The 115,343-nt window shown below is 44.5% G+C and carries 114 protein-coding genes and 3 tRNA genes (2 of these 117 running past the window's edge); 63 read left to right on the forward strand and 54 right to left on the reverse strand.

What is annotated here, in order from left to right:
• Positions 1 to 400: the beginning of a DHH family phosphoesterase gene (locus tag RLN88_RS01910; RefSeq protein ID WP_350219680.1), read on the reverse strand. The gene continues 611 nt to the left of window position 1, outside the view; only the first 400 of its 1,011 coding nucleotides appear in the window; it begins with the start codon at positions 398 to 400; the stop codon falls past the left edge of the window.
• A 134-nt stretch (positions 401 to 534) separates the two neighbouring features.
• Between RLN88_RS01910 and RLN88_RS01915 the strand changes: the two genes are divergently transcribed.
• Positions 535 to 954, forward strand: a complete 420-nt coding sequence (locus RLN88_RS01915; RefSeq protein WP_350219681.1) for a nucleoside-diphosphate kinase — start codon at positions 535 to 537, stop codon at positions 952 to 954.
• A gap of 48 nt (positions 955 to 1,002) precedes the next feature.
• On the opposite strand, the gene RLN88_RS01920 is transcribed toward RLN88_RS01915, so the two are convergent.
• Positions 1,003 to 1,773 carry a segregation and condensation protein A gene (locus RLN88_RS01920; RefSeq protein ID WP_350219682.1) on the reverse strand — a complete coding sequence of 257 codons (771 nt, stop codon included), beginning with the start codon at positions 1,771 to 1,773 and terminating at the stop codon, positions 1,003 to 1,005.
• 148 nt (positions 1,774 to 1,921) lie between these two features.
• Between RLN88_RS01920 and dxs the strand changes: the two genes are divergently transcribed.
• From dxs to RLN88_RS01935, 3 genes are all read left to right on the forward strand, one after another.
• Positions 1,922 to 3,838, forward strand: a complete 1,917-nt coding sequence (gene dxs, locus RLN88_RS01925; RefSeq protein ID WP_350219683.1) for a 1-deoxy-D-xylulose-5-phosphate synthase — start codon at positions 1,922 to 1,924, stop codon at positions 3,836 to 3,838.
• A 65-nt stretch (positions 3,839 to 3,903) separates the two neighbouring features.
• Positions 3,904 to 5,382 (forward strand): MltF family protein, encoded by a 1,479-nt coding sequence (locus tag RLN88_RS01930; protein ID WP_350219684.1) that lies wholly within the window; start codon positions 3,904 to 3,906, stop codon positions 5,380 to 5,382.
• Between the two features lie 88 nt (positions 5,383 to 5,470).
• Complete coding sequence (locus RLN88_RS01935) at positions 5,471 to 5,917, forward strand: hypothetical protein (protein ID WP_350219685.1); 447 nt, start codon at positions 5,471 to 5,473, stop codon at positions 5,915 to 5,917.
• Here the strand turns inward: RLN88_RS01935 and RLN88_RS01940 are convergent.
• Genes RLN88_RS01940 through RLN88_RS01950 form a run of 3 tightly spaced genes read right to left on the reverse strand, consistent with a single transcriptional unit; the run spans position 5,877 to position 9,010 of the window.
• The gene (locus tag RLN88_RS01940; RefSeq protein WP_350219686.1) at positions 5,877 to 7,208 is read right to left on the reverse strand and encodes an FAD-dependent oxidoreductase; all 1,332 of its coding nucleotides are present in this window, start codon (positions 7,206 to 7,208) and stop codon (positions 5,877 to 5,879) included. The two genes, RLN88_RS01935 and RLN88_RS01940, sit on opposite strands and share 41 nt — an antisense overlap.
• On the reverse strand, positions 7,198 to 8,472 hold the full coding sequence (gene kynU, locus RLN88_RS01945; RefSeq protein WP_350219687.1) for a kynureninase: 1,275 nt from the start codon (positions 8,470 to 8,472) through the stop codon (positions 7,198 to 7,200). Before kynU ends, RLN88_RS01940 begins: the two co-directional genes overlap by 11 nt.
• Positions 8,473 to 8,476: 4 nt before the next feature.
• The gene (locus tag RLN88_RS01950; RefSeq protein WP_350219688.1) at positions 8,477 to 9,010 is read right to left on the reverse strand and encodes a 3-hydroxyanthranilate 3,4-dioxygenase; all 534 of its coding nucleotides are present in this window, start codon (positions 9,008 to 9,010) and stop codon (positions 8,477 to 8,479) included.
• 41 nt (positions 9,011 to 9,051) lie between these two features.
• Between RLN88_RS01950 and RLN88_RS01955 the strand changes: the two genes are divergently transcribed.
• Complete coding sequence (locus RLN88_RS01955) at positions 9,052 to 9,828, forward strand: SDR family oxidoreductase (RefSeq protein WP_350219689.1); 777 nt, start codon at positions 9,052 to 9,054, stop codon at positions 9,826 to 9,828.
• Positions 9,829 to 9,832: 4 nt separating this feature from the next.
• Positions 9,833 to 11,260: an aldehyde dehydrogenase gene (locus RLN88_RS01960; protein WP_350219690.1), complete on the forward strand. Its 1,428-nt coding sequence runs from the start codon at positions 9,833 to 9,835 to the stop codon at positions 11,258 to 11,260.
• Between the two features lie 54 nt (positions 11,261 to 11,314).
• Here RLN88_RS01960 and RLN88_RS01965 read toward each other — a convergent pair whose 3' ends face one another.
• The gene (locus RLN88_RS01965) at positions 11,315 to 12,049 is read right to left on the reverse strand and encodes a hypothetical protein (RefSeq protein WP_350219691.1); all 735 of its coding nucleotides are present in this window, start codon (positions 12,047 to 12,049) and stop codon (positions 11,315 to 11,317) included.
• Positions 12,050 to 12,265: 216 nt separating this feature from the next.
• Between RLN88_RS01965 and RLN88_RS01970 the strand changes: the two genes are divergently transcribed.
• Positions 12,266 to 13,534: a dipeptidase gene (locus RLN88_RS01970; protein WP_350219692.1), complete on the forward strand. Its 1,269-nt coding sequence runs from the start codon at positions 12,266 to 12,268 to the stop codon at positions 13,532 to 13,534.
• 9 nt (positions 13,535 to 13,543) lie between these two features.
• Here the strand turns inward: RLN88_RS01970 and RLN88_RS01975 are convergent, their stop codons facing one another.
• Complete coding sequence (locus RLN88_RS01975; RefSeq protein ID WP_350219693.1) at positions 13,544 to 14,161, reverse strand: carboxypeptidase-like regulatory domain-containing protein; 618 nt, start codon at positions 14,159 to 14,161, stop codon at positions 13,544 to 13,546.
• 71 nt (positions 14,162 to 14,232) lie between these two features.
• Between RLN88_RS01975 and RLN88_RS01980 the strand changes: the two genes are divergently transcribed.
• From RLN88_RS01980 to RLN88_RS02005, 6 genes are all read left to right on the forward strand, one after another.
• On the forward strand, positions 14,233 to 14,616 hold the full coding sequence (locus RLN88_RS01980; RefSeq protein WP_350219694.1) for an ArsR/SmtB family transcription factor: 384 nt from the start codon (positions 14,233 to 14,235) through the stop codon (positions 14,614 to 14,616).
• Positions 14,613 to 15,299, forward strand: coding sequence for a YjjG family noncanonical pyrimidine nucleotidase (locus RLN88_RS01985; RefSeq protein WP_350219695.1), 687 nt, complete (start codon positions 14,613 to 14,615; stop codon positions 15,297 to 15,299). Before RLN88_RS01980 ends, RLN88_RS01985 begins: the two co-directional genes overlap by 4 nt.
• 88 nt (positions 15,300 to 15,387) lie before the next feature.
• The gene (pruA, locus tag RLN88_RS01990) at positions 15,388 to 17,013 is read left to right on the forward strand and encodes an L-glutamate gamma-semialdehyde dehydrogenase (RefSeq protein ID WP_350219696.1); all 1,626 of its coding nucleotides are present in this window, start codon (positions 15,388 to 15,390) and stop codon (positions 17,011 to 17,013) included.
• Complete coding sequence (locus tag RLN88_RS01995) at positions 17,013 to 17,432, forward strand: VOC family protein (protein WP_350219697.1); 420 nt, start codon at positions 17,013 to 17,015, stop codon at positions 17,430 to 17,432. Before pruA ends, RLN88_RS01995 begins: the two co-directional genes overlap by 1 nt.
• 65 nt (positions 17,433 to 17,497) lie before the next feature.
• Positions 17,498 to 18,280: a hypothetical protein gene (locus RLN88_RS02000; RefSeq protein WP_350219698.1), complete on the forward strand. Its 783-nt coding sequence runs from the start codon at positions 17,498 to 17,500 to the stop codon at positions 18,278 to 18,280.
• Positions 18,281 to 18,317: 37 nt separating this feature from the next.
• The gene (locus RLN88_RS02005) at positions 18,318 to 19,844 is read left to right on the forward strand and encodes a sensor histidine kinase (RefSeq protein ID WP_350219699.1); all 1,527 of its coding nucleotides are present in this window, start codon (positions 18,318 to 18,320) and stop codon (positions 19,842 to 19,844) included.
• Here the strand turns inward: RLN88_RS02005 and RLN88_RS02010 are convergent.
• Positions 19,841 to 20,239: a response regulator gene (locus RLN88_RS02010; RefSeq protein ID WP_350219700.1), complete on the reverse strand. Its 399-nt coding sequence runs from the start codon at positions 20,237 to 20,239 to the stop codon at positions 19,841 to 19,843. The genes RLN88_RS02005 and RLN88_RS02010 overlap by 4 nt on opposite strands.
• A gap of 141 nt (positions 20,240 to 20,380) precedes the next feature.
• Positions 20,381 to 20,454: transfer RNA gene (locus tag RLN88_RS02015), tRNA-Asn, on the reverse strand.
• Between the two features lie 236 nt (positions 20,455 to 20,690).
• Between RLN88_RS02015 and RLN88_RS02020 the strand changes: the two genes are divergently transcribed.
• The 3 genes from RLN88_RS02020 to RLN88_RS02030 all read left to right on the forward strand — a co-directional run bounded on the left by RLN88_RS02020 (position 20,691) and on the right by RLN88_RS02030 (position 23,919).
• Positions 20,691 to 21,119 (forward strand): Hsp20/alpha crystallin family protein, encoded by a 429-nt coding sequence (locus RLN88_RS02020; protein ID WP_350219701.1) that lies wholly within the window; start codon positions 20,691 to 20,693, stop codon positions 21,117 to 21,119.
• 146 nt (positions 21,120 to 21,265) lie between these two features.
• Positions 21,266 to 22,735: a Do family serine endopeptidase gene (locus RLN88_RS02025; protein WP_350219702.1), complete on the forward strand. Its 1,470-nt coding sequence runs from the start codon at positions 21,266 to 21,268 to the stop codon at positions 22,733 to 22,735.
• A gap of 68 nt (positions 22,736 to 22,803) precedes the next feature.
• Positions 22,804 to 23,919: an NAD(P)/FAD-dependent oxidoreductase gene (locus RLN88_RS02030; RefSeq protein WP_350219703.1), complete on the forward strand. Its 1,116-nt coding sequence runs from the start codon at positions 22,804 to 22,806 to the stop codon at positions 23,917 to 23,919.
• Here RLN88_RS02030 and RLN88_RS02035 read toward each other — a convergent pair.
• On the reverse strand, positions 23,912 to 24,772 hold the full coding sequence (locus tag RLN88_RS02035; RefSeq protein WP_350219704.1) for a UbiA family prenyltransferase: 861 nt from the start codon (positions 24,770 to 24,772) through the stop codon (positions 23,912 to 23,914). The two genes, RLN88_RS02030 and RLN88_RS02035, sit on opposite strands and share 8 nt — an antisense overlap.
• Before the next feature lie 39 nt (positions 24,773 to 24,811).
• Here RLN88_RS02035 and RLN88_RS02040 point away from each other — a divergent pair, with 39 nt between their 5' ends.
• Positions 24,812 to 25,924 (forward strand): type III polyketide synthase, encoded by a 1,113-nt coding sequence (locus tag RLN88_RS02040; RefSeq protein WP_350219705.1) that lies wholly within the window; start codon positions 24,812 to 24,814, stop codon positions 25,922 to 25,924.
• Complete coding sequence (locus RLN88_RS02045) at positions 25,917 to 26,603, forward strand: methyltransferase domain-containing protein (RefSeq protein ID WP_350219706.1); 687 nt, start codon at positions 25,917 to 25,919, stop codon at positions 26,601 to 26,603. The genes RLN88_RS02040 and RLN88_RS02045 overlap by 8 nt, the downstream gene beginning before the upstream one ends.
• Before the next feature lies 1 nt (position 26,604).
• On the opposite strand, the gene RLN88_RS02050 is transcribed toward RLN88_RS02045, so the two are convergent.
• A complete protein-coding gene (locus tag RLN88_RS02050) occupies positions 26,605 to 27,198 on the reverse strand; it encodes an EF-hand domain-containing protein (protein WP_350219707.1) in 594 nt (197 codons plus the stop codon).
• 85 nt (positions 27,199 to 27,283) lie between these two features.
• Between RLN88_RS02050 and amaB the strand changes: the two genes are divergently transcribed.
• From amaB to RLN88_RS02065, 3 genes are all read left to right on the forward strand, one after another.
• Positions 27,284 to 28,822 (forward strand): L-piperidine-6-carboxylate dehydrogenase, encoded by a 1,539-nt coding sequence (gene amaB, locus RLN88_RS02055; protein WP_350219708.1) that lies wholly within the window; start codon positions 27,284 to 27,286, stop codon positions 28,820 to 28,822.
• A 235-nt stretch (positions 28,823 to 29,057) separates the two neighbouring features.
• Positions 29,058 to 30,089: an efflux RND transporter periplasmic adaptor subunit gene (locus RLN88_RS02060; RefSeq protein ID WP_350219709.1), complete on the forward strand. Its 1,032-nt coding sequence runs from the start codon at positions 29,058 to 29,060 to the stop codon at positions 30,087 to 30,089.
• 7 nt (positions 30,090 to 30,096) lie between these two features.
• Complete coding sequence (locus tag RLN88_RS02065) at positions 30,097 to 33,168, forward strand: efflux RND transporter permease subunit (RefSeq protein WP_350219710.1); 3,072 nt, start codon at positions 30,097 to 30,099, stop codon at positions 33,166 to 33,168.
• Positions 33,169 to 33,183: 15 nt separating this feature from the next.
• Here the strand turns inward: RLN88_RS02065 and RLN88_RS02070 are convergent, their stop codons facing one another.
• Both RLN88_RS02070 and RLN88_RS02075 read right to left on the reverse strand, forming a co-directional pair.
• A complete protein-coding gene (locus tag RLN88_RS02070) occupies positions 33,184 to 33,729 on the reverse strand; it encodes a DinB family protein (RefSeq protein ID WP_350219711.1) in 546 nt (181 codons plus the stop codon).
• Between the two features lie 61 nt (positions 33,730 to 33,790).
• Positions 33,791 to 34,375 (reverse strand): Crp/Fnr family transcriptional regulator, encoded by a 585-nt coding sequence (locus RLN88_RS02075; protein WP_350219712.1) that lies wholly within the window; start codon positions 34,373 to 34,375, stop codon positions 33,791 to 33,793.
• A 121-nt stretch (positions 34,376 to 34,496) separates the two neighbouring features.
• Here RLN88_RS02075 and RLN88_RS02080 point away from each other — a divergent pair, with 121 nt between their 5' ends.
• The 5 genes from RLN88_RS02080 to RLN88_RS02100 all read left to right on the forward strand — a co-directional run bounded on the left by RLN88_RS02080 (position 34,497) and on the right by RLN88_RS02100 (position 39,861).
• A complete protein-coding gene (locus RLN88_RS02080; protein WP_350219713.1) occupies positions 34,497 to 35,147 on the forward strand; it encodes a superoxide dismutase family protein in 651 nt (216 codons plus the stop codon).
• 247 nt (positions 35,148 to 35,394) lie between these two features.
• Positions 35,395 to 35,919 (forward strand): RNA polymerase sigma factor, encoded by a 525-nt coding sequence (locus RLN88_RS02085; protein ID WP_350219714.1) that lies wholly within the window; start codon positions 35,395 to 35,397, stop codon positions 35,917 to 35,919.
• 48 nt (positions 35,920 to 35,967) lie between these two features.
• A complete protein-coding gene (locus RLN88_RS02090; RefSeq protein ID WP_350219715.1) occupies positions 35,968 to 36,906 on the forward strand; it encodes a FecR family protein in 939 nt (312 codons plus the stop codon).
• Positions 36,907 to 36,917: 11 nt separating this feature from the next.
• Positions 36,918 to 39,467 carry a TonB-dependent receptor plug domain-containing protein gene (locus RLN88_RS02095; protein WP_350219716.1) on the forward strand — a complete coding sequence of 850 codons (2,550 nt, stop codon included), beginning with the start codon at positions 36,918 to 36,920 and terminating at the stop codon, positions 39,465 to 39,467.
• 10 nt (positions 39,468 to 39,477) lie between these two features.
• Positions 39,478 to 39,861 (forward strand): acyl-CoA thioesterase, encoded by a 384-nt coding sequence (locus RLN88_RS02100; protein ID WP_350219717.1) that lies wholly within the window; start codon positions 39,478 to 39,480, stop codon positions 39,859 to 39,861.
• Here RLN88_RS02100 and queD read toward each other — a convergent pair.
• The 5 genes from queD to RLN88_RS02125 all read right to left on the reverse strand — a co-directional run bounded on the left by queD (position 39,850) and on the right by RLN88_RS02125 (position 42,101).
• A complete protein-coding gene (gene queD, locus RLN88_RS02105; RefSeq protein ID WP_350219718.1) occupies positions 39,850 to 40,218 on the reverse strand; it encodes a 6-carboxytetrahydropterin synthase QueD in 369 nt (122 codons plus the stop codon). The two genes, RLN88_RS02100 and queD, sit on opposite strands and share 12 nt — an antisense overlap.
• 56 nt (positions 40,219 to 40,274) lie before the next feature.
• A tRNA-Ala gene (locus tag RLN88_RS02110) sits at positions 40,275 to 40,348 on the reverse strand.
• A 26-nt stretch (positions 40,349 to 40,374) separates the two neighbouring features.
• Positions 40,375 to 40,866: a C40 family peptidase gene (locus RLN88_RS02115; RefSeq protein ID WP_350219719.1), complete on the reverse strand. Its 492-nt coding sequence runs from the start codon at positions 40,864 to 40,866 to the stop codon at positions 40,375 to 40,377.
• Positions 40,863 to 41,303 (reverse strand): Dps family protein, encoded by a 441-nt coding sequence (locus RLN88_RS02120; protein WP_350219720.1) that lies wholly within the window; start codon positions 41,301 to 41,303, stop codon positions 40,863 to 40,865. Before RLN88_RS02120 ends, RLN88_RS02115 begins: the two co-directional genes overlap by 4 nt.
• A 27-nt stretch (positions 41,304 to 41,330) precedes the next feature.
• Positions 41,331 to 42,101 (reverse strand): class I SAM-dependent methyltransferase, encoded by a 771-nt coding sequence (locus tag RLN88_RS02125; RefSeq protein WP_350219721.1) that lies wholly within the window; start codon positions 42,099 to 42,101, stop codon positions 41,331 to 41,333.
• Between the two features lie 74 nt (positions 42,102 to 42,175).
• Here RLN88_RS02125 and RLN88_RS02130 point away from each other — a divergent pair, with 74 nt between their 5' ends.
• Together RLN88_RS02130 and rlmB are read left to right on the forward strand one after the other, a co-directional pair.
• A complete protein-coding gene (locus RLN88_RS02130; RefSeq protein WP_350219722.1) occupies positions 42,176 to 43,324 on the forward strand; it encodes a GWxTD domain-containing protein in 1,149 nt (382 codons plus the stop codon).
• A complete protein-coding gene (rlmB, locus tag RLN88_RS02135; protein WP_350219723.1) occupies positions 43,317 to 44,057 on the forward strand; it encodes a 23S rRNA (guanosine(2251)-2'-O)-methyltransferase RlmB in 741 nt (246 codons plus the stop codon). Before RLN88_RS02130 ends, rlmB begins: the two co-directional genes overlap by 8 nt.
• On the opposite strand, the gene RLN88_RS02140 is transcribed toward rlmB, so the two are convergent.
• Entirely contained in the window at positions 44,054 to 45,130 is a 1,077-nt protein-coding gene (locus tag RLN88_RS02140) for a mannose-1-phosphate guanylyltransferase (protein WP_350219724.1), read from the reverse strand. The two genes, rlmB and RLN88_RS02140, sit on opposite strands and share 4 nt — an antisense overlap.
• A gap of 145 nt (positions 45,131 to 45,275) precedes the next feature.
• On the opposite strand from RLN88_RS02140, the gene recQ reads away from it, so the two are divergent.
• From recQ to RLN88_RS02160, 4 genes are all read left to right on the forward strand, one after another.
• Positions 45,276 to 47,465: a DNA helicase RecQ gene (gene recQ, locus RLN88_RS02145; protein ID WP_350219725.1), complete on the forward strand. Its 2,190-nt coding sequence runs from the start codon at positions 45,276 to 45,278 to the stop codon at positions 47,463 to 47,465.
• Positions 47,466 to 47,542: 77 nt separating this feature from the next.
• Positions 47,543 to 48,826: a phosphoribosylamine--glycine ligase gene (purD, locus tag RLN88_RS02150; RefSeq protein WP_350219726.1), complete on the forward strand. Its 1,284-nt coding sequence runs from the start codon at positions 47,543 to 47,545 to the stop codon at positions 48,824 to 48,826.
• Positions 48,827 to 48,872: 46 nt separating this feature from the next.
• Entirely contained in the window at positions 48,873 to 50,021 is a 1,149-nt protein-coding gene (locus RLN88_RS02155) for a PSP1 domain-containing protein (protein ID WP_350219727.1), read from the forward strand.
• Between the two features lie 2 nt (positions 50,022 to 50,023).
• Positions 50,024 to 50,494: a gliding motility lipoprotein GldH gene (locus RLN88_RS02160; RefSeq protein WP_350219728.1), complete on the forward strand. Its 471-nt coding sequence runs from the start codon at positions 50,024 to 50,026 to the stop codon at positions 50,492 to 50,494.
• Here RLN88_RS02160 and RLN88_RS02165 read toward each other — a convergent pair.
• Positions 50,487 to 54,482, reverse strand: a complete 3,996-nt coding sequence (locus RLN88_RS02165) for an AAA domain-containing protein (protein WP_350219729.1) — start codon at positions 54,480 to 54,482, stop codon at positions 50,487 to 50,489. The genes RLN88_RS02160 and RLN88_RS02165 overlap by 8 nt on opposite strands.
• Before the next feature lie 3 nt (positions 54,483 to 54,485).
• A complete protein-coding gene (locus tag RLN88_RS02170; protein WP_350219730.1) occupies positions 54,486 to 55,199 on the reverse strand; it encodes a ComEA family DNA-binding protein in 714 nt (237 codons plus the stop codon).
• A gap of 92 nt (positions 55,200 to 55,291) precedes the next feature.
• Here RLN88_RS02170 and hemA point away from each other — a divergent pair, with 92 nt between their 5' ends.
• From hemA to RLN88_RS02190, 4 genes are read left to right on the forward strand one after another with little or no spacing between them, the layout of a single operon-like run.
• Entirely contained in the window at positions 55,292 to 56,542 is a 1,251-nt protein-coding gene (gene hemA, locus RLN88_RS02175) for a glutamyl-tRNA reductase (RefSeq protein WP_350219731.1), read from the forward strand.
• 26 nt (positions 56,543 to 56,568) lie between these two features.
• Entirely contained in the window at positions 56,569 to 58,707 is a 2,139-nt protein-coding gene (locus RLN88_RS02180) for a WG repeat-containing protein (RefSeq protein ID WP_350219732.1), read from the forward strand.
• 51 nt (positions 58,708 to 58,758) lie between these two features.
• Positions 58,759 to 60,717, forward strand: a complete 1,959-nt coding sequence (locus tag RLN88_RS02185; protein ID WP_350219733.1) for a PAS domain S-box protein — start codon at positions 58,759 to 58,761, stop codon at positions 60,715 to 60,717.
• A complete protein-coding gene (locus RLN88_RS02190; protein ID WP_350219734.1) occupies positions 60,710 to 61,075 on the forward strand; it encodes a response regulator in 366 nt (121 codons plus the stop codon). Before RLN88_RS02185 ends, RLN88_RS02190 begins: the two co-directional genes overlap by 8 nt.
• On the opposite strand, the gene rnhB is transcribed toward RLN88_RS02190, so the two are convergent.
• Positions 61,076 to 61,678, reverse strand: coding sequence for a ribonuclease HII (gene rnhB / locus RLN88_RS02195; RefSeq protein ID WP_350219735.1), 603 nt, complete (start codon positions 61,676 to 61,678; stop codon positions 61,076 to 61,078). It lies immediately after the preceding gene.
• A gap of 117 nt (positions 61,679 to 61,795) precedes the next feature.
• Between rnhB and msrA the strand changes: the two genes are divergently transcribed.
• Positions 61,796 to 62,434 carry a peptide-methionine (S)-S-oxide reductase MsrA gene (gene msrA, locus RLN88_RS02200; RefSeq protein ID WP_350219736.1) on the forward strand — a complete coding sequence of 213 codons (639 nt, stop codon included), beginning with the start codon at positions 61,796 to 61,798 and terminating at the stop codon, positions 62,432 to 62,434.
• A gap of 18 nt (positions 62,435 to 62,452) precedes the next feature.
• On the opposite strand, the gene RLN88_RS02205 is transcribed toward msrA, so the two are convergent.
• Both RLN88_RS02205 and pnuC read right to left on the reverse strand, forming a co-directional pair.
• Positions 62,453 to 62,986, reverse strand: coding sequence for an AAA family ATPase (locus tag RLN88_RS02205; protein WP_350219737.1), 534 nt, complete (start codon positions 62,984 to 62,986; stop codon positions 62,453 to 62,455).
• Between the two features lie 86 nt (positions 62,987 to 63,072).
• Positions 63,073 to 63,681 carry a nicotinamide riboside transporter PnuC gene (pnuC, locus tag RLN88_RS02210; RefSeq protein WP_350219738.1) on the reverse strand — a complete coding sequence of 203 codons (609 nt, stop codon included), beginning with the start codon at positions 63,679 to 63,681 and terminating at the stop codon, positions 63,073 to 63,075.
• A 183-nt stretch (positions 63,682 to 63,864) separates the two neighbouring features.
• Here pnuC and guaB point away from each other — a divergent pair, with 183 nt between their 5' ends.
• On the forward strand, positions 63,865 to 65,334 hold the full coding sequence (guaB, locus tag RLN88_RS02215; protein WP_350219739.1) for an IMP dehydrogenase: 1,470 nt from the start codon (positions 63,865 to 63,867) through the stop codon (positions 65,332 to 65,334).
• 11 nt (positions 65,335 to 65,345) lie between these two features.
• Here guaB and RLN88_RS02220 read toward each other — a convergent pair whose 3' ends face one another.
• The 6 genes from RLN88_RS02220 to RLN88_RS02245 all read right to left on the reverse strand — a co-directional run bounded on the left by RLN88_RS02220 (position 65,346) and on the right by RLN88_RS02245 (position 69,800).
• Positions 65,346 to 65,747 carry a hypothetical protein gene (locus RLN88_RS02220; protein WP_350219740.1) on the reverse strand — a complete coding sequence of 134 codons (402 nt, stop codon included), beginning with the start codon at positions 65,745 to 65,747 and terminating at the stop codon, positions 65,346 to 65,348.
• 57 nt (positions 65,748 to 65,804) lie between these two features.
• Entirely contained in the window at positions 65,805 to 66,461 is a 657-nt protein-coding gene (locus RLN88_RS02225; RefSeq protein WP_350219741.1) for a phosphatidylserine decarboxylase family protein, read from the reverse strand.
• Positions 66,462 to 66,575: 114 nt separating this feature from the next.
• Positions 66,576 to 67,850, reverse strand: a complete 1,275-nt coding sequence (locus RLN88_RS02230) for a Glu/Leu/Phe/Val family dehydrogenase (protein ID WP_350219742.1) — start codon at positions 67,848 to 67,850, stop codon at positions 66,576 to 66,578.
• 67 nt (positions 67,851 to 67,917) lie between these two features.
• Complete coding sequence (locus tag RLN88_RS02235) at positions 67,918 to 68,736, reverse strand: phosphatidate cytidylyltransferase (protein WP_350219743.1); 819 nt, start codon at positions 68,734 to 68,736, stop codon at positions 67,918 to 67,920.
• A complete protein-coding gene (locus tag RLN88_RS02240; protein ID WP_350219744.1) occupies positions 68,729 to 68,935 on the reverse strand; it encodes a hypothetical protein in 207 nt (68 codons plus the stop codon). Before RLN88_RS02240 ends, RLN88_RS02235 begins: the two co-directional genes overlap by 8 nt.
• Entirely contained in the window at positions 68,928 to 69,800 is an 873-nt protein-coding gene (locus RLN88_RS02245) for a CPBP family intramembrane glutamic endopeptidase (protein ID WP_350219745.1), read from the reverse strand. The genes RLN88_RS02240 and RLN88_RS02245 overlap by 8 nt, the downstream gene beginning before the upstream one ends.
• Positions 69,801 to 69,835: 35 nt before the next feature.
• On the opposite strand from RLN88_RS02245, the gene dusB reads away from it, so the two are divergent.
• Complete coding sequence (gene dusB, locus RLN88_RS02250) at positions 69,836 to 70,828, forward strand: tRNA dihydrouridine synthase DusB (protein ID WP_350219746.1); 993 nt, start codon at positions 69,836 to 69,838, stop codon at positions 70,826 to 70,828.
• A 49-nt stretch (positions 70,829 to 70,877) separates the two neighbouring features.
• A complete protein-coding gene (locus RLN88_RS02255; RefSeq protein WP_350219747.1) occupies positions 70,878 to 71,786 on the forward strand; it encodes a DMT family transporter in 909 nt (302 codons plus the stop codon).
• Here RLN88_RS02255 and RLN88_RS02260 read toward each other — a convergent pair.
• From RLN88_RS02260 to RLN88_RS02280, 5 genes are all read right to left on the reverse strand, one after another.
• Entirely contained in the window at positions 71,759 to 73,180 is a 1,422-nt protein-coding gene (locus RLN88_RS02260; protein WP_350219748.1) for an SLC13 family permease, read from the reverse strand. The two genes, RLN88_RS02255 and RLN88_RS02260, sit on opposite strands and share 28 nt — an antisense overlap.
• A gap of 7 nt (positions 73,181 to 73,187) precedes the next feature.
• Positions 73,188 to 74,105 carry a hypothetical protein gene (locus tag RLN88_RS02265; RefSeq protein ID WP_350219749.1) on the reverse strand — a complete coding sequence of 306 codons (918 nt, stop codon included), beginning with the start codon at positions 74,103 to 74,105 and terminating at the stop codon, positions 73,188 to 73,190.
• A gap of 80 nt (positions 74,106 to 74,185) precedes the next feature.
• A complete protein-coding gene (locus RLN88_RS02270; RefSeq protein WP_350219750.1) occupies positions 74,186 to 74,431 on the reverse strand; it encodes a hypothetical protein in 246 nt (81 codons plus the stop codon).
• 219 nt (positions 74,432 to 74,650) lie between these two features.
• Positions 74,651 to 75,808, reverse strand: coding sequence for a homogentisate 1,2-dioxygenase (locus tag RLN88_RS02275; RefSeq protein ID WP_350219751.1), 1,158 nt, complete (start codon positions 75,806 to 75,808; stop codon positions 74,651 to 74,653).
• Position 75,809: 1 nt separating this feature from the next.
• Positions 75,810 to 77,441 (reverse strand): S41 family peptidase, encoded by a 1,632-nt coding sequence (locus RLN88_RS02280; RefSeq protein ID WP_350219752.1) that lies wholly within the window; start codon positions 77,439 to 77,441, stop codon positions 75,810 to 75,812.
• Between the two features lie 79 nt (positions 77,442 to 77,520).
• Between RLN88_RS02280 and RLN88_RS02285 the strand changes: the two genes are divergently transcribed.
• The 4 genes from RLN88_RS02285 (at position 77,521) to RLN88_RS02300 (ending at position 80,146) form a co-directional block, all read left to right on the forward strand.
• Entirely contained in the window at positions 77,521 to 78,255 is a 735-nt protein-coding gene (locus RLN88_RS02285; protein WP_350219753.1) for a hypothetical protein, read from the forward strand.
• Entirely contained in the window at positions 78,255 to 78,668 is a 414-nt protein-coding gene (ruvX, locus tag RLN88_RS02290) for a Holliday junction resolvase RuvX (RefSeq protein ID WP_350219754.1), read from the forward strand. The genes RLN88_RS02285 and ruvX overlap by 1 nt, the downstream gene beginning before the upstream one ends.
• Positions 78,665 to 79,213, forward strand: a complete 549-nt coding sequence (gene def / locus RLN88_RS02295; RefSeq protein ID WP_350219755.1) for a peptide deformylase — start codon at positions 78,665 to 78,667, stop codon at positions 79,211 to 79,213. Before ruvX ends, def begins: the two co-directional genes overlap by 4 nt.
• Positions 79,214 to 79,357: 144 nt before the next feature.
• On the forward strand, positions 79,358 to 80,146 hold the full coding sequence (locus tag RLN88_RS02300; protein ID WP_350219756.1) for an amidohydrolase: 789 nt from the start codon (positions 79,358 to 79,360) through the stop codon (positions 80,144 to 80,146).
• A gap of 219 nt (positions 80,147 to 80,365) precedes the next feature.
• On the opposite strand, the gene RLN88_RS02305 is transcribed toward RLN88_RS02300, so the two are convergent.
• The 6 genes from RLN88_RS02305 to RLN88_RS02330 form a co-directional block, all read right to left on the reverse strand.
• Positions 80,366 to 80,450 (reverse strand) — tRNA-Ser (locus RLN88_RS02305).
• Between the two features lie 236 nt (positions 80,451 to 80,686).
• Complete coding sequence (locus tag RLN88_RS02310; RefSeq protein ID WP_350219757.1) at positions 80,687 to 81,094, reverse strand: acyl-CoA thioesterase; 408 nt, start codon at positions 81,092 to 81,094, stop codon at positions 80,687 to 80,689.
• Positions 81,094 to 82,128 (reverse strand): endolytic transglycosylase MltG, encoded by a 1,035-nt coding sequence (gene mltG, locus RLN88_RS02315; RefSeq protein WP_350219758.1) that lies wholly within the window; start codon positions 82,126 to 82,128, stop codon positions 81,094 to 81,096. The genes RLN88_RS02310 and mltG overlap by 1 nt, the downstream gene beginning before the upstream one ends.
• Positions 82,129 to 82,153: 25 nt before the next feature.
• Positions 82,154 to 82,672 carry a 4'-phosphopantetheinyl transferase family protein gene (locus tag RLN88_RS02320; protein WP_350219759.1) on the reverse strand — a complete coding sequence of 173 codons (519 nt, stop codon included), beginning with the start codon at positions 82,670 to 82,672 and terminating at the stop codon, positions 82,154 to 82,156.
• A 4-nt stretch (positions 82,673 to 82,676) separates the two neighbouring features.
• Positions 82,677 to 83,147, reverse strand: coding sequence for a hypothetical protein (locus tag RLN88_RS02325; RefSeq protein WP_350219760.1), 471 nt, complete (start codon positions 83,145 to 83,147; stop codon positions 82,677 to 82,679).
• A gap of 70 nt (positions 83,148 to 83,217) precedes the next feature.
• Entirely contained in the window at positions 83,218 to 84,030 is an 813-nt protein-coding gene (locus RLN88_RS02330) for an aspartyl/asparaginyl beta-hydroxylase domain-containing protein (RefSeq protein ID WP_350219761.1), read from the reverse strand.
• Positions 84,031 to 84,183: 153 nt separating this feature from the next.
• Here RLN88_RS02330 and RLN88_RS02335 point away from each other — a divergent pair, with 153 nt between their 5' ends.
• The 3 genes from RLN88_RS02335 to RLN88_RS02345 are packed head-to-tail and all read left to right on the forward strand — an operon-like array spanning position 84,184 to position 87,620.
• Positions 84,184 to 85,773, forward strand: coding sequence for a capsule assembly Wzi family protein (locus RLN88_RS02335; protein WP_350219762.1), 1,590 nt, complete (start codon positions 84,184 to 84,186; stop codon positions 85,771 to 85,773).
• 9 nt (positions 85,774 to 85,782) lie between these two features.
• Positions 85,783 to 86,883, forward strand: coding sequence for a UDP-galactopyranose mutase (gene glf, locus RLN88_RS02340; RefSeq protein WP_350219763.1), 1,101 nt, complete (start codon positions 85,783 to 85,785; stop codon positions 86,881 to 86,883).
• Entirely contained in the window at positions 86,880 to 87,620 is a 741-nt protein-coding gene (locus tag RLN88_RS02345; RefSeq protein ID WP_350219764.1) for a DUF4422 domain-containing protein, read from the forward strand. The genes glf and RLN88_RS02345 overlap by 4 nt, the downstream gene beginning before the upstream one ends.
• A 3-nt stretch (positions 87,621 to 87,623) precedes the next feature.
• On the opposite strand, the gene RLN88_RS02350 is transcribed toward RLN88_RS02345, so the two are convergent.
• Together RLN88_RS02350 and RLN88_RS02355 are read right to left on the reverse strand one after the other, a co-directional pair.
• Complete coding sequence (locus tag RLN88_RS02350; protein ID WP_350219765.1) at positions 87,624 to 89,243, reverse strand: cyclic peptide export ABC transporter; 1,620 nt, start codon at positions 89,241 to 89,243, stop codon at positions 87,624 to 87,626.
• A 29-nt stretch (positions 89,244 to 89,272) separates the two neighbouring features.
• Entirely contained in the window at positions 89,273 to 90,118 is an 846-nt protein-coding gene (locus RLN88_RS02355) for a glycosyltransferase domain-containing protein (protein ID WP_350219766.1), read from the reverse strand.
• A gap of 133 nt (positions 90,119 to 90,251) precedes the next feature.
• On the opposite strand from RLN88_RS02355, the gene RLN88_RS02360 reads away from it, so the two are divergent.
• Entirely contained in the window at positions 90,252 to 91,043 is a 792-nt protein-coding gene (locus RLN88_RS02360) for a glycosyltransferase family 92 protein (RefSeq protein ID WP_350219767.1), read from the forward strand.
• Here the strand turns inward: RLN88_RS02360 and RLN88_RS02365 are convergent, their stop codons facing one another.
• Positions 91,044 to 91,958, reverse strand: coding sequence for a stealth family protein (locus tag RLN88_RS02365; RefSeq protein ID WP_350219768.1), 915 nt, complete (start codon positions 91,956 to 91,958; stop codon positions 91,044 to 91,046).
• 40 nt (positions 91,959 to 91,998) lie between these two features.
• On the opposite strand from RLN88_RS02365, the gene RLN88_RS02370 reads away from it, so the two are divergent.
• Positions 91,999 to 92,595, forward strand: a complete 597-nt coding sequence (locus RLN88_RS02370) for a LicD family protein (protein ID WP_350219769.1) — start codon at positions 91,999 to 92,001, stop codon at positions 92,593 to 92,595.
• On the opposite strand, the gene RLN88_RS02375 is transcribed toward RLN88_RS02370, so the two are convergent.
• Positions 92,592 to 93,311, reverse strand: a complete 720-nt coding sequence (locus RLN88_RS02375) for a phosphocholine cytidylyltransferase family protein (protein ID WP_350219770.1) — start codon at positions 93,309 to 93,311, stop codon at positions 92,592 to 92,594. The two genes, RLN88_RS02370 and RLN88_RS02375, sit on opposite strands and share 4 nt — an antisense overlap.
• Before the next feature lie 162 nt (positions 93,312 to 93,473).
• Here RLN88_RS02375 and aepX point away from each other — a divergent pair, with 162 nt between their 5' ends.
• From aepX to RLN88_RS02390, 3 genes are all read left to right on the forward strand, one after another.
• On the forward strand, positions 93,474 to 94,766 hold the full coding sequence (gene aepX, locus RLN88_RS02380) for a phosphoenolpyruvate mutase (protein ID WP_350219771.1): 1,293 nt from the start codon (positions 93,474 to 93,476) through the stop codon (positions 94,764 to 94,766).
• Positions 94,767 to 94,857: 91 nt separating this feature from the next.
• Positions 94,858 to 95,976: a phosphonopyruvate decarboxylase gene (gene aepY, locus RLN88_RS02385; RefSeq protein WP_350219772.1), complete on the forward strand. Its 1,119-nt coding sequence runs from the start codon at positions 94,858 to 94,860 to the stop codon at positions 95,974 to 95,976.
• A 65-nt stretch (positions 95,977 to 96,041) separates the two neighbouring features.
• On the forward strand, positions 96,042 to 97,127 hold the full coding sequence (locus tag RLN88_RS02390) for a 2-aminoethylphosphonate aminotransferase (RefSeq protein ID WP_350219773.1): 1,086 nt from the start codon (positions 96,042 to 96,044) through the stop codon (positions 97,125 to 97,127).
• On the opposite strand, the gene RLN88_RS02395 is transcribed toward RLN88_RS02390, so the two are convergent.
• Positions 97,115 to 98,215 carry a glycosyltransferase family 4 protein gene (locus tag RLN88_RS02395; protein ID WP_350219774.1) on the reverse strand — a complete coding sequence of 367 codons (1,101 nt, stop codon included), beginning with the start codon at positions 98,213 to 98,215 and terminating at the stop codon, positions 97,115 to 97,117. The genes RLN88_RS02390 and RLN88_RS02395 overlap by 13 nt on opposite strands.
• Between RLN88_RS02395 and RLN88_RS02400 the strand changes: the two genes are divergently transcribed.
• The 4 genes from RLN88_RS02400 to RLN88_RS02415 are packed head-to-tail and all read left to right on the forward strand — an operon-like array spanning position 98,191 to position 102,002.
• Entirely contained in the window at positions 98,191 to 99,006 is an 816-nt protein-coding gene (locus RLN88_RS02400) for a DUF3108 domain-containing protein (RefSeq protein WP_350219775.1), read from the forward strand. The two genes, RLN88_RS02395 and RLN88_RS02400, sit on opposite strands and share 25 nt — an antisense overlap.
• Positions 99,007 to 99,039: 33 nt before the next feature.
• Positions 99,040 to 100,134: a phospholipase D-like domain-containing protein gene (locus RLN88_RS02405; RefSeq protein WP_350219776.1), complete on the forward strand. Its 1,095-nt coding sequence runs from the start codon at positions 99,040 to 99,042 to the stop codon at positions 100,132 to 100,134.
• A gap of 17 nt (positions 100,135 to 100,151) precedes the next feature.
• A complete protein-coding gene (locus tag RLN88_RS02410) occupies positions 100,152 to 101,084 on the forward strand; it encodes a fatty acid desaturase (protein ID WP_350219777.1) in 933 nt (310 codons plus the stop codon).
• 6 nt (positions 101,085 to 101,090) lie between these two features.
• Positions 101,091 to 102,002: a CDP-alcohol phosphatidyltransferase family protein gene (locus tag RLN88_RS02415; protein ID WP_350219778.1), complete on the forward strand. Its 912-nt coding sequence runs from the start codon at positions 101,091 to 101,093 to the stop codon at positions 102,000 to 102,002.
• 3 nt (positions 102,003 to 102,005) lie between these two features.
• On the opposite strand, the gene RLN88_RS02420 is transcribed toward RLN88_RS02415, so the two are convergent.
• The 7 genes from RLN88_RS02420 to RLN88_RS02450 are packed head-to-tail and all read right to left on the reverse strand — an operon-like array spanning position 102,006 to position 108,041.
• On the reverse strand, positions 102,006 to 102,257 hold the full coding sequence (locus tag RLN88_RS02420; RefSeq protein ID WP_350219779.1) for an acyl carrier protein: 252 nt from the start codon (positions 102,255 to 102,257) through the stop codon (positions 102,006 to 102,008).
• On the reverse strand, positions 102,254 to 103,537 hold the full coding sequence (locus RLN88_RS02425; protein ID WP_350219780.1) for a beta-ketoacyl-[acyl-carrier-protein] synthase family protein: 1,284 nt from the start codon (positions 103,535 to 103,537) through the stop codon (positions 102,254 to 102,256). The genes RLN88_RS02420 and RLN88_RS02425 overlap by 4 nt, the downstream gene beginning before the upstream one ends.
• Positions 103,538 to 103,540: 3 nt before the next feature.
• Complete coding sequence (locus RLN88_RS02430; protein WP_350219781.1) at positions 103,541 to 103,984, reverse strand: 3-hydroxyacyl-ACP dehydratase FabZ family protein; 444 nt, start codon at positions 103,982 to 103,984, stop codon at positions 103,541 to 103,543.
• Complete coding sequence (locus tag RLN88_RS02435; RefSeq protein WP_350219782.1) at positions 103,981 to 104,745, reverse strand: SDR family oxidoreductase; 765 nt, start codon at positions 104,743 to 104,745, stop codon at positions 103,981 to 103,983. Before RLN88_RS02435 ends, RLN88_RS02430 begins: the two co-directional genes overlap by 4 nt.
• 29 nt (positions 104,746 to 104,774) lie before the next feature.
• The gene (locus RLN88_RS02440) at positions 104,775 to 105,893 is read right to left on the reverse strand and encodes a GNAT family N-acetyltransferase (protein WP_350219783.1); all 1,119 of its coding nucleotides are present in this window, start codon (positions 105,891 to 105,893) and stop codon (positions 104,775 to 104,777) included.
• The gene (locus RLN88_RS02445; protein ID WP_350219784.1) at positions 105,893 to 106,846 is read right to left on the reverse strand and encodes an NAD-dependent epimerase/dehydratase family protein; all 954 of its coding nucleotides are present in this window, start codon (positions 106,844 to 106,846) and stop codon (positions 105,893 to 105,895) included. Before RLN88_RS02445 ends, RLN88_RS02440 begins: the two co-directional genes overlap by 1 nt.
• A 1-nt stretch (position 106,847) precedes the next feature.
• Positions 106,848 to 108,041 carry an aminotransferase class I/II-fold pyridoxal phosphate-dependent enzyme gene (locus RLN88_RS02450; RefSeq protein ID WP_350219785.1) on the reverse strand — a complete coding sequence of 398 codons (1,194 nt, stop codon included), beginning with the start codon at positions 108,039 to 108,041 and terminating at the stop codon, positions 106,848 to 106,850.
• Positions 108,042 to 108,147: 106 nt separating this feature from the next.
• Between RLN88_RS02450 and RLN88_RS02455 the strand changes: the two genes are divergently transcribed.
• Entirely contained in the window at positions 108,148 to 108,882 is a 735-nt protein-coding gene (locus tag RLN88_RS02455; RefSeq protein WP_350219786.1) for a phosphocholine cytidylyltransferase family protein, read from the forward strand.
• On the opposite strand, the gene RLN88_RS02460 is transcribed toward RLN88_RS02455, so the two are convergent.
• Complete coding sequence (locus RLN88_RS02460) at positions 108,883 to 110,196, reverse strand: inositol-3-phosphate synthase (protein WP_350219787.1); 1,314 nt, start codon at positions 110,194 to 110,196, stop codon at positions 108,883 to 108,885.
• A gap of 195 nt (positions 110,197 to 110,391) precedes the next feature.
• Between RLN88_RS02460 and RLN88_RS02465 the strand changes: the two genes are divergently transcribed.
• The 6 genes from RLN88_RS02465 to RLN88_RS02490 form a co-directional block, all read left to right on the forward strand.
• On the forward strand, positions 110,392 to 111,018 hold the full coding sequence (locus RLN88_RS02465) for an L-threonylcarbamoyladenylate synthase (RefSeq protein ID WP_350219788.1): 627 nt from the start codon (positions 110,392 to 110,394) through the stop codon (positions 111,016 to 111,018).
• On the forward strand, positions 111,015 to 111,632 hold the full coding sequence (locus RLN88_RS02470) for a WbqC family protein (RefSeq protein ID WP_350219789.1): 618 nt from the start codon (positions 111,015 to 111,017) through the stop codon (positions 111,630 to 111,632). The genes RLN88_RS02465 and RLN88_RS02470 overlap by 4 nt, the downstream gene beginning before the upstream one ends.
• Before the next feature lie 144 nt (positions 111,633 to 111,776).
• Complete coding sequence (locus tag RLN88_RS02475; RefSeq protein WP_350219790.1) at positions 111,777 to 114,338, forward strand: ATP-dependent Clp protease ATP-binding subunit; 2,562 nt, start codon at positions 111,777 to 111,779, stop codon at positions 114,336 to 114,338.
• 103 nt (positions 114,339 to 114,441) lie between these two features.
• Complete coding sequence (locus RLN88_RS02480; protein WP_350219791.1) at positions 114,442 to 115,014, forward strand: hypothetical protein; 573 nt, start codon at positions 114,442 to 114,444, stop codon at positions 115,012 to 115,014.
• Positions 115,011 to 115,295: a winged helix-turn-helix domain-containing protein gene (locus RLN88_RS02485; RefSeq protein ID WP_350219792.1), complete on the forward strand. Its 285-nt coding sequence runs from the start codon at positions 115,011 to 115,013 to the stop codon at positions 115,293 to 115,295. The genes RLN88_RS02480 and RLN88_RS02485 overlap by 4 nt, the downstream gene beginning before the upstream one ends.
• 41 nt (positions 115,296 to 115,336) lie before the next feature.
• Positions 115,337 to 115,343: the 5' portion of a DUF2306 domain-containing protein gene (locus tag RLN88_RS02490; RefSeq protein ID WP_350219793.1), read on the forward strand. Its footprint extends 482 nt past the window's final position; the window shows 7 of its 489 coding nt (coding positions 1-7); its start codon is at positions 115,337 to 115,339; its stop codon lies beyond the right edge, outside the window.

The raw sequence follows: 115,343 nt of genomic DNA on the forward strand, positions 1-115,343 counted from the left end.
GGTCATCCCAAAAGTTGAAGTCCGGATTTATCTCCGGATTAAGGTGATGATCCACCAGTGCAATTTTTGCTTTCGTGCCCTCTGCCACTTCTTTCATATCCTTGATCCTGCCAAAACCGGAATAGTCCAGGCAAAATAGCAGATCGGCAGAGAAAATCAATTCATCTGATTTTTCCTTATTCTTTTCATAATTGATCACTAAGGGATTTCCTGGCATCCATTCCAGAAAGTCAGGATAGCTATTGGGAACAATGGTGCTCACCTCCTGACCAAGCCTGACCAGAAAATGATGCAAACCCAACGAAGACCCTAATGCATCCGCATCCGGATTTGCATGGGTGGTTATAACGATCTTTCTGGGGGTTTGTAAGAAGTCCTTGAGCGCCTGTGTGTCCTTCATAAAAAATGCCCTGAACGGGCAAATGTGAACGGCAAAATTAGTAACATTTATAAAACCCAATAATGCTGAGTAAACTCTTTCTGATTCCTTTATTTTTGCGGGCGATTTAAAAAGCGTAAAAAACAAAACAAATAATGGCTGGAAAAAAGACTTTTACTATGATTAAGCCGGATGCCTATGCAGCTGGTAATGCCGGTGCGATCATTAAAATTATTGAGGAGGCTGGATTTAGAATTGAAGCAGCAAAGCTGACAAAACTGTCTGCAGAGCGTGCTGGTCAATTTTATGAAGTTCACAAGGAGCGACCTTTCTACAATGACCTTGTTTCTTATATGTCGTCAGGAGCAATCATTGCGATGGTGCTTGAAAAAGACAATGCGGTGGAAGACTTCAGAAACCTGATTGGTGCCACTAACCCAGCGGAGGCTGCTGAGGGAACGATCAGAAATTTATTCGCAACGTCCATCGAAGCAAATGCAATCCATGGATCAGATTCGGATGAAAATGCCGCGATCGAGGCGAGCTTTTTCTTCTCAGCAATGGAGCGATTCTAAGAATATTTGGTTAAAAAAAATGAAAGCCTGTGATTATTCGCAGGCTTTTTATTTGGCATCCACCATGGTGGTCTCGTCCCGGCGCTCTATCCAGAAATTATTAAATCCTTCTCCGAGGGATATAACAATTTGCTTGAGCTGAAGTAGCTCCAGGATGGAGAGGAAATTATAGATGACAAGAATTTTGTCTGGTTTCTCCTGGATCATATCTACAAAAGATAGCTTTTTCCCATACACCAGTCGCTCCATCAATTTAGCCTTTTGCTTCTCAATGGTATATGGATATTGTATTACTTGATGCACAGGCTTGTTCTGCTCAAATTCGTAGCGTTTCATTACTTTCTGAAACACCTTCATCATCTTGTACAAATCGAGATCCTGCATCTCAGCTTCCACGTTGATGGTCTCTGAAAGCTTTTTGATTTCTTTCTTCAGATTACCTCGCTTCTCACGATCCAGACGGTCAGCCTCCATCTTAGCCAGGGTCGCCACCACAGACTTATATTTTTTGTACTCAAGTAGATGCTTTACCAGTTCTTCCCGAGGGTCTATTTCATTGCCTTCCTCATCAATGACTGGTCGGGGAAGTAACATTTTTGCCTTGATCCGCATCAAAGTAGCTGCTACCAGTATAAACTCACTGGCCACTTCTACATTCAGCTTTTCCAGATGCTCTAAATAGTGGAGGAAGTCTTCGGTAATTTTGGAGATTGGGATATCATAAATATCCAGCTCATCCCGCTCAATGAAGAAGAGTAATAGGTCAAATGGCCCCTCAAAAAGGGGCAGTTTTATTTCAAATGTCTGCTCTGTAGCCACGGTTCAAAATTACCGACATTATGGAATTTCAACTTTGTTTAATTTACCTTTCTGTCTAATGCTTAGTTTTGCAAACTATCTTTTTTCGTAAGTAGGATAATTCAAACAATCTAAGCCTGAGAGCGTTTGGAAGAAATACTGTAAAAACATGGAGATTAAACCGGGACCTCTTTTATCCAACATAGACTCACCAGATGACCTGAAAAAGCTGGATGTGAGAGAATTGACTCAGGTTTGCCAGGAACTTAGGGACTTCATCATCGACAATGTCTCTGTGTATGGAGGTCACTTTGGCGCCAGCCTGGGTGTGACTGAGCTCACCGTGGCGCTTCACTATGTTTTCAATACACCAAAGGATCAGTTGGTATGGGATGTAGGACATCAGGCGTATGGGCATAAAATTCTCACCGGCAGGAAAAGCGTATTCCATACCAATCGAAAGTACAAGGGCATCTCAGGGTTCCCCAAACGAAGTGAAAGCGAATACGACACGTTTGGAGTTGGGCACTCATCCACCTCCATCTCAGCAGCGCTGGGTATGGCAGAAGCCTCCAGGCTGAATGATGAGAAAGATAAGCATCACATTGCAGTGATTGGCGATGGAGCCATGACAGGCGGGATGGCTTTTGAGGCGATGAATCATGCCGGAGTGAGTAATTCTAACCTGCTCATAGTGCTAAATGATAATTGCATGTCCATCGACCCAAATGTAGGGGCACTGAAGGACTACCTCACAGACATCACCACAAGCCAGACCTACAACAGGGTAAGGGATGAAATCTGGAAACTGTTGGGTAAAATCAGCAAGTTTGGCCCCAATGCGCAGGACATAGCCGCCAAAGTGGAAAACTCCATGAAAAGCTTTCTGCTGAAACAAAGCAACCTCTTCGAGTCACTCAACCTCAGGTACTTTGGCCCTATTGACGGCCATGATGTGAATCACCTTGTGGATGTGATGGAGGATTTGAAAAAAATCCCCGGCCCCAAGATTTTGCACTGCCTTACTGTGAAAGGAAAGGGGTATGATCTGGCCGAAAAGGATCAAACCCTGTGGCATGCCCCCGGCACGTTCGATAAAATCACCGGAGCGATCAATAAGAAAAAATATGATACGCCTCAGCCACCGAAATTTCAGGATGTCTTCGGTCATACCCTGGTTGAGCTGGCGGAAAGAAATGAAAAAATTGTAGGGATCACCCCTGCTATGCCTTCTGGTTCTTCCATGAAAATTATGATGGATGCCTTTCCGGATCGGTCGTATGATGTGGGCATTGCAGAGCAGCACGCCGTGACCTTTTCCGCCGGACTTGCCACTCAGGGCATGGTTCCCTTTTGCAATATTTATAGCTCTTTTATGCAGCGCGCTTACGATCAGGTGATCCATGATGTCTGCATTCAAAACCTGCATGTAGTTTTCTGCATGGATAGGGCAGGAGTAGCAGGTGCAGACGGGCCTACACACCATGGAGCATATGATGTCGCCTACATGAGGTGTATACCAAACATGGTGGTGTCAGCACCGATGAATGAATCGGAACTACGGAACCTGATGTTAACAGCCAGTGAGCACGATGGCCCTTTCTCTATCCGATACCCACGTGGAGCTGGAGTGATGCCGAAATGGCGTACCCCGTTGGAGAAAGTCGAAATCGGAAAAGGAAGGAAGCTGATTCAAGGAGCAGACATAGCCATTTTATCGTTGGGACCAGTAGGGAATTATGCACTGGATGCAGCGGAAGCACTCCAAAGGGAAGGCCTAAATCCATCCGTTTACGACATGCGATTTGTGAAACCTTTGGATGAGGAATTGCTGCATGAGATATTCCAAAATCACCACTTCATCATCACAGTGGAAGACGGCTGCCTGATGGGTGGCTTTGGATCTGCCGTGCTGGAATTTGCATCGGATCATGACTACCATTCATCAGTGAAGCGTTTGGGTATACCCGACCGAATAGTGGAGCACGGCGAGCAACCGGAGCTACACAGAGAGTGCAATTACGATGCTGAGGCAATCAGAAAAGCGGCAATGGAGTTTGTCTCCAATAAAAGCTTGATCGTCTAAATCAGGCTCTTCTCTACTTCAATCCAAACCCTCATTGGAATATTTTGAGTATTTTAAGAGATGATATGAAGGTTTATTCAACGACCGCCATCCTTTATGTTGTCCTATGCCTGGGAGTCTTCTCCTGTAAGCAATCATCCTCCAGCCAGGCCAAAGACGACTATCCTGAACGAGACGAATTTGTCATCGATCTTGACCTGGGCAAAATCAAAGAACGGGGGTATATCACCGCCATCATGGACAATAGCTCTACAGGCTTGTTCGTCTACAAAGGCAAAACCATGGGCTATGAATACGAGCTCCTGAAAATGTTTTGTGAGGAGCAGGGCCTTCAGCTTCGCATAAATATTACTCAAAACCTGGAGGAAGCCTTCAACAAGTTGAATACGGGTGAGGGGGATATCATGGCCTATAACCTTACTGTGACTAAGGAGCGAAAAAAACGGATCGCATTCACACATTACCACAACCTGCAACGACAGGTGCTGGTTCAAAGAAAGCCGAGAAACTGGCGGCAAATGAAACTCCATGAGATAGAGGCTGAGTTGATCAGAGATCCGGTGGATTTAATCGGCAAAGAAGTAGTGGTACGCCCGCACTCATCCTATTATGACCGGATGGTTAATCTTTCCGAAGAAATAGGAGGGGATATCCTGATCGTGCCGGGAGATACCAATACTGAGACCGAGCAATTGATAAGGCATGTGGCGGAGGGAAAAATTGACTATACAGTTGCAGAAGAAGACATTGCCCTCGTAAACTCTACCTACTATCCCAATCTGGATATCAAGACACCTGTTAGTTTCTCCACTCAGATTGCATGGGGCGTTAGAAAAAATGCCGATGGATTGCTCAAAGCATTGAACAGCTGGATTCTGCGAATGAGGAAAACGACGGATTACTATGTGATCTATGATAAATATTTTCGCAGCTCCAAATCGGCTTTAAGGCGATCAAGAAGCAAATATTCTTCTCTGAGCGGTGGTCACATTTCTCCATATGACTCTTTGATTCAAAACGCTGCTGACCAGCTGGGATGGGACTGGCTACTGCTTTCAGCCCAGATTTTTCGTGAGTCAAAATTTGATGAGAGGGCAGAGTCCTGGGCAGGAGCCATAGGATTGATGCAGGTGATGCCGCGAACCGGACGGGAATACGGAGTAGACAACCTGTACGATCCGACTCAAAACATTTATGCCGGGACGAAGCACCTGGAGTGGTTGCAAAATCAATGGGAAGATAAAATTGCTGACAGGGAAGAGCGAATGAAGTTTGTGCTCGCCTCGTACAACGTGGGACTAGGGCACCTGCAGGATGCCGTTCGCCTGACTGAAAAATACGACGGAAATACCCAGAGTTGGCAGGAAGTGAGCGAATACCTGATCAAGAAGTCCAGATCAAAATACTTCAACGATCCCGTGGTGGAATTTGGCTATTGCAGGGGCTCTGAGCCGGTAGAGTATGTAGATCTCATCTTTGATATCTATCAAAACTATAAGGAAATCCTGCAACGGGAGAGCCAACCCGAGCCCATGGTACAATAAATGGTCATAAAGTCGAGGGTTACTTCCAAATAATGTCGGGTATCTATGGAAACAGTCCTATATTTAGGATTTTAATACCCACCCTGATATGAAAAATCAGCACGAAACCCTGTTAGAGGAATACGGAAAGGTTCGTAAATCCGATCTCTCAATTGATCAGTTTACCTATATTTTGAAAATCTACCCATCCCTGCTGGTGTGTATGAGCGATGGCAAGCTGGATCCTGAAGAATGGGACGGGGTGCTAAATATTTCTAAGGGCCTGGCGCTTTTATACTTAGACCAAACCCCAAATACAAACGCAGAAAAAGTCGAGACGCTTTTCAGGACTGAATTCAGGTACTTACTGGAAAATATCGACAAATGGGAAAAGAAATTCCTGAATACCCTTAAGAGCTATTTGGAGGAGCATCCTGACGAAAAGGAATTCGTTTTTGAGGCCATGTATTTATTTGCGAATGCTGCGGATGGAATAGGCCATGAGGAGCAGCGGATCATTGACCAGCTTTCCAGCCGCCTTGCTTTAGAGCATTAAATCGCTCCATCACTTTACTGAAATTAATTTCATCCTCCTCTTGCTGGAGGAATTCATCCATGACTTGCTTTTGGATTTTTCCCAATCTCAATGCCTCAGAATAGGGCATGTCTGAGAAAGTCACCATGCTGTAAAGCGGTATCCACTCTTTTGGGTATTGCTCCTGAATTTTAGACTCCAGTTTCTTTCTTCTCAGGAAATTCGGATCACCCACATGGTCACGCATCTCAATGAAGTTGTGAAGTGCAAGGTCCAGTATCGCATCCGCATCCTTCTTTCGTCTATTTGAAAATTCAGGTAGGATTTTGTCCCAGTCCCAATTCATTGCCTCAGCCATTTCTGCAAACAATCGTACATCTTCAAATCCGGAATTCATTCCCTGGCCATAGAATGGCACAATCGCATGAGCAGCATCACCCAGCAGGATGCTTCGGTTTTTATGCCATGGCTCACACTTGGTCGTCACCAGCGATGAAGTAGGATTATGGAAAAACTGATCCACCAAATCTGGCATCAAATCCTTCGCATCTTTAAAATATTGATCAAAGAAAGAGTCGATATCCTCTCGGGATTTTAATGTACTGAAAGACGGAGTGCCTTCAAATGGGAAGAACAGCGTGCAGGTAAATGTTTTGTCAGCATTGGGCAGGGCAATCAGCATGAAATTACCCCTGGGCCAAATATGGAGATAGTTTGGCTCCATGAGGAATTTACCATCAACAGGCTCAATACAAAGCTCTTTGTAGCCGTGCTCAATGTAATGTTGCGAAAAATTGAAGCGATCGGTGAATTGCATTTGTTTACGGATCGCAGAAAATGCCCCGTCCGTTCCCACAATCAGATCAGCCTGAATAGTTTTGCCATTTTCGAAGGTAAGGGTGCTTGCCTCAAAATCCACATCTGTGCACTTGTGATCAAAGTAGACGTCCACTCCGGCCTGCTCTGCACTTTCGATGAGCAGTTCGTTTAGCTGAGCCCTGGAAACGGAGTTGATAAACTGTCCCTCTTTTCCATAGGGCTGAAAAGTAAGCTCTCCAGCCTGGTCGTGCATCATCCGACCTTTCATCGGGATTAGATATGGCTCGATGGTTTCAAAAACTCCGGCCATTTTCAGTGGGCGAATCCCCCTATGGCTGAGCGCCAGGTTAATAGACCTACCTTCAGCTATTTCGGATTTCCGTGGGTCTTTCCTTTTCTCGAAGATCTGCACATCAAATCCTTTTTTCTTTAAAATGACGGCCAGGAGCGAGCCAACTAAACCTGCCCCGACAATGGTAATTTTATCCTTCATGGGCGATAGCATCTTCTAAAATCGAAACAAAATTGACCACATCTTCAAATGTGTTGTAAAGAGGTACCGGGGCTACTCGGATCACATTCGGCTCTCTCCAATCAAGAATAACACCTTGCTCAATGAGATATTCGAAAACGCTTTTTCCGTGGTTGGTCAGGTACAATGAAAGTTGCGCACCACGTTCTTCCGGAGTGGAGGGTGTGAGGATTTTGATCTGACCGGAAAGTACCGCAGAGTTCAGGATGAGCTCTTCCATCAGGTTTGTTAGCTTCAGGCTTTTTGCCCTCAAATTCCCAATTCCAGCCTCATCAAACAGCTGAAGTGAGGCCAGGTGAGCCGCATAAGAGAGGATATTCACGTTACTAAGTTGCCAGCCGTCCACAGTCGGGATCGGATTGATTTGATTGGCCATTTTAAACCTGGAATCCGAATCGTGCCCCCACCAGCCCGATAATCGTGGCATTGCTTTATTGGCACCATGTTTTTCATGGATATAAAGCCCGCCAACACCACCCGGGCCCGAGTTCAGATATTTATACGTGCACCAAACCGCAAAATCAACTTCATGTTCATGGAGCTTCATGGGAATATTTCCAACCGCATGTGCCAGGTCAAACCCGGCATAGGCACCTGTTTGATGAGCTGCTGCGGTGATCTTTTGAATATTGAAAAATTGCCCCGTGTAATACTGTACTCCCGGGAACATGACCAGTGCCAGCTCGTCCCCTAGTAAGTTGATCTTTTTTAAGATTTCTTCCGTGCTCAGATAGTCAGACCCATCTGCTGGATTGAGCTCTATCAAATGCTCTTTTGGATCTAATCCACTCACCTGAATGCGTGAGTGAACCGCATAAAAATCTGATGGGAAAGCCCCTCTTTCTATCAGTATCTTGGTTCGCTTCCCTTTAGGCTGATAGAATGATGCCATCGCCAGGTGCAGGTTGGTGGTCAGGTTATTCATCGCCACCACTTCATGCTCATGTGCTCCTACAATTTTCGCGAGAGGAGCTTTAGAATTTTTGTGATAGCTCACCCATGGCTTATCTCCGGTGAAATGCCCCTCTACACCATGTTCCTTCCATTTCTTCAGTTCCTCGTCAAGGTACCTACTCGTGGTTTTTGGTTGCAAACCCAGTGAGTTTCCGCATAGGTAGATGCAGTCTTTTCCGTTCTTTTGCGGGAAATAAAATTGAGACCTGAATGAAGCCAACGAATCTTCAGCATCGAGCTGTCTGGCTTTTTGTACTACTTCTTCCTTCAAAATACTAGTTGTCAGTGAACCTCGGATCGGTTTCCATTACTTCACCGCAATTATCGCAAGTTCTCAGTTCTTCGGAATTGAAAAACTCCTTAAATCTTGGAAGAAAGTCCTTTTCAATGTTGGTGAGGTGGAAATAGGTATCATGAAGCTTGTGGTTGCAATGATCGCAAAACCACATAAGCCCATCCTTATGCCCAGACTCCCTTTTTCGCTCGATGACGAGCCCGACTGAGTTTGCCGGTCGGGCAGGCGAGTGAGGTACTTTCGCAGGGTGCAGATACATTTCTCCGGCTTTTATTGGCACCTTCACGGCTTTTCCATCCTCTTGTATGGTCACTTCGATATCTCCTTCCAGCTGGTAGAATAGCTCTTCCGTTTCATTGTAGTGATAGTCCTTACGGGCATTGGGTCCGCCTACGATCATCACAATGTAGTCTCCTGCATCGGCATAAAGGTTTTTGTTGCCAACAGGAGGCTTGAGAAGGTCTCGGTTTTCATCAATCCATTTTTGCAGGTTGAAAGGTCTTTTTATCGCCATGTCAGAGATGTTTATTTTTGAAGAAAAGTTAGAAAAAATTTATGGATTTAGACCTGAAAGGACGAAGAGCTTTGGTTTGTGGTAGTTCGCAGGGCATGGGATTGGCCATAGCACAGGAGCTGAGCGAAATGAGGGCCAATGTCACACTTTTTGCCAGAAATGAATCTTCTCTTCGAGCGGCGTTGAGCAGACTCTCACCGGGAGATCATGACTATCTAGTTGCAGATTTTGATGATCTGGAAGCTGTGAAAGAGGCGGTAAGGGTAGGTCTGAAAAAGGGCACCTATCAGATATTGATCAACAATTCAGGAGGACCTGCACCAGGCCCATTGGCAGATGCCAGTCTATCGGACTTTGAAATCGCAATGAAGCGGCATCTCCATGTAAGCCACACGCTGGTGCAGGAGTTGCTTCCGGGCATGAAGGAGGCCAACTACGGTCGTATTGTGAATATCATTTCTACCTCGGTAAAGATCCCCATTGCAGGCTTGGGCGTGAGCAATACCGTGAGGGGAGCGATGGCTTCCTGGGCCAAAACCCTGTCCAACGAGCTGGGTGAATTCGGAATTACTGTAAACAACATCTTGCCGGGCTTTATCAATACCGCTCGCATTGAAAGCCTCGTATCTGGAAAATCGAAAAAGCTGGGCGTATCTGAAGCTGAGGTTGAAGCTGAGATGAAAAAGTCCATTCCCGCAGGCAGGTTTGGAGAGCCGGAGGAGATCGCTGCATATGCCGGACTCTTATGTAGCAAGAGTGGAGCCTACATCAATGGAACAAGTTTAAGAATAGACGGTGGACGGACCGGATCAATTTAATACCATGCAGAAAATTCAGAATTTCATCAATGGAAAATATGTAGACCCTGTCAAGGGAGAATACATTGATAATGTAGAACCAGCAACAGGAAAAGCGTTTGCCCAGGTACCAAACTCCAGCATTGAGGATTTGGAACTTGCGATTGACGCAGCTCAGGCAGCCTTTCCAGCTTGGAGTACAATGTCAGTGGACAAGCGGAGTAGAATTCTACACAAGCTGGCAGACCTAATCGAGCAGAATCTGGATGACTATGCACTCATGGAGAGCCGGGACAATGGCAAGCCGCTGTGGCTGGCCAAAGCGGTGGACATCCCACGTGCCAGCACCAATTTCAGATTTTATGCATCAGCCATTGTTAATTTTTCTACCGAGGCACAGGTTTCGGAGGGCTTCATGGTCAATTACACCCGAAGGGCGCCCGTTGGGATTGTGGGATGTATCTCACCATGGAATCTTCCTTTATATCTTTTTTCCTGGAAGATTGCTCCTGCTCTCGCCATGGGAAACTGTGTGATTGCAAAGCCGTCCGAGCTTACGCCGATGACCGCCTACCTGCTTGGTAAACTGGCCAATGAAGCCGAAATGCCTGCCGGTGTTCTTAATATTCTTCATGGAGAGGGAAAAGGGATCGGGCAGGCCATCGTAGAGCATGAGGCAACAAAAGCGATCTCCTTCACGGGAGGAACAGCAACGGGAAAAATCGTGGGAGCTACGGCATCACAGCAATTCAAAAAAGTATCGCTGGAGCTGGGGGGCAAAAACCCAAATATCATTTTTGCGGATTGTGATTTGGATGAAGCTGTGAAGACCAGTGTGAAAAGCTCCTTTACCAATCAGGGGGAAATATGTCTATGCGGATCCCGAATCCTCATTGAAGAATCCATTTATGAGGAATTCAAGAGGCAATTTCTAGAGGAGTGCGAAAAGCTTGTGGTAGGAGATCCTATGGATCCCAAAACCACAACTGGCGCCCTGGTTTCAGAAGCACACCTCAACAAGGTGGATTCTTACGTTCAGCTGGCAAGGGAAGAAGGAGGCACAATTCTGACTGGGGGCAAGAAGCTTGACAGGGAAGGGTTTTATTACGAGCCAACAGTCATTGAGGGGTTGGATGAAAATTGCAGAACCAATCAGGAGGAAATATTTGGCCCTGTAGTCACACTGAACAAATTTAAATCCGAAGAAGAGGCTATTGAAGTAGCCAACTCAACAAGATATGGGTTGTCATGTACTATCTGGACATCAAACCTCCAAAGGGCTCATCGGGTAGCACATGCCGTGCAATCTGGCATTATCTGGGTGAATTGCTGGCTTGTGAGAGATCTCAGAACACCTTTTGGAGGAATGAAGGATTCAGGTATTGGAAGAGAAGGGGGAGATGAAGCCCTTCGTTTTTTCTCCGAGCCTCAAAACATCTGCATCAAACTTTAGGCATAAAAAAACCCTGACAGTTGTCAGGGTTTCGAGTTCTATTCGGTTTTCAAATTATGCTGTTTCTCCAGCTTTCAATCTGGCAATTTTGAAAGATTTTCTTTCCTTGTGACCACAGTACCCACAAGCGTAATACTTCATCAATTCACCCTCTTCAGTTTCGGATGCTGTTTGTATCACTTCCTCCCTGTCCACTTTCAATGTCTGATAGTTACAGTTGCTACACTGCAAAGCATGCAGTCTACCGTTGTATTTCTCAATTTTAGTGAAACCAGACTCCTCGTCTATCCACACATCATAATCCACTGAGAATGCATCTTCCTCTGCCTGCATACCTTCATCAAGGTAAACATCCTCTTCTTCTTCACTCAGAAGTTTCATTTTTCTTCCATCAGGGGATGTTCTTGGAGTATATCTGAGTTTTTTCAATCGCTTTTCTATGAAAAACGGGTAGTAAAACTTCAAAACGTTTTGGATGATTACACCAAGAATCACAGCGAACATTGAACTCATAAAGAGTCTCACGAAGAACCATAACCAGGTTGATTCATCAAAAATGGTATTGAAGAAAAGCGTAGCACCTATGATGATAAGCAATGCTCCATTCCACAGCATGTTGATTTCATGCATATTGATGTAGTCATATCTGGTTTTGTAATCTCCTGTTGCCAGCAGCTTTAAATAGTGGCCTAGCAAAATCAACACTCCAACTCCAGCCACAGCCATGGCCAGATAACCTCCGTAAGTGTTCCAATTATTTAGTAGTTCAGGTGAAATAGGGTCAGTCATAGCGTCTGTTTATTAAATCGGAAAATGCTCCGTATACAAAAATGTCACATTTTTTTAAAAACTCAACGAATCAAATCTAAAATAAGAAGGTGCTAAAACCTTCTAATTTTCTTGTAAAATATCAAAAAAATGTAACACGAGCAATGCTATTTTATGCAACAGGGGTCTGGTATCTATTCGGTATTTTTGTTGAAATCAATCAATCTGAAACACAATATGGATTTTTTAACTAAAAAACTATTCTCATTATTCTTTTTGGCAGCTCTGGTCATTGGCTGTACTCCCACTCAGAAAGAGACCAAAAGCATCAGCGAAATGTCTGATGAAGAGCTGGGTGCACTGGCAGATTCGCTCGCCCAGAAATTCATCATCGTGGATGGGCACGTGGATTTGCCTTACCGAATGAACGTGAAAGGCTTCATGATCACCAAGACCGTGGAGGATGTGTCTGTGGAAACCACCGGAAACTTTGACTATCCTAAAGCAAGGAGAGGAGGACTTGATGCACCATTTATGTCGATCTATGTGCCATCCAGGTATCAGGAAACAGGCGGTGCAAAAGAATTTGCCGATTCGCTTATTGACATGGTGTCCAGAGTGCCAGCTACCTTCCCTGAAAAATTTGCCATGGCCAATACACCCGCTGACATTGAAGTGAATTTTGCACAGGGATTGATCTCTTTGCCTATGGGGATGGAGAATGGTGCACCAATTGGAGATGACATCAGCAATGTGAAGTATTTCTTCGACAGAGGCATCAGATACATTACCCTTACGCACTCAAAGGATAACCAAATCTGCGATTCATCTTACGATACTGCATACACCTGGAATGGTGTGAGCCCGTTTGGAGAGCAGGTGATAAGTGAAATGAATAAATGGGGCATCATGGTAGATATTTCTCATGTGACAGACAGTGCCGCATTTGATGCTTTGCGATTGACAAAGGTACCTGTGATTGCCTCTCACTCTTCATGCAGGAAATTCACTCCAGGTTTTGAGCGCAACATGCCCGATACGCTCATCAAGGCATTGGCAGCAAATGGTGGAGTAATTCATATCAATTTTGGGTCAACATTCCTTTCAAAGGAGTCTCAAGACAAGTTTGAGAAGATGAGGGAAGATCTCACTAATTACCGTGCGGAGAATGGCCTTTCTTCTGAGGACTCGGTGTATACAGCTTATGCTAAACAGTATGCAACTGACAATGACGTATTCGAAGACATCCAAAAAGTGGCCGACCACATCGATCATGTGGTAAACCTGGTAGGTATAGACTATGTGGCACTAGGATCCGACTATGATGGCGTGGGGGACAGCCTTCCCAAAGGAATGAAGGATGTATCCACCTATCCAAACCTGATCAAGGAGCTGTTGAAAAGAGGGTATATGCCAGAGGATATTGAGAAAATCTGCTCGAAGAACACGTTCCGAGTTTGGAGAAAAGTGCAGGAGGTAGCTAAGGAGCTACAGTCAGAGGTGTAATTTTTTTGATTATTTCTTTCGCTTGAGCGAGTTGATAAAATTCGCCCAGGCGAAAGGATTTAGCAGTTGGTTCTGAGGTGGGGAATAACGATTGATATAAGATTGTCTTTGCAGCTGCATGTAGGCCTGGTGATTCGCATTTGGCGATGCAGGGACGTTCAAGTAAGCATCGGACATATATTGTGCATTCAGCCACTGGTAGATGTTCGCATATTGTTTTTGATCAGGCAGTTCCATTGTGATCAATGCCTCCTTAAACATACTCTCGGTGGGATATGGTCGTATCTCAACTTCCTCCAAAAAAGTGATGTCATCCTGCAAAGCAATGATTACTCGAAGACTGGATTCGCCATCATGTCTGGGTACAATGAAGTAAGCCCTTTTATAACCTACCGCACTAAAAATCACGCTATCACCCTCCAGCACCGGCAGGGAAAAGAATCCGTAGGGGTTTGTGGTAGTACCACGCCCGGACTTTGGGATATACACGTGCGTGCCCGGCACTACAGAGATGCTGTCAGAGCCAAAGACCACCCCGGTAAACTGGATAACCTTTTTGGAAGACTCCTGAGCATTTACCTCAGCAAGTGAAAAAAGAAAGAAAGAAAGAATCAGTAAATATCTCAAATCAAGTTCCTTTATCTATTTAAAAGGGTTTTAGCCAATAAAAGTTTAACTTCGGTAAAAGTAGTGAAAAAATGAGGCTAAAGAATTTCAATCTGTCTTACGGCACCCAGATTTTCAAGTCATTTTCAGACGAGTCTCGCACGCGCATCATTCATTTGCTATACAGGCAGGAGGAGCTTTGCATCTCAGACCTTGAAGCAATTTTGGACTTCACCCAAACCAAGACTTCCAGACATATAACGTACTTAAAAAATGCTGGTTTGGTCACATACAGAAAATATGATCAGTGGGTGTTTTACAGCATCAAGGAAGAAGGCTATGATATGGTGAGCCAGATTTTTGAGTTTCTTAGCAAAGACCCCATCTTGCGCAAGGATTTGGAAGTGTATAAAACCATGAACGCAAACCTTGCGTTGGCCAAAAACAAGATAGAGGCGAAAAAGTACAATAGGTGAAAGGAATCAGGCACATTTTCTTCGATCTGGACCACACACTTTGGGACTATGATCGAAGCGCTCAGGAAACATTGTTGGAAATCTATACACAGCTAGAGCTGTCCGCTTCGGGCATCTCAGAAAAGAAGTTTGTCAACACATTTTACGAGGTAAACGACAAACTCTGGGTAAAATATAACAATGGTGAGATTGATCGGGAATACATTAAAAATGAACGGTTCAATGAAGTGTTTCTGACCTCCGGCCTTGATGTGATTCACTCAAAAATGGCTTCTTCCTACTTTTTGGACAATTGCTCGCAGAAGCCATACCTCATGCCGGATGCACGCACAGCCTTGAATTACTTGTCTGCTAAATACGAACTTCACATCATCACCAATGGGTTTCTTGATGCCCAAAACAGAAAACTCAGTAATTCCGGCATCACCAGGTATTTCAATGTGATGGTGACCTCCGAATGCGCAAATCACAGAAAGCCCAGCCCGGAGATTTTTGAGTATTCACTCAGGGAAGCAGGTGCCTCAAAAGAAAATAGCATTATGATTGGGGACAATCCCAAAACCGATATCCATGGGGCCAGAGAGTTCGGAATGAAAACAGTCTTTTATAATCCGTCCGGAAGGAAAAAGTCACTTGCCGATTTTACCATCCAGTCACACATGGAGCTCCTCAAGCTCTTTTGATTCACCCCATTTTTACACTCAGTCATTCCGGGGATATTTTTGAACTATTCGGGTTACTTTTGCGCTCCATAAATAAACGAGAAAAGAGATGCCAAAAGGAAATTTTTTTACCCCCGATTCCATCAATGAGCCTGTTTTAAGTTACGCACCCGGCACAGCCGAGCGAGACGTGTTGCTGAGCAAATACAAGGAAATGTACAGCCAGCAAATCGAAGTGCCAATGTACATTGGTGGAAAGGAAGTACACACGGATAGAAAAATTCCAATGACGTGCCCTCATGAGCACCAGCATATTTTGGGTCACTTTTCAGAAGGATCTTCTGCTCATGTGAAAGATGCCATCAATGCGGCACTAAAAACCAAGGAAGCATGGGAAGGCATGATATGGGAGAATCGGGCCAGCATTTTCTTGAAAGCCGCTGACCTGATCGCTGGTCCATACCGTGCCAAAATCAATGCCGCCACCATGCTGGGGCAAGGTAAGAATGTACATCAGGCCGAGATCGATGCGGCATGTGAGCTGATCGACTTCTTACGGTTTAACGTAACCTTCATGCAGGAGCTGTATATGCAGCAACCCATATCATCAGAAGGGGTATGGAACCGCATGGAGTATCGTCCTCTTGAAGGATTTGTTTTTGCTATCACCCCATTCAATTTCACCGCTATCTCTGGAAACCTACCCGCCGCACCCGCAATGATGGGCAACACGGTAGTATGGAAGCCTAGCTATACCCAGGTATACTCTGCCAATGTGATCATGGAAGTATTTAAGAAAGCCGGCCTTCCCGATGGCGTGATCAACCTGATCTATGTAGATGGCCCTGTGGCTGGTGAAGTGGTTTTCAATCATCCGGATTTTGCCGGATTACACTTTACAGGCAGTACTGGGGTATTTAAAAATCTTTGGAAAACTATTGGTGCTAATCTCGACACTTATAAAACATACCCGCGGATTGTGGGCGAGACAGGCGGAAAGGATTTCGTGGTAGCTCACAAATCTGCAGATGCAAAAGAAGTGGCTACAGGCCTGGTGAGGGGGGCGTTTGAATACCAGGGTCAGAAATGCAGCGCTGCATCCAGGGCCTACATTCCGTCTAACTTATGGGACGATGTGAAAAAATTCATGGTGGAGGATCTGAGGTCAATCAAAATGGGCTCACCGGAAGATCCATCCAACTTTGTGAATGCTGTTATCGACGGAATAGCATTCAAGAAAATTGCAGCCTACATAGACGATGCAAAAGCAGCCAAAGACGTGGAGTTGATCGCCGGAGGTAACTACGACGACTCAAAAGGATGGTTCATTGAGCCAACCGTTTTTCTGGCGAAGGATCCAAAGTACCGAACCATGTGTGAGGAAATATTCGGGCCGGTGCTGACTATCCATGTATACGACGCAGAGAAATTTGAAGAGATATTGGATGTCGTTGACAATACATCACCATATGCGCTGACAGGAGCTATTTTCAGCAAGGATAGATATGCTGTGGATCTTGCCACCTATAAACTTAGAAATGCTGCGGGCAATTTCTATATAAACGATAAGCCTACAGGTGCAGTAGTTGGTCAGCAGCCATTTGGAGGAGCCCGAGGCTCTGGTACAAATGACAAAGCCGGAGCGATGATGAACCTGATGCGATGGGTGAGCGCGCGAACAATCAAGGAGACGTTCGTTTCCCCTACAGATTACAGATACCCATTTTTAGGATAATGGCGGGCCTTAGACCGTTTCATCTGGCTGTCCCCGTAAAAGACCTGAACGAGACCCGGGCCTTTTACAGGGACATCATGGGTTTTGAAGAGGGTCGTTCATCCGATCGATGGGTAGACTTTAATTTATATGGCCACCAGTTTGTGATCCACATGGTTGATGAAAAGGTAGAACTGGAGACGAACCCGGTGGATGGTCATGCGGTACCGGTTCCTCATTTTGGAGTGGTGCTTTACTGGGAGGATTGGCAAGAACTTTCCGAAAAGTTAAAAGCCGCAAATGTTAAGTTTATCATTGAACCTTACATTCGATTTGAAGGACAAGTAGGTGAGCAGGCCACCATGTTTTTCCTTGATCCGTCCGGGAATGCGCTAGAGTTTAAGGCGTTTAAAAATGATTCTGAAATCTTTGCTAAATAGGCCAAACCGTTCTTTTTTAGCCAAATCTTCTCTACATTCAGTTTTGTTTCTAAAAGCCAATGAGTGTGCCAAAGGAAAATAGGATTGATGCCATCATGAAGCTGACCATGTCGGAGGCTTTGCAGAGTGGAAAATTTAAAGATTTCATTTCCGAATTGATCCCCGTGGTTTGCAATAGCCTGAATGCTTTTCGGGTATCCTTTTGGCTTCATCGAACAGAGCGTGACGAGTTTGAAAGTATTCAATGCTTTGATATGGAAAGTAGAGAAGCATGCAATGGTGAAGCATTAGACAAATCCACTTTTCCTCAGTTTTGTCAGACTTTAAAAAGTGAGCCTTTCTTACATATCGAGAGCACCAATGAATCAAAGGAATTGGAAGAATTTGTGGTGGATCATCTGCTGAAAAATAAGCTACGATCCTGGGCTAGTATCCAAATCTGGAATGAGCACAATCTGTTCGGAATTTTAGCGGTGGAATGGAAAGCAAATAAGGACTTCACCGAGGTGGATCAAATGATCATGGTGACTGCTGCCTCTTTGATCAGTCGGTGTTATGATGCACTGTTGAGATTGAAGGAGGATTTTTTGCACAGATCAGAGCTAAGCTCACTGAAGGGTGAGGAGAAGGAGAAGGAGAAACTTGCCAGAAAGCTTTCTGATCACGCCTTTTACACCTCTCACAGTATCCGCCATCCTTTGTCCACCATTTTGGCATTGATCGATTTGATTAAACTTAATTGGGAAAACAGGGAGGCCTATGAAGAGTTATTGCAACAATTGAAAATTGAAACCATGAACCTGGACGATGCAATCCGTGTGATGACCGCAAAAATTGAATTAGATTAGTCCCGGTTTTTAAGAACTGCGCCAACCATCACCCTAAATGACCAAGCGACCTAACCGAATAAAGGAGGTAATACTCCGCCGCAGCACTTTCATCATATTTCTGATACTGATCCTGGGTGCTTTCGGCCTGCTGCGAATCGTCACAACGCACAAAGACATTGACGATGTAGCCAACATAGACCTTCCCATCATCGAAATACTGACCCAGGTAGAGACCAATCAATTGGAGCAGGCCATTTCTTTCGAGCGGGCAATTCGGTATGCGGAGGAGATGAGTCCAGGCAATGAAGTAGCCATTCATGGATTTGCCGAGGCAGACAGCACTTTCAGGTACCTGGCTCAATTGGTTGATGTGGATTTGCTCGAAGCAGAGCAAGCCGTGACTGATGCATTAAAGATGACAAATCAGGAGGCTCAGCGGATCAAATTGAAAGGTTTACTTCTGTCCATCAAGAAGCTGGAAAGTGACCATACAAGCTACGAAGACCATGCTCTTGAGGTCATGGATTTGCTGGAGGAGGGCAGGCTGGAGGAAGCAGTTTTTGCATCCGAGAGGGTAGAATCTGAGGAAGATCAATTCAATAAACAAGTGGAAGGTGTTCTCATGCGCCATGAGATGTTTACAGAGGCTTTGGTAAAAATTGTGGAGCAGGAAGAGGTGCTTTCCATGAAATGGATCGTGACCCTCACTCTGCTTTTTATCATCCTATCCTTACTTGCGGTGTATACATTTAGCTATAAAATATGGAGGCCGCTGGAAGATATCCGAACCGGTGCAGAGCGGATAGGTAAGGGCAACCTGAGCACACGGATCAAGCTCAGCTCTAATAGCATCACCAGTGATATTGTAGAATCGTTTAATGAAATGGCTGATCGACTAAGCTATTCCCAAAAGGAAATCGATCAGTTTATCCACTTCTCCTATAGCACCGCTGACGACCTTAAGGCACCAATTACCAACCTTGGCTCATTGTTGGATATGCTTAGCAAGGATAATTTAAACGCCTCTAATTTCAAGGCTATCCTTAACAATGCGAAGAAGACCAATCAGCAACTCGAAAAGTCCGTCAATGCACTTGTAGAAGTTAATAAAGTCAGGGAAGAGCTGCCATCGGACAAGGAGGAACTGATCGTCGATGAGGTCTTGAAGGAGGTAGTAGCCAACACGATCACCAAAATCAAAAGCTCCAATGCAACTATAAAAAAGGATTTTTCCGAGTGCCCAATGGTTGAGTATCCCAAGTCCCAGCTCAGGGTCATCTTCAAGCATCTGCTTGCCAACTCTCTTGCATACCGGGACCCGGAAAAGCCGCTTCAGATTAAGGTGAAATCAAAGAGGGTGAATGGCTACACCACCATCATTTTTAAGGACAATGGGCTGGGCTTTGATTCAATAAAATATAAGGATGAGATATTCAGGCCTTATACGAGACTTCATTCGCATGTGGATGGTGCCGGACTTGGATTGTATGTGATCAAGACAATCATAGATTATCACCGTGGAGGCATCCGTGTGGAAAGTGAGCCTAGAAACGGCGCAACGATCGCCATTCGATTGAACTAGTTGGCCAGATGCTGGTCGTAGATGGTTTCAAGCAGTTCTGGCGACAAGGGCTTGGAAATGAAGGCCGTAATTTGGCTGGAAGAAGACGCCCGCTCCTCGTCTTTGGCTGAAATAGAGGAAGTCAGCATGATAATTTTGGTAGCCCCATTCATGTTCAGTTTTTCGTACTCCTCGATAAAATCCCAACCATCCTTTTCAGGCATATTCAGATCAAGAAAGACAACATCAGGCTTCTCGTCGGAATTTTTCGTTTGGCTAAGAAACTCAATGGCATGAGAGACATTATTAATAGACTCTACTTCATTTGCAAATTTTGCATGCTTGATGATTACCGAGTTGATTGAATTGACGATATCGTCATCGTCAACAAGAAGTACCTTTCTAAATGTTTTCAAGGATTATTGATGGTTTGGGTATAAAGTTAAGAAAGCACTATGAAATTCTGATTTTAGCATAAGAAATTTCCAGAAAGTATTCGATTAACTTTAGTTGGTAGAAGCTGGGAAACAAAAAGCCCGGCGTTTTGCCAGGCTTTGCTCCTCCTCTTGGGCTCGAACCAAGGACCCTCTGATTAACAGTCAGATGCTCTAACCAGCTGAGCTAAGGAGGAATGTCTTTAAAAAGGAGTGCAAATGTAAACATCCAAATTACAATTCTCAATGCACACAACTAAAAATTTTCACACATTGAATTGTAAATCACATCAAGACATAATGACAGTATGTTTTTCTATTGTGCGCCACAAATAAGACATAATGTCACCATTAGTTTTTGATTTCTGCATTGGTACAGAATTAGATCACTCCAACACTAAAAAGCATTTTGTAAAACATAAAACTTAAGGAAATGGGACTTATAAAGTACAACACAAACGATTACAGACCTGCAAGCTTTAGAAGTTTGGTAGACAGGTTTTTCAATGATGAATTTGTTGGTGGATCCTTGCCAACATTTTCACCAAAAGTGGACATTGCTGAAACGGAAAAGGAATTTGAGATTCAGCTGCATGTGCCAGGCATGAAGAAAGGTGATTTTAACATCGACTTAAATGACGATCAAATCACCGTCAGTGGAGAAAGAAAGTTTGAGAACGAGAAAAAGGAGAAAAACTTCCATAGCGTGGAAAGCTACTATGGTACGTTCAACCGGACTTTCTATCTGCCGGATGTAATCAACAAAGAAAAAGTGGATGCTTCTTACCAAGATGGAGTTTTGACCATAGTTCTTCCTAAAGACGAGAAGAAATCAACCAAGAAGCAAATAGCAGTTAAGTAAGTGTTTTGAGTAGGTGATTAGGGGTGTCTGCCAACTGGTAGATGCCCTTTTTTTGTTAAGATTGGTTAATCATCATTACTGCCGAGTGATGATGCAAAACCAAATATGCATTTTTACGATATAAGGATAAGCATAAACTAGAAGCGATGATGAGTAAAAGAAGCTTAATGATGGCAATGATTTTTTCCTCCCTGTTCGGAGGAATCGTGGCAGTGACAGGTTACACACTCATTGTGCCAAAAGAACGAATTGTTCAATCGACCAATGGAAATGCAAACCCCGTAAGCCTAACAAATTATGTGTTTGACTCTTCCGACTTTGTTGTTCCGGAAGGGCTGAATTTTGTCTTCGCAGCGAAAAATGCAACACCCTCCGTGGTGCATATCAGAACCACCTATGCCAATGGCATGCGAGCAAACAGTCCGTTCAATGAATTTTTCAAAGACTACTTCGGGGAAAGGTATGAACGCAGGGGTGGACCAGCACGAGGAGCAGGATCAGGCGTTGTGATTTCAGCAGACGGATACATCGTTACCAACAACCATGTGATCGAGGGAGCAGACGAGATTGAGGTGGTGCTGAATGACAATCGAAGCTACCGAGCCAAAGTAGTGGGGGTGGATGAAGATACAGATCTGGCTGTACTGAAAGTGAATGAAAAAAACTTGGTAGCAGTGAGGTATGGGGATTCAGACAAAATCAACATCGGCGAATGGGTACTGGCCATTGGCAACCCCTATGAATTCAGATCTACTGTTACAGCCGGGATCGTTAGTGCCAAAGGAAGAAACATCAATATTCTAAACGGCGATTATCGCATAGAGTCATTCATCCAAACCGATGCAGCGGTAAACCCGGGGAACAGCGGAGGAGCACTCGTAAACCTAAATGGCGAGCTGGTAGGCATCAATACAGCCATCGCATCACCATCCGGCGCATTTGCCGGGTATTCATTTGCTGTGCCCGTTTCGCTGGTGAAAAAAGTGGTGAGTGACCTGATCGAATACGGTACCGTTCAGCGGGCCCTTCTCGGCATTCAAATTGGAGATGTGAATGCGCAGGTAGCTGAACAATTTGACCTGAATGTCCTGCGAGGGGTTTACGTGAGTGGAGTAATGGCCAATAAGGCCGCTGACAAAGCAGGTATGCAGCAAGGTGATGTGATTGTGGCAATTGACGATAAACCTGTAAACAATGTGGCACAACTTCAGGAACAAATAGCGATCAAACGACCTGGCGATGAAGTGGAAGTGAAATTCATCCGTGATGGCAAGGAAAAAATCACCATCGCTAAACTAAGAAATGAGGAAGGCACCCTTGATGTAGTAGAGCTTGCTTCAGACTTTCGCGTGGAAGGTGCCACTTTCGTGAACGTTTCCGATGCGCTAAAAGACAAACTTGACCTTGACGGTGGCGTACAGATCAAAGAACTGGGAGATGGCAAATGGAGAGAGGTTCGAATGAAAGAAGGATTCATCATTACAGGGATCGATAATGTGAAAATCAACAACATCCGGGACCTGGAAGATTACTTTAAGCGGCCAAGGACAGACGGCATCCTCATCGAGGGTGTCTATCCGGATGGCAGCAAAGCACACTATGGTTTAGGTTTATAGGTTAGGTAAATCTGATTATTTCAAGTCCGTCTCGCAGACGGATTTTTTTTATTCCATATTTTAGGGAAGTGAAAGATGTAATCGTCATTGGAGGGGGACTGGCCGGACTCATAAACGCCATTTTGCTGAATCGGGAAGGACTTTCTGTCCAGCTTTTTGAAGAGAAAAGGTATCCGTTTCATCGCGTATGCGGCGAATACATCTCCAATGAAGTGATTCCTTTTCTAAAGAAGCATCAACTTTATCCGGAAGAACTGGAGCCCGTACCGATCAACAAATTTCAGCTAAGCTCCATCTCAGGCAAAAGCCTGCACATGCCTCTGGATCTGGGGGGCTTTGGAATTAGTCGGCATGCACTGGATGAATGGCTGGTAAAAATCGCCATGCGTGAAGGAGTAGATGTCGTTCATGATCGAGTCACCCAGGTAAATTTTCTTTCGGATTCCTTTGAGCTTCAAAGCAACTCCGGCACGCTCCATCAGGCCAGGCTGGTCATAGGGGCTTTCGGGAAGCGGAGCTTTTTGGATAAGAATCTAAGCAGGAATTTTATTCAGAAAAGATCACCCTATGTCGGGGTTAAGTATCACATCAGGACTGACGTGGTGGCCAACGATGTGATCGCTCTTCACAATTTTCATGGAGGCTACTGTGGGGTGAGCCGGATAGAAAACGACAAGTTCAATTTGTGCTACCTCTCCCACCGGTCCAACCTCAAAAAGCACAAATCCATAGAAGCAATGGAGGCTGAGGTTTTGAGGAAGAATCCTCAGCTAAAGGATATTTTGAATAATGCAGAGTCCTTGTTTGATAAACCGGAAGTGATCAATGAAATCACCTTCGAAAAGAAAGAGCCGATTTTTAATCACATTCTGATGTCCGGTGACTCGGCCGGGATGATCACACCCCTCTGTGGCAATGGAATGGCCATGGCGATCCACTCAGCTAAGATTTTAAGCGAGTTGATTACACTAAACCTCAGAAATGGATTCGATCGATCCCAGCTTGAAAAAGAATATGAAAATCAGTGGAACAAACACTTTGCAAAGCGATTGTGGGCAGGCCGGCACATTCAAAGACTGTTCGGAGCGTCGTTTACTTCTGAAGTGGCAGTAAGTATGGGAAAAGGCTCAGGCATTTTCGCCAAGTTCCTAATGAAGCAGACGCACGGCTCTCCATTCAGCTGAGCCACAGGTATGTGAAAAAGCCATTCAGCATCAGCGATGAAATGAAATTCAGTCGCATCGTGGATTCATAATCGGCGTGGCTTTTATCCTGCCGAACCCTGAGATACCACCATCCGAAGTATCCCAAAATCGGAAGCATAGCCCCTAAGAAAACCAGTACTTGGTTCCATGAATACTGACTCAAAAAGTAATAGGTAAATCCGGAGGTTGCTACTAGAAAAGTCAGCGCTGTAAAATGGAAAGTACCAATAATGCCAAGTCTTTGACTAATGGTGATATCACCTCTTTTCGCGTCTTCTTCATGCTGATATATTTGTGTCATGGGGTATGACCCAAGCAGAAGGATGCTACTCAAAATCCCTGGAAATTGAATCTGAAAAACATTGGTGTCCAAAATGGTAGTACTATTAATAGCAATATAGCTTAATAGAAAAGTGAAGTAGCCCTGAAAAACCCCGGCAGCTAACCAGCCCAAGATCGGATATTTTTTTAGGCGGATGGATGGATGACTATATGCTTTAGAAACCAACCCGTAAATCAGAATCATAACTACAAATTCCACAGAAATAAGAAACCCAAGGGCAAGCCCCACCAAGTCGAGAAACAGGGAAACATAATACAATTCCTTACTTACCCTGGGGGGATTTTTCAATCCACCAATACTTCCCTCATCCTTATCAAAATAGGAATTGTACCCGTTGCTAGCCGGATAGACCAAAAAGTGCAGGATAAAGAAAGTAAGAGCTGTATTGGTTAGGTCTACTTCATTCGAAACAGCCAGTGCCAGCAGAAAGACCGGTAAAAGAAAAAAGGAGAACGGAATACGCAAGTGAAGGATTGTGGATTTTTTCAAGCTTAATTAATCTTCTCGACCAAAAGTTGGTTAATATTAATGAACTACAAGCAGATGCCCGCATTTATAAACTCTATAGGAACGGCCGTACCCGCCAATCTGGCCAGCCAGAGCCAGATAGCTGATTTTATGGTCAACCATCTGCACCTGAACGAAGAGGAAGAAAGGAAACTTCGGGTACTCTATCGAGCCAGCGGCATCAAGCAGCGCTATTCTGTGCTTCGGGACTTTAGCAAAAATCTGAATGGACAGAGTTTTTTTAAAGAAAATGAGACCTTTCCTTCCGCCAAGCCACGAATGCTGATTTATCAGCAGCATGCCATCAAACTTGCCAGAAAGGCGTGTGAAGAGGCAATCTCATCTTCAGAAATTGAGAAAAAAGAAATCTCTCATCTAATTGCTGTGAGCTGCACAGGCATGTACGCTCCGGGTCTTGACATAGAGTTAATCAACCAACTTGGGCTGGCTACTTCCACGCAGCGCACTTCCATCAATTTCATGGGATGTTATGCTGCTTTTAATGCTATGAAAGTGGCACGGCACATTATCGCTGCTGATCCGGCGGCCAACGTCCTGATCGTTTGTGTGGAGCTGTGCAGCATCCACCTTCAGGAAAAGAAGGACGATGAAAACCTACTGGCTAATGCCATTTTTGGTGATGGCGCAGCAGCCATGCTAGTGTCTGCCAGGCCCTTGGTACGATCACTGGAATTGACGAATTTTTATAGCGACCTGGCCCCTGAGGCCAAAGATGAGATGGGCTGGTACATTGGCGATCATGGATTCGAAATGCACCTGACCAGCAGGGTGCCGGATGTAATAAAAGATGGAATTGGTCAGCTAACCCATCGTTTGCTGGATGAGATCAAGCTGCGGGTTTCAGACATTGACTTTTTTGCCATCCATCCCGGCGGAAAACGAATACTAGAAGTCATAGAGGAAAAGCTGGAAATCAGCCGTGAGCAGAATAAACCCGCCAGGGATATTCTCCAATCGCATGGCAATATGTCTTCCCCTACGGTGTTGTTTGTGATCAAATCCATCATGGATGCCCTCACTGTTGAGGATGATCAAAAGTACTTGCTCAGCTTTGCTTTTGGTCCGGGATTGACGATGGAAAGTGCCGTGCTAAAAACACACGTCCATGCTTGAGCACCGTTCGGAAGAGCAGGAAATCATGGATGATCTCACCATCTCAGGAGAGATCATTGGGCAAACATTGCGCGAGCTAAATACAATTAATAGGCGGCTGGGAGGAAACCAAATTAGTGTGAGTGCTTTCAGGAAACTTGCGCATGGGCATCAAAACATCACGCTAGCCGATCTCGGTTGTGGTGGTGGAGACATCATGGCGGAGATGGCCAGTTGGGCCCGCAGAAAAGGATTAAAAGCCAAATTCATAGGGATAGATGCCAATGAGCACATTGTGGAGTATGCGAAAGAAAATACCAGGGACTTTCCTGAAATAGCCTATTCCTCGATGAATATACTGGATAGGGCTTTTGCAAAGGAATCCTACGATATCATTCATTGCTGTCTTTTCACCCATCATTTCACCTCAGCGCAGTTGAGTAAGCTCTTTGGACAGTTCAAAAGGCAGTCAAGGATTGGCGTGATCATCAATGACCTCCATCGCCATCCATTGGCTTATTGGAGCATCTCGCTGCTCACTACTCTTTTTTCACGGTCTTCCATGGTACAAAATGATGCAGCTATCTCGGTAGCGCGCGGATTTAAGAAAAAGGAAATTGAGGAAATAATGAGAAATGCAGGAATTGAGAAGTATGAGCTTAGCTGGAAATGGGCCTTTCGCTGGAAATTAATCTTCTAACCTACTTCCATTCGCCAAAAATCAGGTTGCCCTTTGCTTCCGAATCCTCGGATCGGAAAAAGTTAGTCAGCCCTTCCACCATCTCATCAGCAGAGATAAAGTTGTCACTATTTGTGTCTAATTCCTCAAAACCCTGAATCGCTACTTTGTGAGAGATATTATAGATAGTAAGCATATTGGCATATTCCTCTCTTGAAATCAGCCGATCCTTGTTCATATCAAACAAGTCAAAAATATGCCTGGAAGTACGCTGAATGTAATGCCTCAAAATCCGATCGTCACCTGACTCGATCTGATCCCTGAAAAATGCGATCCAATCCCATAAAGTGAGGCTAAGCTCTGGATTGTGCAGGTCGGCAAGCAATTGCACAAATAATCTGTGCGATTTTAAAAGAATCAATCGTGCGCTTCTGGAGCTTTGTTTAAGCTTCAGCTGGACAACAATCTTCCGTCCAACATTGACAAAGTCATTGGGCTGTAGTTGTCCGTTCCGATCAATATCCAGTACGTTGAAGAGGTGATGAATCTTTCTCTTTTGTGTCTCTGAAAAAACAGATCGGGGACTTTTGGGCGATGTGGTGGCTAAACTCCCCATTTTAACTGATCACAATTTATAAAAATATTTCCACCCTTCCATGCATTTCTTAGCTTTGCGATCCAATTATTAATAACAAAATAACATGTCTCAGGATATTCAAGCGATTCTAAAGAAACTACAAGTAGAAGAAAATAACCAAGGAGCTGCAATTGGCCATAAGTGGCTGAATACCAGCGGTGAAAAAATTTCATCCTATTCTCCGGTAGACGGAAGTGTGATTGCGAACGTCACCCTGGCTGATGCTAAGGCCTACGATCAGGTGATCACTGAAGCTCAGGCAGCTTTTAAGGAGTGGAGACTGATCCCGGCTCCAAAGAGGGGCGAGATCGTGCGTCAGCTTGGAAATGAATTGCGAGAATACAAGCAGGAATTAGGCGCATTGGTTTCTTACGAAATGGGGAAGTCCCTTCAGGAGGGACTTGGAGAAGTGCAGGAGATGATCGACATCTGTGACTTTGCCGTTGGCCTTTCCCGCCAGCTTTATGGATTAACCATGCACTCGGAAAGAGCCGCCCACAGAATGTATGAGCAGTGGCATCCGCTGGGCATTGTGGGGATTATTTCAGCCTTCAACTTCCCGGTAGCTGTTTGGTCTTGGAATGCCGCCCTGGCCTGGGTGTGTGGCGATGTGTGTGTATGGAAGCCCTCAGAAAAAGTGCCACTATCAGCAATCGCTTGTCAGAAAATCGCACAACGGGTGTTCGAGAAAAATGATATTCACCCGGGTGTTTGTGGGCTGGTCATTGGTGATGTGGAGATCGGAAAGAAACTGGCTGCTGACACACGAATTCCTCTAATTTCAGCAACGGGCTCTACCAGAATGGGTAAAGCAGTGGGCGAAGTTGTGGGTGCCAGACTTGGAAAGCACATCCTGGAGCTTGGCGGAAATAATGCCATCATCATTTCCAAGCATGCGGACCTGAATATTGTGGTACCAGGGGCCGTTTTCGGAGCAGTGGGCACAGCCGGACAGAGATGTACCTCCACCAGAAGGCTAATTATTCATGAGAGCCTGTACGAGGAGGTGAAGGAGAAATTGAAAAATGCTTATGGGCAGTTGCGAATTGGAAATCCATTGGATCAAAACAATCACGTGGGGCCACTCATCGATACGGATGCCGTAAAAATGTACCTGAATGCCATTGAGAAAGTGAAAGCCGAAGGTGGAAAAACAGTGATTGAAGGAGAGGTACTTTCAGGAGCGGGATATGAGTCTGGCTGCTACGTGAAGCCTGCAATTTATGAAGTGCAAAACGATTACGATATCGTATGCAATGAGACATTTGCCCCAATCTTATACCTGATCAAATATTCGGACATTGAAGAAGCCATCGAGATGCAGAATGCAGTTCCGCAAGGGCTTTCATCGGCCATCATGACTACAAATATTCGTGAGTCTGAGCTATTCCTTTCTCACGCAGGGTCTGATTGTGGCATTGCCAATGTAAACATTGGAACTTCCGGTGCTGAGATTGGCGGAGCTTTTGGTGGTGAGAAAGAAACCGGTGGAGGGCGTGAGTCCGGATCGGATGCCTGGAAAGCATATATGAGACGCCAAACCAATACGATTAACTATTCTACGGAGCTCCCACTTGCACAAGGGATCAAGTTTGAGCTTTAGGAGCTGGAATCTCAGTTTGAAAAACACAAAAGAGGTCTGCCTGGGGTGGGCCTTTTTTATTGGATGATCCATTTAACCGTAGCTACACATAGTTTACCGTCTGTAAAAGCTCATCAGATTTCACCCCATTCTCTATTTAAATTAGGTGGATTAAGGGAAGATTTTTTGAATCCAGCCAACACAAAAAGGAATTAGCAGTTCAGTTTTCTGGTTAGGACATTATTCAATCATTTTTATGAAGAGAGAAGTTCAAAACACTTTGGTGGCTTTTATCATACTCATGTTTGTGGTAGCATGCACGGTCAAAACCACCGAAGATTCGACAAGTAATACACTCCAGGTAAAAGGATATCGCGTAACCGAACAGCCATTCCAAAATGAATTGAAGACTACTGCCGATATCATGGCCAATGAGCAGGTGGAGCTGAAAGCACCCATGTCCGGTCAGGTGATGGACATATTCTTCAAAGAAGGACAGTCCGTTTCGGAGGGTAAAGTGCTCGTACAACTGGATGATAGAACCTGGAAGGCCGAGATGATCGGTGTGGCAGCCGAGCTGGAGGCGGCAGAAAAGGATCTGGAACGGAAAAAGGCCTTGTCAAAAATTGGTGGAAGCAGCCAGGTAGAGATTGATCAGGCCATCTCCCTGGTGGAAACGCTAAAATCTAGAATTCAACAACTCAAAGTCAACATCGATCTGGCAAAAGTAACTGCACCATTCTCGGGACAGCTTGGCATGCGAAACTTCAGCAAGGGAGCATTTCTAAGTCAGGGCGATATTATCAGCACACTTACTGAAATCAATAAGCTCAAAGTAGATTTTACTGTGTCTCAAAATCATGGTCAGAGCATTGAAGTGGGCACCAGGGTTTGGATATTGATTGGCACAGACACACTTGAAGCCACTATTTACGCCATCAATCCTGTCATTGATGCACAAACCCGAACCATCAACGCCAGGGCACTGCTAGAGCAAAGAGGTGAAAAGAAGATTATGCCGGGAACCTTTGCCGAAGTGCTTGTAACCACAAACTACCTGAAAGATGCACTTATGATCCCCACCCAGGCAGTGGTACAATCCATTACAGAGCAGACAGTCTACATCAGCAATGGTGGAGTAGCTGAACGGCGAGTCATCCAGTTGGGCAACCGGACGGCTGAAATGGTGCATGTATTGGATGGAATAGAAGCAGGTGATACGGTACTTACCACCGGACTTCTCTCAGTCAAAGAGGGGATGGATCTGATTTTTCAATCGGTAAACTAGTAGAGCGATGACCTTATCAGAAATAAGTATTAAAAGACCCGTGCTGGCAATGGTTTTTGCCATCGTCTTCATTCTGGTCGGAACAGTGGGCTACATCAGCCTGGGGGTAAGGGAATATCCAAGTGTGGATCCACCGATCGTAACAGTACAGACCAACTACACGGGCGCCAACGCGGAAATCATAGAATCACAGATCACTGAGCCCCTGGAGGAGCAGATCAATAGCATAGACGGTGTGAAAATCCTGCGATCCAACAGTACAGATGGCAGAAGCACCATCACGGTAGAGTTTCTCCCAAATATTGACCTGAACGATGCGGCCAATGATGTGCGGGATAAGGTATCCAGAGCCATTGGCAACCTGCCACCTGAAGCAGACCCACCCAGGATAAATAAGGCAGATGCAGACGCACAAACCATTCTGTCCATTACAGTTCAAAGCAACAAACGAGGGCTGCTGGAACTAAGCCAGATTGGAAACAACATGTTTAAGGAGCGCTTGCAGACCATCCCCGGCGTAAGCAGTATTCGGATCTGGGGTGAAAAGAAATACGCCATGCGCCTGGAACTGGACCCAACAAAAATGCGGGAATTTAACATTACACCGGTGGATTTGAGAGATGCCCTGAGGCGACAAAATGTGGAGCTGCCTTCGGGCAGAGTGGAAGGTACCGAGACCGAACTCACCGTGCGAACTGTAGGATTACTGTATACCGTGGAGGATTTTGAGAACATGATCATCCGGCAGGAAGGAAACACACTGATACGAGTGAAAGATGTGGGATCTGTGAGGCTGGGTGCCGAAACCGAGCGAACCATTCTGCGAGGAAATGGTGTGATCCCGATGGTAGGAATTGCTTTGCAGCCTCAGCCTGGCTCCAACTACATCGACATTGTAGATGAAGCCTTCCGGCGAATTGAAATCATGAAGCGAGAGCTCCCGGAAGACATCCAGTTGGATGTGGCACTTGATCGCACCGTTTCGATCCGCAAGGCCATTAGTGAGGTGAAATTCACCATCATTCTAGCCTTCATCCTGGTGCTTATGGTGATCTTCTTTTTCCTGAGAAACTGGCGAACCACGCTCATTCCGGTCATTTTGATACCGATAGCACTCATTGGAAGTTTTGGTGCATTGAGTGCTGCTGGCTTTTCCATCAACATTCTGTCGCTTTTAGGTCTGGTGCTTGCTACTGGCCTTGTGGTGGATGATGCCATCGTGGTGATGGAAAATATTTATGCAAAAATTGAAGCCGGTATGCACCCGATGAAAGCCGCTTTTGAAGGCTCCAGGGAGGTTTTCTTTGCTGTTTTGGCCACTTCCATCACGCTGATTTGCGTGTTCCTTCCCATCTTTTTCATGCCGGGACTCACCGGGCAGCTATTTAGGGAATTTGCTATGGTCGTAGTGGGAGCCATCGCCATTTCCACGTTTGTAACCCTCTCCCTCACCCCTATGATGAGCTCCAGGATGCTGAAAAAAAGCAAGCGGGAAAATGCCCTCATGCGTGCCTTTGGGAGGATTATCAACTTCCTGATCGTAAAGTATTCCCAGTCACTAAATGCCTTCATGATGCGGCGATGGCTGGCGTTTCCTATCGTGGCGCTCATGTTGGGGATCATCTTTTATGTGGGTTCTCAGCTACAATCCGAGCTGGCACCCATCGAAGACAAAAGTCTACTGAGAATCTCATCCACCGCACCGGAGGGCACATCCTATGAAGCCATGGATGCATACCAACTACAGATTATGCATTGGATGGACACTCTGCCGGAAAAAGCTTTTTTGCTTGGTGTAACTGCCCCTACGTTTCGGGCATCCACCTCAGCCAACTCCTCATTTCTGCGGATAACCCTGGTGGATCCCTCGGAGCGTGAAAGATCCCAGGACGAAATTGCCAATGCAATCACTGAAGAACTCAAGAAGGCAACCTTTGCAAAATCGATAGTAATACAAGAACCTACTATAGCAACCAGCGGAGGTGGTGGGCTACCGATCCAGTTTGTCATTCAGGCACCAGACATGGAGCGGCTCAGAGCGGCACTTCCTTCATTTATGGATCGGGTGCAGAGTAGCCCGGTGTTTTCAGTGTCTCAGGTGGACCTCAAATTTTCCAAACCTGAAATCACCGTTGAGATCAACAGAAACAAGGCTCAGCTCATGGGTGTGAGCATTCAGGATATCGCGCTGACTTTGCAGATGTACCTGAGCGAACAGCGACTGGGATATTTCATCCGGGAGGGAAAGCAATATGCAATACTTACCGAAGCTATTTCAGAAAAAAAGAATGAACCGCTGGATTTGTACAACATCACCGTCCGCAATAAGGAGGGTAAAATGATCACGCTTGACAACCTGGTGGATATAGATTTTGTAAGTCGCCCTCCTTCCCTGTTGAGGTATAACAGGTACACGTCTGCCACAGTGGATGCAGCACCAGCGCCGGGGTATTCGCTGGGCGATGGAATCAATGAGATGAGAAGAATAGCTGCTGAAGTGCTTGATGAGTCATTCAGCACCGAACTGGCAGGGAGCGCATCAGACTTTGCGGAGAGCTCAAACAGTACCACCATCATCTTTGTCTTCGCGTTGATACTGGTTTATCTCACGCTGGCAGCACAGTTTGAGAGCTTTCGCGATCCACTCACCATCTTGCTCACCGTGCCGCTGGCATTGGCTGGGGCAATCCTTACCCTTTGGATTTTTGGGCAGACCCTCAATGTGTTTAGTCAGATTGGGATGATCGTGTTGGTGGGGATTGTAACGAAGAATGGTATCCTCATTGTAGAGTTTGCAAACCAGAAAAGAGATGCCGGTCTTTCACTGAAAGAGGCGGCTATTGAGGCAGCTTCCCAGCGATTTCGTCCGATCCTGATGACCAGCCTATCCACCGTGCTGGGTGCTCTTCCCATCGCCCTGGCGCTTGGAGATTCTTCCACAAGTCGGATTCCTATGGGGCAGGCCATCATTGGGGGTTTGCTGCTCTCGCTTGTTCTTACCCTCTATATAATTCCGGCGCTGTATTCCTATATGGCAGGAAAGGAAAAAAGAAAAATTGAGGAGGCGGACTTTGCGTAAAGATCCCTGGAAAATCTATTCCACCGCCTCAGCAATCTGAACCATGTGCCGCTGCTCATGCGCCAGGATGAATTCGAAGCATTCAGGAACATAGAATTTGACCCGCTTGCCCAGCGAGGTAGGCATCTTGATGCCTGTCAGATTTTTGGTTCGTGCCTGCTTGATCAGTTGGTTATATGTCTCCTTGTTTTTGAGAAATGTCTCGATGGTTTCCTTTTTTGTATGCTCTGATGGACGGAAGAAATCGAAGGTCTTCATCTTAAACTTTCTTTTGGCACCCTTGGGCCTCATAGAATAAATAGATAGGCGGCCCAAAAGAGTTGACTGTTTTTTGCTGGCAGAATAATCGCCCAACTCTGGGGCACCAGTCAGGGCTTGTGTAAAAAGCGGGAGATAGATGTCATACACTTTGTTTAGGTGATCGACGACCTCAAGGGCAGACCAGTTTTTTTCCGTTTTTTTTCGATTCAGCACATCATCTGGAAGCGGTAGTACTTCCGATTGGATGTAGTTTTTAATCTGATTGGATTGCTGGAGGAGTTGCTCAAAGTTTACTTCCATGGGGTTCAATTTATGGCCAAATCTCTGGCAAATGGATCAATGAAAAATTGATCCGGATCAATTAATCGCGCATGGCCCGCAACCTGCTGAAAGTTTCAGGCTTCATATTTAGGTAGCTGGCCAGGTATTTTTGAGGAATCTGATGCAGCTCCTCCGGGCACCTGGACACAAAAGCATCAAATCGTTCTTTGGCTGAAAGGGTCATGATCTCTACCTCCCGGGATAACCGGCCAAACAAAATCCCTTCGATAAAGTGGGTACGCCACTGGTGAAATTCCGGGAACAATTCGAACAACTTCAGGTAATTTAATCGAGTAATTCCGATCATTTTGGAAGCAGTGATCGATTCCAAAAACAGGCTGGAGGATTTGCCGGAAAGGAAGGCATCATACACCCCGGACACATTTCCAGCAAAGGAAAAGCCGAGCACTACTTTCTCACCCTTCGAATCAATCAGATAAATCGCCTGCACTCCATCAAGCACCAGGTAAAAAAACTTAGCCGGTCCTCCGCCCTCCACCACAATCTCCCGTGGGGCATAAGATAGCTCCACGAAATGCGCATGGAGAAACTGGTATGCCTCCTCAGAAATGGTGAGGTATTGCCCGAAGGTTGTTTCAAAGAGTAGCTGGGTTTCCTTTTTCACAAGTAGTTTTTCTGATCATGAAAGATAAGGCAATGGATGAACTTAAAATTTGTGAATCCTCGCACTTCTTTGTAGGGAGTTGCGTTTATAAAATTGTTATCTGATTGATTACTTTTAATAAATGAAAAAGCTCCTCATCATTCCACTTGTATTTTTATTGGCTTGTAGCGCTCAGGATTCAAATCAAGTTGCCGAGCCGGAAATCGTAGCGGAAGCAAAAATTTTCTCCATCAATCAGCTTACTGATTCGGAGTATGAGGTGCTTTCTACTCCCGTTGGGAAGGCCACCTTCACGCAAACAGGAGATGTGGTCACAATCAGTATTTCCTTGAAGGGGATGGAGCCTAATACTTCCAGGGCAGTTCATATTCACGACGGCACCTTGGAGGCACCCGGCAGACACTGGAATGCTGGCAGATTTGTAGCTGCATGTGGCGAAGAGAGCCTGGGCAGCCAGTGGCAGAAGTTATTTATTGGCGATGTAGGCAATGTGCCAATAGGTGCCGATGGACGAGGGGAATTCACCTTGCATACGGATCTTTGGAGCATAAACAGTGGCGATGAAAAGGACATCCTGGACAAAATCCTCATCGTTCATCAGAATCCGGAAGATTTTGCCGTGGAGTGTGACCCATTCCATTCACATGACTATATCCATACCAACAAGAAAATTGGAGGAGGTGAGATCAAATTGGTTTCGGATGTCCTCAGAAACAAGCAGTCCGCAGTATCCACCGAGCAGATAACACCAAATTTCTTGATTTGTAGATAAAAAGAACGATCCACCTCACGACGGACCGTTCAGCCGCACCCGGGAGGGTACCACCTTGTTCAAATCTCAACCAGCAGAGCCCCTTTTAATGTTCATCACTTCCAGGGAATCAGTGAGAATCTCCTGTTAATTGAAAAAACGGAGAGTTGATGAATTACCCTACCAAAAGTCAGAAGCCTCATTTCCCGTCAGATAAGTGAGCCATGAATTACATTTGCTGGTAGATTAAGCCAAAACCAGATTTAGGGTGAGTCAATCATTATGTGAGGAGCAGGTATTCCATCAGGAATATATCAGCCATGAGCTGAAAGTCAGGAATTTCCTTTTTTATAAGCTGGGAGATATCGAAAAGGCGAGGGATTTTACGCAGGAAGCCTTTATACGATTATGGAATAATTGTGCGAAGGTGGCTATCGATAAAGTAAAGGGTTTTTTATTCACCACAGCCAATCGACTATTCCTGGATCACTATGACCACCAGAAGGTGGTGTTAAAATTTGAATACCGGATGGATAGGTCGGAGGAGCACATGGAGCAAAATCCTGAATTTTTATACCAGGGAGAAGAATTTAAATCCAGACTGGAATCCGCCGTTTCAGATCTGCCGGAAAAGCAGCGCGTGGTTTTTCTCATGAGCCGCATCGATAAATACAAGAATAGGGAGATAGCAGAAGTTATGGATATCTCAATAAAAACCGTGGAGAAGCACATCAGCGCCGCAGTGAAAACACTGAAGAATAACTTAGACGAACTGGATAATTTAAAACTCTGAGTAGGGTTTAGGGCAATAATCCCTTTACATATTAAAAGGGAAAAAATCATGGACGAAAATTTATCAAAATGGCTGAATGGTGAACTGACCGACGAGGAGCTTATCGAGCGCATCGGGAAGGAAGAAGCCATAAAGTACATCCAGATCGTGGGCGAGGTGGACAATTGGGTACCGGATCATTCCGAGCGCCTCTTTGACCCCAAAGAAATCACAGAGAAACCCAAGGCCCTGGCTCGTTCCATGCGTCCATGGTGGGGCTATGCCGCGGCTGCAGCCGTGTTGATATTTATTGGCTCATACTTCTGGGTTGCCATGAGTGACAGCACAGTGACGTATTCCTCCCAAATTGGCGAGGTGAGGGAAGTGTTGTTGCCGGATGGAAAGTCTAAAGTCACGCTTGCTCCAAACTCGGAGATATCCTGGGAAGAAGATGAGTGGAAGCAAGCGATTGCGCTAAAAGAAAAAAGACTCAAAGCCAAAAAAGCTAGCCGAAATGTACGGTTACGAGGAAAGGCGCTATTTGAGGTGGAAAAGGGAGTGCCATTCAAGGTTGAATCGGAGACAGGTTCTGTAGAGGTACTTGGAACCACCTTTGAGGTTGATGATTTTGAAGAGGGATTGAACGTAATATGCTTTGAAGGCAAAGTATTTGCCAAGCCGAAAACAGGGTCCAAATCTGTCACTATTAATGGAGGTGAGGGATACCTTTTCTTTAAAGGGGACTGGGGAGACAAGAAGGATATTTCTGTTTCCAAACCTGAATGGCTTCAAAATCAGACGAAATTTGAAAGGGCGCCACTTACACAGGTAATCAAATCAATGGAAAAGCTATATGGTATCACCATCGACAAAGGTAGTGTCGATACTTCCAGACGCTTCACCGGGGCAATTCCGAATGACAATCTGGACGTGGCTCTGAAAATTGTTTTTTCACCTTTTAAAATCGAGTACGCTCAACAGGGAAAGAAGATCACTCTGTCTGAGTAAAATATAAATCCATGCGCGCCTTAGTTACCTTCCTTACCCTGCTGGCGTCCCTGTCAGTAGCTGCTCAATCTGCATCCAAATCTTTTTTTGATGCTGTCAAGGAATATGAAAAGGCCTTAGATATTACATTTTCATACGACGCTGAACTAATGCAACTCATGGATGAAGAGTCTGTATTCACTACTGATGATTTATCCAAGTTTGTAACCGAAGTTGAGACCCGATTCCCATTGGACATTGATCAAATTGATGATAAATACTATACTATCAGTGTAACTGAAGTCGTCTATAATCTTGCCGTAAGGGATTCAGTGGATGGGGCTACCATCACCGAATCTTTTGGTGTGCAGGTGGTGGTCAATGACGCCCCCATCCCCACCACCTTTAATGATGGTGTCTGGGAGTTTAGCTATAAACCGGATCATCGTGATCAGGTAAGTGTTTTTAGCCAGGGCTACAAGCCCACGGTGCTCGAAGTAAAACACCTGTTTAACCGGAAGTCTTTGGAAGTCGGGCTTGGACTTCCCACTCGTAGGTTAAGCACCGTGGTGGTGGAAGACTACCTCACCAAGGGAATCAACCTGATGCCTTCTCGACAGCAAATCCAGATAGATGTGAATGACCTGCCGCTACTCCCGGGGGAAACGGACGGGGACATTTTCACATCGATAGCCGCACTTCCAGGTATCACCAGTCCTGATGGGAGAGCCGGAAATCTACTCATTAGGGGAAGCGAAACAGATCAGACGCTGATCCTGTTTGACAACATTCCGGTGTATCATCGGGGGCACTATTATGGCACCATTTCGCCTTACAACCCCAAAATCGTCGACGATGTAGAAGTCTATCGGAGCGGCTTTCATCCCAGGCTGGGAGATCGGGTTGGTGGTGCAATAGTGATAAATTCTGATCAAGCAGGGGAGACTTCCAACTTCGGGTTAGGTGCCAATTCTCTGTTTGGAATGGGGTATGGCAAATTCCGTATTTCTGATAAGCTGAGCGGTACGCTGAGTGCCAGAAATTCGTACTCCAGAAAATTCAAATCACCGAAGCTGGAAGCAATCTCAGAGTCGGTTTTTGATGGCACTTCGCTAATAGGTCCGGGAGGTTTCTTGACCGATCGAGTAGAGGTGTTATTTAATGATTACAATGGAAAGCTATTCTATCAAATGAATGAAAAGAATAGCATTGGACTCTCGGCGCTCCACACGTTTTCGGATATCACTTTTATGCCTGTCACTCCAGCGAATGTCCCCGGCCGATCAAACGACAACAGGTACGAAAATTCAGGAGTCAGTCTGTCCTGGAAATCTCAATTGGGAAATGGGTGGGGCTCAGGACTAACCACTACATTCTCTAGCTATGACTTTGAATTTACCATCAACACACTTGCATCAGGAATCCCATCCAATAGATCCAACAATGGCATTGAGGATTTCAATGTGATCCAGGAATTTTCTAAGGAGAATAAATACGCTAACCTTCAGTTTGGCATAGATTATAAATGGCAAAATGTTTCAGCTGACTATCGAAATGAAACACCAACAGCTGAGTTGTTTGAGTTTGAAAAATCCGTTTCTTCGAACACTCTAGCCCCATTTGCAAACTATGAATATTATGGCTGGCAGAGATGGTATTTGCAGGCAGGGTTTAGAAGTGCCTACTACAGTGCATTGGACGATTTTAGCATTTCTCCCAGGGTGCTGATTAACTATGACCTGACAGACTGGGCTACTTTGAAAGCCTCCTATGGGTGGTACAATCAGTTCCTGAGCCAGGTGAAGAACCTGGAATATTCCAGCGGGGGATTTGACAATGAACTATGGACACTGGCAGATGATGATTCCGGCTATATCATTAGGGGTACGCAATCAATGTTTGGTGCAGTGATCAATACCAACAACTGGATCTTTGACATTGAAGGATTTCACAAGACAGCTAATGACATCACAATCTATGAGGATCGGATATTGAGGCCGGGCAGTGATTTTTACACCATGGATCAGGTGACTTATGGATTGGATATTTTGTTGAAAAAGCAGCTCTCGGAGGCCACCTCCATCTGGACGGGCTATTCATATCATGATTCAAAGATTACGATTGATACCACTGACCAGGTGTCCTATAAATCGAAGTACGTGCAGCCGCACGTGTGGTACGTAGGAGGAGCATTCAAGAAAAATCGCTGGAAACTCTCTGCTGGCTGGAGATACGCCTCCGGCCTCAATGCCTACTCACTGGATATCGCATTTGCTGAGTCCATCTTTAAGGCTGGGCCGCCACCTGACGCACCACCTCCACCTCCAGGAGCACCGCCACCACGAAATCCTTTTGAGGATTTACCGAATCGGTACCCGAGTGTGCATTCATTGGATTTATCTGCTTCCTACAAAATTCCCCAAACAGACCAACGAAAATGGAGTGCTTCCTTTGGGGTATCCCTCGTCAATGCGCTTAATCAAACCAACCTTACAGACAGGGTTTATAGAAGCAGAGATGGATTTGTGGATCGTGATGCTGTAGGTTTTGCCCCCAATTTGATGGTGATCGTGGAGTGGTAAATTTTGAGGAGTGAAAATTTATCAAAAGAAAATCACCGTCATCAAAGACCACCTCGATTTCAATGAGCATGTAAACAATCTGGTGTATATGCAATGGGCTTTGGATATCTCACGAGAGCATTGGCTTTCGGAGATTACAGAAGAAATCGATAAAAACTATTTTTGGATGGTGCGGACTCATCATGTTGAATATAGAAAGCAAGCTTTCCTGGGAGATGAAATTTTAGTTAAGACGTACGTAGAAGGCTACAGAGGACCTTTTTCAGATCGAGTTGTTAAAATTTACAAGGACGATGAGTTGTTGGTAGAAGTAAAATCCAATTGGTGCCTGATTGAACGATCCACCCAAAAACTCAAGCGAGTGCCGGAAGAAATTATGCAGCTATTTCGGTGAGTGCTCGCCGCGATACACAGCCCCTGAAGTAGGGGTCTCGTTCAGCTCTATTCGGCATAGCATAGGGATCTCCGGCTTTATCCTATCCCAAAGCCACACAGCGATGTGCTCACACGTAGGATTTTCTAAACCTTCAATCTCATTCATCAGCTTATGGTCCAAAGCATCAACAATCGGTTTCACCACTTTTTTGATTTCAGCAAAGTCCATGACCCATCCTAGGTGCGCATCAAGCGGGCCATCAAAAACAACTTTCAAATGATAGGTGTGCCCGTGAATATTTTTGCACTTGTGACCATCAGGCACGTTTGGCAAAAAATGAGCTGAATCGAACGTAAACTGCTTGAATATTTCCATTTCAGGCAAAGGTAGTGGGAAGCGGGAAAATGATGGAAAGGCGGGAAAAGGAAAAGTGGAGCTAATGGGATTCGAACCCATGACCTCTACACTGCCAGTGTAGCGCTCTAGCCAACTGAGCTATAGCCCCAAATACGGAGCGAAAATACATAAAAGCTAATTAATAACCCGCCTGAAATTCCGCACACTATTCTTATAATAGTCAGCCAGCAGGTTAGATTCCACCACCCCCTTCGAGGAGGAGGCATGCACAAACAGTATCTTGTCCTCGCCCACATGGGTGATCATACCGCTGTGATACCACTTGTCTCCTTTCTTTTTGAATTTGAAATAAACCAGATCCCCCTCCCGGATGCCTTCCCACCCACGCTTCTTTCCGGTTTTGGATTGTTCTCTGGCTGTGCGTGGCAGGTTTATGCCAATAGTCTTGTAGGACTGATAGATGAGCCCGGAGCAGTCAATCCCCGATCGGGACATGCCGCCCCACTTATATGGTGTACCCATGTAGGAGCGTCCGGTAGAAATCACCAACTCAATGGTCTGAGCCCGGCGCTTTTTCTTCTTCTGTGCTGGGGCCGAAATAAAAATACCTGCCATCAAAAGAATCGAAAGCAGGCACTTCAAATAAGGTGTATAATGTTCTTTCACTTACCTAACCACGAATTGAACATCCATTGGGTTTTCTCTTGTGCATTCACCAGCCCAATCATCATGTCCTCCGTCTCATTGTCACCGGCTTCAACGGCCAGCTCCTTTACTTTATTTTCCTGGGCTAACAGAGTGGTCAGGTTGTTCACAATCATTTTCACCAGCTTCTCATCGTTAGACTCATCTCTTACTGATTTAATGTTGGATTTCTCCAGGTAAGTTTCCAGAGCATGATCAGGACGTCCGCCTATCGTCAAAATCCGCTCAGCAATCTCATCAATGTTGGTCAGTGCTTCGGTGTATAGCTCCTCAAATTTCACATGCAATTCAAAAAACCTTGGCCCTTTGATGTTCCAGTGGGCTCCTCTCGTGTTTTGATAGTAAACGTGGAAGTCTGAGAGCAATTGGTTTAACTCTTTTATTAATTTATCGTTCATTTTCAGAATATTATTTTGATTCAACTGCTATTTATTTAATAAACAGAACAAATCAAGGTTTTGTTCATCCTGAACATTCAGGCTAAAGTCTTCATGAGTGATTGATTTCACCAGCTCATCCCCGGTCTCTTTCAGCTTATTTCGGTTCATCCGGTTCAGAATGTCATAAGGAATTCTCAATAGACCTGCAGGCAGTTTATGCTGCAGATCTAAGAAGTCGAAGCGCATTATACGATTGACGGAGGCACGGTTTCGCTCATGATACTCCAGCACTTTTTCATTGCCCCCTATGCCCTTCATTGCTACATTTTCAAAGTAACGCTTGCAAAGCTTGGTAAGCTCATCTCCGGTGTATTCCCGCTCGTGCCACGGGTTTCGCGAGAGGGTCATCTTGATATTGGGGGTGGTGATGAGTGCCGTACCGCCCGGCTTTAGCACTCGATGGATTTCTTTGATAAAACCCTCATCATCTTTCACATGCTCTATTACCTGAAAGGTAACTATGGTATCAAATGAATCATCCTCAAAAGGGAATGGAGGAAAGACCCCACTCATAAACTCGTAATTGGGATATTTTTCCTTCAAGCGATCGATCACCAATTCAATTTTATCAATACCAATATAAGAATCTGCCAAGGGTGCAAGAAGCTCCACCCCTCGCCCTTCACCGCACCCGAGTTCCAGAAGATTCCCTTTTATGTATGGCTTAGCCTGATAATAAGCAGAAAGCAGGCGCTGGTGGATCACATTATCCGATGGGATTTTATCCGAGGCAATTTCCGTGGTGTATACGCTCATGAGTAATGGAAGTGTCGTATGATTTTTGTTTAAAGAGCACAAAGAAAATCAATTATATAGCTAATTTGGAACCTATGAGGAAGCAAGTCCTGATATTGAGTGTATTTTCAGTTTTAATCAGTTTTTCGACCTGTGCGATCAATTTTTCCCGTGTAAATGTGGCCTGGCAGTATGATGTGAACTTCCCTGTGAAAATGGCTCATCGGGTGGTCGACACTGAGAAAGGGACAATTATATTTCTTAGGGTATCTGCCGATTCGCTACGAAGTTGGGAGTATGAATTTCTGGTTCAGGATGGATTTGAGACGGAAGCACACCGTACCCTGCAAAGGATCACAATTGATAGTTTGCTGGATGTGAAAAATCAGACTGTACTGAAGATTGAGATACCGGAGATGAAGGAAAAACTGCTGATCGTCAAATTTTCTAAGCCGGAGAATTTCTACTACTATGACATCAGCTTACAAATTGGGGTACTATCATACCCTGCTATCTACCCCGTAGATGAAAATGGGTTACCAATCCTCGAGAAATACATCAACCGATCAGGCTTTTCATGGAAAGGGAATGATTCCTTTTTGGCCATGAAATATGTGGAGGCATTTCCTCCCGCAGATCCGCCTATGGCCGACATGAAACCTCTGGCACCTCAGGTGAATATGGATACTGCATTCGCTTTTGGTGAGGGAGTGGTGTTTGAAGAAAATAATTTCTATGTGGTACGAAAGGATTCGCTGGCCACCTCAGGTGTGACCATGCTTCGCATTCCCCCTTATTTTCCTGAGTATCGTCAGCTAGGAGAGTTGATCGAATCCATGCTCTACCTGACCAGCGAACCGGAGAGAAAAGCCATGCTAGCGTCAAAAAACCCCAAGCAGTCGTTCGATTCGTTTTGGATGAATACATTTTCTACCAAGTCCAGGGCACGAAATGCCATTCGTAAATATTACAACTGGGTCGAAAATGCAAACATCCTTTTCACGGATTTTAAGCCCGGCTGGAAGACGGATCGAGGCATGATGTACATTGTTTTTGGCAAACCGGATGAAGTGTACCGGACAGGAAGCTCAGAAGAATGGTACTATGATGACGGCTCGGCCTTTGAGTTCACAATAATCTCGACTTTTTTTGCACCCAAAACATATTCACTGCGACGTAAAATTGATTTTGAAGAGCAGTGGTATACCCAAATTGCTGCGATTCGTAGCGGGATCAATGAATAAAAAATCCGACATTATTTACGGCATTCGCACAGTCATAGAGGCTGTGAAATCCGGGCAGCACCTCGAGCGTGTTTTCATTCAAAAAAACCTGAAGGGCGATCTTTATAAGGAACTGATGCTCGCCCTGCACAATACGTCCACGCCAATCTCCAAAGTGCCAGTAGAGCGCATCAATAAGTTTACAAGCAAAAACCACCAGGGGGTAGTGGCGCTTATTTCCCCGGTGCAATATCATACGCTGGAGCACCTCATTCCCAAGCTCTATGAGGAGGGCAAAAACCCGTTGATTCTGGTGCTGGATGAAATAACAGATATACGAAATTTTGGTGCTATCGCCCGCACAAGTGAGTGCCTTGGGGTTCACGGGCTTGTGATCCCTTCAAGAGGTGGGGCGCAAATCAATGAAGATGCAGTAAAGACCTCTGCGGGGGCTTTTAACTATCTGCCCGTATGCAGAGAGCGAAGTTTGCTGGATGCTGTGAGGTACCTGCAGGAGTCAGGGATCAACGTGATTGCCTGCTCGGAGAAAACGGATAATACCCTGGATGAAATCAACTTCACCTTACCCACTGCCATCATCATTGGCTCTGAGGATGTAGGCATCTCTCCGGAATTGATAGACCTTTCCAATGAGATTGCAAAAGTGCCTATGACAGGCTCCATTGAGTCACTAAATGTAGGTGTGGCTGCCGGCATGGCACTGTACGAAGTGCAGCGCCAGCGAAAGGACTAAACGTACTTATCTCCTTTTTCAGCTTTTACATCGGTGGTGAAGTCTCGAAAAAGGGACGAATCTTCCTTCTTGCAGACAAGCAATACATCGTCAAAATCTGCAATGAGCATCCCTTCACATCCCTGCACCACAGTGATTTTTCCCTTTTTTGATTTGATGTAGTTGTCTTTGGAATCATACGTCATCACAGAGCCCTCAATCACATTTTCGTTTTCGTCCTTGGCTTTGATCTCATGCAGAGCATTCCAAGACCCCAGGTCAGACCAGCCAAACTCTCCGGGCACCACATACACATTTTTGGCTTTCTCCATGATCGCATAGTCAATGGAGATATTCTTGCACTGGCTGTAAGCTTTCTTGATAAAGGCACGTTCATTTTCCGTATAATATTCATTTAGCCCGTCAGCAAAAAGACTGGCAATCTCCTCATCATGGGTTTCAAATGCTTTGATAATCGAATCGATGGACCAGACAAAAATGCCAGAGTTCCAGAGAAACTCTCCGCTCTCGATAAATTTTTCTGCCAGATCTGCTTCCGGCTTTTCCGTAAATGTTTTCACCTTCTTCACAGGCACGCCAGGATCACTTATATATTGAATATATCCGTATCCTGTCTCAGGCCGATTCGGACGAATGCCGATGGTGATGAGCTTTTCATCTTTGGAAGCAGCATCTACTGATGTGGATATAACCTGCAGAAATTCCTTTTCTTTGAAAATGGCATGATCGGAAGGACTAACCACAAGCACCGCATTAGGGTCCTTTTTCATGATCTTGTAAGCCGCATAGGCAATGCATGGTGCAGTGTTTCTTTTTTCTGTCTCCAAAAGGATCTGATGTGGCGCAAGCTCCGGCAGCTGATCCTCAATCAGTTTTTCATATTTCTCGTTGGAAACAACCCAAATCTTATCTTCTGAAGTGATCTCCTTGAAGCGATCAAAAGTCATTTGAAGAAGTGACCTTCCTGTGCCCAATACATCCAAAAATTGCTTGGGCTTGGCATCCCTACTATAAGGCCAAAAGCGAGTGCCGCTTCCGCCGGCCATAATCACTACATAAATATTTGTACTCATAAGATTTTGGTGAGAAATTCGCCGTAAGAATTAGTCGTGGCAAATATAACTCATCCCTAAGCGTTGCAACGCTCACACCCGAATCAAACAATTTGTTTGCCATAAAGGATTTGATTAACTTTTTACTTTACATCAATCAGGAGAGATGGAGACAACTTCCGAAGTGAGTCTTAAGGAAAGCCTCAAACGCGTATTTGGATATGACCAGTTTAGAGGTAAGCAAGAGGATATTATTAACAATATTCTCGATGGGAAAAATACGTTCGTGATCATGCCCACGGGTGCTGGCAAATCGCTTTGCTATCAGCTACCGGCTATCGTGCAGGAGGGGACTGCCATTGTTATTTCACCTTTGATTGCCCTGATGAAAAATCAGGTTGATCAGATGAATGCAGTAGGCATTCACGCAAGGTTTCTCAACTCTACCCTCACCAAGTCGGAAAGCAACCGGGTCAAAAAAGATACCATCTCAGGGATTGTCAAACTACTTTATGTAGCTCCGGAATCTTTGACCAAGGAGGAAAACGTGGAATTCCTGAAGCAGGCAAAAATCTCATTTGTAGCCATCGATGAGGCACATTGTATTTCGGAATGGGGCCATGATTTTCGCCCCGAATACCGCAGAATCAAAGACATCATAGCCAAACTGGGCGATATCTCGATGATTGCCCTGACAGCTACAGCCACCCCAAAGGTTCAGTTAGATATACAGAAAAACCTGTCTATGGACGGGGCAAAGCTTTTCAAATCTTCCTTCAACAGAACTAACCTGTATTATGAGGTAAGACCTAAGAAGAACGCTAAAAAGCAACTCATAAAATTCATAAAGGATCATAAGGGAGATAGTGGAATCGTCTATTGCCTCAGCAGAAAAAAAGTGGAGGAGATAGCGGAGTTTCTCCGGGTAAATGACATCAACGCTGCGCCGTACCATGCCGGTATGGAATCCAAGGAGCGCATGAAAAATCAGGACGGATTCCTAAATGAAGATGTAGACGTGATTGTGGCCACCATCGCTTTCGGCATGGGGATAGACAAACCCGACGTTCGCTTCGTGGTTCACTATGATGCACCCAAATCAATCGAGGGATACTATCAGGAAACAGGCAGGGCCGGAAGAGATGGCATTAGCAGCAATTGCCTCATGTTTTATTCCTACAATGACATTCTTAAGCTCGAAAAATTCAACAAAGACAAGGCAGTAACCGAACGTGAAAATGCCCGGTTTCTCTTAGAAGAAATGGCATCCTACGCTGATTCTGCCATCTGCCGAAGAAAGCAGCTACTCCATTATTTTGGTGAAGAATATACGGAAGATAATTGTGGGCAATGCGACAATTGTGTCCACCCAAAAGAACAATTTGAAGGTAAGGACATTATTCAACTGGTTATCCAGGCAGTGAAACAAACCAATGAGCGATTTGAAATCAATCATTTGGCTGCATTGATTGTTGGCAAGGCTACCCAGCATGTGAAGAGCTACGATCATGATAAGCTGGATGTTTACGGGAAGGGCAAATCGATCAACGATGATGAGAACTTCTGGAGGTCGGTGATCCGGCAGACGCTCCTACATGAATTCCTAAAAAAGGACATTGAAAACCCAGCGGTATTCAAAGTATCGAAGAAGGGAGAGGAGTTTTTAAAATCGCCGTATTCCCGTATGCTTTCAAAAGATCACGAGTATACCTCCAATGGTGATGAGGAAGAGGATATGGATAGGGTACCTATCAATGTGAGTGCCTATGACAAGGTTCTTTTTGGAATGCTCAAGGCACTTCGCAAGGATATTGCACACCAGGAAGATATCCCTCCATACGTGATTTTCAGCGATCCATCCATGGAGGAAATGTGCACAGTATATCCTACCACTATGGATGACCTGAAACAGATTGTTGGGGTTGGTGAAAGCAAAGCAAGGAAATTCGGTGAGCCATTCCTCCAGCTAATCGAGGAATATGTGGAAGAAAATGACATTGTGACTGCCTCTGACGTATTGGTGAAAACCTCTGGCACCAAATCCAAAAACAAGATTTACATCATCCAGCACATCGACCAGAAGATGGATTTTGAAGAGATCGCTGAGGCACGGGGGATGAAGTATGAAGACGTGATCACTGAAGTGGAAAACATTTGCTACTCCGGCACCAAGCTCAATATTGATTATTACATCGATCAGTTGCTAGACGATGAGCGACAGGACGATATCTATGACTATTTCCTGAATGCAGAAACAGATGAACTTTCCGTGGCGATGGAAGAGTTGGGTGAATATTACTCGGAAGATGAAGTTCGCCTCATGCGTGTGAAATTCATGTCTGAATATGCACACTAGCCGGAAGTGAGGTATTCGCTTTGAAAAAAGCTCGAATACGCAGAACTTAGCCCCCTGTTTAGCAAAGTCACACCCACATGAACATACTAATTCTTGGTTCCGGAGGACGGGAACACGCACTTGCCTGGAAAATCAAGCAGAGCCCAAAAAGCGGAAAGATTTTTATTGCTCCCGGAAATGGTGGAACGCACAAAGTGGCTACCAACCTGGATCTGGATATAAAGAATTTTGACAAGGTGGGGGAGGCCATCAAAGCCCATGAAATTGACATGCTGGTGGTTGGTCCCGAAGATCCACTGGTGGAGGGGATCGTGGATCACTTTCGGGCAGATAAGGACTTTAAGAAACTAAAGATCATAGGGCCGACTGCAAAGGGGGCCATGCTGGAAGGGAGCAAAGAGTACGCAAAGGAATTTATGAAACGGCACAACATCCCCACTGCGGATGCCCGAACCGTGACCAAGGAAAACCTGGAGGAAACCCTCAAATACATGGAGCGCCTGGATCCTCCGTATGTGCTGAAAGCCGATGGCCTGGCAGGGGGAAAGGGTGTAATTATCACAGAGGAGCTGGAGGAGGCCCGAAAGTCCCTGAGAAACCTGATCGAAGACAGAAAATTTGGGCAGGCAAGTGAAAAAGTTTTGCTGGAGCAATTCCTTAAGGGGATTGAAGTGTCATTTTTCGTGATTACTGACGGGAAGGATTATCGGATTTTGCCGGAGGCCAAGGACTATAAGCGGATCGGGGAAAGAGATACCGGCCTGAATACCGGAGGAATGGGTGCCGTGTCACCAGTGGTGTTTGCAGATAGGGCGTTTAAGGAAAAAGTAAATGAGCGAATCATTCGGCCGACAGTTCAAGGACTGAAAAAGGAGAAAATTGATTACTGTGGGTTTATCTTCTTTGGGTTGATCAATGTAGGAGGAGACCCATATGTGATCGAATACAATGTGCGAATGGGTGACCCGGAAACTGAGGTGGTGCTACCTCGTATCAAAACGGATTTTCTCGAGTTGCTACTGGCTGCCGCTGACAATAACCTCGTTGACACGGAGATAGAGTATGAACGATTCACAGCCTCAACAGTCATGTACGTGAGCCGTGGGTATCCTGAATTTTATGAAAAGGGACACGAAATTTCAGTGGGTGATCTCAAGACCGTGTTGCCCTTTCATGCAGGCACCAAACTCCAGGATGGCAAGCTGGTGACCAATGGCGGCCGGGTGATCGCTCTGACCGGGCTGGGGAAAAATCTGGGAGAAGCCCTGAGCAAAGCGTATGCCGGAGGCAGGGAAATAAACTGGGAAGGAAAGAAATTTCGGGAAGATATTGGATTTGATCTTAAAGCGCTGGGTCAATAAATTCACCACTTCTATTTCCTGAAGATATCCATTAGATTACAGAAATATGGGATGCGCAAGCTGTGGTACGGGAGGGTCGGCCGGATGTCAAAACAACGGCCATTGCAGCTCAGGAGGTTGCAACAAACTCAATGTGTTTGATTGGCTTTCAAACATGGACGTGCCAGCCATGCACCGTTTCGATGTGGTAGAGGTTCGATTCAAAAACGGGCGTAAGGAATTCTTTCGCAATGCCAACCGACTTGATATTGTGACCGGAGATCCGGTAGTAGTGGATGTGCCAAACGGTCACCACATTGGATACATCTCCCTTCAGGGCGAGCTGGTGCGCCTGCAAATGACCAAAAAGGGAGTCAAGGATAATGAAGAAGTGAGGGAAATCTATCGGAAATCTACAACCCGTGATTTGGAACGCTGGGAGGAGGCCAGGAATCGGGAAGAAGCGGTGATGTACCGAACCAAGGAGATTATCCAGCAAACAAAGCTGGAAATGAAGCTGACCGACGTGGAATTTCAGGCGGACGGAGCAAAGGCCACTTTCTTCTATTCTGCCGAAGGAAGGGTCGATTTCAGGGAGCTGATTAAAGTGCTGGCAGGCGAATTTCGAATTCGAGTAGAGATGCGCCAGATAAGCGTGCGACAGGAAGCCGGAAGGATCGGTGGCCTTGGAGTATGCGGAAGGGAACTATGCTGCTCTACCTGGCTCACGGATTTTAAAAATGTATCCACCTCGGCAGCCCGATATCAAAATTTATCTCTTAATCCCAGCAAACTCTCCGGCCAGTGCGGAAGGTTGAAATGCTGCCTCAACTATGAGCTGGATACATACATAGAAGCCCTTAAGGACATTCCCGAAGTGGAGTCTCCACTGCAAACACAACGTGGTGCCGCCAAACTTCAAAAGACCGATATCTTCCGAAAGATCATGTGGTTTGGCTATGACGATGACAACAACTGGCACGCTGTAGATGTGCAGCGTGTGAAGGAGATTTTGGAGCTGAACAAAAAAGGCAAGAAACCATCGTCATTGCAGGAGGATCAGTTGGCAATCGATGATCTGGATACCTCATCCATCAATAGCGACCTGGAAGCGATGGATAGGAAGTTTAGCGACAAGGGTAAAAAGAAGAAGAAAAAGAAGAAAAACAGATTTCGGGGGAAGACACCTCAGCAAAAGTCACAAGAAAAATCTTAACTATGAGATACGTCACATTACTTGCGGTTTTTATTGGCTTGGCATCCTGCGACTCCAGTCGGGTTTACGAGGATTACAACGATCTTGAGGAAGCTTTCTGGCATCTGGATTCCATTCAGACCTTCCCATTTGAGATTCAGGATACCACAAAATCCTATAACCTGCTGGCGACTTTTAGAAACGCATCTTCATATCCATTTTATAACCTGTACTTTCAATACACCTTAAAGGATTCTGCTGGAAATGTTTTGGTAGAGCAACTCAAGGAGGTTCAGCTATTTGATGCTAAAACTGGCGAGCCGCAGGGGAGCGGCCTGGGAGATTTGTTTGACCATTCTTTTGTTTTGGAAGAGGGCTACACCTTTGAAGGCGCAGGTAACTACTCTCTCTCATTTGAGCAATACATGCGGAGAGATACGCTCCCTTTTATCCTGGCAGTGGGGGCGAGAGTTGAATTCGCCAAGGTTAATTAGCAAACAAAAACTTCTTCATTTTTTCCTTGGCGGCATCTGAGTCTAGCCACAGCTCGCGGCTGTGAAACCTCACATGGGGCCAGTTTTTCATGAGCAAATGGAAGTGTTGGAATGCATAAATCTGCTTGGGAGATAGTGCCTGATGATAGCGCTCATCATCTGTCAAAATCAACCCGGTATATATTTTTCCTTTCTTCACTGAGAGGTCCGCAAAGGGGAGCTCCTTGGCTAGTTTGAATTCTGAAAACTCATGGAAAGATGGATCCTGGATTTTGTTTCTCAGAAACCAGTCCACATGGTGCTCATCATACTCTGGAATATGAGGTGTCCATTTTCCAATGCTCACGTCCCAGGCATACTCCAGATATTTCTTCAATAGCTTGGGGCCTTCATTTTTGGTATCGTCTGTCTTGAGTAGTTGAGGGAGAATGCTGCTCACAATCATCACTTTCTCCCTTGCCCGGGTCACCGCCACATTGAGTCTGTTTTCCCCACCTTCTGCATTCAGGCTCCCAAATTGCAGCTTGATCTTGCCTTTTTTATCCGGGGCATAGGTAATGCTGAAAATGATAATGTCACGCTCATCGCCCTGAACGTTTTCAATGTTTTTTACGAACAGAGAGTCAGGGATCAGGAGACTTTGCTCTGCGGCCCGCTCTTCCAGCATGTCCATGATCAGGCCTTGCTGCCGGTAGTTGAAAGTCACAATGCCAATTTCCTTTTCGGGTTCAGTTTCGAGAAACTTCAACGCCTGCGTCACCACCTCAGCTGCCTCAATTTCATTGACGCCATCATCCCAGATTCCTTTAGTTTGTACAAATTCGATGGCAGGCTCCCGCTTGTTCACATACGCATAATCTGGAAGCAGGCGCAGTTTTCCCTTGTAAAAATGTTCGTTGGAAAAATCGATCAGTTCGAGTGACTTGCTGCGGTAGTGCCCCGCCAGGCTCACCTCTGGCAGGTAGTGTTTGGTCAGGTCGAGTAGCGAATCGATGGACAGTTCAGGGGTATCATCATCTTCATCGTCCCACCGCACCCGGTACAGATCGCTTGGCTGGAGCTGCATGCTGTCACCAGTGACCACAATCTGCTTGCCCCGATACATGGCCGGGATGCCTCGCTCGGCAAAGCACTGAGAAGCTTCATCAAAAATCACCAGGTCAAACGTTTCGCGCATGGGAAAAATAGCAGAGGCACTTTCCGGCGAACACATCCAGCAGGGAAGCAACGTGAAAAGCTCGTCAGAAAACTCAGAGATCACTTTTCGGATGGGCCAGATCCTTCGCTTCTTGGTGACCTGATGCTGAAGATCGCGGTAGGTTACCCGGTTTTTCAATCGATTGTATTCGATGTTTTCATAGGTTTTCTCCCTTGACTTTAGGAGTAAAATTTCTTTGCTGGCCTCTCTTTTAGCTTCAATCTGATCTCTTAGTTCTGCCGCAAGATCATCCAGTTTTCCTGACGAAACATACCTCAAATCCGGATATTTGGATTCGATGTGGTCAATCCAGGCCAGGGCCAGGCTGTTTCGGAAAAGCTCCAGACCCTCCTCTATGGTTCCATTGTTTTGATCGGTGATTTCAGCCAGCACTTTCATTTCCTCGGATGTGAGATCGGCTTTTAGCTTGTGGTATTCACAAATGGCATCAAAATCCTTTTTGAGAAGCTTTTCAAGCCGATGCGGATCCTCCTTTTTCAGGATGATTGCCCTGATCTGGTGAATATTTACATATCGGCCCCAGAGCGCTAGCTGCTGAGGCACTTTATGAACAAGGCTAATGAGTTGGTCAAGCCTCTTCGAATAACTGGCATGATCGAGCTTGCCCACGGGGAGGTATTCATTGAGTGAGCGCACAGTTTGTGCCACTGTGAACATATTCAGCCCCATCTTTTGCCAATAAAACCAATCCTGCAAGTCTATTTTTCGGAAGCTCTTTGGAAAATTGTGCAGCCAGTCATTTTCAGCAATTTGGGATAATATATGCTCAAAGTTTAACCGGTTGTCGATCCGCTCCACCAGCACATTAAACCCTCTCTTATTGTTTTTCAGGTCATTTGCCACCATCACCCTTTTCAGAAAGGTTTTTTCTTTCGAAAAGAGGCTCCACTTCAGCCAGCTGAACGGATTTTTTCTGGCTTTCATCGCTGATCTCAGCACCTCCTGAAAACGCCCAAGGTTTTCTGATTTGAGGGAGCTTTCCAAGCCCACCCCCCTGAAGCAGGCCATCATGGTGCGTTCCGTTTGCGAAAGCCAGTTTAGATCCTTGTCTGGCTTGTCTGCATGCAGTTGCTGATAGACTTTGTACACCACACTTTCTTTTAGCCCCTCAAGAAGCTCCATCAATTCCGGGAATTTGTTGGAGAGGTATTCGGCTATTTCAAAATCAACAGGTTGAGAGCTGAAATTCTTTGAAGCGGCCAGGAGCATCTCATTAAAATCAGGAACTTCCCGAAGAACATTTTTGAGATGAACAAGATCCTGGGTCTGGAAGGAAGCGAATGAGGGGCCCTTGGCCCAAAAATGGGTCCGCTTTTCAAACTTATCAAAATAGGTGAGGTAAGATTTGAACCTTCTTTCAGTTTCGTCCAGATTGGAAAAGTGAAAGGATCGATACTGCAGGTTCATCCCGAAGCTGGGCCGATCGGGGCTGCTGGTGAGGTAAAGTTCCTTCACGGATTTGCCACATTCAGACTCATCAAAAAGTGCCTCGCGAAACTCCTGGAGTTCTTCCACAATTTGATCAATCCTTCGGCTGGCCTGAAGAAATCCACGCTCAAGCTGGATAGCATCCAGACTGTTGTTTTTCTTTTCATAGACCTCTACCGATTCAATCTGCTCATCAATCTGCTCATAGATCGGTTTTCGGTCATTCTTGAAATCATGGACCAGCGCTACAAAATCATGGATCTCTTTTTCCTTTAGCCGCTGGTATACCACATCCAGGGCCGCTTTTTTCTGGCAAACGAGCAGCACATTTTTTCCCCGTGCGATAAAGTCGCAAATCAGGTTGCTGATGAGCTGGGACTTGCCGGTACCCGGGGGGCCTTGCACCACGAGCGAATTTCCCTTTTTTATTTCCTTGAGCGCATGCTCCTGATAGGCATCCAGGGGAAAAGGGGTAAATGTATTTTCCTCATTCACCCGATCAAACAAGGCTAGCTGGTTCTCGTTTTCCTTTTGAATTTTCTTTACGAAAAATTCCTCCAGGTCTGTATCATGCTGATCTTCAATCAGCTTCACATAGTCCGGCACCAGGTAGGACCCGGCTTGTGGAAAAATGCCCAGCACTGCGTGAGGGTGCATCTTCAGTGCTCCTGTTTTCTCACTGGATTCCAGCTGTGATTTTTTTAGATCGGGATAGGCTTTAAGTTCGTCAGCAAAGTTTTCCTGATTGAAGTTGATCTCCACACCGCTGTTTTTTAGCAACTCATAGAGCTGTGTTCGGAAGACAGTGGCATCCCGATCATAGTCGTCAATTACTGTTTCGATCAGCTCTTCATCCAGGGGGATCCCATTGTAGTAAGAATAAGCCAGCAGGAAGGTTTTGTTCAGTGTTATATTCACATCGTCCCTTCTGGAGAGGTGCCATTCGTTTCCATCCTTTTCTATCGAAACGGGGAAGAAGATTAACGGACATCTCACCAGTGTATCATCCGAAAATTTCCCTTTGATAAATGGCCATCCTATATAGAGATCCTTGGCGCCACGCTCATCGAAAATAAACTTCTCAATGCGTTTGATTTTCCTCAGCCTCTTGCTCAGTTCATTGGATGATTTGCTCCTGCTGTCAATCTCACTGCAGAGCGGTATTCTTTTGCGCTGCTCAATCAGGTGCTTGATGATGCCGAAGCTGGCCTCATTCTCTGCATAGTCAAAATCATGGATATCGATAAACTGGTCCCGCAACAATCGGAGAAGTAGCAGGGACCGATTGTTGCCGGAAAGATTGCTCAATCGCCTAAGGTATGACTTGAGAATTTTCTGCATAGCCTATTTCAAATATGGCTTTATTCTCAGGAATGTACGTTCGTCTATCGCTTTTATTTTCTTCAGGTCTTCTGCTGATGTGATATCGCCATGTACTTTGCGGTAGTTGATGATAACCCTGGCCAGGTCATAGTTAATATACGGGTGCTTAGCGAGGACCTTTATGGAGTCAGAGTTGATGTCCAGGGGAGTCACGGAAGATTGGACTTGAAAATGTTTTACCAGCTCATCGATCGTTTCTTTTTTAAGGCCGTAAACCTCCTTCAACTGGGAGGTATCGCTGAAACCTCCCAGCAGATCACGATACTTGACAATTCGCTCAGAATAAGCAGGACCAATTCCCCTCACTTTTTGTAAGTCCTCCACTGAGGCCATATTCAGGTCAGCTATGATGATTTTTTCCACTGGTTCGGTTTCCTTCTTCCAGGGTTTTGGCTGGGTTTCCTTTTTTGCGAAATCTTTTTTTACCGGGAAAAAGACGCTCTTGTCAAAATCCTCTCCATCCTCTTTCACATCGTAGGAAGCCTGCACCTCGTTAATCCATGCCAGTGCAGTGCTATCAGGGCCAATCGTTGATTTGCTTTTGAGAATGGATATACGGTAATGGGAAAGCAGGATGGCAATAAAAATGATAAAAATCAGTACCAACGTGCCTCGGGATTCTGTCCTGGTGAATCCAAGGGCACGGGAAATAGCATTAGTGATGAATTTGAACATTATTTAAAATAATTCTAAATAAGAATTGACTGATTTTTATCACAACCAATATACGCAAGGCGCTGTTATTTTTGCTACCGCAATAGATTGAGATGGAAGGATTTAAGGCATTAGGACTATCTTATAAAAACTCACCAATAGAAGTGAGGGAGAAAGTAGCTTTTAGTGAGGCTGAGGCTAGTCAGTTTTTGGTCAATCTAAAAGAGACGTTCGGTGTGGAGGAAGCATTGCTGGTATCCACCTGCAACCGAACAGAACTTTATTACACCTCACCATCCAACCTTACAGGTGAGCTTATTCGTTTGATTTCTTCCTTCAAGGGAATACCTTCTCACCAACTTGAGAATCACTTCGAGTCCTATGATTCAAAGGCAGCTCCGAAGCATCTTTTTGAGGTTGCGTTAGGATTGGAATCGCAGGTGCTGGGAGATATCCAAATCAGCAACCAGGTAAAAAGGGCCTATCAGCAAAGTGCTGATTTGAACCTGGCCGGACCACACCTTCACAGGCTGATGCACACCATCTTTTTTGCAAACAAGCGCGTAGTTCAGGAAACAAGTCTTCAGGATGGTACTGCCTCTGTTGCCTCGGTAGCTGTGGATTTGATCAGCGGATTTATACGAAATATCAGCGATCCTCGAATTGCCCTGATAGGATTGGGCGAGATAGGACAGAATGTGCTTGAAAATCTCAACAGTGAAGAAGTCAGCATCACATTGGTAAACCGAACCAAGTCGAAAGCAGACAAGCTTGCAGAAGGCCAAAATATTAAGGTTTGTGACCTATCCGCTTTGGATCAGGTGGTTTCAGAAAATGATGTGATCATATCAGCAGTGACCACCTCATCTCCAATACTTTCATCTGCAAATTTCGGGAAAGGTACAGTACATAAGCTGCTGATCGATCTGTCTGTGCCCCGAAGCATGGACACTGATTTGGAGCGAGTACCTGGGGTTTCCCTCTACAACGTGGATCAGCTGACGGAACGAACATTGAAAGCCAGGGAGATCAGGGAGCAAGCTATCCCAGCTGCCCGCAAAATCGTAGAAGATGAACTTGCAAACTTCCAGAGCTGGAAGAGTGAGATGGGCGTATCGCCTACCATCCAGCGATTGAAAAACGCATTGGAACAAATCCGAAAAGAAGAGCTGGCCAGGCACAAGAAGCTATCCGATGAAGAAATGGAACTTCTGGAAGTAGTAACCAAAACCATGATCCAGAAAGTCATAAAGCTGCCGGTATTGCAATTGAAGGCAGCATGTAAGCGTGGGGAAGCGGAAACATTGGTAGGGGTGCTTAATGATCTCTTTAATCTTGAATCCGCTAATGTAGAAAAGGAATAACCCGCCGTATATTTGTTTGCGGGAGTATGCGAAACTTTTTATCCATCGTATTGTTTGTTAATTTTTTTGCCGTCTTTGCAGGGGACTTTACAGTCTTTGAAAAGGATGGGTACTTTGGTATAAAAGACCAGACGGGGAACGTGACTGTACCAGCCGTGTACGAGCGGTTAGGATGGTCCAATGGGAGTTCTCAGGTCTACAGCGGAGTGATTGGCTTTCGAAAGGACAACCTGTGGGGACTCATAACCGTGAGAAACAAGGCACTAACAGGTCAGAGATTCTATTCAATTGAGCCCCTCTCTTCCGGTCATTTCAAGGCATCCATCAAAGGGAAATTCAGCAACCACCTGTTCTACGGAATCCTCGATGACAAAGGCAAGACCACCATCAGCTTCAATTACTTTTCAATAGAACCCTTTGGTGCCAACTGGCTGGTGAGTGCCTTCAGCAATAATCGGCAGCAGTACGGTGTGGTTTCTTTTGAGAATGAGTTGATCGTGCCAACTAATTACAAGACCATCAGGGAATCAAACGATATTTTTATTTGTGAGCAACGAGGACAAAAGCTGGACTTATTTGACAGAAAGGGAACCACATTACAGTTAGGTTTGGATTCACTAAGATATGCTGACGGATGGGTTGCGTATCGGGATGGATATGCGGGACAGCTTTCCAAATTAGGAAACATAATTCATGACTTCAGCTACAAAGAGTTTGTCACAATTGCCTCATCGCTCAGTCCTATCAGATTCCCCGAGTGGACGATCTATCGCAGTGATTCAATCTTCATGAAATGGGAATGTGATTCATTGGATGTCAGCAAAAATGGGATGTTGATCGCATACTTAAACGGGGCACATCATTTCATCATCAACAATACATCGCTAAACAAAAACCATGAATTAATCCTTAGGGGAGTTTCGGGCAATCAGCTCATTGTTCAAAACAGCAAGACTAGAAAGTGGTCCGTATTGGAGACGGATGGAAAGCAACTCACCGATGAATATGATACCATATATGCCGTAGGAGATCACTATGGTGCCCATAAGGCAGAGGGCTGGCATCTTCTGGATAGAAACGGCCATGTCACTAACCGGTTTGCTTTTCAGGAATTAGGGCCCGGAATCAATGGTCAGTTCATTGCGAAAAGAAATGACCACTGGGGTCTCTTAGCCTTAGATGGATCTGATTTCACCACGTTTAAGTACGACAGCATGGTAGCCATCAACGGGGTTTATCTTGTTTCATACCTGAATAGATGGGGGGCTATGAATACTGGAGGTGAGTGGGTGGTCAGGTCAGAGTTCAATGAGATGATTTCCCTCCGAGATTTATTGATTGGACGGAGAGGCAGGGGATATACCATTTTTAACAACGGAAGGGAAACCTATAAAACCACGGCCAGACCTGTGGCAGAGATGGGTACACATCTGGTTGTGCAAGACGAAAATGGGAAGTTTGGCTTGCTTAACGAATATGGTGAAATGTTCATTGCGCCGGAGTATGATACCATCCAGCGATGGTCGGATCATTTTATGCTTTCCAGAGATGGAAGGGTTTCTTTGGTAAGCCCAACTGGTGTGCGAATCCTGCGTGAGGAAGAGGGCTACCAGCAGGTTGCAGGCTATGGAGAAGACTATTTTCTAGTGCAAAAGGAAGGTCGTTGGGGATTTGTGGACAACAAAGGACGGCTAAGGATCAGCAACCGCTACGAGAGGGTAAGAGCGTTTAATGAGGGGATGGCGCCTGTGTTGATTCGAGGCAAATGGGGCTTTATCGACAAGTCAGAAGCATTGCGGATTCAGCCCTATTATGATGAAGTGGAGCCTTTTAGCGATGGGGCCTCAATTGTTCGATTAGGAAATAGAATGGGCCTGATTGATGTAAATGGCAAAGAAGTTTTGGAACTAATTTGGAAATCCGTTTATCGATTGAATTCAGGTAATTATATTGTGCAGGATATGGAAGATCGTGTTGGTTTGGTAGATGGAGATGGTAGCTTCATTTTACGACCGGCCTACGATCATCTGGAAGATTGCGGAGACCGGGTGATAGTCTCCTCGAACGGAACCTGGGGAATCCTTGATTACTCCGGGCAACAAATTTTTAAGATTAACCATGAGGAAATAAGAGTGATTGGTGAGTTCATTATGATCAAAAACTAATCCTTTATTTTTTCAGCAAAAATAGGGTAACCAGCTAGCACCCACGAGTTTATGGATTTTAATCAACTTCTGGAATCAGTAAACCAGAACATCAGTGAAGCCGTTTTTCGAAGCGATAAAAACGGCTTGATTTACGTCAACAAAGCGTTTGTGCGAATGTTTGGATTTTCCTCCGATGAGGAAGTGAAGAAGATTGCAATTGTGTCTATGTACAAGGATCCACGGGATCGAACCCGCCTCATCAATAAACTCAATGCTGATCACTCTTATGAAAATGAGGAAGTCACTTTCCTAAGGAAGGATCATACGGAGTTTGTTGGCCTGGTAAGCACCATCATGCATGAGGATGAAAGCGGCAATCAATTTTGGGATGGGGCGATCAGGGATGTGACAAAGGAGCGGGAGTTTCTGGACAAAATCCGCTCAAGGGAGCAGCTGCTGGAAAGTATCAACCGAAACATCAATGAGGCGATCTATCGCAGCGAAAGCAACAAGGGCATCATCTACGTAAATGATGAGTTTGTGAAGATGTTTGGGTATGATTCTGCTAAGGAAATCATGGATATGGATCCCATGGATCTTTACAAAAACCCGGAAGAGCGCGCTTCTATTGGAGATGAAATTATCGAAAAGGGATCTATTGAAAACCGGGAGGTTGAATTTAGAAGAAAAGATGGCAGTACTTTCTGGGGGTATCTCAATTCGATCAAGGTGGATGGTGTGGATGGTAAAATCTATTTTGATGGAGCAGTAAGAAATATCACCAAAGAGAAGGAGGCAGAGAAAGCGCTGATTCGCTATGCAGAGATGCAACGAATCTTGATAGGCCTGTCTACCAAATATATTGATCTGCCGCTGGAGCAGGTGGAGGGTGCCATCAATGATTCGCTAAAAGAACTGGGAGAGTTTGTGAGAGCGGATCGCTCCTATGTATTCGACTTCAACAGAGAAAAGGGAATCTGTAGCAATACGTTTGAGTGGTGTGCCGATGGCATAAGCCCGGAGATCCAAAACAACCAAAACCTGCCGCTCGATATCATGCCCGAGTTGGTGAATGCCCATTTAAAAGGCAATCCGATGATTGTGGAAAATGTGTCTCAAGTTACTAAGCCGGATTTCAAAAGTTTATTGGAAGCCCAGGGCATCAAAAGCCTCATGACTATGCCGATGATCCACAACAAAGAGTGTGTCGGTTTTGTCGGTTTCGATTGGGTGAGCAAGTATCACAAAGCAAGTGAAAAAGAGGTGCTACTTCTGGAACTCTTCTCGGAGATGCTGGTCAACATTAGGATCAGGTCTTACAACGAGCGCGAACTGAGAAAGCTCTTCAACAAAACCATCGAGCAAAACCAGCGGCTGAAGGACTTTTCCTACATCACTTCGCACAATTTCAGGTCTTCAGTTGCAAACCTTGTCGGGCTGCTATCTATTATTGAAGACGATCCCGGCAACAAGGAATACTTTGAAATGCTGAAGGCCACAGCCCTAAAGCTAAATCTGGCCATAGATGCAATCAATGACCTTTTAAATTTTGAAAAGGACATCTCCATGCTGGAGAAAGATGAGATAAATCTACTTCAGGTAGTGAATGACGTGATCCTTTTGAACAAGAAATCAGCGATGGAGAAGAGCATAGAATTTGTTGTTGACATCCCTCAAGACCTCACACTTCGCATCTTACCGGCATATTTACAAAGCATCCTTCACAACCTGATTACGAACGCCATGAAGTATGGTGTGGTGGACGATCGACGAAAAATAAAAATTTGTGCAAAAAAAGAATCAAAAGAAGTACTTTTAACAGTGGCAGACCAGGGTAGAGGGATTGACTTGCAGCGATATAGGGAGAAGATGTTTCGACTTGGGTCAAGATTTCATGCTGATGAAGAGAGTGGGCACGGCATGGGATTGTATATGACCAAACAGCAAGTGGAGGCGATCAATGGTCGCATAGAAGTAGAAAGCGAAATTAACCAAGGAACCAAGTTTAAGGTATATCTTAATGGGTGAGTCAAGTAGAATATTACTTGTAGATGACGATCCGATTTTTCTAACACTGGCAGAACTAGCGATAAAGAAAGAGAAACAATCGGTGGAAATCTTCAAAGCTACCAATGGAGAGGAGGCAATTGCCTTTTTGAAAAATCAATCCGTGGATGTGATTTTTTTGGATTTGAATATGCCGGTGATGAACGGCTGGGAATTTTTGGATGCCCTGCCCGGTGTAGAAAACAAGGGTGGACATCTATACGTCCTCACCTCATCCATAGACCCCTCTGATCAGCGAAAGGCGGATGAAAACCCATTCGTCACCTCTATGCTGGAAAAACCACTCGATAGGGAGAAAATTGCTTTTACCCTGTCCTGATCACTCAGGGAAAAGCTCCAACTGACTAGGCAACAACTGAAACGTCATCCGGTGATGTGGTGTTGAGCCCATTTCTTTCAATCCATCTCTGTGTGCCTGCGTGGGATATCCCACATTTGTTTCCCATCCATAGCCCGGAAAATCAATCGCCAGCTGGCGCATCAGGTCATCGCGATAGGTTTTGGCAAGTATGGAGGCTGCCGCAATAGATAGATATTTACCATCACCTTTGACAATACATTCGTAAGGAATTTCATTTTGTGGTTTAAATCTATTTCCATCAATCAAAAGCAGTTCTGGGATGGTCTTGAGTTTTTCCACAGCCCGATGCATGGCCAGATAGCTTGCATTGAGAATATTGATCTCATCAATCTCCCCCGGAGAGGCCACTCCTATTCCCCAGGCGATGGCATCTTTGATCACATCCTTTTTCACTTCCAGTCGCTGCTTTTCAGTCAGTTGTTTAGAGTCATTCAGGATTTTGTGAGAAAAGTCTCGTGGGAGTATTACGGCTGCCGCCACCACAGGCCCGGCGAGGCATCCACGACCCGCCTCGTCACATCCGGCTTCAATTTTTTCCTTCTGAAAGTAGGGTTTGAGCATTGGCTTCAAAGTTAATGGAAGCTCGATTTTCAAACATCTAAAATGTAATGCGGGTTACATTCTGGAAGGATCGGACATCCCATCACCGCAGGGAATCGTACATTCGTAAAAAACTAGATGATGAAATATGTAGCATTAGCAGTCGGCATCTTCCTTTTCAGCTGCCAGACTCAGGGAAACAATAGCAACAATCCAAAAACGGTCGCTCAGGAAGTCGATTGGCAAGAGCTCGATACCGCCACGTTTGCCGGTGGATGTTTCTGGTGCGTAGAAGCTTCTTTCGAGCAAATTCAGGGAGTCGCTGAGGCAGTTTCTGGGTATGCAGGTGGAGTGGCATCTAATGCAAAATATCAGCTGGTGAGTTCAGGGAGGACCAATCACGCAGAGGCAGTGCAGGTGTATTATGATCCTTCTGTCATTAGCTATGAGACCTTATTGGAGATCTTTTTCACAGCTCATGACCCAACACAGTTGAATCGTCAAGGGCCTGATGTCGGCAGACAATATCGATCTGAAATTTTTTATCACAATGAGGAGCAGAAGAAACGTGCGGAGGCTAAGATGGAGGAGCTGGCTGCAGATTTTTCAGACCCGATCGTAACGAGACTTAGCAAGCTCGATGGGTTTTATAAGGCAGAGGATTACCACCAGGACTATGAAGTGAACCATCCGGATAATCCGTACATCCGAAATGTATCCCGACCTAAAATCGAGAAGGTGGCCAGAAAATTTAAGGATATCCTAAAGTCAAACTAGAAATGTCATGCCGGACTTTCATCCGGCATCTTCCAGACCTGTAAAATATGAATCAATCGCGTCCACTGCGCATTTTTTTCGCTCTCCCTCAATGCCTGAAACGATGGCATATGGGAGCTTGCGGTCTTCCAGATAGTTTTTATATACTTCAAAAAAGTGCTTTCTCAACTTAGGATGCTCCCGCTGTGGATCAGGAGTCCAGGGGATGTCAATATTATTGAGTAGGTAAAAAGCATATTCCCTTTTCTCGAGCTGCTGCTCAATCCATGCATCCGTATGTCCGTATTTGTGGTCGCTCCATACTTTGATCACGATTAGATTCGTGTCACAGATCAGGTATTTGTTGGCATACTCTGCTTTGTCATCCTCCCACGCAAGCTGCCCTTCGGCGATGGATTTTAGATCGTGCTGCTCATAATTCCGATCCAATCGGTCAAGATAAAAACGTGCGTACTCCGGCACCCATTCTGTATCATAATGCATGGCCAGGTGTTGACATAGCTCACTTTTTCCAGTCGATTCAGGGCCCACTATTGCTATTTTTTTGATCATCTATTATCAATTGTGTCGTTTCGAGTGAAGCGTGAAATCTCCTAAAATATGGTAAAGATTCCTCCTTCGTTGGAATGACATAATAATTATTTCTCGCCCATCATCAATTTCTGCTTCCAGGAAACCCAACCCATGATTGCCAGCGCAGTGAATACCATAAACTGAAGGCTGGTAAATGGAAGACCCTTATAGATGTAGAGAGGGATAGAAATGAGGTCACAAGCAATCCAGAATAGCCAGTGCTCGATTTTTTTCAGCGCCATTAGATACATCCCGGTTATGGCCAATCCCGTAGTGATGGAATCCACAAGAGGTACAGTGCTGTCTGTAAACTTTATCAGCATGATGTAAATAAAGCCGGAAGCAAAGAGAAACGTGCAGACGTTCACTACATGACCGCCAAAGGAACTCCGGGTAATGGGAATCTGGCTCGCCGCAATGTCCTTCGTGTTTTTCCAGTTCCACCAGCCATATACACTCATCATAAAATAGTAGACATTGATTCCGGTCTCAGCATAAAGCCCATATTCATAAGTAAGGAAAATGAAGATCACCACGCTCACAATCCCGAAGGGGTAGACCAGAATATTCTCCTGTTTGCTAAACCAGACACTCAGTATCCCGCAAATCACGGCAATGAATTCCAGCCAGGTGGTTTCAAGTAGTTGTTCGTAAAATGAATTCCAAATTTCCATGCTATAAAATTAAAATTAGGCTATATGGCATGCAATCAGTATCGGGAGATGACATGTCTCAATGGCCAGGTCGAGCATAATGCTCGTCCATTGCGTAAAAATATGTCTTGCAATAGTATGAATTCTATGGAACCAACATAATTTTGCACGGCAAATAATCATAACTGTTCAGCATTATTTGCCATGACGACAAACGAAAAATTCCTCTTCGAAGCACTTACCTACGACGATGTGCTTCTCCTCCCCGGTTATTCTGAAGTACTTCCCCGAGACACGGACACATCTGCTCAAATCACTCGAAATATTCGATTGAATATTCCTTTGGTTTCTGCAGCAATGGATACGGTAACAGAAGCCAAATTGGCCATTGCGATGGCATTGGAAGGTGGAATTGGAATCATTCACAAAAACATGTCAATTGATCAGCAGGCCATCCAGGTGCGAAAAGTGAAGCGTTCGCAAAGTGGGATGATTCTCGATCCGATCACCCTGCATGTAGACGCTACGGTAGCTGATGCAGAGGCGATCATGAAGGAAAATAAAATCGGCGGAATCCCGGTTGTGGATAAAGACGATAAGCTGATTGGCATAGTGACCAACCGTGATTTGCGTTTTGAAAAGAAACCGAAGAAGCCAGTGAAGGATATCATGACGAAGGATAATCTGATCACAGCCACTGCTGAGGTTGGGTTGAACGAAGCGGAGGCCATCCTTCAAAAGCACAAAATCGAAAAATTGCCGATAGTAGATAAAAACGGTAAGCTAACTGGACTGATTACGTACAAAGACATTCTGAAAAATAAAGATCGTCCGAATGCCTGTAAAGACGAATATGGTAGGTTAAGAGTAGGAGCTGCGGTCGGTGTGACCCCTGATATTGAAGATAGAATCGCTGCGTTGGTGAAAGCCGGAGTGGATCTAGTATCTATTGATACAGCACATGGTCACTCAAAGGGAGTGATCGACATGGCCAAAAGAATCAAGAAAGCTTTTCCTGATTTGGAAACGATCGTAGGAAACATCGCAACGCCGGATGCGGCAAAGGCTCTGGTGGAAGCTGGTGCTGATGCCGTGAAAGTAGGCGTTGGTCCCGGAAGTATCTGCACGACTCGGGTAATTGCCGGGGTAGGAGTACCGCAGCTTTCTGCAGTGTATGAGTCAGCGAACGCAATCAAAGGATCAGGAGTGCCGGTAATCGCAGATGGAGGAATTCGTTTCTCAGGCGATGTGGTGAAGGCGCTTGCGGGAGGTGCTGATACGGTGATGATCGGGTCATTGCTGGCGGGTACTGAAGAGGCACCAGGCGAGGTGATCCTATATGAAGGAAGAAAATTCAAGTCATATCGGGGCATGGGTTCTGTAGAGGCGATGGAGGAAGGCTCCAAAGACCGCTACTTCCAGGATGCTGAGGATGACATCAAAAAGCTAGTGCCGGAAGGAATTGTTGGACGGGTGCCTTTTAAGGGCTCAGTGCAGGAAGTCCTTTACCAAATGGTAGGAGGATTAAAAGCCGGTATGGGTTATTGTGGTGCTGGAAACATAGAAGCTTTACAGGAAGCCAAATTTGTGAAAATCTCAGGAGCAGGTGTAGCAGAAAGCCACCCGCATGATGTTCATATTACCAGAGAGGCGCCTAATTATAGTAGGAAGTGATAGATTGACCTTTAATAGCTTGAAACCGCATCAACCACATGCCAACCAATGCTATTGGTATCTTGGTAATTCTTGACCTGAATTTTTTTGGTAAGGGTTTGTTGGGGGTTAACAACTTCGTAAATAATGTGATCCTCAGATGTAATTATGGATTCTGTCTTACTATAATAACTAACACGAATTTTAATGTCTTTAAATTTTGCAATTTTAGCACTATTTGTGATGTTGACGTTTAGATTAATTTTATCACCCCAAAAACTCTCAGAGTAGGTGCCATCAGCATCGACAAATGTATTGGGCCTTATGGATTCGTACAATTCTAATTGTTTTAATATTTTGTAATAGTTCGAATCATCGATATTTTGCGAACATGCAATTAGAAATGAGAGGGAAAGCAGGTAAATTAATTTCATGGCGATTTATTTCAGATAAATTTACAAATACCTGCTTAAATAGCCTACTCAATATTTTTACTTCAAAACTGCCACCTCAGTCTCCCCACCCTTCGTCAAATCTCCAATCTTTACTTTGATATCCGAATCCAGAGGAAGGAATAGGTCTACACGGCTACCAAAGCGAATGAAACCTACGGAGGTTCCCTGCTCTACCGCATCACCAACTTTTGGATAGAAAGCAATCCGTCGGGCTACTGCGCCGGCAATTTGCCGCATGAGGATGGTGACGCCATTTTCAGTTTTGAATCCTACAGAAGTGCGTTCGTTATCCGTACTGGATTTTGGGTGCCAGGCTACTAAAAATTTACCGGGATGGTATTTGAAGAAATCCACCACACCTTTGATCGGGCTTCTGTTTACGTGCACATTGAGCGGAGACATGAAGATCGAAACCTGAATCCGGTCTTCTTTATGATATTCTCCTTCATAGGTCTTTTCAATCACTACCACTTTTCCCTCTGCCGGGGCATACACCACTCCGTCTTTAGGAGGGGTGATCACATTTGGGTTTCGGAAGAAACGAACCACAAGAGTCATGAAGATAAGCGCTGCTGCAGCAAATATCATCTGAATGATAAAGACTGGGATCAGCCAATACAGCAGCGCATACAGTCCGCCAGTAAGCACCGCCATCAAAGGGATCATCTTTATACCTTCTTTGTGTATCCTCATTGTTTGAATAATTTAGAATGTCATCTTGAACGAAGTGAAAGATCTATTTTCAAAAAAAAGCAGATTCTTCGCTGCGCTCAGAATGACACAAATAAAATGGCTGCCGTCCCACGGCTAAAAGCCGCCACGGAATTTGTAGGTCTTGGCCACTTTATCAATCGCTACGATATAAGCTGCGATACGCATGCTCACGTTATACTCCTCCGAAGTAGCATACACCTTATCAAAGGCTGTCTTCATGATACGATCAGAGCGGCGACTCACCCGCTCGCGAGTCCAGCCATATCCAAGTCGGTTTTGTACCCACTCAAAGTAGGAAACTGTCACACCGCCAGCATTGGCTAAGATATCAGGAACAGCCAAAATACCTTTTTCATTCAGGATAGCATCCGCTTTGGCAGAGGTAGGGCCATTGGCACCCTCCACGATCATTTTTGCTTTGATCTTGTCTGCATTTTGCTTGGTGATCACATCTTCGATGGCTGCCGGCACAAGCACGTCAACTTCCAAAAGAAGTAATTCTTCCGCATCCATTTTCTCTGCACCGGAAAAACCTTCCAAACTTCCATTGTTGGCGTTTCGGTATTCGATGGCTTTTTTTATGTTGATACCTTCCTTGTTGTAATAAGCACCGGATAGGTCACTGATCGCAATTACGTTCACACCTCGTTCTTCCAGGAGGGTGGCCGCCCATGATCCTACGTTTCCAAATCCCTGAATAGCACAGGTAGCTTTGAAAGGATTGATTTTTTGTTTTTCCATGGCAGCCAGCGCGGAGATCATCACCCCTCTACCAGTAGCCTCTTCACGACCTAGAGAACCTCCAAGCACAAGTGGTTTGCCTGTTACTACAGAGTTTACAGTCATGCCTTGGTTTCTGGAGTATTGGTCCATCATCCAGGCCATTTCCCTGGGTCCTGTTCCCATGTCGGGTGCAGGGATGTCCCGGTCTTTTCCAAAAACGTCATGCATTGCCTGGGTAAAGGCTCTAGTCAAACGCTCTACCTCTCCTGCAGACATCTGGCGCGGATTACATTTGATGCCGCCTTTGGCTCCACCGTATGGAATGTCCACCACAGCACACTTCCAGGTCATCCATGCCGCAAGCGCTTTCACCTCATCAATGTTTACATCCATGTCGTATCTCACACCTCCTTTGGAAGGGCCCAAAATGGTGGAGTGGATCACACGGTATCCTTCAAATACTTTGATCGATCCATTGTCCATTGTCACTGGTAGTGAAACGATCACCTGCTTGGCAGGGGTTTTCAACACATCATAAACTTCCTGATCCAAACCGAGGTGCTCGGCAGCAATCTGGAAACGAGACATCATGGATTCGAAAGGGTTATCTCTGTCCTTTATTGGCGCAGGTTCTATATATGCCATAGGAGTAAATAAAAAAGGGGTCTGTTGTTTATTTTGACCGCAAAGCTAAGCGTAAATCTGCTTCTCTTTAGAATAATTTCAAGAAAACTACAACAAAAGGAACGGCAATTAAAAGGCTGTCAAATCGGTCTAGAAAGCCACCATGACCGGGGATGATGGTGCCGGAATCTTTGATCTGAATGGAGCGTTTAAAATGGGACTCCACAAGGTCTCCGTAAGTTCCGGCAATCACCACAATAATTGCTACGCTGATCCATTCGATTTCATTCAGCCCGGTAAAATATAGCCCGATCACAATAGCTACCAACACAGCAGTCACCGCACCACCGATGCTTCCTTCCCAGGACTTGTTGGGTGAGATACGTTCGAATAATTTTCTTCTTCCGAAAAGGATTCCGCTGAAGTAGGCACCCACGTCATTGGCCCAGGTAAGAAAAAGTAGACCAAGTATGATTTCATACGAGTAATCCCCATGGTGGAAGACTAGGAGATTGGTGAGTGCAAAGGGGACGGCTACATACATAATGCCCAGATAGAACAAGGCAATATTTATGAATGGGTGCACATCACTTTTTTTGTACAGTTTGATCAAAAACACGAAGGATGCCAGCGGAAAAAGCAGGACGTAGTATTGATGTGAAAGAAAATCTGTCTCAATGAAAAAAGTGATTGTAAAGAGCAAAGCGCCAATGGTTACTCCCAAAAATCGGATGGGCAGGTAGCTTTGCAGGCGCATCAGCCGGTAAAATTCCCAGATGGTGAAGCATGAAATGGACAGAAATACTGCAAAAAATCCCCATTTGCTCCAAAGCAGCGAAAGGATGATAATGAGTCCGCCGATAACGGCAGAAAAAAGACGGGGGGCCAGGTCGGGATATCTACTCAAACTTGATTTCTTCTTTAATGATTTTAATTGCCCTGATCACCAGGTCAGGAGCCACAAAGATTTCAAAATTTCCGAAACCGTAGGCAGAAACTTTTTTATTGACCATCACGGGGTGCATGTCCCGCTCCTCCAGCACATCCCTCACGATTTGAGCCCGGTATTCCCGGCCGTCCTTAAATACCGCCTGCCAATCACGCATGCTCGAATTTTTTATAAAACACTCTGATGAGTAAGAATGAAATAACGGCGAAAATAAGCACCGCAGGCCATGGGGCTGATTGCTCCATTTGCTCGGGAGTTACCTCCACCACATCCTGTTGCGCCAGGTAGAGGGCTATCAGTGCCAGTCCATTGTTAGCCAGGTGCCCAATCATAGCCACGCTCAGTTTCCCACTCCAATGATAGAGGTAGCCAAAGAGTACACCCAGAAACATTCGAGGCATCACACCAAAAAACTGCATGTGAATAGCAGCGAAGATGAACCCAGTAAGCCAGATGGCCACATGATGGTTGGAAAATGCTTTGGAGAAAAAGTTTTGAATAAGCCCCCGAAAAAGTAACTCCTCGCCAATCGCCGGGATGATTGCTACCACCACCAGCGCTATAATGAAATGTGTTGTGGATGTGAAATTGGTCAGGTGCTCAGTCAATACTTTTAATTGTTCCTCAGACCTTTTGGCCCATTCCGCAAAGTCAGAGCTGCCAAAATCAAGGTTCATGTTCCATTCACCAATGGCACTATTTACCACCATGAAGCATATGGAAATGAGAAGGGTGAGTCCAGCAGTAGTTAAGGATACTCGAGGAAAAAAATCTTTGATGGGGGTTTGGAGGGCTATCGCAATGAAGATGATGGGCACCCCTATAAACATGATAATGGATGCCACTCCTTGAATACCTAGTAGCAGAACTGGATCCACTCCTAGCACCATCTCCATGTCTGTTTCTGTACTGCCACTCCCCAGCATCATCACGATACTGATATAGGCAGTAAGGCCAACGCCAAAGGCCCAGGCTCGTGCCCGCTGCTTATCTTCCGGGTAATTTCTTAGAATGTCCTGCATATGGCTAACTTTGCGGACAAATATAACCGTTCGGGATGGTTAAAATCAGTGACATAGAAATAGGGGAGTTCCCATTGTTACTCGCACCCATGGAGGATGTAAGTGATCCACCATTTCGGGCTGTGTGCAAGCAAAATGGAGCGGATTTGATGTTTACGGAATTTATTTCCTCAGAGGGATTGATCCGGCATGCAGAGAAAAGCGTGCAGAAGCTAGACATCTACGATTACGAGCGCCCCATCGGTATTCAGATTTTTGGCGACAAGATCGAATCCATGCGGGAGGCAGCTGCCATTGCAGAAGAAGCCAACCCGGAAATCATCGATATCAACTATGGCTGCCCGGTGAAAAAGGTGGCCTGCAAAGGAGCAGGAGCAGGCATCCTGCTAGACCTACCTAAGATGCAGAAGATGACTGAGGAGATTGTAAAGCAGGTGAATAAGCCCGTGACGGTGAAAACCCGACTGGGTTGGGACGACTCCACCATCAAGATTCAAGAGGTTGCTCATCGGCTTCAGGATGTGGGGATCAAGGCACTCAGCATCCACGGACGCACACGGGTGCAGATGTATAAGGGAGAGGCAGACTGGGGGCCAATCGCTGAGGTGAAAAACGATCCGGGCATCCACATCCCTATCTTTGGAAACGGCGACATAGACTCGCCTGAAAGAGCACTGGAATACAAAAACCGATACGGTGTAGATGGGATCATGATTGGCAGGGCTGCCATTGGCTATCCGTGGATTTTCAATGAGATCAAACATTACATAAAAACGGGCGAAAAGCTCGATCCACCTTCGCTGGAGGAGCGGGTGAGAGTTTCCGTGCAGCACCTTGATTTTTCCATCGAATGGAAAGGAGAGCGCCAGGGGCTTTTTGAGATGAGACGCCACTATACCAATTACTTTCGAGGCATCCCAAATTTTAAGCCGGTGAGAACAACGCTTGTGGAGTCAGAGTCTTATCAGGAGGTGAAAGAAACGTTACTGCAGATTCCTGAACTTTTCAGTGAGGTTGAAGCTTATTAGAGGGTTGCTTTTTGAAAGCAATTATTGCTACTCACACTAACTTACACACATGCAAAAATCTTCCGTCCTGGCCTGGGTCTTACTTCTTGTTTTGGGGTTAATCTGGGGGAGTTCATTCATTCTCATCAAAAAAGGGTTGGTAGGTTTGGCACCCCAGGAGTTGGGTTCGCTCCGCATTGTGGCAGCTTCACTTTTTTTATTACCATCCGCCATCCGTCGATTCAAATGGGTGGAGAGAAAGCGGCTCATCTATCTGGTTTCTGTCGGGTTATTGGGTAGCCTGATTCCGGCATTTTTGTTTGCCATTGCGCAGACACAGCTGGCCAGTTCCATCACCGGGGTACTCAATGCGCTGGTGCCGATTTTTACGATCCTGATTGCCCTGCTCCTTTTCAAACAGAAGCAAACCAGCAAAGTATACCTTGGAGTTTTGATCGGTTTCATCGGCACGGCCATTCTGATCACTGCGGGTGAAGGGAACTCTTTGGCAGGAATAAATTCTTATGCGCTTTTAGTGGTACTTGCTACCATCTGTTATGCCTCCAACCTGAACCTGATCAAACAGAAACTAAACGACCTGCATGCTGTGACCGTGACCAGTGTATCCTTATTTCTGGTAGGGCCTGTTGCTGCAATCCATTTGTTTGGATTTACTGACTTCTGGCCCAAACTCATGACCGTGGAGGGAACAGGCCTGGCTACCTTTTATGTATGCCTTCTCGGCATCATGGGCACAGCCATTGCGCTCATTATTTTCAATAAAGTGCTCCAAATGAAAGACGCACTTTTTGCCTCTTCAGTGACCTATATTATTCCGGTCTTTGCGGTGATATGGGGTGTCATCGATGGGGAGAAGCTCTACCTCTGGCATTACTTCGGCATGATTGCCGTGGGCATTGGTGTCTATGTGGCCAACTCCAACCGTGCAGCCTATAAAAAGCTGGGTAAAACAAAATAGACCAGCACACTAATCAGCAGGCTGGAGACGATATTTAGCCAGACGCCCGCTCGAACCATATCATTTATTTTCAGTTCACCTGAGCTAAAGACGATTGCATTTGGCCCGGTGGCAATTGGGAGCATAAATGCACAGGATGCCGCCATGGTGGCAGGGATCATCAGTAGGAATGGATGAATACCAATCGCTTCGGCCAGTGCCGCAAGAACAGGCAGCATAATGGAGGCTGTGGCCACATTCGAAGTTACCTCGGTTAGGAAATTGACCACCAGTGCCACTATGAGGATGATGACAAAGGTGGGCAGACCGGAAACCCCGGTGAGCTGATGGCCAAGCCACTCTGCAAGTCCGGAGCTCTGAAAGGCTGCTGCTATGGAAAGACCACCCCCGAATAGAATGATTACACCCCAGGGCAATCTCTCTGCTTCTTCCCACGTCAAAAGTGGCTTTCCTTTTTTCTCTTTGGATGGAATGATAAACATTGTAAGCGCTGCACCAATGGCAATCACGGTATCATTGATGCCAGGGATAAGTTGATCGAGGAGAAACGAGCGGGTGATCCACAGCACTGCAGTGATGATAAAAACCGTCGCTACGGCACGTTCTTCCTGCCCCATTTTTCCTAATGCCTCTTTTTCTTTCTGAATCAATTCCCGCCCGATAGGCATGTCCACTTTGTGAAGGGGAAAAACGAGCCTGGTCAGTACCACCCAGCAAAACACCAGCATGATCAGGGAGAAAGGAAGGGCAAAGGCCATCCAGGTAGCGAAGCTGAATTCCTGGCCATAAAGCTTATTCGCGATCGAGACGAAAATTGGGTTGGTAGGGGTGCCTACCAGGGTGGCTACTCCACCAATGGAAGCGGAGAAGGCAATCCCCAGGAGCAGGGCCTTGAAAAACAGCTTACCGGATTCCCCGGTGAGTTCTCTGATTTCAGCAATCAGAGCGGCTGCAATGGTCACCATCATCAGCGTAGTGGCTGTATTAGAAATCCACATGGACAGAAGCCCGGAGGCCAACATAAAACCAAGGACGATGAATCGGGCATTGGTACCCACTGCTGAGATGATTTCGATGGCTATTCTCCGATGCAGATTCCATCGTTGCATGGCGATGGCAATAATAAATCCGCCCACGAATAGATAGAGCATCTTATCTCCATAGGCTGCTGTAGTTTGTGCAATAGGAGCACCTCCGGTGAGTGGTAAAAGTACGATTGGTAGCAAAGCTGTAGCAGATATTGCCAGTGCTTCCGAAAGCCACCAACTGGCCACCCAGAGTGTGGAAGCCAACACGGCATTGGCAGAAGAGTCGAGTCCCGCAAAGGGCTCAAAGAAGAAAACGATGCAAAATAAAAAGGGCCCGATCACGAGCCCTAATCTTTTTCTGATCATAAGAGGTTTAGTATGACTCTTCCTCTAATTTCTCAAAATCAAATTCATTTAGGAAATTTCTCGCCTGATCAAGGTTTTGGAAGTCAAATTCCCTCACTTCGCCTTTTGAGCTGTGAATCTCAATTTTGACAATTGAAATACGCGCATCATGTGTCAAAGGGTCATCGATCAGTCTGCCACCACCTGAGGTGTCCCTGATTTTATGTGAAAGCACTACGGTCTTGCGCTTTATTCTATTACAATAAGAGCATTTGTATTCCTTTTCCAGCTCTCCATCTTCTGTCTCAGTGGCTTCCCGGATGATTTCTTCTTTTTCTAATCTCAAGGTTTGGAAACCACACCTGTCGCACTCCAGCGCACTTAGATGGCCTTTATACTTTTCAATTTTGGTATATCCCGTTGCTTCATCTATCCAAACATCATAATCCACTGAGAATACATTTTCTTCTGCCTGCATCCCTTCATCCAGATACGCATCCTCCTCGGCTTCACTCAGAAGCTTCATTTTATTTCCGTTCTCCGGATTGATGCGAGGAGTAAATCGTAGTTTCTTTAGTTTCTTCTCAAGGATTCTTGGATAGTAGAATTTCAGGATCAGTTGCGCAATGTATCCGTACAGCACGCCGATACACATTGCAACGAACAACCGAATGAAAAACCAGACGAAATCAAGTTTCATCGTTTCATACTCCAGCGTATTACAAAAAAGGAAGAGGGCAATAGCAATTAAAATGTGCCCGCTCAGAAGCTTCTTAGTTTCTTTTTCACTGGCAAGGTCAAACTTTTCTTTGAGGGTCTTTTGGAGTGAGAAATTGATCCTATAGAATATATAATTGAGGACTCCAATGCCTAACACTACAAAGACGAGGATCGAGACGATCTCCTGCCATTTGGCAAGAAAATCGAGATATAATTCTTCATTCATACGGGTGACAAGTTTTAACAAAAATAAGTGATTTCTAAAATCACCATACTTTATTAAAAACAGTACGAATTTTCGCTTCCCTAATTGTTTACGGAATTAACTTTTTTTGTTGAGTCGGGCAGAAGCACACGAAGGAGTGAAACCTTCTGGGCGTAGGGGTTGAGGGACTGCACTTGTTGAGGTTCTTCCTCCACAGGAAGTAAAGACGCCCACTTCGAAAGCTCTTTGTTTGCCATCGCCGTTAATCTTTCCTCCGCTTCCATCAAGAAAGCGAAAGTGCCGAGTAGCAGCAGTAGCGTTATGAGTTTATTGAGCTTGGGGTTCATTTTAGTCCTTGTTTCTAAATGAGCGTCTTCCACTTCTAGTGTTGAAAACCTAACCTTTGATTGAAAGATGTGTACCGCTATGAAAAAGTTGCATCACATCCCAAAAATCCTCAATTCAAATGTTAAATGCAGTTAATAAATGTTATAAGGTGCATTCAATCACCTGAATTGTACAGGAAGTACCCCGGATTGTTTGAAAGGTTACAAGGACTTAAATGACTATTTCCAGCTCATCGGGTAATTGGTGTCTACATATTGCAAGCCTTCTTCTGTCACATAGATCGGCCCGAAAGTATCAAGCATTACCGCCAGCTCATGGGTTTCTTTGGCCCCAATGCTTGCTTCCACCGTGCCCGGGTGTGGTCCGTGAGGCAGCCCTCCGGGGTGAAGCGTGAAAGAACCACGGTCAATACCTTTTCGACTCATGAAATTTCCCTCCACATAATAGAGCACCTCATCCGAATCAATATTTGAGTGATTGTAAGGTGCAGGAATGGCCTGAGGGTGATAGTCAAACAATCGTGGCACAAATGAACAGATCACATAGCCGTACGACTGAAAAGTCTGGTGTACGGGAGGCGGCTGATGTATTCTGCCTGTGATTGGCTCAAAGTCGTGAATTGATAGTGCATATGGATAGAGGTTGCCATCCCAACCGACCAGATCAAACGGAGAGTGCTTGTAGTGATATTCATGAAGCATGTCTTCATGTTTGATCTTCACCAGGTACTCACCTTCGTCTCTTTCTGTCACCATTTCCGATGGTGGACGAATGTCACGTTCGCAAAATGGAGCATGCTCCAACAGCTGGCCCATCTCGTTTCGGTAGCGCTTAGGGGTTTCTACCGGATTGGTCGATTCGATGATCAGGAGCTTCAATGGGCCTTTGTTCCACTCCAGTCGGTAGATGGTCGTTCGCGGGATCACTACATAGTCACCCTGCTTGACCCTAAGCTTTCCAAATTGGGAATAGAGGTATCCGTTCCCCTCGTGGATAAAGATCACCTCGTCTGCCTGAGCATTTTTGTAGTAGTAATCCATCTTCCTGGAAGTAGGATGGCAGATGGCCATGCTCACGTCTCTGTTTTTCAAAAGCGTTTTTCTGGCCTCCAAAAAGTCGTCACCTGTCGTTTCTACACCTGAAGTATTTAGGTGCGTTTGCTTCAGCGTATAGTCCTTGGCGATTTCTGTTTTCCAGGGTTTGGATGGTCCTACCTTTTCCACCCGTGTGGGAGGATGGATGTGGTAGAGGTTGGAATAGATTCCTGAAAAGCCTCGTGAAGAAACTAACTCTTCGGCATAAAGACTGCCGTCTGGTTGTCGGAATTGAGTATGTCTTTTAGGTGGAATTTCACCCAATCTGTGATAGTATGCCATATTATCGCTGTGCTATTTTGTCTGCCTCATCCATAAGCTGGATGGCTCTAAGAAAAATTTCATCTTGTTCATTGAAAATGGGGTAGAATCCTTCATTGTCCCAAATCCCACGGGCTATATATGCTTTGGCCAGAAGCCTGATCAGCTCTTTGGATCTGTTGAATTCCCTCTCATTGAATTTTAACTCATTGCCTTCGGCAATTGCTGTCAGCTCTTTCAGCATTTTATCCGAAACTTTGAAAGATTGCCTAAACTTATCAAAGCCCATATTGGCCAATTCATCTCTATGATCCTGCGCATAGGTCACGGTGTATTCCTGAAGTGAATTGGTGCTGAAAAGCCTGTTGAGATATCTGGAATTCTGAGCCGTATCCAAGGGAACAAAGAAGTCCGGAGTAATACCTCCACCACCATAAACGATACGCCCCTTATCCGTTTTGAAAGCCAGCGAATCATTAAACTTGATGCTGTCGGAAGAGTAAAGCTCTCCATTTTCATATCGCTGGTAGGCTTCCATGTAATATTCTTCCAGATTGCCACCAGCATAGGTCTTTTGGATACTTCGTCCGCTGGGGGTGTAGTAGCGGGAAATGGTAAGCCTAAGCTCCGAGCCATCATTCAAATCGATAGGCAGCTGCACCAATCCTTTTCCAAAAGACCTTCTCCCAACGATCAACCCACGGTCATGATCCTGTACTGCCCCAGCCACAATTTCGGATGCCGAAGCTGAGCCTTCATCCACCATGATTACCAGGGAGCCGCTTTCAAAATCTCCTGTCTCGCCGGAGAAATGCTCCTCCGTATACCTCTTTTCTTTTCCATCAGTATAAACGATTAGCTGCCTGCCCGAGAGCACTTCATCAGCTATCTGTACGGCCCGATTGAGGTACCCGCCAGGATTCCCGGTCAGGTCAAGAACAAGCTTGGTCATGCCCTGATCTTTTAGTTTGAGCAAAGCTTCTTTGAATTCGAGATATGTAGAATTGGCGAAGCGGGCCACTTTAATGTAGCCGATGTTGTCGGTGACCATGTATGAGACGTCCACCGAATACTGAGGGATCACATCTCGCTCAATGGTAAAATCGATAAGCTCATCCTCTCCCTCACGCATGATGCTGACAGTAACCTCTGATCCTCCCGGACCCCTTAGCAACTCAATTACTTTCTGATTAGTGATGCCAACACCCGCGACTGTTTCATTGTCCACTTTCACAATTTTGTCACCAGACCTTATTCCAAGCTTTTGTGAGGGGCCACCGCTTAGAGGCGTCACCACGTGGATGGTGTCTTTAAAAATATTGAACTCTACGCCAATCCCTTCATAGTTTCCCTCCAGTCGCGATTGGATAAGATCAAGTTCTTTGGCTGGGATGTAGGAAGTATGCGGATCCAGGTCTTCCAGCATTTTGGTGATGGCCGTTTCCACCAGTTCTTCGCTATCTACTGCGTCCACATAGTCATTTTCTATGTGTGTAAGCACCTGACGAAATTTATTCAGGCTCTGCATAAAGTTGGAAGTGGGTGCAGAGGTAGAACCAGCCATATTGGCACCTATCAAGACCCCAACACATAGAGTGATAGCGATGTAAAGTGGAAGTCTTACTGCCCGGTTCGAATTTTTATGTGTGCTCATATTCAACGATAAAGGTCAAAAATAAAGGTTATTTAAGGGGAATGGAACGTATTGGGCATCAAACTGTTGACTTGCGTCGATGAAGAGGTTATTTTTGTGTATGGTCTTTGAAAAAACCATCGGTCAGGTTGTAGATGAGAACTATGTGTATGCTCGGGCATTGCATTATCTCGGGATCGATTTTTTTGATACGCCAAACCAAAAGCTCAAGGAAATTTGTGAAGAAAGAGGGCTGGATCGCCGAAGTGTAATCAAGACCTTTTATTCGTTTGATTCATGTCACAGATTCAGCTTTAAAGAGCTGGAAAAATATCCACTTGAGCTTCTTACTGAATATCTGAAACACGCTCACCATCTTTTTATCAAGGATAAGCTGCCATACATCGTGCACCTGGTGAGAAAGTGGAACAAAGACGGTGAGCTCAAAAGCCTGCTTCCCGAATTTGTGGAGGATTTCATAAAGCACATTTATGAGGAGGAGGACTCCACTTTCAAATACATTGAGCTACTCTGCGATATCAAGAATGGATGCGCAAAAGCACCATCTAATTTGTTCATCAATTTCAGAAACTATTCCCTGCAGGAAGAATTTGAGGAGCACCTGGACGAGGATGAATTTGGAGCGATTCGATCATTGGCTTCCTCCCTTGAGCCAATAGACCTTCATGATCGGGTGCTGCTCCATGAGATCAAAGCCTTTGATCGGGAGATGATCTACCACGCTGAGATCGAAAACAACATCTTTTTCCCTAAGGCCATCGAATTGGAAACTACCATTGGGAAGAAGATCAAAAGCCTAAGCACCCTCAATTAATGCCCAGAATACTGGCGATAGACTATGGTGCCAAGCGTACAGGCGTGGCAGTTACTGATCCATTGGGGATTATTGCCTCGCCATTGGATGTTTTCCCCAGCCATACCCTTGAGGATTTTTTGAAAGCCTACTTTCAGAAGGAGGAAGTGACCAAAGTGGTGATTGGGATGCCAAAAAATACGGATGGAAGTCCAACGAATGCAACTCCACTGGTGCAGGCGTTTATCAATCGTTTCAAAAAAGTATTCCCTTCGATGGAATTAATTTTGCATGATGAGCGCTTTACTTCCAAGATGGCCTTTGATGCGATGCTGGCTGGAGGGATGAAGAAAAAGGACCGCAGGAATAAGGGTAATGTGGACAAGATAAGCGCTACGATAATTTTGCAATCATATTTAGAGAGTAATCCATGATTTTTCCAATCGTATTGTATGGAGACCCTGTGCTGAAGAAGCGCGCAAGCGAGGTAGAAGAAGGCGATGAGTCGGTAAAGGAATTCATCGAGAGCCTGTATGAAACCATGTATGCCGCACAGGGTGTGGGGCTGGCGGCTCCTCAGGTGGGAGAGTCACTTCGGATCTTCGTGATAGACACTGCCCCAATGGAAGATGAAGAGGAAGATGGTCTGAAGCAGGCCTTTATCAATCCGGTGATGATTGAAGAGCTGGGAGAAGAGTGGGCGTTTGAAGAGGGCTGTTTGAGCATTCCGGGCATCCGGGCGGATGTAAACAGAAAGCCAAAAATCACGATTGAGTACTTTGATGAGAACTGGGAGCTGCATGAAGAAACCTTTGATGGGATGAAAGCGCGGGTGATCCAGCATGAGTATGATCACATTGAGGGAAAGCTCTTTACCGATTACCTAAGTCCATTCAAGAAAAAACTACTGAAAGGGAAGCTGGCCAACATCAGCAAAGGGAAGACAGATGCGGAGTACCGGGTGAAGGTGCCGGGGTGATCTAGTAACTTCCAAAGTACTTGTCATTTCGACGGCAGGAGAAATCTTTAAACTTTTTACTGCTACTCATCAATAATGTAGATTTCTTGTTTCACTCGAAATGACAAAATTTTGAGATTTTTAATTAGTCCAACTTATTAAACCATGAAAGACCTGACCATTTCACTCATTCAAGCAGACCTTCACTGGGAAGAAATAGACGCCAACCTGGCCATGTTTGAGGAAAAAATCTGGTCGATTGAAAAATCTGATCTCATCGTCCTTCCCGAGATGTTTACCACAGGCTTCTCCATGAATGCCGAAAAACTTGCCGAGCCACCCGGTGGAAAAACTTTTAAGTGGATGCGGCAGATGGCCGCCCAGAGAAAAGTAGCAGTAACAGGGAGCTACATCGTGAAAGAAGGAGGCCAATATTTCAACCGGCTCTATTTCGTCTACCCGGATGGATCTTCGAAGCAGTATGATAAAAAGCATTTGTTCAATCTGGCGGCAGAGGGAGAAACCTACACGCCAGGCTCGGAGCGAATTATTTTGGAGTATCAGGGCTGGAAGATCCATCCGATGATTTGCTATGATCTGCGGTTTCCCGTGTGGGCGCGATCCCGAAGGACACCTGAAAACCTGTACGAATATGACCTGCTCCTTTATGTAGCCAACTGGCCCGATACCCGTGTGAATGCGTGGGACACCCTGCTCAAGGCGCGAGCGATTGAAAACCTGGCATACTGTGCCGGGGTGAATAGAATAGGGACGGATGGATTCCCCAAGGACTACAATGGTCATTCGGACATTTATTCACCCAAAGGAGAGGAGCTGGCTTTTTCTGACAATAAAGAAGAGATTCTGACCGCCACACTCTCAGCGGAGGAGCTGCAGAACTACCGCAGGGATTTCCCTTTTCAGGAAGATGCGGATGGGTTTGAGTTGGGGTAGGAGATCAGATCTTTCTGAGGCATGTTTGTTGGTGACAACACCAACAAAGGCTGAAAGGTCAGCACTTGGGGATTACTGGCGTGATCCCGGTGGGGGATTGTCAAGCGAAAGCCCTTCTCGTTGCACTAGAAGGTTCTCTTTGTTTGCTCTGCTCATTCAAGCGAGCTTGATTCGCTCGCAAACAAAAAACCCGATGCTTTCGCATCGGGCTTTCGCTTGCAGAGGCGGAGGGATTCGAACCCCCGGTACCTCGCGGTACAACGGTTTTCAAGACCGCCGCATTCGACCACTCTGCCACGCCTCTGTGATCTCTGCAATATTCTATTGAGCAGCTTCCTACTCTTCTAATTTCTTCGAGGCGGTTCCGCCGCATTCGACGGGGACGCCTAGTCCACTCTGCCACTCCTCTGTGTTCCCAGCCTGCCGGCAGACAATTCTACAATATTGTAAGTAGTTTCCTACTTTGAAGAATTCCTCCGCTGGAAGCGGCGAAAATCGGATCGCAAAAGTAGCGGTTTTTAGGAAAGAGACAAATTCAATTCACTCGAAAAAAGGGGCAATTGATTCTTTCATCCGTTCGGGCATTTTCACCGGCCTGCCTGTCTCCATATTCATGAAGGCAAGGATGGTCTCTCCAGTGTTTACCAGGTCCCCGGCTTCATTTCGTATTTCATAAAGAAATCGCATTCGGGCCCTTGGCATCTCCGGGATGATGAGCTTGATGGTAAGCAGGTCGTCATACTTGGCCGGGCCGTGATACTTAATGGAGAGATCCAGTACGGGCATGCCCACCCCCGCATCTTCCATTTCGCTGTAAGGGAAGCCCAGCGCGCGGAAGCCTTCCACCCGGGCCACTTCATAGTAGGCAGGATAGTTGCCGTAATACACGAAACCCATCTTGTCGGTTTCGGCGTATCTGACCCGGATATGTGTTTCGTGGGTATACATTATCGATAAATTCTCTCCCTGTTCAGCGCTCGCTGGAATTTTGCCGCATTCACATTGTGCTCCACAAGTGTTTTTGCAAACACATGATAGCCAGAAAAGTCCGAATTGGCACAGAAATATAAATAATTATGGTCTGCATAGTTCAACACCGCATCCATAGCGGGGATGCTCGGCATGCTGATTGGCCCTGGAGGGAGTCCTCTATACTTGTACGTATTGTAAGGGGATTCAAATTCTTTGTCTTTGTTTAGTATCCGTCGGATGCTGAAATCCCCAATCGCAAAAACCAGTGTGGGGTCGGCTTGTAAGGGAATTCCCCGCTTTAGCCTATTGATATACACTCCGGCAATTGTGGGAGCTTCGTCCATTTTGTTGGTTTCTCCCTGCACGATGGAGGCCAGCGTGGATACCTGTTCCTTCGACATGTTTAGGTCTTTGGCTTTTTGCTTTCGTTCCTCCGTCCAGAATCGATCGTATTCGGCCTTCATCCGGTCGAGGAGTTCTTTGGGGCGGGTAGTCCAGTACACTTCGTATGTGTTAGGAATAAACATACTGACGAAGGTCTCCTTTTTAAACCCGTAATATTGAGCTGTAGTATCTGCAAACAATATAGGTGCTAACTCAGCTGAATCTATCTCCAGATTCTGAGTAAGGATTTTTGGGAGTTGCTTCAGCAACCGAGCATTAGAAAATGTGAGCTTAACAGGAGTTTGGGCACCTGACCTCAGTAGGTTGATTAACTCCATGTTGGTCATATCTCCTTTGATAAGATACATGCCGTTTTTCACATTTGTATCCAGGTCTTTGAGTTTGGCCAGAAAACTGAAGGATACCAAATCATTCACTATGCGTTCATCCGATAGTTTATCCTGAAGCTGCTTGAATGTAGTGCCTCGCGGTATTGCAAAGTATCGATCTTCCTGTTCTATCAACACATTGGGCGTGTAGATAATCTGATAGGTGTAGAACGCAAATGATGAGAGCATCATGGTAAACACCACGAGGAAAATGGCGATGAAATATTTTTTACGCATAGGGCAAAAGTAATACGAGGTTTTATCAGGAAAGGATATTCTTCGGGAAGGCTACAGCTCCATATCTGCCGTGGTGCGTGATCGAGATTAGCTCTCTGGCAGGCTCTATAACCGGGAGATTTAAATCATCAGATCCAATGTGGTAATCAAGTCCCTTTTCTCGAAAGAAGTCAATGACCATGAATCGAATTCCTTCACTCCAGTTGCTATTCTTCTTGGTAAATATTTGGTAGTCTATTTTATCTAAGTCTCCACAGATAGCAAGGATATAGTCTTTTGCATCATGAATTTCACCTTTTATTCCGTCTGACTCGAAAGTAATGTGGTCATCTTCTTTTTTGAGTTTGATAGGAATCTTGGAGGGAGAATAGTTAATAGGCTCTCTCTTGCATTTAAAAATTGCTTCCTTAGCAGACCACAAGAGCCAGAATTGATTTGGATGATCAATCAGAATATCTTCTTTATTTCTGATCAGATCCAAAGACCGATCATCCCGCTCTCTCAGCTTTGGATCCTCAAGGTCTACTATATCAATTCCCAGCATTAGTTTATTCGCTAAATCTCCAATCTTCTATAACATATTCAGCCTCGTAAACTCTACCTAGCTTGGTTTCGTTTCTGGTTTCATGGACAAAATCAACAACCTCGCCATCTAAAATAAGATCATACATGATCTCCCAATAGGTATCTGTCTGATTCTCGTAAGGCTCATTCCCATTGTAGAGTGCAACTGTAACTTTCTTGGCACCATTCTCTACGTAGGAACTTATATCGATTTGTTCATTCACACCGTCCTTAGTAGAAATGTGATACTCTGATTTGTAGATAAGGGAGTCATCTACGTAAACGTGAGCAATATTTTCTATTCTGCTGATCACTACTTTAAAATCAGAACTTACCTGTTCTTTTTCCTTTTTTTCCTGAACAACTTCTGGCTTTTCTTCTTTGGCCTGCTCTTTCTGAGTAGTTGAGCCACATGAGAAGGTAAATAAAGTGACAATCAAAATGTAAAATCTCATGGATGTGTTGATTTTTGAGTTTCTGATTTCTTTCGGTGCAAAAGTAGCAAATAGAATGCTGCTTGTATTTTTAGGTATATTTTGGTTTTACATCAAAATCCACCTCTGCTCGTTGAGCGATCTGTTTTACCTCCGGGATCCAGTACGCGATCTTTAGGATAAACCGGTTAAACAGATCAATAGGCCAAGGGAACTTTCTTGCAATGTCAATGAAAAGAACTACTCTGACTTCCTTAGACTCGTTTTTTGCTTCATGTAGGTAATTATCATTAAAAATGATGCCTTCTCCATTTTTCCAATAATAAGTCTCTGCGTTCTCCATACTATCCTTTCGGTTTTGATCATTATCCTTTAGGTCATCATTGATCTTTATCCAGCACATATTGTTTTCGTTGTTCTCAGGGATGATCACTCCTAAATGATACCGAAGAAAGCCGTAGTAATAGCCCTTATGGGGACGAATATGCTGTTCCGGATCAAGAATGGAAAAGAAGGCTTGCTTTATCCGAGGTATTTTCTTTAGCAGGTCAGCTGTGTTGGGACACTTCTCACAATTCTTATTTATGAATTTTCCAGACTTGATTACAAAGGATTTCCACTTAATAGAATGAACACCACCTTCGGTTTTATTACCGGCTAGCCCCTCCATATTGGTAATTTGATCTTTGTATGATAGAAGGCCCTCACATTCCTTCCTAATCTCTTCGTAATTGTCCTCAAGCAGTTTGAAATCTGGGTAGGTCTTATGGTAATCATAAATGAAAGCTGGCGTCCTCTTAACCCATCCTTTCCTCTCAAAACTCTTGAAGAGACCATTTACCCTTGCCAGCATGTTTGCCATATTCTCAGTCCAATTTGATTCGGCGAAGTTAAAAAAATGCATGCCGAGAATTATTTTTCAGCAGACTTTTTCAACATTATTCGATTTAAGTTTTATTAATACAGCCATCAAGAGTCATGCCGACAGTTACTTTCGCTTCGTTTCATGAATGAGTTAGTCATAAGTGAATAATTTTGAGCCTTCAAAATCGATGATATGCAGCGAAACATCTATTTGATAATTTTATTTTTTGGCTTCCAGATCAATCTGTTTTCGCAGGTGCTGATCCCAGGCGACCTCCAAAATGACATTTTCAAGCTAATTACTTTAGAGAATGATTTTGAGGACAAGCCAATCGTAATTAACCCCAGTATTCTTACCTATTATGATATTGACAGTATGTCATTTCTGGGATGGGAGAGGTTGATTTTCAATACAAAGCAGGTTGGTGATCGATCGTTTCGGGTGATCAACCCAAGTGCTTCCATGTCATATAATAGTGAATACGCGAGAGGTTTAAATGATGGGGCTGTTTGGTTGGGCAGAGGATTGAATTCCTCAATGAACTTTGGTTTCACCGGAAGGAAGGGAAAGTTTCACTATTCATTTGCTCCGGTGGTTTACTATGCTCAGAATAAACCATATAGAATCGACTCGGGTCCTTTTGACAAAAATGAATTTCAATACCCTTTCAATCGGGGCATAGATTGGGTTTTAAGATATGGTGATAACGCCTTTGTTGATTTCTGGTGGGGACAATCGGAGGTTAGATTCATCGAAAAGAACTTCACAGTTGGGTTGTCAACGCAAAATTTTATCTGGGGACCTTCGCAGATCAACCCACTCTTGATGAGCAATAATGCTCCCGGCATCCCCCATATTGATATTGGTACCGCTACTCCTTTTCGAACAAAGTCGGGAGATTGGGAATTTAAAGTTTACTGGGGCGTGATGCAAGAGTCGGATTATTTTGATGAAGAAAGCGACAATGACTTAAGGTATCTCAATGCGTGGACAGTAGGATACAGGCCATCATTTATGGAAGGTTTGTCTGTAGGAATGACTCGGATTAAATATCGGGATATGCCAGATGGAGGTAGGTTGGGATTTAAGGATTTGTTCACCTCATTTTCCACTGAAGTTTTAGAAGATCCAGATCCAATTGTTCCCGGCGGACAAAATGATGTGTATGATCAGATGGCCGCCTTTACGATGAGATGGGCCTTTCCTGATAAAGGGTTTGAATTTTATATAGAATATGCGCTTAATGATTTTCCAGGAAATCTTGCGGGCTTACTTGAACTTCCAGACAGATCGCGTGCCTACAACCTTGGATTCATAAAGGTGAAAGATTTGAAGAATGGAGCTAAGCTGTTACTAAACTATGAGCATACTACTCTGGCCAACAATCAAACACAGATTAATAATATAACTCCGACATATTATGCGCATTCGGTTGTAAAACAAGGGTATACAAACAATGGACAGATCATGGGAGCAGCGGATGGACCTGGCGCCAACGCGGATTTGCTAAGAGTTAACTATTACATCAACAGCCATATTGTAGGGTTCTCCTATCATAGAACCAGACACAACGATGATTATTTGGTGAAGAATTTTCCTTTTGGAGATCCTCCTCACGATTGGGAAAATTCATTTGATTTAAGCTATTCCAGGCAGTGGAATAATATGTTTGTGGATGCACATATGAATGTTACAACTCGCAGAAATTGGTACTTCGACACTGATGTTTTTACATTTTATAACATTCAACCTTCAGTTAGGTTGACATACATACTTCCTTAAATTTGCTTTATGTACGACTACCTGATTGTTGGAGCTGGCCTTTTTGGTTCCACGTTTGCTCATCAAGCCACACTTAAAGAGAAAAAGTGCCTTGTTATAGATCGAAGGTCTCATATAGGTGGAAATGTTTACTGCGAAAATGTCGGAGGGATTAATGTTCACAAGTATGGAGCTCATATCTTCCACACCAATGACAAAGAGATTTGGGATTATGTAAACTCTTTCGTTGAGTTCAACAGGTATACCAACTCCCCACTAGCTAATTATAAAGGAAAACTTTACAACCTTCCGTTCAACATGAATACGTTTTATCAGCTATGGGGGACAAAAACCCCAGATGAGGTAAGGACAAAAATTGATGAACAGATAAAAGCATCTGGAGTTACTGATCCTCAAAATCTGGAGGAACAGGCTATTTCACTTGTTGGGACAGACATCTATGAGAAACTAATAAAGGGCTATACCGAAAAACAATGGGGTAGAAATGCAAAAGATCTCCCTTCCTTTATCATCAAGAGATTACCGATTAGATATACGTTTGATAATAACTACTTCAACGATAAGTATCAGGGGATTCCCATGGGAGGATATAATAAGATCATCGAGAAAATGCTGGAAGGCTCAGATGTAAAACTAGGAGTGGATTTTTTCAAAGATCGAGCGGAGTTAGTATCCAAGTGTAAGGAAGTTGTCTATACCGGGAAGATTGATGAATACTTTGATTTTAAGTATGGTTTGTTGGAGTATCGAAGTTTGCGATTTGAGCATGAACATCTTGACAAGAAAAATTACCAAGGGAATGCTGTGGTAAACTATACTGAAAAGGAAGTGCCATATACAAGAATTCTTGAACACAAACACTTCGAATTTGGGACTCAGCCAACAACAGTAATCACTAGAGAATATCCTCAAGAATGGAATAAAAACTTGGAACCATATTACCCGATTAATGATTCCAGAAATGATGAAATCTCTAGAAAATATAAGGAGCTTGCGGAGAACGAACCCAATGTAATTTTCGGGGGAAGATTAGCTGAATATAGGTATTACGATATGCATCAGGTAATTGGCTCAGCTCTGAGTAAAGCGAAGAAATTAATAAAGTCATGATTTTTAGTGTATATCACAAAGACGCTCCCTATTTCATAGACGACACCTATCATGTTATCAAAGTGGGAAACCAAAAAGCTGATTTTATCAATGATGGTTTGTCTGATGATACTGGCGATAACATTGCGGAGAAGAATCCTTTTTTTTGCGAGTTAACAGCCATCTACTGGATATGGAAAAATTATGACCTGAATTCTACTAAGTTCATTGGCTTTAGTCACTATCGAAGACATTTCGATTTTAAGAGTCTCTGGTTCAAGATAAGGACTGATATTAAGCAAGCCAGAATGTCAAAATATCTGCATTCAGATGACCACCTAAAAATCGAAAAGCACCTTGAAGAATATGATGTGATTGTAACGAAACCATCGATTCTGAGAAAAATGACGATAACAGAGCACTATCAAGATCGTCATATCGCAGAAGACTGGGATATAATGCTAGCTGCACTAAAGGAAATGTATCCTGAGTACCACCAGACTGCCTCAGAATATTTCAACAAGAAAAGACGAAGACTCTACTGGTACAATATGTCGATCATGTCGAGCGATAAATTTCGAGTTTATATGGAATGGTTATTTCCACTTCTTTTTGAGCTTGAGAAACGAATCAAAATATCAGATGATCCTTACCAATCTCGAGTAATAGGATTTCTGGCGGAGCGATTGATGAACCTGTATTTTGAGCATAACAAGTTCAAAATCCTGGAAAAACCGATGATTTACATAAAGGACTAGATTTTAGCCATGCTTGGCAAGCTTTCCATCTTGTAACTTCAGAAGACTATCAGAAAGATGGAAGTATCTGTCATCGTGAGTGATCACTATTAGAGTTTTACCTCTTTCCTTTAGGAACGGAATGATTTTGTGATAGAAAATCTCCTTAAAGTAAGGATCCTGATTTGCCGCCCACTCATCAAATAGATACACTTCTTTATCCTCCAATATAGCACTGATTAATAGTAGCCTCTTTTTCTGGCCATCTGACAGCCGCTTAGTGGTAAAGCTGTTGTTTTCAATTCGAACCTTCTTGCTTAACTCGAGCATGTCAATCAATTCCTGCCCCTGTTCTTTTAAGATTTCTGGATCAATGTGATCCAACTCTGTGAAAACATACGAATCAGTGAATACCGCTGAAAATCGCGAACGGTAAAAATTCAACGTATTTTCCTCTACCTCTTCACCTCTGTACAAGAGTTTCCCAGCTAGCGGTTTATATAAACCTAGCATCAATTTAGCAAGGGTCGTCTTTCCACTACCATTTCCACCAACGATGAATACAGATTCCCCTCTCTTTATGCCAAGATCAATAGGGCCAAGTTTGAAGTGTTCATCTTCATCAGCGTGGTAATATGAATGCTCTAATCCTTTAAGCTCTATCAAAGGATCATTCTTTTCAGACCAGTTTTCATTGCTGATTTCATCGTTATGCTGAAACGAAGGCTCTAGTGAAATTCCAATCTTCTCAATATGCTTGAAGGTGACTTCAATGTTTTTAAGGCTTCTAAGGAAACCTGTTGCTGACGATAGAGGAGCAATAGTCATTAAAACCAGAATTAAGTATTTCCCAAAAAATTCAAGAGTTACAAATCCTGTTTGGAAAATGATCACTATTAAAGCCCCCATTCCCAAGAGAAGAACCAAGTCTGTGGATCTGTTGAAAATCGCGCCGACAATGCTTTCTTTCAAGTAGAATCTCATCTGAGTTTTGCTCGTAGGGATCAGGTGATCATCTACAAAAGATTTGGAAAGCTTTCTATTTAGCGTGAGTTCTTTTATCCCTAAAACCAATCCTTCAAAATGTTCAAAAAGATCATTTAGATAGCTTCTGGATCCGTATGCATATTTCCTTATTAGAGGGAGAGCAATTTTGGTAAGTAGAAAAATGATCACAAACAAGAAGATAGTCGCCAGAGATAACAGAGGCGAATACCAAACCATATAACCCAAAAGCCCAATGACTGTTGCAAGTCCGGTGGTAACCGCAGGAAGTGTGCTTACATACTGAGCAATTTTGTCAATATCTGCTCCAAGAATTGGAAGGAGTTTTGATTCATTGTGCTCTATTTCTTCAAAAGGAGCCTGAATGATTTTTTTGGACATATCTACCCTCAACTCATGAATAATGCGTTGCATCAGTCGGGAAACTGCATAGGATGCTACAATGGAAAGTACACCGTATCCAACCCAGAAAATTCCAAACTCAATAAGGAAAGAGTTAAGATCGAAATCAGAACCTTCCACGGCCTGATGTATACTCCGAATTACCATGGTAGAGGTAAATCCGGTAAGGATACTGGCAACCAAGGCCACCATAAATAGTGGAAGAGAAGATTTTATTAGTATTCTGATTACTACCATTTGCCTTGCTAGCTAATTAAAAATTGACTTTACGATAGAAAAATTGCCAGTACGGCACTTAGTACTACAAGTACCACTAAAAGTTTCAGAAGAAAATGAAAAAGGTAATTGTCACGAGTCGTTTTAGCAGTCAGTCTGTTCCAGAATTGTGACTTTTCATACTGTTTTACTTCTTCCTCAGTGAAAGTTTCTTCAGGAAAATAATCTAGTTTACTAGTCACTTTATACATTCCATAAAAATTCTTTCCAGCAGCATGGATGATTGCTGGATGACTACCTGTGATCGTATTCTTGATCATCCCATTAGCATCTAATACATAATCATGATCCTCCATACCTGATCTTCCAGCGATACAGCTGAATATTCGATGATCATGATCCAGCTTCAATTTATCTCTGTTTGTAGTGATGAATTGATTCAATATATCCTGATCATTAGCCCCATCCTTTTCAATAAGTTTCAGAATTCCCTTCACATAGCCAGCTCTCCCAATCCAGCCACCTGCATTCAGGAAACGATAAGGCTTTTTGCCGCGAGGGTAATTCATGTAGTATCGGAATTTTGAAATGGGAGGCTCGTCGCAGTTGAAATTTTGCTCTGTTCCCAGCACAAATGGATGATCCAATTTCAAAAACTCCTCTTCAATGTATTTTGTATCTCTTAAAAATGCACTGTCATACCCATCTGTATACAGTACTATCTCATCATCGTCCTGCTTTTCCAGAAACTCAAGAGTCCATTTAGTCTTGTCATCATGTGCGGTATAAACTCTTCCTTCCCCCAAAAGCTCAATTTCAATATTGAATTTCCTGGTTGAGGCAAGTAGGCGTTCTAAATGATGATTTGTATGAGTGGCGATGGTTATGACTTTCATCGATCGCAGAGAAGTATTTTGAATTATGGCGCAAAGCTAACCTAACTCTAAGGATGACAGGTAATTTGGAGGAAATAAGATGGTCTATGTCTTAATAATCAGGTTACTTTGCCATCACATCCGAAACAGACAAATGAGCAAAAAACATTTTCTAACCTTCGCTACCAATTTCAAAAATGAGAATCCATACCTAAAGGATTGGATCGAATACCATGTTAAGGTTGGAGTTGATCACTTCTATCTATATGATCAGGATGGTGGAGAAGAAGCTAGGGAAATACTGAAGCCATATGAGGAGAAAGGAATTGTAACAAGGCACCCATGGACCCATCTAGATGGAACAAAGTACGATGGAGCGACCAAATGGTGGCAGAGAAATAAGAACCACATGGGATTTGCACATGCGGCAAAAAACTATAGAAAGGAATTTCAGTGGCTCATGAAAATCGATGTTGATGAGTTTTTATTTCCTCTTGATGGAAGTAATCATCTACATACATGGCTTAAAACTGTGGATGAGAAAAAAATCAAAGGAATCAAGCTCCCTCGAATCAATTTTGGAAATAATGGATATGACAACAAACCAGAGAAGTCTGTTTTGGAGGCCTATACAAAGAGGGAGGAGAATTATTCAGATCATAAAGATCTTGGGAATGGTGATTTTCTGTCAAGCAACCGTTTTGCCTACAGCGCACATTGGTGGCATTATAAATGGTACAAGTTTGGAAAAATGATGACAGATACAGACCAAATAGATTGGAGAATCAATCATTATTATACCAAGTCCTTAGAAGAGTATCTGTCTCGTCAGAATGTCTCAGGAGGAAGACCAGTAGGAAGAGAAGGTTTTGATGAGAAGAACAGAGGTTGCAATGAGGTGGAGGACACTTCTATGCTAGAGCTTCTCAAGAAGGTAGGCTGGTAATTATTTCTCAAATCCAGATTTATCTGGGTACATATCCTTTAGAAACCGCTGAGCCAGTTCCACCACTTTCATGTTAGGATTGTCTTTCTGGTCATCATTCAGACAATAGAATTTTGGAGACTTTTCTTTCAGCCATTCGAAAGCTCGCTTCTGTTTTCTGAAGTTGTTAGTGATTTTATGGAACGAATGAATCTTTAAAAGTTCGGGTAGTTTAATAGCCTTGCAATACGCAGATTGATGTTTCAAAGTATACCAGCGATATAGCTTATAGGTCATCACGTCAGTTCCTTCACGAAACTTATGTGACTTAATTTCTTTGATCAGTTCTGGCCTTGCTTCCTGCATTTTCTGCCACCATTCCTTTCGGATCAAAAGGGGAGAATGCTCTATCAAACCAAGCCCCACCATATCATTTTTCTTATTATAAATCCTCCAGCTAAGATTCTCCCCAAACAACGTTCCATGGATCAGAACCTTTCCCTCTTTCGAATAGAAATCTTCTGGACAAACATTATTACCAAAAAGAAAATCGTCATTCAGATAAATGAAGTCCTCAGATAAGCCAGGTATTTTATGAATGTAGCTTTCGATCACATTGTAATTGAAGGTAGGTATATCCTGCTCATCAAAGACTTCATCATGATGAACAACTGAAATTTTCGGGTGATCATAATTTAACCAATCAGGTTTCTGAGGGCGGCAGGTAAAAATGTAAATGTGATTGATCCATGGAGCAAATTTCTCAACAGAGCGCAGGCTATATTTCATTAAATGAAAGAGGTCTCGATAGCGCTCTGGATTGAGATCCATAGGCTTTTCCGAGTATTGATTTACCAGCTTTTGGTACTCCAGATCATTGCCATCCACCCAGGTATATACTAAATCGATCGGCTTATTTATCTCTGTCTTGCTCAACGATTCCAATTAGTTAACTCGAATTACCTTCTTTTGCGTCATGATTCGTCTGATCCAATATCTCAAACGCGTTGCAAATGTAGTTTTATTCGCTTTGCCCGGTCAATATCGTCAGCGAAAGCTTGAGATTTTGGAAGAGATGTTTCGTAAATCCATTTCTGTCCTCAAGGAATCAGGTGAACCCTATTGGCTGGATTTTGGAACATTGCTTGGCTATCACCGAACGGGAGGGATCATTCCGCATGATATAGATATTGATGTGGCAATGATGGAAAGCTCATATGAAGCTGTGAGGAAACTAAAAGGAAAGATGCCAAAAGGGTTACGGTTTTATGATACTTCTGAAAATCACGAAGGTCCTAAGATTTACTTTTCCTATAAAGGCTATGATTTTGACATCTTTTTCTATGAAGATGAAGGGGACACGGTACGCACTTTTGTGGAAGCCAAATATCCTAATGAACGACAGCATATCTCGAAAAAACTGATTTTTCCATTAAAACAAGATTCCTTTCTTGGTGAGCAAGTCACCGCTCCAAATGATACATTGGGTTACCTTCAATTAATGTATGGATACCTGGGTACTGGAGGGTGGAGAGATCAGGAAACAGGTCTTTGGCATCCGCCAAAAGCCTAATCAAGTTTTGGCAGGATCTTTTCTTTCGCCCGCTCCAGATGCTCCTGATTATCAATCTCACACCAGGCAAGATTTTCTAATTTGAGAACGTCTACTTTATGATTATCTGATAACTGTGCAATAGCAACTTCATAATCTTTATTCATTCCATCTTCGGCTTCTGCATGATGTGCTTTTAATTTCTCCAGTAACTCAAGCGAAAGTTTCCAGATGCCAACGAGCTCTGCATCTATAGATCCGAGATTTTCCTTTTTCTTGGAGAGATTCTTCAATTTCCCATTCTGCATTTCTACATACACCTCATCATTGGATTGTGTGAAGCCACTGCAAAGAATGATGTCTTTGGCTTCAGCTTCAATCAAACTTTTTACTGCATCAGAATGATAAAGCAGATCTGATTCCAGCAACAAGAAATCTCCTTTTATCAGATCAGATCCGTAAATCAGTGTGTGAAAACTGCCAGTGGTGGCATAGTCTGGGCTGAGGAATGTGGTTAGTCCATGCTCCTTTGCAAACTTCTCATAATGCTCATGCAAATGACCTGTGCCAATGATTACGTTTTTGATTCCATTTTCCTTTAGGATTCTCACCGATCGCTCAATGAGTTTCTCTTCACCGACCTGCATAAATCCCTTAGGGATGTCAAATGTGTAAGGCTGAAGTCTAGTGCCTCTGCCGGCTGCCAAAATCACGGCTGTTTCAATCGTTTGCGTCATCTCTTGAAAATAAAGAGGGGAATCCCTCGGTTTCCAATTACTTTTGCTGCGAAGATAGAATATTCTAAATCGCGATAGGCGAGCATAAATTCATATTTATAAATAATCCATTTAGGGGTAATTGAATTGAGACTTACCTATCAAAAAATTTGACATACGTAAATGAAGAAAGTATACGTAGGAATGGGGACTGACCTCATCCACCATGGACACATAAACATTATTGAAGTAGCTCGTGAACTGGGCGAAGTAACTGTAGGATTACTATCCGATAAAGCAGTTAGCAAATACAGTAGGACACCTTTTCTGTCATATGACGAGCGAAAGAAAATCCTTGAAAATCTGAAAGGCGTAAGCGAAGTGATCCTTCAGGAGGATCTTGACTATGAGAAGAATCTTCGAGAATTGAAGCCTGACTATGTGGTGCATGGAACAGATTGGAAAACCGGCCCTCAAAAGCATATCCGGGACAAAGTGATCAAACTTCTAGAAGAATGGGGTGGAGAGCTCGTAGAGCCGGAGTATACTTCCGGTATTTCTTCCACCGGGCTGAGACAAGCGATGAAGGAAGTGGGAACCACACCAGACATTCGAAGAAGAATGTTAAGAAGACTATTGGAGTCAAAAGATATTGTGCGAGTTCTTGAGGCTCACAATGGTATTTCTGCGCTGATTGTAGAGGAGACTAAAGTAGATTCCGGAAATGAGTCTCGAGAGTTTGATGCAATGTGGGTGAGCTCCCTAACGGACTCTACAGCGAAAGGAAAACCAGATACGGAATATGTTGACCGAACTTCAAGGTTCAATACAATCAATGACATTCTTGATGTAACAACCAAGCCAATCATTTTGGATGGTGATACCGGAGGTGTTTCTGAGCACTTTGCCATGCTGGTGAGAAATCTTGAGCGACTAGGTGTTTCTGCCGTGATCATCGAGGATAAAGTGGGGTTGAAAAGAAATTCACTTTTCGGAACAGAGGTTAAGCAGGAGTTGGACACGATCGAAGGATTCTGTGAAAAAATCAATACTGGGAAAAAAGCTCAGGTTACAGAAGATTTTATGATTATCGCAAGACTTGAAAGTCTGATTGCTGATCATGGTATGGAAGATGCGCTTGAAAGAGCAAAGGCATACATCGAAGCAGGTGCAGATGCCATCATGATCCATAGTCGTCATAAAGATGGAGCGGAGATCATGGAATTCATGCGGCGATATCAGGAGTTTGAATACAAAGTGCCGGTCGTTTCCGTGCCTTCTTCTTACAATCAGTTTACGGAAGATGAGCTAATAGAAGCTGGATTTAGTATCGTGATTTATGCAAATCATTTGCTTCGAGCTGCGTTCCCTGCAATGAAAAGAACCGCTGAGTCCATTTTGGAACATAAGCGTTCGAAGGAGGCTGATGAATTTTGTATGTCTATCAAAGAAATACTAAACATACTTCCAAACTAGTGCCTAATGGCACACATATTTGTTTGAAATAACAAACTATAATGATGCTTAACACGCCCAATTTTAGTCTTCTATCGTAAATCTCACATTGATGCTTGACCCTCAGAAATTTTTAAAAGCAATCCGATCTAAAGGCATTGAGTTTTCAGCCGGAGTTCCTGATTCGTTGTTGAAAGACTTTTGCTCGGTCATGACCGACGAAGGCTCGGACATCATAGCGGCTAACGAAGGCGGGGCGATTGCTTTGGCAATGGGCCACCACCTGGCTACCGGTAAAATCCCATTGGTGTATATGCAGAATTCCGGGTTTGGCAATTGCGTAAACCCATTAATGTCGTTGGCAGACAGAGAAGTTTACGCCATCCCTATGCTGCTGATGATTGGCTGGAGGGGAGAGCCCGGCGTGAAGGATGAACCACAACACGTAAAGCAGGGAAGGATTTCCGAAGAGCTACTCCAGGCGATGGAGATTCCTTACGCCATTCTTTCTGAAGAGGAAGCAGAAGCTGAAAAGCAACTGGCAGAGGCTGTCAAGGTAATGGAAGAATCGAGTGCTACTTATGCGCTATTAGTTAGAAAGGACACATTCGAAAAATATAAGCTTCAAACCAAGGTTGAAAATCCGTATACGATCAATCGGGAAGAAGTGATTGAGTGGATGCTGAAAGGAATGGAAGAAGAGGCCGTAATTGTTTCCACTACCGGAAAATCATCTCGTGAAGTATTCGAAATCAGGGCCATAAACAATATGGGACATGGCAAAGATTTTCTCACTGTAGGAGGAATGGGACATGCTTCTCAGATCGCCTTAGGAATAGCATTAAGTAAGAAGGATAGACCGGTTTATTGCCTGGATGGAGATGGGGCTACCATCATGCACATGGGCGCTGGTGCGATTGTTGGTAACCAACCTGCATCAAACTACAAGCACATTTTGATCAATAATGGCTGTCACGAATCTGTCGGTGGGCAGGCTACCGTAGGCTTTGCGATTGACTTTCAGAAAATAGCGGAAGCTTCCGGGTACAAACAAACCTGGTTGGTTGAAAAGATGGATGAGCTGCCGGCGATTTGGGAAAAATTCCAACAAGCCGAAGGACCAGTCCTGTTGGAAATCAGAACGACCGAAGCTTCCCGAGCGGACCTGGGTAGACCGACTACCACGCCTGTTCAGAACAAGGAAGCTTTCATGAAGAATTTGAAAGACTAAAAATAAAATGTCCCCCTCAGGAGGGGGTAGGGGGAGGACTATTGCCCTCATTAATTTTGCTTTAAATGAAAAACGATCCAGAAAGAAAAATCTTATTAAACCCCGGCCCGGCCACTACTTCTCAGCGAGTGAAAGAGGCACAGCTGGTTTCTGACATCTGTCCCAGGGAAAAGGAATTTGGGCAGGTGATGCACGATATCTGTGAGGGTATCCTTAAAGTTGGAAATGGCCAAGATACCCATCGTGTAGCTTTGTTTGGCTCAAGTGGCACAGGGGCGATGGAAGCGTGTCTGATTTCGGCAATCGGCAAAAGCGATCATGTGCTGGTGATCACCAATGGAGCTTATGGCATCCGCATCAAGGCGATTTGTGATGGCTATGGCCTGAAGAATACTGGCATGTTTGAGTTTGGGGATTATCCTGAGCCGGCAAAAATCAAAGAGGCACTTACCTCAGGCAAATACACGCATCTGGCGATGGTACATCACGAGACTTCTACGGGGATGATGGATCCACTGGAAGAGGTGGCTGAGATTTGTAAAGAGACCAAGGTTAAATACATCGTCGATGCGATGAGTTCGTTCGGTGCATACCCAATCGATTTGGCTGATTTACATATCGACTATTTATTCTCCAGCTCCAATAAGTGTATTCATGGGATGGCAGGTCTTTCTTTTGTGATTTTTCATAAGGATCGAACGGATGAGCTGAAACAAAACGGAACCGGATTTTATTTTGATGTATACAAGCAATGGGACAATTTGCAGCAGAAAGATCAGCTGAGGTTTACACCACCCGTTCAGACCAGCTATGCTTTTCTGGAAGCAATCAAGGAGCACGCAGAGGAAGGGCTTGAGAACAGATGGAAACGCTACCAGTCCAACTGGCAGAAATTGTATGATGGGTTCATTGAGCTTGGATTTACGCCCTTCTTACCACTAGAGCAGGAGTCGAAAATCTTACTGGCATTGAATCTTGATAAGCCGGGTCTCGATTTCAATCATTTTCATGATTACCTGTATGATAACGGGATTACAATTTATCCAGGGGTAATACCAGAAAGCAAGACATTTCGTGTTGCTGTGATTGGTGATCTTTACGAAGCAGACATGGATTACGTGATGGAGAAAGTACGAGCTTACTTTAAGTAGACCTCATTTACTTCTTTTGATACTTCAGACCAATCGTATTTTTTCACTTCCTCCAGGCCATGCTTGGATAATTCCTCGCGTTTGGAAGAGGGGATGAGTTTTTCTATACAGGAAGCAAACTCTTCTAGATTTCCCGGCTCAGCAAATCCAATTTTCATCGTTTTAGTGATCACATTTTTATAGCCGGAATTCGCATAGCCAGCAATAGGCGTTCCTACCGACATAGATTCAAGCAGAACAATTCCAAAGCTTTCACCATAAAGTGCGGGAGCAAGGTAGATGTCAGATTCTTTGAGCAAGCGATATTTTTCTACTTCGCTGACAAACCCCAGCATTTCCACATCTTTTAAGTTGAGATCGGAAATATACTTCTCCACCTCTGCTCTTCCATCACCATCTCCGGCAACCACCAGTTTCATTTGAGGGTATCGCTGTTTGAGGAGATGAAAAGCTTGGAGTGCGTGCATTACCCCTTTTCTGGGTTCCAATCTCCCCATGAAGAACATCTGGAAGAATTCATCCGCTCGCTCAGACGTCTTTGGAGCAATCCTTTCTATTTCTTCCAGATCAATGCCATTTGGAATGATGTGAATTTTCCGCTTGGAGAACCTTGAAATATATGCCGACTGACTCTTGGAAACAGAAATAATCTGATCCAGAAAAGTGAAAATTCCACGCGCTACCGTAGGCATAATCCAGTCGCCTACAAACTGGCTTTTTGGGGTATCGTGAAAGGTGGCTATTTGCTTCGCTTTCGAATGCCTGAGTACCTGAAATGGTAGCAGGGGATTCCATATCGTATGATAATGAATGATGTCAAAGGATTCCGTCTTTAGAAATGATTTCAAAGACTTCTTTTCTTCCTTCAGCGCAATGTTCACATCGATTTTTGTTCCTCCGATGTTCACCGATCTATTTTTACCGAAAAAGTGAACATTTTTTTCTTCCACTAAATTGGCATTAATATTGGGTGCAATGATCTTGACCTGATGACCTATCATTGTAAGATGTTTTGACAGACTCACAATGTGAGATTTAACACCACCCGGGCGTGAAAAATCATATGGACAAACAAGCGCGATTTTCATTGACTACAATCTTACGGAGCTGGATCGGCATGGCTTTGCTGCTTGTGCTGCTTTTTGCCAGTCTTCAATCTGAGGCTCAAAGTAAATCATATCCTTTCAAACCGGGTGAAAAACTAACCTACAACATGAAGTTTGGTTGGTTCAATATAGGAGAGGCAGTGGTATGGCTCGATCCGGAATTTCACTATCCAAATAAGTCCAAGAAGCCACATTATAAAGTACAGTTTACAGTTACTACGGCCAGTTGGTTTCGTGTTTTTTCCAAGCTGAGTGTGTGCATGGAGTCGCTCATTGAAGTGAACGAGCTACAACCATTAAGGTCGGATCGGGACATGGAAGGCAAGGGCTCTATCGATATACGTCACGATTATTTTTCCTATGCTGATTCGGTTTCTGTAAAGGCCTACATTGAAGACATAGATGAGTGGAGGCACCACAAATTTCCCAGCGGAAATGTGCCGATTCGTGATGCGTTGAGCACGTACATGTGGCTAAGAAGCAGGGATAAGTCTCAGTTTACCAGGACAGTAGAGGTAAGAACATTTTTCTCTAATGATCTGTATGAATTCAAAATGCTGCCTGGAGAAAGCACCACACACAAATACGACGATCGAAAAGTGCGTGCGCTGGAATTTGGCCTGGTATTCCCGGAGGGCGAATATTTTGATAAGGGCAAAACAGGCCGTGTGATCATGAGCGACGACAGAAACAGGTATCCTTTGCGATTCGAAATAGACATGACCGTAGGGTCATTCCTTTTTGAACTGGCCAAAGTAGAGTACATGGATTGATATCCTTCTGTACCTTTGTGCAAAAGAAATTCCTTGGCGAAATCAACTATTTTATTGGGTTCCAAAGCCTTTATGCAAAGGCTGGAGGAAGTGGCTAAGACGGCAGAAGAATCCCTTCTTGCCCAGGCCATGACATTCGAAGGGGATGAAGCTGGAAAATGGCTCATTGATGTGGTGGAGGCAAGCCCGGCTAAGGATAAGCGGTTACTCATCGATAGCTATTCCAAAGTAGTCATCAATGATCACTTTGTTTTTTCTGCCAAATACCTGAAGGATGCTGCTTTCAAAAATGAAGTGAAAGAGACCAAAGCGATCATTGCGAGAGCCGAGGCTCTAGGAATTCAGGTGAAATTTACCAATCCGGTCGGGTTGATCGGTCAAAGGTACCCACTTCGCAACCATAAGAAAATGGTGATCGTGGATGGAAAAACCAGCTTTCTTGGAGGCATTAATTTCAGTGACCACAACTTTGCCTGGCACGATATGATGGTGGAGCTAGGGGATAAAAAACTTGGAGGGAGTCTGGTTGAAGATTTTGATAATACCTGGAATGGGATCAATCAATCTACAGCTATCGAAACGGATGAAGGAAGCCTGTACCTCTTCAACGGTTCGAAAAGCAGGGAGCTTTATGATGATTTTTTCGGACATATACGAGCCGCCAAAGAGACAGTTCAGATCATCTCACCCTACATTTCTGAGCCGCTATTGGGGGTATTGCGATCGGTAGCTGCCTCAGGCGTAGCGATCACCATTGTATCTCCCCAGAAGAACAATAAATCGATCTTTAAGCATATTATCCGGTCTGAGCAGCAGAAAGGATATTTCAAATTGAAAGAATATCCCGGCATGTCACACATGAAAGCTATTCTGATTGATGATGAGAAGCTGATTTTTGGTAGCAGCAATTATGATCTGGTGAGCTATTATTTTGAGCAGGAAGTGGTATTTGTTTCTGAAGATCCCATGCTCATCAAAGACTTTAAAGACAAGGTGATGTCTGAGGTGACAGAGGGTGCAATGGAAGCTGATTTTTCCGCTTTTGGAGCCAGAAAGGCGTCCCTTATCATGGGGATGCTCAATAAAATAGGGGGTGTAGCGTCAAGAACTATTTTACGTCCCCATTAGTTAAATTTGCAATTGATATGAAGCAACAAGATTTTACCTGGAGCGACGAAAAAGAACCCCATTTTCAGCGCAGAAAAGTGATCATGGAGGAATATCCTGAAGTGAAGAAGCTTTTTGGAAATGATCCTTCATTGATCTTCAAGACATTATTTGTGGCGGCTCTGCAGCTGGCCATTCCGATTTTCTTTCTGCCGGAAAATCCCTGGCTCTTTGCTTTGCTCGTACTTCTTGTGGGCACCACGTTGACCCACATCATTGTGCTTGCGATCCATGAGATCACACATGATCTTGCTTTTAAGAAGAAAGTATTGAATAACTGGCTGGCCATTTTGGTGAATTTTCCTCTTGTGGTGCCGTTTGCGATGGCGTTTAAGGCATATCACGCAAAGCATCACTGGCATCAGGGCAAAGAAGGTGTAGATACGGATTTGGCTGTGAAATGGGAAGCACGAGTGTTTAGAGGCCCGATCGGAAAGTTTATTTGGTTAATCATCCAAATTCCAGTTTATGCCATCCGTCCAATATTTGTACATCCGATGGTTCCGGATAAGTGGCAAATTATCAATGCCTTATTTCAAATTTCCGCTATGGTAGGGTTTTACTTCCTGGCTGGATGGGCGGGTTTGCTGTATTTAGCCTTGTCTACAGCATTGGCTACTGGCTTGCACCCGATTTCCGGGCACTTTGTAGCAGAGCACTTTATCTACAAGGAAGGGCAGGAAACATACTCCTACTACGGCTGGTGGAACAAGCTTATTTGGAACGTAGGCTATCACAATGAGCATCATGACTTTCCAACCATTCCAGGGTCAAAGCTTCCAGAGCTAAAAAAGATTGCTGGAAAGCATTACGATAACCTCTATTCGCACCAGAGCTATGCCAAGGTGATCTGGCGGTTCTTGTTTGATAATAAAATTTCACTTTTCTCTCGCGTGAAGCGAAACAGCTAGTCATCAATGCTCGGTTACTTAAAAAGGAGGTACAATAATCACCTGAACAAGGTACTATCTACCATCAAGCTCATTGATGTGGAGGAGCGCTACGATCTTCATTTTAGCCGGTTCTACGGGCTTTATTTTGCCAATGCAGCCAAATGGATGAAGATGACACCTACTCAGGTCTCCATTATTAGTTTGGTTCTTGGGGTTTTCGGGGGCGCTCTCTTTTATTATCAGGGGAATTTTTGGATTGCGGCTTTGGGAGGATTCCTGGTGACCTGGGCAGGTGTATTGGATAGCGCCGATGGTCAGCTTGCTCGTATGACAGGACAGTCTTCCGAACTTGGCCGGCAGATAGATGGCCTCATAGACAATTTGGTTTTTATCTCATGCTACATAGGGGGCACGCTATACCTTATTCCTCAGTATGGTTATTGGGTATTTATTTTGATGGTAGCTGCCGGTCTGGCACACAGCTACAAAGCTGGCCTATATGAGTTTTATAAGTCTGAATATTTGTATCTGGTTGGAAAATCGGATGCCGGCCATATTCCACTATCTATAGATGAAATTAAGCCAACAGGAAGTAAGTGGCATCATAAAATCATGCACTATATCAATCTGGATTATACCGGGAAGCAAATACGTTCTACCACCCGATCTGCAGAGGATCGAAAAAGAATGAGAGAATTGTCGCGAAATCAAGCAGACAAGTTTGATCCGCTATATTCCAAATGGAACTTTGAGATGCTGTTTTGGTGGGCGTGGCTTGGCGGCAGCAATACCCACCGGAATGCCATGGTTATCTCTGCGCTATTCGGAAGATTTGATATTTATCTGGCAGCCAGCCTGATTTGGACAATAGGCTACCTGCCTCTAAACATCATGCAGAGAAGGTACGATCAAAAATTATTGAAGGAATTGACCTGATACTTAGGCAGTCTTTTGAAGAACTACGTCGATTGAATCCTGTACGGTATTCATTTCCCCAATCACATCGTCATCAATCATAATATCGAATTTGTCTTCGATATCCAGCACGATATCCACGATGTGAGCAGAATTAATCATCAAATCATTGATTAGGTGCTTATCTTCAGACACCTCAGTAGCCATAACATCTTCAGGTAGATAAGGCTTGATGATGTTAATCAGGTCGGTTTTTATAGTTTCTCTAGTCATCATTCTTTGTATTTCCGTAAAACGAGTGCGCAATTTAAATCACCAAAACCAAAATTGGCCTTGATAACAGTGTTTACTTCCTTGCTTTGGCAACTCGTTGGAATACAACCCCCAAAAATTTCTGATAAAATTTCCGGATGAATATTTTCGACGTTCAGATTGGGGTGAACAAAGTCTTTATACATCTGCAATACGCTGGCGATAAGCTCTACAGAGCCGGCTCCTGCTACAGCATGTCCTATCATGGACTTGGGTGTATTGATCATCGGAAAATTTTCTCCGGATCTGCCTAGCGCCTTAACCCAATTGCGGATTTCTGCCGGGTCACCTTTAGTGGAAGTAAGGTGTCCATTGATCAGGTCTATTTCATCTGGACTGATTCCGGCATCCTTTATCGCACGGGTGATACAATCCACCACAGCCTCGGGATTTGCAGCCGTCATGGTGCCACCGCTTCGCTGACCTCCAGAATTGACGTGACCTCCCAGCACCTCTCCGTAGATTCGAGCTCCACGCGCTTTTGCACTTTCGAGTGTTTCCAGCACCAATGCACCGGATCCTCCTGACGGAACAAACCCTGACGAGGAGTCACTCATAGGGCGTGATCCATACTCGGGGTTGTCGTTGGAGTTGGAACAAAGTACTCGCATGGCATCAAAAGCTGCCCAGATGTATCTTCCATCACCTTCCGTGCTTCCGCAAATCATCCGATCGGCACGCCCCTGAGACAGATATTCATATCCCATCAAGACAGCTTCAGAGCCTGTGATGCACGCAGATGAGTTGGATTGAATGCGATTTCCTAACCCCAAAATGGAATTTAGATAGGCTGCTGCTCCACTGTTCATACATTCGGAGATAGTGCGTGAACCGAGTTTTCTGCTCTCACCATTGTCAATCGGGTAGGATGGAAACTCGCGATTGATGAAGCTGTCGAAGCTCAAATCTCCAGCACCAAAAATCATTCCTGAGTTGAAATCTCTTTCTTCTGCATTGGGTTCCAATCCGGCATCTTTCCAGGCTTCTACTCCGGAGAGCATCGCATACAGGATACCCTTATTGGTAATTTTTTCTGCCAAAAGACGTGGCAGGTGATCACCCAGGTTTACTGAGCTGAGGTCAGGTGCGCCACCTATTTGGCATTTGAGGTTGATTTTTTCAAGCTCCTCCCAATATTTGATCCCGGATTTACCTTCCCTGAGGGCCTTTTCATAATTATCCACGCCAATGGCATTGGCGGAGACCACACCTAACCCGGTAATTACTACTCTATGTTTCTTCAAAATTTACGCTTCAGATTTAACCACCATTCCTGCTAACTCTCCTTTGGCTACAACAGTTCCATCTTCTTTCTTGCAGGATACAGTGCATTTCAATTTTCCGAAGCGAAAATAGACTTTTTTTGATTCAACAATAAGTTTGTCGTTGGGGATCACTTTTGAAAGGAAGTCAACATTGGCACTGGTAAAGGCAGGAAGCACTTTTGAATTTTCATCGAGATTCATCAGGTGCATGGCAAGGGTAACCAACCCGATTTGACACATAATTTCGGTTAAAATCACACCTGGAACCACGGGATTTCCAGGAAAATGTCCCTCCAGGAAAAACTCATCTGCTCGGATGGTATAGCTTCCAATGGCTCCTTCATCATCCATAGAAATGATTTCATCCACGAACAAAAATGGTCTTTTGTAAGGAAGAAGACGCAGTATGTTTTCGAATGAGCTCATATCAGATGTTCACCGCCATCTACGTGAATAAGTGCTCCGTTGATCCAGCCGGCCTCCGGTTGAGCAAGCAGAAAAATGGCGTTTGCCACATCTTCGGGAGTTGTAAGCCTCCCGTTTGGGTTGCGTTTTTTTGTTTGCTCAATTAATTCATTGGATCCTGGAATGAGCCTAAGCGAAGGGGTGTCTGTGACTCCTGCCTGGATGATATTGACGGAAATTCCTTTTGGAGCTAATTCAATCGCAAGATATTTTGATAGTGTTTCTAAGGTGGATTTCGCCAGGGCCACAGCTCCATATCCTTCCCAAAAACGGTCATTACCCTCGGATGTCAGCGTCAGGATTTTACTTCCCTGAGAAATGAGATTTTTTGATAAAAGGCTACTTACCCAGAGTTGGAGGTTGGTGCCCATTGCCTCGATAGTGAGCGCCAGATCTTGTGCGGATAGTTTTGGTCCGTCGGAAATAAATGGTTTTAAATTCCCTCTGGAAACGGCATGAAGTACCAGATCAAACTTGGTCACTTTTAATCCACCAACGCACTCGGCTATTTTTTCTGGACTTGTTGCGTCTATGTTGTGACTGTCTATGGATACTCCATATTCTTTTGCTAATGCAGATGTGGTTTCTTCCAGATCTATCACTCCTTGCTTTCTGTCTCGATGAATGATGGTCACGTTGCATCCGTGTGAGGCCAGCTTTTTAACTGTGGCTAGGCCTATGCCACTTGACCCTCCAATGATCAGTGCGTTCTTGCCGTGCATTTCCATGTGGTGAAACTACTAAACTCAGCTCAAAATTGTTTGATGAAGCAGCTACGCTTTATTTTTCCGATATCCAGGTCAAACTGACTCCAGGTATTCAAAACGTTTTTGTTGTCTGCCAGCATAGGGCCGGAGGCCATGTATTTGATCCCCTTCTTTTCATAAATTTTTTGGAGGTAGTCGAAAATCAGTGCATGTATTCCCAGCTTCTGATATTCCGGCTTCACACCTATCAAAAACAGGTCTGCGAGATCATTGAAATAGAACGATTTGAGCACATGGATAAAACCAAACGGATAAAGTGACCCTTTGGCTTTTTGAAATGCCCTGGATAGCGATGGAAGTGTGAGCGCAAAGCCAACTACTTCATCGTGCTCATTGACGATGATGCAAACAAATTCTTTCCTGATGAAACCAAAATACTGCTCTACGTAGTAATCTATTTGCTTCTGAGTGAGAGGAATGTAGCCATATAGGTCTGAGTAGGCCTCATTCAGCACCTCAAAAACTCCCGGTGCATATTTTAGGATCTCTTTGGTGTTTTTGAATTCCTTCACATTCACCTTGAATCGTTCCGATATCAGCTTCACCGCTCTGCTGACCTTTTCCGGATTTTTTAACGGAGCTTTTCCGCGTAACTCCACCCAGGTGGCGGCTGGTTCCATTCCCCAAGCCTTAAAATGGTCAACGTAATAGGGGTAGTTGTAAATGGTAGCTTGTGTGGCCAGTTCCTCAAATCCTTCCACAAGTGCCCCTTCAAAATCCAGATCAGTGAAGCCCATCGGGCCGTGGATTCCGGTAGCTCCTTTTGACTGGGCCCATTCCTGGGCCGTCTCCAAAAGAAGCTCTGAAACCGCTTTATCATCTATGAAATCAATCCAACCGAAACGGGCAAGCTTTTTTTTGTTTAGCTCCGGCTCCAGTACGATCGCCGCAATCCTTCCTACAATCTTCCCGTTTTGGGTGGCTACCCAGTATTTTGCTTCCGCATGATAAAAGGCAGGATTTTTATCTTTTCGGAGGGTGCTCATCTCAAAGTCAATGAGTGGCGTGACATAGTACGGATTGCCCTTGTAGAGTCCAAACGGAAATTTGATGAAGTCTTTAAGTTCTTTTTTCGAGTTGACTTCTTTGATTTCAAGTGCCATTAGATGAGGTTGTTTTCTTGGTAATACTTCAGGGCATCTTCAAACCCTTCCCTCAAAGATATCTCAGGTTTTACAGTTGAGTGTTTCAGGTCAGTCGCGTGCAGGTCCCAGTGTTGAGATATCTCGTCAAATTTTTCCAGCGTGATTCCGGGACGTTTATTGATGATTTTGTGCCATGCATCGGATGCCCCCATGGAGAACTTGGCGAGCCACTTGGGCAAAGGGAATTTCCTGATCTTTTTTCCAAATATCTCCTGAAAAACATTCACAAAATCTTCATGGAGGTATGTTTGTCCATCATTGTAGTGAAGCGGACCGGTTTCTTTTTGCATATCCTGGACTATCATCTTTGCTAAATCAGCCCCATGGATCATGCTCATGCGCTGCTTGCTGTTGGTCACGGGATAGATGCCCATTTTTGCGCTTTTGAAAAGTGGCAGAAATGCTTCGTCACCAGCTCCATAGATAGCGGTAGGCCTCACAAGAAGATGTTTATCCATACGCTGTTGGATGATTCCCTCAGCTTCCAGTTTGCTATGACCATAGTGTGAGACCGGTTTGTTGATGATGGCCGGGCCATGAGCAGCATAGGAAGATGTGTATACAAATGTTCCGGTCTTTTTGAGAAATCTGGTCTCGTTCAGGGCTTCTGTAATTGCTTTGGTAAGCCCAACGTTGATCTGGTAGTATTCTTCGTTCCGGAGGCTTACGGTTACCCCGGCATTGTGAATGAAGAAATCGATCTGTCCCGATTCCTTTTGGAATTCGGCAAACTGCTGTACTAAATCACTGTGGTAGTTAATGGTAAAAATGCTAAGGTTTTCGTGCTCTGGTAGGAGCGCAGTATTTGCACCAGCTCGTATAAACGCACGAACCTCCATCTGCTGACGGAGGCACTCTTTGACTAAATATGATCCCAGGAAACCATTGGCTCCAGTGATTGCTACTTTCAACTTAAGCCGCTTCGGTTTGACGTTTTACATCCAGTTCGTTTGCCACCTTCAGGATTTTGTCAATAGCAATATCTATTTGCTCGATAGTATGAGTGGCCATCAGCGAGAATCGAATAAGGGTATCAGTTGGTGCAACAGCAGGTGCTACCACGGGGTTTACAAATACACCCTCTTCAAAGAGGCGCATGGTCATTTTGTAAGCTTTCTCATTGTCTCGGATGTAAATAGGAATGATTGGAGTTTCCGCATATCCGGTATCGAACCCAAGTTCTTTTAATCGCTTCAGCGAATAGTTGGTGTTTTCCCACAGTTTCAATCTTCGGGAATCGTCAGATTTCATGATATCCAACGCAGCAATCGTAGCAGCGGTGGATGATGGGGTCATGCTGGCACTGAAAATTAAAGATCGAGCCACGTGCCTGATGTATTGAATGGTCTCTCTGTCGCCGGCAACAAATCCACCAAGCGATGCAAGTGACTTGCTAAAGGTGCCACCAATTAACTCCACATCGTCATTCACTCCGAAATGATCAGGAGTCCCTCTGCCATGATCGCCCAGCACACCAATGGCGTGTGCACAGTCACTCATCACAGAGGCTTTATATTTTTTAGCGAGGGCCACAATTTCCGGCAGCTTCGCAATATTTCCTTCCATGCTGAATATGCCATCCACCACGATGATCCTGTGGTTGGCATCCTGAAGGTGTGCAAGCTTCTTCTCAAGCGCTTGCATATCGTTGTGACGGAAAACAACCGTAGAAGCGTCGCTGAGCTTAGCACCTTCATAAATAGAAGCGTGATTTAGTCTATCCAAAAGCAGCGCATCTCCCTGCTTTGCGATTGTGGGAAGTACGCCAAGATTTACCTGAAATCCCGTACTGAAAACAAGTGCTTCTTCTTTGTTGAGGAATTGGGCAAGATTATACTCCAGCTCTTCGTGCATGTCTGTGGTGCCGTTTAGAAACCTGGAACCTGAACAGCTGGAGCCATATTTTCTTACAGCAGCTTGGGCGGCTTCAATCACTTTGGGATGTGTGGTGAGGCCCAGATAACTATTGGAGCCGAACATTAAAACATCCTTCCCATTGACCTTCACCTGAGTCTCCTGCTTGGACTGGAACGTTCGGAAAAATGCATAATATCCATTCTTCTTTGCATCTTCCGCAAGCTTGAAACTTGAATAGCGTTCTCTCAAAAAATTCCCCATTCCGCAAAAATAGTTATATCACTTGGAAACATTTTCGTAACATTGAGATTTGAATCCAACCTTCATCATTTTTTAATACCAAAATCATTTCATTTTGAATTTAGTAATACTAGCTGCTGGTAAAAATACCCGATTGGACACAGGCATTCCAAAAAGTCTTGTCACTTTGCATGGCGAAACCTTAATGTCCAGACACATACGGATATTTAAGCAGCAGGGTGTAAAAAAGTTTTGTATTATCAGTGGATATGGCGCAGAAAAGCTGGAAGCAGCTTTGTCAGTTCTTAAAAGTACGCATGATGCAGACATTACGATCCTTCATAACAAGCGCTTCGATTTGGAGAATGGATTTTCAGTGTTCAGGGCGAAGGAATGGGTGGAAGGGAATGGAATGGATGATTTCTTTCTCACGATGGGAGATCATATTTTCGATCCGAACTTTGTCAAAGAGTTTGTAAGAAAATCTGAGGGATTGGAGACTACACTCCAGCTGGCTGTGGACATGCCAGGGGATTCAAATGCGCACATTGATATTGATGACGTGACCAAAGTTTTGGTAGACGAAAAGGATATGATTCAATCCATTGGAAAGATTATTCCTGAGTACAATCGATACGATACCGGGCTTTTCAGGCTAAAGTCTGGAGTATTTGACACATTTCAGGAAAGTTTTGATAAGGAGGAATATACCATCTCTCAGTCCGTATCAAAGCTGATAGCAAGTGGGCAAGCGAAAACGGTACTGGTAGAAGGGTACACCTGGAATGATGTAGACAATCCAGATGACCTTCAAAGTACCATTAAATTGATGGATCAGAAGAGGCTTTGATCAATCGTAATAATCAAGACCTAAGTTGGTGATCAAATCTTCGCCAGCAAGATACCTAAGTGTATTCTTGAGTTTCATTAGCTGAACGAAAATGTCATGCTGAGGCTTCAGGCCTTTTAGCGCCTGGGGAGACTTCAGGTAGAATGATAGCCATTCCTGGATGCCCTTCATATTAGCCCGCTGAGCCAGATCCAGGAATAAAGCTAAGTCAAGTACCAAAGGTGCTGCAAGAATAGAGTCCTTACATAGGAAATCCACTTTAATCTGCATTTTATATCCTAGCCAGCCTTTTATGTCTATGTTGTCCCAGCCCTCTTTATCATCCCCTCTCGGTGGGTAGTAGTTGATCCTTACTTTGTGATACAAGTTTCCATAGAGTGAAGGATGCAATTCCGGCTCAAGAATCTGCTCCAGTACGCCAAGTTTGGAAACTTCTTTGGTTTTGAAGTTGTCCGGATCATCCAAAACCTCACCATCCCTGTTTCCAAGGATGTTTGTAGAAAACCATCCATCTATACCCAGCGAACGAGCCTTTAATCCAGGAGCAAGAATGGTCTTCATCAAAGTCTGACCGGTTTTGAAATCTTTTCCACAAATTGGAGTACCGGTTTGTTTAGCAAGCTCTACCAGGCAATCCACGTCGCAGGAAAGGTTAGGAGCGCCATTTGCGTAAGGCACACCCATTTTGATTGCTGCATACGCGTAAATCATGCTTGGCGGAATATCCGGGTGATTATTCCTCAGTCCTTCTTCAAATTTCTCGATGGTGGAGTGAACTTCACCTTCCTCAATGTAGATCTCAGTAGACCCACACCATACCATCACCACGCGCTCGCAATTGTTTTCTTTCTTGAAGTTCTCAATGTCTTGCATCAGCATTTCTGCCAGCTCCATCTTGTTTGCGCCTTTTTTCACATGGCTTCCCTCCAGTCGCTTCACGTAATTCTTATCGAACACTGCCTTCATGGGCTTGATTTGTTCTAGCTCATCTTTCAGCTCGTTCAGAAGGTCTTTGTCCAGAACTTTAGCGTGCATAGCTGCTTGATATGCATTGTCCTCAAAAAGGTCCCATCCGCCTAGTACAACATCATTTAATGATGCCAGCGGCACAAAGTCCTTGATAAGCGGATTTCTTTTTTCAGTTCGTTTACCTAATCGAATAGTACCCATTTGTGTCAACGAACCGATGGGTTCTGAGAGACCTTTTCTGATACTTAAGACACCTGCCATAAGCGTGGTGGCCACTGCTCCCATACCGGGAGTTAAAATTCCTAATTTGCCGTTAGGTTTTCGAATTGTTGATTTATCTGACATTTGCTTGATCGATTTAAACTATGCGTGAAAATTGTCTGTCATAAAAAGAATGGGTAATCCCCAAAAGTGGACAGAAATTTTGCGCAAAATAAATTAAACCGTAGCGGATAAGCTTAACATTTTGATAATTTGATTTTAAAACCGTAGGTTTTTGTCTCTTTGCGTAACTTGAATTTGGCTTAAAACCTATATTGAATGACAGCTCAGTACATCAAACTATATCCGGAAAATCCTGAAAGAAGAAAGATTCAGGAGGTCGTTGAGGTTCTTCGCAATGGAGGTGTCATCATTTACCCGACAGATACCGTTTACGGGCTTGGATGCGATATTTTCAACCAAAAGGCAATTGAGCGGATACGGCTGATAAAAGGCATCAAAGGCAAGCACCTCAACCTGTCGTTTATCTGTTTCGATCTGAGTCATATTTCGGAATACACTAGGCGCCTGGATACACCTACTTTCAAATTGATGAAGAAAACCCTGCCTGGCCCTTATACTTTTATTCTGGAATCTTCTTCCAAGGTGCCGAAGATTTTGAATGTGAAAAAGAAGACAGTTGGTATTCGTGTTCCGGACAATAATATTCCCCGTGAGATTGTGAAGGAATTGGGCAACCCGATCATTACAACCTCCATTCATGATGATGAAATCCATGATCATGCTACAGACCCGGAATTGATTTATGACGAGTTTAAAAACCTGGTAGATGTGGTCATCGATGGAGGATTCGGCGGGGTGCATCCAAGTACAGTGATAGACTGCACAGGAGACACTCCGGAAATCGTCCGGGAAGGTATCGGCGATATCAATATTATCGCATGAGTGTTTTGACCATAGAACCTCATTACCTGGGCAGCCTGGAATTCTTTGCACTACTGACCCAACATTCAAAGTTGCGTTTCGAAATCCACGATTCCTTTCCAAAGCAGACTTACCGCAATCGCACGTACTTCTTGTCTTCAAATAAGGTGCAGTCGCTGATCGTACCGGTTAAATATTCTAATGGTCAGCCCACTAAGGAAGTCACAGTAGATTATTCCCAGAGATGGCTTAAGGATCACTGGGGGGCGTTCTATTCTTCATATGGAAAGGCACCCTTCTTCGAATATTTCAGCGAGGAATTCAGGACTATATGGCAGGATAAACCTACTCATCTGATTGATTTAAATATGAAATTCATTCAATTGGTACTTAAAATCCTTCAGGCCGATGTTGAGATTGAGCTTACTGATTCTTTCGAAAGGAAATATGAAGGAGATAAAAGAAATGTAATCAACCCAAAGGAGTCCTTTAAAAACCGAAAAATCTATACGCCGGTAACATACACACAGCTTTTTGGTGATACCTTTGTTCCAAATTTGAGTATCATTGATTTGATCATGTGTGAAGGACCGAATGCGGCTCCAATTTTGAGCAATTCATTTCTTAGAAATTGATCAAACTAAGTTGGATTCGGAGTGCGGAAAGTATTTCGACCAGTGAATGAACAAATCTGAAACGGCTCACGTTTTTTCATCTACATTAAAGGGATATTTGTTCGTATATCCTATATTTTTACTAAAAAGCGAAAGGCACAACGCATGTCAAAAGAGGCAAAATTTTCAAATAGAGTCAAAGAAGTCATCTCACTGAGCAGGGAAGAAGCCTTGCGTTTGGGTCATGATTACATTGGCACAGAGCACCTCTTACTGGGTATGATCAGAGAGGGAGAGGGGGTAGCCGTAAGCGTAATGAAAAAGCTTGGCTTGTCCATGAAAGAGTTACGTTCGGCAATAGAGCAGGCCACCAAAGGAACTGCAACCAGCAATGTCAAAAACCTGGCGAACATCCCATTGACGCGCCAGTCAGAAAAAGTATTGAAGATCACATATTTGGAAGCCAAAATCTTCAAAAGTGCATTGATAGGCACGGAGCACTTGTTGCTATCCATCCTGAGAGATGAAGACAACCTGGCCACTCAGATACTGGAGAAGTTTGAGGTTAATTATGACCTGGTAAAAGAAATGCTCGAATACCAGACCGAGAACCCGATGGCTTCAGCAGATACCGATGATCCAAATGACGAGGGGGATGAATTGTATTCAAGCACTCCGCGAGGATCTGGACGATCATCGACTGGTAAGGAAAAAGGAAATGAGAAATCAAGAACCCCTGTCCTTGACAATTTTGGTCGGGATCTGACCAAGCTTGCTGAGGAGGATAAGCTGGATCCGATCATTGGTCGGGAAAAGGAAATAGAGCGAGTGGCTCAGGTATTGAGTCGAAGAAAGAAAAACAACCCAATTCTTATTGGTGAGCCGGGTGTGGGTAAAACCGCCATTGCTGAAGGGCTTGCCCTTAGAATTATTCAGAAAAAAGTATCCCGAATCTTGTTTGGTAAGCGTGTGGTCACGCTTGATCTGGCATCATTGGTTGCCGGAACAAAGTACCGTGGACAATTTGAAGAGCGAATGAAAGCGGTGATGAACGAGATTGAAAAATCTCCCGAAGTAATTCTATTTATTGATGAGCTTCACACCATTGTAGGTGCGGGTGGCGCTTCCGGTTCACTGGACGCATCAAATATGTTTAAGCCCGCCCTCGCCAGAGGTGAGATTCAATGCATTGGAGCCACCACACTGGATGAGTATCGCCAGTACATTGAAAAGGACGGAGCGCTGGCAAGACGTTTCCAAATGGTGATGGTGGATGCCACTTCCCCCGAGGAAACCCTACAGATTCTGGACAACATCAAAGACAAATACGAAAATCATCACCATGTAAATTATACGCCTGAGGCGATAAAGGCATGCGTGACACTCTCAGATCGATATATTTCAGATCGATTCCTCCCGGACAAGGCCATTGATGTCTTGGATGAAGCGGGTGCCAGGGTTCACATCAACAATATCAACGTTCCGAAGATCATTACCGAATTGGAAGAGCAGATAGAGGATGTGAAGAAGGAGAAAAACAAGGTGGTGAAAAGCCAGAAATATGAGGAAGCTGCTCAGTTGAGGGATCGGGAGAAGAAATTGATCGCTCAGTTAGAGGATGAGAAAAATCGCTGGGAGGAAGAGACAAGAACCAAGCGTTATGAGGTTGGTGAGGACAATGTAGCTGATGTGATAGCTATGATGACGGGAATTCCAACCAAACGAATTGCCGAAAACGAAAGCGCCAAGTTGCTCACGATGGGCAAAGACCTTGAAGGAAAAGTGATTGGGCAGAGCGAGGCAATAAAGAAACTAGCTAAAGCTATCCAGCGAACCAGGGTGGGATTGAAGGATCCCAAAAAGCCAATCGGTTCGTTTGTATTCTTGGGCCCTACCGGAGTTGGAAAGACTGAAATGGCCAAAGTGCTTTCTACCTTCCTGTTTGATAAGGAAGATTCCCTCATCAGAATTGACATGAGTGAATACATGGAGAAATTCTCAGTGTCGCGGTTGGTAGGAGCGCCTCCGGGATATGTGGGCTATGAAGAGGGCGGACAGCTTACTGAGAAGGTGAGAAGAAAGCCATATAGCGTGGTGCTATTGGATGAAATTGAAAAGGCACATCCTGATGTATTCAACATCCTGCTTCAGGTGTTGGATGATGGTGTACTTACCGATGGTCTTGGTAGAAAAGTTGATTTCAGAAATACACTGATCATCATGACTTCAAACATTGGGGTGAGAGATTTGAAGGACTTTGGCGCAGGTATTGGGTTTGCTACACAGAACAGGCAAAACAATATGGATGAGATCATGAAATCCACCATACAGAATGCACTGAAGAAGACGTTTAGCCCGGAATTTTTGAACAGGCTTGATGATGTAATCATCTTCAATTCTTTGGAGAAAGAACACATCTTCAAAATCATTGATATCACGCTGGGTAAGTTGTTTTCCAGAATTACAGATCTTGGGTACATCATCGAGTTGACAGATAAGGCCAAGGAGTTTTTGGCCGATAAGGGATATGATCCACAATACGGGGCACGACCACTTGCAAGAGCAATTCAGAAGCACCTGGAAGATCCTGTGGCTGAGGAAATCCTAAAGGGTGAAATTCAGGAGGGAGACATGTTGGTAGCTGATTGGGACGGTAAGAATGAGGAATTGAGTATTAAACTCAAAAAGAAGAAAGCACCAAAAACCCAGGATAAAAAAGAGAAGTAACTTGAAGAAGGGGTAGAGATGACTACCCCTTTCTTTTTTTAAATTTGGTTTATAATGTAAACTATTTTATTATTGTATCGTATTTATAGTAAACTTCTAAACTATGAGCAATAAAGAACTGTCAAAAGACGAAAGCCTGGCACTCATCACTGAGATGATAGGTCAGGCAAAAAGAAATGTAGCCAAGGGGGGAAGCTTCTATTTCCTGTTGTGGGGAAGTGTGGTGATGCTTGCCAATCTGGGACATTACCTGATAGAGACGAACAATTGGTATGATCACCCATACATTGTTTGGGTATTGATGATTCCTGCGGGGATTGTTTCCATGATTTATGGAGCGAAACAAGATCGGGAGGCGAAAGTGAAAAGTCACCTGGATCGACTTTATGGAATGATCTGGCTGGCAGTGTTCATTGGAATCTTGATAGTCCTATTCTTTATGAAAGACCTCAATTACAATATCAATGCCGTGATCCTTTCATTTGCGGCAATAGGGACATTTATTTCCGGTCAGGCGTTGCGATTTAACCCTTTAAATATGGGTGCGGTTGCTTTGTGGGCCGCCAGCATAGTAGCTTTTAATGTTACTCCTGTAGACCAATACTTAGTTGGAGCTATTGGTATATTCGCAGGATATTTAGTGCCTGGATATTTATTAAGAAAGGCGGAAAAATGAGTTTTGCACAATTGGATCCCTTACTTCATTCACAACTGCGACTGGCAGTTATGTCACTACTGATCGGCGTGGATTCTGCAGAGTTTGTTTTTATCAAAGAAAAAACCGGAGCAACGGCTGGTAACCTAAGCGTGCAACTAGATAAGCTTTCAAATGCCGGATATATAAGTGTAACCAAGTCATTCAAAGGGAAGAAACCTTTGACTACTTGTAGCATCACCAAAGTAGGAATAAAAGCTTTCGAGGAGTATGTGAATGCATTGAAGCAGTACATCGAGTAATTTTTTTTGAATTTATAGTTTATAATATAGACTGGTTTGAAATGAATA

Source organism: Ekhidna sp., assembly GCF_040223195.1.
Lineage (GTDB): Bacteria > Bacteroidota > Bacteroidia > Cytophagales > Cyclobacteriaceae > Ekhidna.

Coding starts and splice junctions, on each gene's coding strand:
- RLN88_RS01915 (WP_350219681.1), top strand. CDS start 535: ATGGCTGGAAAAAAGACTTTTACTATGATTAAGCCGGATGCCTATGCA.
- dxs (WP_350219683.1), top strand. CDS start 1,922: ATGGAGATTAAACCGGGACCTCTTTTATCCAACATAGACTCACCAGAT.
- RLN88_RS01930 (WP_350219684.1), top strand. CDS start 3,904: ATGAAGGTTTATTCAACGACCGCCATCCTTTATGTTGTCCTATGCCTG.
- RLN88_RS01935 (WP_350219685.1), top strand. CDS start 5,471: ATGAAAAATCAGCACGAAACCCTGTTAGAGGAATACGGAAAGGTTCGT.
- RLN88_RS01940 (WP_350219686.1), bottom strand. CDS start 7,208: ATGAAGGATAAAATTACCATTGTCGGGGCAGGTTTAGTTGGCTCGCTC.
- RLN88_RS01950 (WP_350219688.1), bottom strand. CDS start 9,010: ATGGCGATAAAAAGACCTTTCAACCTGCAAAAATGGATTGATGAAAAC.
- RLN88_RS01955 (WP_350219689.1), top strand. CDS start 9,052: ATGGATTTAGACCTGAAAGGACGAAGAGCTTTGGTTTGTGGTAGTTCG.
- RLN88_RS01960 (WP_350219690.1), top strand. CDS start 9,833: ATGCAGAAAATTCAGAATTTCATCAATGGAAAATATGTAGACCCTGTC.
- RLN88_RS01965 (WP_350219691.1), bottom strand. CDS start 12,049: ATGACTGACCCTATTTCACCTGAACTACTAAATAATTGGAACACTTAC.
- RLN88_RS01970 (WP_350219692.1), top strand. CDS start 12,266: ATGGATTTTTTAACTAAAAAACTATTCTCATTATTCTTTTTGGCAGCT.
- RLN88_RS01980 (WP_350219694.1), top strand. CDS start 14,233: ATGAGGCTAAAGAATTTCAATCTGTCTTACGGCACCCAGATTTTCAAG.
- pruA (WP_350219696.1), top strand. CDS start 15,388: ATGCCAAAAGGAAATTTTTTTACCCCCGATTCCATCAATGAGCCTGTT.
- RLN88_RS01995 (WP_350219697.1), top strand. CDS start 17,013: ATGGCGGGCCTTAGACCGTTTCATCTGGCTGTCCCCGTAAAAGACCTG.
- RLN88_RS02005 (WP_350219699.1), top strand. CDS start 18,318: ATGACCAAGCGACCTAACCGAATAAAGGAGGTAATACTCCGCCGCAGC.
- RLN88_RS02020 (WP_350219701.1), top strand. CDS start 20,691: ATGGGACTTATAAAGTACAACACAAACGATTACAGACCTGCAAGCTTT.
- RLN88_RS02025 (WP_350219702.1), top strand. CDS start 21,266: ATGATGAGTAAAAGAAGCTTAATGATGGCAATGATTTTTTCCTCCCTG.
- RLN88_RS02040 (WP_350219705.1), top strand. CDS start 24,812: ATGAACTACAAGCAGATGCCCGCATTTATAAACTCTATAGGAACGGCC.
- RLN88_RS02045 (WP_350219706.1), top strand. CDS start 25,917: ATGCTTGAGCACCGTTCGGAAGAGCAGGAAATCATGGATGATCTCACC.
- RLN88_RS02050 (WP_350219707.1), bottom strand. CDS start 27,198: ATGGGGAGTTTAGCCACCACATCGCCCAAAAGTCCCCGATCTGTTTTT.
- amaB (WP_350219708.1), top strand. CDS start 27,284: ATGTCTCAGGATATTCAAGCGATTCTAAAGAAACTACAAGTAGAAGAA.
- RLN88_RS02060 (WP_350219709.1), top strand. CDS start 29,058: ATGAAGAGAGAAGTTCAAAACACTTTGGTGGCTTTTATCATACTCATG.
- RLN88_RS02065 (WP_350219710.1), top strand. CDS start 30,097: ATGACCTTATCAGAAATAAGTATTAAAAGACCCGTGCTGGCAATGGTT.
- RLN88_RS02070 (WP_350219711.1), bottom strand. CDS start 33,729: ATGGAAGTAAACTTTGAGCAACTCCTCCAGCAATCCAATCAGATTAAA.
- RLN88_RS02080 (WP_350219713.1), top strand. CDS start 34,497: ATGAAAAAGCTCCTCATCATTCCACTTGTATTTTTATTGGCTTGTAGC.
- RLN88_RS02090 (WP_350219715.1), top strand. CDS start 35,968: ATGGACGAAAATTTATCAAAATGGCTGAATGGTGAACTGACCGACGAG.
- RLN88_RS02095 (WP_350219716.1), top strand. CDS start 36,918: ATGCGCGCCTTAGTTACCTTCCTTACCCTGCTGGCGTCCCTGTCAGTA.
- queD (WP_350219718.1), bottom strand. CDS start 40,218: ATGGAAATATTCAAGCAGTTTACGTTCGATTCAGCTCATTTTTTGCCA.
- RLN88_RS02120 (WP_350219720.1), bottom strand. CDS start 41,303: ATGAACGATAAATTAATAAAAGAGTTAAACCAATTGCTCTCAGACTTC.
- RLN88_RS02125 (WP_350219721.1), bottom strand. CDS start 42,101: ATGAGCGTATACACCACGGAAATTGCCTCGGATAAAATCCCATCGGAT.
- RLN88_RS02130 (WP_350219722.1), top strand. CDS start 42,176: ATGAGGAAGCAAGTCCTGATATTGAGTGTATTTTCAGTTTTAATCAGT.
- rlmB (WP_350219723.1), top strand. CDS start 43,317: ATGAATAAAAAATCCGACATTATTTACGGCATTCGCACAGTCATAGAG.
- RLN88_RS02140 (WP_350219724.1), bottom strand. CDS start 45,130: ATGAGTACAAATATTTATGTAGTGATTATGGCCGGCGGAAGCGGCACT.
- recQ (WP_350219725.1), top strand. CDS start 45,276: ATGGAGACAACTTCCGAAGTGAGTCTTAAGGAAAGCCTCAAACGCGTA.
- purD (WP_350219726.1), top strand. CDS start 47,543: ATGAACATACTAATTCTTGGTTCCGGAGGACGGGAACACGCACTTGCC.
- RLN88_RS02155 (WP_350219727.1), top strand. CDS start 48,873: ATGGGATGCGCAAGCTGTGGTACGGGAGGGTCGGCCGGATGTCAAAAC.
- RLN88_RS02160 (WP_350219728.1), top strand. CDS start 50,024: ATGAGATACGTCACATTACTTGCGGTTTTTATTGGCTTGGCATCCTGC.
- RLN88_RS02165 (WP_350219729.1), bottom strand. CDS start 54,482: ATGCAGAAAATTCTCAAGTCATACCTTAGGCGATTGAGCAATCTTTCC.
- RLN88_RS02170 (WP_350219730.1), bottom strand. CDS start 55,199: ATGTTCAAATTCATCACTAATGCTATTTCCCGTGCCCTTGGATTCACC.
- hemA (WP_350219731.1), top strand. CDS start 55,292: ATGGAAGGATTTAAGGCATTAGGACTATCTTATAAAAACTCACCAATA.
- RLN88_RS02180 (WP_350219732.1), top strand. CDS start 56,569: ATGCGAAACTTTTTATCCATCGTATTGTTTGTTAATTTTTTTGCCGTC.
- RLN88_RS02185 (WP_350219733.1), top strand. CDS start 58,759: ATGGATTTTAATCAACTTCTGGAATCAGTAAACCAGAACATCAGTGAA.
- RLN88_RS02190 (WP_350219734.1), top strand. CDS start 60,710: ATGGGTGAGTCAAGTAGAATATTACTTGTAGATGACGATCCGATTTTT.
- rnhB (WP_350219735.1), bottom strand. CDS start 61,678: ATGCTCAAACCCTACTTTCAGAAGGAAAAAATTGAAGCCGGATGTGAC.
- msrA (WP_350219736.1), top strand. CDS start 61,796: ATGATGAAATATGTAGCATTAGCAGTCGGCATCTTCCTTTTCAGCTGC.
- RLN88_RS02205 (WP_350219737.1), bottom strand. CDS start 62,986: ATGATCAAAAAAATAGCAATAGTGGGCCCTGAATCGACTGGAAAAAGT.
- pnuC (WP_350219738.1), bottom strand. CDS start 63,681: ATGGAAATTTGGAATTCATTTTACGAACAACTACTTGAAACCACCTGG.
- guaB (WP_350219739.1), top strand. CDS start 63,865: ATGACGACAAACGAAAAATTCCTCTTCGAAGCACTTACCTACGACGAT.
- RLN88_RS02220 (WP_350219740.1), bottom strand. CDS start 65,747: ATGAAATTAATTTACCTGCTTTCCCTCTCATTTCTAATTGCATGTTCG.
- RLN88_RS02225 (WP_350219741.1), bottom strand. CDS start 66,461: ATGAGGATACACAAAGAAGGTATAAAGATGATCCCTTTGATGGCGGTG.
- RLN88_RS02230 (WP_350219742.1), bottom strand. CDS start 67,850: ATGGCATATATAGAACCTGCGCCAATAAAGGACAGAGATAACCCTTTC.
- RLN88_RS02240 (WP_350219744.1), bottom strand. CDS start 68,935: ATGCGTGATTGGCAGGCGGTATTTAAGGACGGCCGGGAATACCGGGCT.
- RLN88_RS02245 (WP_350219745.1), bottom strand. CDS start 69,800: ATGCAGGACATTCTAAGAAATTACCCGGAAGATAAGCAGCGGGCACGA.
- dusB (WP_350219746.1), top strand. CDS start 69,836: ATGGTTAAAATCAGTGACATAGAAATAGGGGAGTTCCCATTGTTACTC.
- RLN88_RS02255 (WP_350219747.1), top strand. CDS start 70,878: ATGCAAAAATCTTCCGTCCTGGCCTGGGTCTTACTTCTTGTTTTGGGG.
- RLN88_RS02260 (WP_350219748.1), bottom strand. CDS start 73,180: ATGATCAGAAAAAGATTAGGGCTCGTGATCGGGCCCTTTTTATTTTGC.
- RLN88_RS02265 (WP_350219749.1), bottom strand. CDS start 74,105: ATGAATGAAGAATTATATCTCGATTTTCTTGCCAAATGGCAGGAGATC.
- RLN88_RS02270 (WP_350219750.1), bottom strand. CDS start 74,431: ATGAACCCCAAGCTCAATAAACTCATAACGCTACTGCTGCTACTCGGC.
- RLN88_RS02275 (WP_350219751.1), bottom strand. CDS start 75,808: ATGGCATACTATCACAGATTGGGTGAAATTCCACCTAAAAGACATACT.
- RLN88_RS02280 (WP_350219752.1), bottom strand. CDS start 77,441: ATGAGCACACATAAAAATTCGAACCGGGCAGTAAGACTTCCACTTTAC.
- RLN88_RS02285 (WP_350219753.1), top strand. CDS start 77,521: ATGAAGAGGTTATTTTTGTGTATGGTCTTTGAAAAAACCATCGGTCAG.
- ruvX (WP_350219754.1), top strand. CDS start 78,255: ATGCCCAGAATACTGGCGATAGACTATGGTGCCAAGCGTACAGGCGTG.
- def (WP_350219755.1), top strand. CDS start 78,665: ATGATTTTTCCAATCGTATTGTATGGAGACCCTGTGCTGAAGAAGCGC.
- RLN88_RS02300 (WP_350219756.1), top strand. CDS start 79,358: ATGAAAGACCTGACCATTTCACTCATTCAAGCAGACCTTCACTGGGAA.
- RLN88_RS02310 (WP_350219757.1), bottom strand. CDS start 81,094: ATGTATACCCACGAAACACATATCCGGGTCAGATACGCCGAAACCGAC.
- mltG (WP_350219758.1), bottom strand. CDS start 82,128: ATGCGTAAAAAATATTTCATCGCCATTTTCCTCGTGGTGTTTACCATG.
- RLN88_RS02320 (WP_350219759.1), bottom strand. CDS start 82,672: ATGCTGGGAATTGATATAGTAGACCTTGAGGATCCAAAGCTGAGAGAG.
- RLN88_RS02325 (WP_350219760.1), bottom strand. CDS start 83,147: ATGAGATTTTACATTTTGATTGTCACTTTATTTACCTTCTCATGTGGC.
- RLN88_RS02330 (WP_350219761.1), bottom strand. CDS start 84,030: ATGCATTTTTTTAACTTCGCCGAATCAAATTGGACTGAGAATATGGCA.
- RLN88_RS02335 (WP_350219762.1), top strand. CDS start 84,184: ATGCAGCGAAACATCTATTTGATAATTTTATTTTTTGGCTTCCAGATC.
- glf (WP_350219763.1), top strand. CDS start 85,783: ATGTACGACTACCTGATTGTTGGAGCTGGCCTTTTTGGTTCCACGTTT.
- RLN88_RS02345 (WP_350219764.1), top strand. CDS start 86,880: ATGATTTTTAGTGTATATCACAAAGACGCTCCCTATTTCATAGACGAC.
- RLN88_RS02350 (WP_350219765.1), bottom strand. CDS start 89,243: ATGGTAGTAATCAGAATACTAATAAAATCTTCTCTTCCACTATTTATG.
- RLN88_RS02355 (WP_350219766.1), bottom strand. CDS start 90,118: ATGAAAGTCATAACCATCGCCACTCATACAAATCATCATTTAGAACGC.
- RLN88_RS02360 (WP_350219767.1), top strand. CDS start 90,252: ATGAGCAAAAAACATTTTCTAACCTTCGCTACCAATTTCAAAAATGAG.
- RLN88_RS02370 (WP_350219769.1), top strand. CDS start 91,999: ATGATTCGTCTGATCCAATATCTCAAACGCGTTGCAAATGTAGTTTTA.
- RLN88_RS02375 (WP_350219770.1), bottom strand. CDS start 93,311: ATGACGCAAACGATTGAAACAGCCGTGATTTTGGCAGCCGGCAGAGGC.
- aepX (WP_350219771.1), top strand. CDS start 93,474: ATGAAGAAAGTATACGTAGGAATGGGGACTGACCTCATCCACCATGGA.
- aepY (WP_350219772.1), top strand. CDS start 94,858: ATGCTTGACCCTCAGAAATTTTTAAAAGCAATCCGATCTAAAGGCATT.
- RLN88_RS02390 (WP_350219773.1), top strand. CDS start 96,042: ATGAAAAACGATCCAGAAAGAAAAATCTTATTAAACCCCGGCCCGGCC.
- RLN88_RS02400 (WP_350219775.1), top strand. CDS start 98,191: ATGGACAAACAAGCGCGATTTTCATTGACTACAATCTTACGGAGCTGG.
- RLN88_RS02395 (WP_350219774.1), bottom strand. CDS start 98,215: ATGAAAATCGCGCTTGTTTGTCCATATGATTTTTCACGCCCGGGTGGT.
- RLN88_RS02410 (WP_350219777.1), top strand. CDS start 100,152: ATGAAGCAACAAGATTTTACCTGGAGCGACGAAAAAGAACCCCATTTT.
- RLN88_RS02415 (WP_350219778.1), top strand. CDS start 101,091: ATGCTCGGTTACTTAAAAAGGAGGTACAATAATCACCTGAACAAGGTA.
- RLN88_RS02420 (WP_350219779.1), bottom strand. CDS start 102,257: ATGATGACTAGAGAAACTATAAAAACCGACCTGATTAACATCATCAAG.
- RLN88_RS02430 (WP_350219781.1), bottom strand. CDS start 103,984: ATGAGCTCATTCGAAAACATACTGCGTCTTCTTCCTTACAAAAGACCA.
- RLN88_RS02435 (WP_350219782.1), bottom strand. CDS start 104,745: ATGCACGGCAAGAACGCACTGATCATTGGAGGGTCAAGTGGCATAGGC.
- RLN88_RS02440 (WP_350219783.1), bottom strand. CDS start 105,893: ATGGCACTTGAAATCAAAGAAGTCAACTCGAAAAAAGAACTTAAAGAC.
- RLN88_RS02460 (WP_350219787.1), bottom strand. CDS start 110,196: ATGTCAGATAAATCAACAATTCGAAAACCTAACGGCAAATTAGGAATT.
- RLN88_RS02465 (WP_350219788.1), top strand. CDS start 110,392: ATGACAGCTCAGTACATCAAACTATATCCGGAAAATCCTGAAAGAAGA.
- RLN88_RS02470 (WP_350219789.1), top strand. CDS start 111,015: ATGAGTGTTTTGACCATAGAACCTCATTACCTGGGCAGCCTGGAATTC.
- RLN88_RS02475 (WP_350219790.1), top strand. CDS start 111,777: ATGTCAAAAGAGGCAAAATTTTCAAATAGAGTCAAAGAAGTCATCTCA.
- RLN88_RS02480 (WP_350219791.1), top strand. CDS start 114,442: ATGAGCAATAAAGAACTGTCAAAAGACGAAAGCCTGGCACTCATCACT.
- RLN88_RS02485 (WP_350219792.1), top strand. CDS start 115,011: ATGAGTTTTGCACAATTGGATCCCTTACTTCATTCACAACTGCGACTG.